Annotated in this window: 108 protein-coding genes, 2 tRNA genes and 1 pseudogene (2 of these 111 only partly in view); 68 read left to right on the forward strand and 43 right to left on the reverse strand. The window is 65.0% G+C overall.

What is annotated here, in order from left to right; all coding sequences use genetic code 11:
- Positions 1-445, reverse strand: partial view of a nicotinate-nucleotide adenylyltransferase gene (locus RBJ75_RS19865; RefSeq protein WP_044415654.1) — the 5' portion only. It extends 131 nt beyond the left edge of the window; 445 of the gene's 576 nt are visible here — the first part of the coding sequence; its start codon is at positions 443-445; its stop codon lies beyond the left edge, outside the window.
- Between the two features lie 84 nt (positions 446-529).
- A complete protein-coding gene (locus RBJ75_RS19870; protein ID WP_044415656.1) occupies positions 530-1,822 on the reverse strand; it encodes a glutamate-5-semialdehyde dehydrogenase in 1,293 nt (430 codons plus the stop codon).
- A 257-nt stretch (positions 1,823-2,079) separates the two neighbouring features.
- On the opposite strand from RBJ75_RS19870, the gene RBJ75_RS19875 reads away from it, so the two are divergent.
- Entirely contained in the window at positions 2,080-4,053 is a 1,974-nt protein-coding gene (locus RBJ75_RS19875; RefSeq protein ID WP_044415647.1) for an oleate hydratase, read from the forward strand.
- A gap of 79 nt (positions 4,054-4,132) precedes the next feature.
- Positions 4,133-4,738 (forward strand): TetR/AcrR family transcriptional regulator, encoded by a 606-nt coding sequence (locus RBJ75_RS19880; RefSeq protein WP_044415649.1) that lies wholly within the window; start codon positions 4,133-4,135, stop codon positions 4,736-4,738.
- 223 nt (positions 4,739-4,961) lie between these two features.
- Here the strand turns inward: RBJ75_RS19880 and RBJ75_RS19885 are convergent, their stop codons facing one another.
- Entirely contained in the window at positions 4,962-5,882 is a 921-nt protein-coding gene (locus RBJ75_RS19885) for a LysR family transcriptional regulator (protein WP_044414593.1), read from the reverse strand.
- Between the two features lie 100 nt (positions 5,883-5,982).
- On the opposite strand from RBJ75_RS19885, the gene RBJ75_RS19890 reads away from it, so the two are divergent.
- The 13 genes from RBJ75_RS19890 (at position 5,983) to RBJ75_RS19950 (ending at position 19,893) form a co-directional block, all read left to right on the forward strand.
- Positions 5,983-6,999 carry an NADP-dependent oxidoreductase gene (locus RBJ75_RS19890; protein WP_044414594.1) on the forward strand — a complete coding sequence of 339 codons (1,017 nt, stop codon included), beginning with the start codon at positions 5,983-5,985 and terminating at the stop codon, positions 6,997-6,999.
- A gap of 160 nt (positions 7,000-7,159) precedes the next feature.
- Positions 7,160-9,097, forward strand: a complete 1,938-nt coding sequence (locus RBJ75_RS19895; RefSeq protein ID WP_044414595.1) for a methyl-accepting chemotaxis protein — start codon at positions 7,160-7,162, stop codon at positions 9,095-9,097.
- Positions 9,090-10,604, forward strand: coding sequence for a chemotaxis protein CheW (locus tag RBJ75_RS19900; RefSeq protein WP_317528522.1), 1,515 nt, complete (start codon positions 9,090-9,092; stop codon positions 10,602-10,604). The genes RBJ75_RS19895 and RBJ75_RS19900 overlap by 8 nt, the downstream gene beginning before the upstream one ends.
- Positions 10,601-11,680 (forward strand): chemotaxis-specific protein-glutamate methyltransferase CheB, encoded by a 1,080-nt coding sequence (gene cheB, locus RBJ75_RS19905; protein ID WP_044418931.1) that lies wholly within the window; start codon positions 10,601-10,603, stop codon positions 11,678-11,680. Before RBJ75_RS19900 ends, cheB begins: the two co-directional genes overlap by 4 nt.
- Positions 11,671-12,294, forward strand: a complete 624-nt coding sequence (locus RBJ75_RS19910; protein ID WP_044418929.1) for a HEAT repeat domain-containing protein — start codon at positions 11,671-11,673, stop codon at positions 12,292-12,294. The genes cheB and RBJ75_RS19910 overlap by 10 nt, the downstream gene beginning before the upstream one ends.
- Positions 12,295-12,358: 64 nt before the next feature.
- Complete coding sequence (locus tag RBJ75_RS19915) at positions 12,359-13,135, forward strand: CheR family methyltransferase (protein WP_411194529.1); 777 nt, start codon at positions 12,359-12,361, stop codon at positions 13,133-13,135.
- A complete protein-coding gene (locus RBJ75_RS19920) occupies positions 13,132-13,515 on the forward strand; it encodes a response regulator (RefSeq protein ID WP_044418936.1) in 384 nt (127 codons plus the stop codon). Before RBJ75_RS19915 ends, RBJ75_RS19920 begins: the two co-directional genes overlap by 4 nt.
- The gene (locus RBJ75_RS19925) at positions 13,515-15,671 is read left to right on the forward strand and encodes a chemotaxis protein CheA (protein ID WP_276156232.1); all 2,157 of its coding nucleotides are present in this window, start codon (positions 13,515-13,517) and stop codon (positions 15,669-15,671) included. The genes RBJ75_RS19920 and RBJ75_RS19925 overlap by 1 nt, the downstream gene beginning before the upstream one ends.
- A complete protein-coding gene (locus RBJ75_RS19930) occupies positions 15,668-15,910 on the forward strand; it encodes a hypothetical protein (protein WP_044410142.1) in 243 nt (80 codons plus the stop codon). Before RBJ75_RS19925 ends, RBJ75_RS19930 begins: the two co-directional genes overlap by 4 nt.
- Positions 15,911-15,987: 77 nt before the next feature.
- Entirely contained in the window at positions 15,988-16,371 is a 384-nt protein-coding gene (locus RBJ75_RS19935; RefSeq protein ID WP_044410144.1) for a response regulator transcription factor, read from the forward strand.
- Positions 16,372-16,373: 2 nt separating this feature from the next.
- On the forward strand, positions 16,374-17,024 hold the full coding sequence (locus RBJ75_RS19940) for a chemotaxis protein CheC (RefSeq protein ID WP_152647693.1): 651 nt from the start codon (positions 16,374-16,376) through the stop codon (positions 17,022-17,024).
- 9 nt (positions 17,025-17,033) lie between these two features.
- Positions 17,034-19,376: a PAS domain S-box protein gene (locus RBJ75_RS19945; RefSeq protein WP_044410149.1), complete on the forward strand. Its 2,343-nt coding sequence runs from the start codon at positions 17,034-17,036 to the stop codon at positions 19,374-19,376.
- Positions 19,377-19,620: 244 nt separating this feature from the next.
- Positions 19,621-19,893, forward strand: a complete 273-nt coding sequence (locus RBJ75_RS19950; RefSeq protein WP_152647694.1) for a hypothetical protein — start codon at positions 19,621-19,623, stop codon at positions 19,891-19,893.
- Positions 19,894-19,975: 82 nt separating this feature from the next.
- On the opposite strand, the gene RBJ75_RS19955 is transcribed toward RBJ75_RS19950, so the two are convergent.
- Positions 19,976-20,065, reverse strand: a tRNA-Ser gene (locus tag RBJ75_RS19955).
- A 210-nt stretch (positions 20,066-20,275) separates the two neighbouring features.
- The gene (locus RBJ75_RS19960; RefSeq protein WP_044410158.1) at positions 20,276-21,457 is read right to left on the reverse strand and encodes an ROK family protein; all 1,182 of its coding nucleotides are present in this window, start codon (positions 21,455-21,457) and stop codon (positions 20,276-20,278) included.
- A 322-nt stretch (positions 21,458-21,779) separates the two neighbouring features.
- On the opposite strand from RBJ75_RS19960, the gene rplU reads away from it, so the two are divergent.
- From rplU to RBJ75_RS19980, 4 genes are all read left to right on the forward strand, one after another.
- A complete protein-coding gene (gene rplU / locus RBJ75_RS19965; RefSeq protein ID WP_044410161.1) occupies positions 21,780-22,172 on the forward strand; it encodes a 50S ribosomal protein L21 in 393 nt (130 codons plus the stop codon).
- A gap of 80 nt (positions 22,173-22,252) precedes the next feature.
- Complete coding sequence (rpmA, locus tag RBJ75_RS19970; protein ID WP_044410152.1) at positions 22,253-22,525, forward strand: 50S ribosomal protein L27; 273 nt, start codon at positions 22,253-22,255, stop codon at positions 22,523-22,525.
- A gap of 132 nt (positions 22,526-22,657) precedes the next feature.
- Positions 22,658-23,248 (forward strand): GNAT family N-acetyltransferase, encoded by a 591-nt coding sequence (locus tag RBJ75_RS19975; RefSeq protein ID WP_044410155.1) that lies wholly within the window; start codon positions 22,658-22,660, stop codon positions 23,246-23,248.
- Between the two features lie 171 nt (positions 23,249-23,419).
- Positions 23,420-23,593, forward strand: coding sequence for a hypothetical protein (locus RBJ75_RS19980; protein WP_160297931.1), 174 nt, complete (start codon positions 23,420-23,422; stop codon positions 23,591-23,593).
- A gap of 98 nt (positions 23,594-23,691) precedes the next feature.
- Here RBJ75_RS19980 and RBJ75_RS19985 read toward each other — a convergent pair whose 3' ends face one another.
- Positions 23,692-24,612 (reverse strand): DMT family transporter, encoded by a 921-nt coding sequence (locus tag RBJ75_RS19985; protein ID WP_044410412.1) that lies wholly within the window; start codon positions 24,610-24,612, stop codon positions 23,692-23,694.
- A gap of 160 nt (positions 24,613-24,772) precedes the next feature.
- Here RBJ75_RS19985 and obgE point away from each other — a divergent pair, with 160 nt between their 5' ends.
- The 4 genes from obgE to RBJ75_RS20005 all read left to right on the forward strand — a co-directional run bounded on the left by obgE (position 24,773) and on the right by RBJ75_RS20005 (position 29,058).
- On the forward strand, positions 24,773-25,819 hold the full coding sequence (gene obgE / locus RBJ75_RS19990) for a GTPase ObgE (RefSeq protein WP_044410415.1): 1,047 nt from the start codon (positions 24,773-24,775) through the stop codon (positions 25,817-25,819).
- A gap of 216 nt (positions 25,820-26,035) precedes the next feature.
- Positions 26,036-27,166, forward strand: a complete 1,131-nt coding sequence (proB, locus tag RBJ75_RS19995) for a glutamate 5-kinase (protein WP_044410418.1) — start codon at positions 26,036-26,038, stop codon at positions 27,164-27,166.
- Between the two features lie 161 nt (positions 27,167-27,327).
- Complete coding sequence (locus RBJ75_RS20000) at positions 27,328-27,756, forward strand: secondary thiamine-phosphate synthase enzyme YjbQ (RefSeq protein WP_044418065.1); 429 nt, start codon at positions 27,328-27,330, stop codon at positions 27,754-27,756.
- Positions 27,757-27,759: 3 nt separating this feature from the next.
- Complete coding sequence (locus tag RBJ75_RS20005; RefSeq protein WP_044418063.1) at positions 27,760-29,058, forward strand: RuBisCO large subunit C-terminal-like domain-containing protein; 1,299 nt, start codon at positions 27,760-27,762, stop codon at positions 29,056-29,058.
- 523 nt (positions 29,059-29,581) lie between these two features.
- Here RBJ75_RS20005 and RBJ75_RS20010 read toward each other — a convergent pair.
- Together RBJ75_RS20010 and RBJ75_RS20015 are read right to left on the reverse strand one after the other, a co-directional pair.
- A complete protein-coding gene (locus tag RBJ75_RS20010; RefSeq protein WP_044418491.1) occupies positions 29,582-30,664 on the reverse strand; it encodes a hypothetical protein in 1,083 nt (360 codons plus the stop codon).
- A 356-nt stretch (positions 30,665-31,020) separates the two neighbouring features.
- Positions 31,021-31,797, reverse strand: a complete 777-nt coding sequence (locus RBJ75_RS20015) for a B12-binding domain-containing protein (RefSeq protein ID WP_234707538.1) — start codon at positions 31,795-31,797, stop codon at positions 31,021-31,023.
- Between the two features lie 807 nt (positions 31,798-32,604).
- On the opposite strand from RBJ75_RS20015, the gene RBJ75_RS20020 reads away from it, so the two are divergent.
- A complete protein-coding gene (locus RBJ75_RS20020) occupies positions 32,605-33,387 on the forward strand; it encodes a HAMP domain-containing protein (protein WP_044418495.1) in 783 nt (260 codons plus the stop codon).
- Positions 33,388-33,624: 237 nt separating this feature from the next.
- On the opposite strand, the gene RBJ75_RS20025 is transcribed toward RBJ75_RS20020, so the two are convergent.
- A tRNA-Gly gene (locus RBJ75_RS20025) sits at positions 33,625-33,699 on the reverse strand.
- A gap of 279 nt (positions 33,700-33,978) precedes the next feature.
- On the opposite strand from RBJ75_RS20025, the gene trxA reads away from it, so the two are divergent.
- The 3 genes from trxA (at position 33,979) to RBJ75_RS20040 (ending at position 36,030) form a co-directional block, all read left to right on the forward strand.
- Positions 33,979-34,896, forward strand: a complete 918-nt coding sequence (trxA, locus tag RBJ75_RS20030; protein ID WP_276156234.1) for a thioredoxin — start codon at positions 33,979-33,981, stop codon at positions 34,894-34,896.
- Between the two features lie 92 nt (positions 34,897-34,988).
- Positions 34,989-35,663, forward strand: a complete 675-nt coding sequence (locus RBJ75_RS20035; protein ID WP_044416693.1) for an LON peptidase substrate-binding domain-containing protein — start codon at positions 34,989-34,991, stop codon at positions 35,661-35,663.
- 175 nt (positions 35,664-35,838) lie between these two features.
- On the forward strand, positions 35,839-36,030 hold the full coding sequence (locus RBJ75_RS20040; protein WP_044416695.1) for a Trm112 family protein: 192 nt from the start codon (positions 35,839-35,841) through the stop codon (positions 36,028-36,030).
- Between the two features lie 476 nt (positions 36,031-36,506).
- Here RBJ75_RS20040 and RBJ75_RS20045 read toward each other — a convergent pair whose 3' ends face one another.
- Positions 36,507-37,727 carry a ubiquinone biosynthesis hydroxylase gene (locus tag RBJ75_RS20045; RefSeq protein ID WP_276156235.1) on the reverse strand — a complete coding sequence of 407 codons (1,221 nt, stop codon included), beginning with the start codon at positions 37,725-37,727 and terminating at the stop codon, positions 36,507-36,509.
- Positions 37,728-37,883: 156 nt separating this feature from the next.
- Here RBJ75_RS20045 and tesB point away from each other — a divergent pair, with 156 nt between their 5' ends.
- Positions 37,884-38,759: an acyl-CoA thioesterase II gene (gene tesB / locus RBJ75_RS20050; protein WP_044406096.1), complete on the forward strand. Its 876-nt coding sequence runs from the start codon at positions 37,884-37,886 to the stop codon at positions 38,757-38,759.
- Between the two features lie 129 nt (positions 38,760-38,888).
- Here tesB and RBJ75_RS20055 read toward each other — a convergent pair whose 3' ends face one another.
- The 3 genes from RBJ75_RS20055 to RBJ75_RS20065 form a co-directional block, all read right to left on the reverse strand.
- Positions 38,889-40,175 (reverse strand): arsenic transporter, encoded by a 1,287-nt coding sequence (locus RBJ75_RS20055; RefSeq protein ID WP_044406067.1) that lies wholly within the window; start codon positions 40,173-40,175, stop codon positions 38,889-38,891.
- Positions 40,144-41,349 carry an MFS transporter gene (locus RBJ75_RS20060; protein WP_052628819.1) on the reverse strand — a complete coding sequence of 402 codons (1,206 nt, stop codon included), beginning with the start codon at positions 41,347-41,349 and terminating at the stop codon, positions 40,144-40,146. The genes RBJ75_RS20055 and RBJ75_RS20060 overlap by 32 nt, the downstream gene beginning before the upstream one ends.
- A gap of 414 nt (positions 41,350-41,763) precedes the next feature.
- A complete protein-coding gene (locus RBJ75_RS20065) occupies positions 41,764-42,189 on the reverse strand; it encodes a hypothetical protein (protein ID WP_160297906.1) in 426 nt (141 codons plus the stop codon).
- A 66-nt stretch (positions 42,190-42,255) separates the two neighbouring features.
- On the opposite strand from RBJ75_RS20065, the gene RBJ75_RS20070 reads away from it, so the two are divergent.
- The 4 genes from RBJ75_RS20070 (at position 42,256) to RBJ75_RS20085 (ending at position 46,112) form a co-directional block, all read left to right on the forward strand.
- Entirely contained in the window at positions 42,256-42,594 is a 339-nt protein-coding gene (locus RBJ75_RS20070) for a P-II family nitrogen regulator (RefSeq protein ID WP_044406072.1), read from the forward strand.
- A 73-nt stretch (positions 42,595-42,667) separates the two neighbouring features.
- Complete coding sequence (locus RBJ75_RS20075) at positions 42,668-43,981, forward strand: ammonium transporter (protein ID WP_044406075.1); 1,314 nt, start codon at positions 42,668-42,670, stop codon at positions 43,979-43,981.
- 312 nt (positions 43,982-44,293) lie between these two features.
- Positions 44,294-44,632, forward strand: coding sequence for a P-II family nitrogen regulator (locus tag RBJ75_RS20080; RefSeq protein WP_044406078.1), 339 nt, complete (start codon positions 44,294-44,296; stop codon positions 44,630-44,632).
- A gap of 37 nt (positions 44,633-44,669) precedes the next feature.
- Entirely contained in the window at positions 44,670-46,112 is a 1,443-nt protein-coding gene (locus RBJ75_RS20085) for an ammonium transporter (RefSeq protein WP_044406081.1), read from the forward strand.
- 120 nt (positions 46,113-46,232) lie between these two features.
- On the opposite strand, the gene RBJ75_RS20090 is transcribed toward RBJ75_RS20085, so the two are convergent.
- Together RBJ75_RS20090 and RBJ75_RS20095 are read right to left on the reverse strand one after the other, a co-directional pair.
- Positions 46,233-46,643 (reverse strand): type II toxin-antitoxin system VapC family toxin, encoded by a 411-nt coding sequence (locus RBJ75_RS20090; RefSeq protein WP_044406084.1) that lies wholly within the window; start codon positions 46,641-46,643, stop codon positions 46,233-46,235.
- Positions 46,644-46,647: 4 nt separating this feature from the next.
- Positions 46,648-46,878, reverse strand: a complete 231-nt coding sequence (locus tag RBJ75_RS20095) for an AbrB/MazE/SpoVT family DNA-binding domain-containing protein (RefSeq protein ID WP_044406087.1) — start codon at positions 46,876-46,878, stop codon at positions 46,648-46,650.
- Positions 46,879-47,044: 166 nt separating this feature from the next.
- Here RBJ75_RS20095 and RBJ75_RS20100 point away from each other — a divergent pair, with 166 nt between their 5' ends.
- From RBJ75_RS20100 to RBJ75_RS20115, 4 genes are all read left to right on the forward strand, one after another.
- Positions 47,045-48,271, forward strand: a complete 1,227-nt coding sequence (locus tag RBJ75_RS20100) for an aminotransferase class I/II-fold pyridoxal phosphate-dependent enzyme (RefSeq protein ID WP_044406090.1) — start codon at positions 47,045-47,047, stop codon at positions 48,269-48,271.
- Between the two features lie 12 nt (positions 48,272-48,283).
- The gene (locus RBJ75_RS20105; protein WP_044406093.1) at positions 48,284-50,752 is read left to right on the forward strand and encodes a DNA translocase FtsK; all 2,469 of its coding nucleotides are present in this window, start codon (positions 48,284-48,286) and stop codon (positions 50,750-50,752) included.
- A 15-nt stretch (positions 50,753-50,767) separates the two neighbouring features.
- The gene (locus RBJ75_RS20110) at positions 50,768-51,727 is read left to right on the forward strand and encodes an outer membrane lipoprotein carrier protein LolA (protein ID WP_044406101.1); all 960 of its coding nucleotides are present in this window, start codon (positions 50,768-50,770) and stop codon (positions 51,725-51,727) included.
- Positions 51,728-52,249: 522 nt separating this feature from the next.
- Positions 52,250-53,056 carry an exodeoxyribonuclease III gene (locus RBJ75_RS20115; RefSeq protein ID WP_044418835.1) on the forward strand — a complete coding sequence of 269 codons (807 nt, stop codon included), beginning with the start codon at positions 52,250-52,252 and terminating at the stop codon, positions 53,054-53,056.
- 142 nt (positions 53,057-53,198) lie between these two features.
- Here the strand turns inward: RBJ75_RS20115 and RBJ75_RS20120 are convergent, their stop codons facing one another.
- Together RBJ75_RS20120 and RBJ75_RS20125 are read right to left on the reverse strand one after the other, a co-directional pair.
- The gene (locus RBJ75_RS20120; RefSeq protein ID WP_044414717.1) at positions 53,199-53,648 is read right to left on the reverse strand and encodes a cyclic nucleotide-binding domain-containing protein; all 450 of its coding nucleotides are present in this window, start codon (positions 53,646-53,648) and stop codon (positions 53,199-53,201) included.
- A gap of 64 nt (positions 53,649-53,712) precedes the next feature.
- The gene (locus RBJ75_RS20125) at positions 53,713-54,399 is read right to left on the reverse strand and encodes a response regulator transcription factor (RefSeq protein ID WP_044414720.1); all 687 of its coding nucleotides are present in this window, start codon (positions 54,397-54,399) and stop codon (positions 53,713-53,715) included.
- Positions 54,400-54,613: 214 nt separating this feature from the next.
- On the opposite strand from RBJ75_RS20125, the gene RBJ75_RS20130 reads away from it, so the two are divergent.
- Positions 54,614-55,180, forward strand: coding sequence for a L,D-transpeptidase (locus tag RBJ75_RS20130; protein ID WP_044414722.1), 567 nt, complete (start codon positions 54,614-54,616; stop codon positions 55,178-55,180).
- A gap of 93 nt (positions 55,181-55,273) precedes the next feature.
- On the opposite strand, the gene RBJ75_RS20135 is transcribed toward RBJ75_RS20130, so the two are convergent.
- Positions 55,274-55,975 carry a YggS family pyridoxal phosphate-dependent enzyme gene (locus tag RBJ75_RS20135; protein ID WP_044414724.1) on the reverse strand — a complete coding sequence of 234 codons (702 nt, stop codon included), beginning with the start codon at positions 55,973-55,975 and terminating at the stop codon, positions 55,274-55,276.
- Between the two features lie 96 nt (positions 55,976-56,071).
- Here RBJ75_RS20135 and RBJ75_RS20140 point away from each other — a divergent pair, with 96 nt between their 5' ends.
- The 4 genes from RBJ75_RS20140 (at position 56,072) to holA (ending at position 62,144) form a co-directional block, all read left to right on the forward strand.
- Positions 56,072-57,751 carry a diguanylate cyclase domain-containing protein gene (locus RBJ75_RS20140; RefSeq protein ID WP_044414725.1) on the forward strand — a complete coding sequence of 560 codons (1,680 nt, stop codon included), beginning with the start codon at positions 56,072-56,074 and terminating at the stop codon, positions 57,749-57,751.
- A 203-nt stretch (positions 57,752-57,954) separates the two neighbouring features.
- Positions 57,955-60,576, forward strand: coding sequence for a leucine--tRNA ligase (gene leuS, locus RBJ75_RS20145; protein ID WP_276156889.1), 2,622 nt, complete (start codon positions 57,955-57,957; stop codon positions 60,574-60,576).
- Entirely contained in the window at positions 60,563-61,114 is a 552-nt protein-coding gene (gene lptE / locus RBJ75_RS20150) for an LPS assembly lipoprotein LptE (protein WP_044409826.1), read from the forward strand. Before leuS ends, lptE begins: the two co-directional genes overlap by 14 nt.
- Before the next feature lies 1 nt (position 61,115).
- Complete coding sequence (gene holA, locus RBJ75_RS20155; protein ID WP_044409824.1) at positions 61,116-62,144, forward strand: DNA polymerase III subunit delta; 1,029 nt, start codon at positions 61,116-61,118, stop codon at positions 62,142-62,144.
- A gap of 230 nt (positions 62,145-62,374) precedes the next feature.
- Here the strand turns inward: holA and RBJ75_RS20160 are convergent, their stop codons facing one another.
- The 9 genes from RBJ75_RS20160 to hemJ all read right to left on the reverse strand — a co-directional run bounded on the left by RBJ75_RS20160 (position 62,375) and on the right by hemJ (position 72,382).
- The gene (locus RBJ75_RS20160; protein WP_044409817.1) at positions 62,375-63,253 is read right to left on the reverse strand and encodes a ParB/RepB/Spo0J family partition protein; all 879 of its coding nucleotides are present in this window, start codon (positions 63,251-63,253) and stop codon (positions 62,375-62,377) included.
- A 225-nt stretch (positions 63,254-63,478) separates the two neighbouring features.
- Positions 63,479-64,333, reverse strand: coding sequence for a ParA family protein (locus RBJ75_RS20165; protein WP_044409814.1), 855 nt, complete (start codon positions 64,331-64,333; stop codon positions 63,479-63,481).
- A 15-nt stretch (positions 64,334-64,348) separates the two neighbouring features.
- Positions 64,349-65,035 (reverse strand): 16S rRNA (guanine(527)-N(7))-methyltransferase RsmG, encoded by a 687-nt coding sequence (gene rsmG / locus RBJ75_RS20170; protein ID WP_044409819.1) that lies wholly within the window; start codon positions 65,033-65,035, stop codon positions 64,349-64,351.
- Between the two features lie 688 nt (positions 65,036-65,723).
- On the reverse strand, positions 65,724-65,915 hold the full coding sequence (locus tag RBJ75_RS20175; RefSeq protein ID WP_317528523.1) for a hypothetical protein: 192 nt from the start codon (positions 65,913-65,915) through the stop codon (positions 65,724-65,726).
- A 152-nt stretch (positions 65,916-66,067) separates the two neighbouring features.
- On the reverse strand, positions 66,068-66,526 hold the full coding sequence (locus tag RBJ75_RS20180) for a GNAT family N-acetyltransferase (RefSeq protein ID WP_044405509.1): 459 nt from the start codon (positions 66,524-66,526) through the stop codon (positions 66,068-66,070).
- 30 nt (positions 66,527-66,556) lie between these two features.
- Complete coding sequence (gene mnmG / locus RBJ75_RS20185) at positions 66,557-68,446, reverse strand: tRNA uridine-5-carboxymethylaminomethyl(34) synthesis enzyme MnmG (RefSeq protein ID WP_276156185.1); 1,890 nt, start codon at positions 68,444-68,446, stop codon at positions 66,557-66,559.
- 428 nt (positions 68,447-68,874) lie between these two features.
- Positions 68,875-70,260, reverse strand: a complete 1,386-nt coding sequence (mnmE, locus tag RBJ75_RS20190) for a tRNA uridine-5-carboxymethylaminomethyl(34) synthesis GTPase MnmE (protein ID WP_044417740.1) — start codon at positions 70,258-70,260, stop codon at positions 68,875-68,877.
- Between the two features lie 144 nt (positions 70,261-70,404).
- Complete coding sequence (gene rho / locus RBJ75_RS20195; protein ID WP_044417742.1) at positions 70,405-71,670, reverse strand: transcription termination factor Rho; 1,266 nt, start codon at positions 71,668-71,670, stop codon at positions 70,405-70,407.
- Between the two features lie 277 nt (positions 71,671-71,947).
- The gene (gene hemJ / locus RBJ75_RS20200; protein WP_044417744.1) at positions 71,948-72,382 is read right to left on the reverse strand and encodes a protoporphyrinogen oxidase HemJ; all 435 of its coding nucleotides are present in this window, start codon (positions 72,380-72,382) and stop codon (positions 71,948-71,950) included.
- 464 nt (positions 72,383-72,846) lie between these two features.
- On the opposite strand from hemJ, the gene RBJ75_RS20205 reads away from it, so the two are divergent.
- Genes RBJ75_RS20205 through dnaQ form a run of 4 tightly spaced genes read left to right on the forward strand, consistent with a single transcriptional unit; the run spans position 72,847 to position 75,653 of the window.
- A complete protein-coding gene (locus RBJ75_RS20205; protein WP_044417754.1) occupies positions 72,847-73,689 on the forward strand; it encodes a pyruvate, water dikinase regulatory protein in 843 nt (280 codons plus the stop codon).
- Positions 73,686-74,294, forward strand: coding sequence for a Maf family protein (locus tag RBJ75_RS20210; protein WP_044417746.1), 609 nt, complete (start codon positions 73,686-73,688; stop codon positions 74,292-74,294). Before RBJ75_RS20205 ends, RBJ75_RS20210 begins: the two co-directional genes overlap by 4 nt.
- 44 nt (positions 74,295-74,338) lie before the next feature.
- Complete coding sequence (coaE, locus tag RBJ75_RS20215) at positions 74,339-74,938, forward strand: dephospho-CoA kinase (RefSeq protein ID WP_044417748.1); 600 nt, start codon at positions 74,339-74,341, stop codon at positions 74,936-74,938.
- Between the two features lie 25 nt (positions 74,939-74,963).
- Entirely contained in the window at positions 74,964-75,653 is a 690-nt protein-coding gene (gene dnaQ, locus RBJ75_RS20220) for a DNA polymerase III subunit epsilon (protein ID WP_044417750.1), read from the forward strand.
- 43 nt (positions 75,654-75,696) lie between these two features.
- Here dnaQ and secB read toward each other — a convergent pair whose 3' ends face one another.
- On the reverse strand, positions 75,697-76,188 hold the full coding sequence (secB, locus tag RBJ75_RS20225) for a protein-export chaperone SecB (protein ID WP_276156184.1): 492 nt from the start codon (positions 76,186-76,188) through the stop codon (positions 75,697-75,699).
- Between the two features lie 464 nt (positions 76,189-76,652).
- Here secB and RBJ75_RS20230 point away from each other — a divergent pair, with 464 nt between their 5' ends.
- Genes RBJ75_RS20230 through RBJ75_RS20240 form a run of 3 tightly spaced genes read left to right on the forward strand, consistent with a single transcriptional unit; the run spans position 76,653 to position 79,373 of the window.
- On the forward strand, positions 76,653-77,360 hold the full coding sequence (locus tag RBJ75_RS20230; protein WP_044418790.1) for a Tim44/TimA family putative adaptor protein: 708 nt from the start codon (positions 76,653-76,655) through the stop codon (positions 77,358-77,360).
- Between the two features lie 31 nt (positions 77,361-77,391).
- On the forward strand, positions 77,392-78,780 hold the full coding sequence (locus RBJ75_RS20235) for a murein transglycosylase A (RefSeq protein ID WP_276156186.1): 1,389 nt from the start codon (positions 77,392-77,394) through the stop codon (positions 78,778-78,780).
- A complete protein-coding gene (locus RBJ75_RS20240) occupies positions 78,777-79,373 on the forward strand; it encodes a Smr/MutS family protein (RefSeq protein WP_044415380.1) in 597 nt (198 codons plus the stop codon). Before RBJ75_RS20235 ends, RBJ75_RS20240 begins: the two co-directional genes overlap by 4 nt.
- Before the next feature lie 256 nt (positions 79,374-79,629).
- Here RBJ75_RS20240 and hslU read toward each other — a convergent pair whose 3' ends face one another.
- Both hslU and hslV read right to left on the reverse strand, forming a co-directional pair.
- Positions 79,630-80,928, reverse strand: coding sequence for an ATP-dependent protease ATPase subunit HslU (hslU, locus tag RBJ75_RS20245; protein ID WP_276156182.1), 1,299 nt, complete (start codon positions 80,926-80,928; stop codon positions 79,630-79,632).
- A gap of 115 nt (positions 80,929-81,043) precedes the next feature.
- The gene (hslV, locus tag RBJ75_RS20250; RefSeq protein WP_173427405.1) at positions 81,044-81,610 is read right to left on the reverse strand and encodes an ATP-dependent protease subunit HslV; all 567 of its coding nucleotides are present in this window, start codon (positions 81,608-81,610) and stop codon (positions 81,044-81,046) included.
- Between the two features lie 178 nt (positions 81,611-81,788).
- On the opposite strand from hslV, the gene hisB reads away from it, so the two are divergent.
- The 7 genes from hisB to coaA all read left to right on the forward strand — a co-directional run bounded on the left by hisB (position 81,789) and on the right by coaA (position 86,647).
- Positions 81,789-82,382 (forward strand): imidazoleglycerol-phosphate dehydratase HisB, encoded by a 594-nt coding sequence (hisB, locus tag RBJ75_RS20255; RefSeq protein WP_044419145.1) that lies wholly within the window; start codon positions 81,789-81,791, stop codon positions 82,380-82,382.
- 29 nt (positions 82,383-82,411) lie between these two features.
- The gene (locus RBJ75_RS20260; protein WP_276156181.1) at positions 82,412-82,930 is read left to right on the forward strand and encodes a DUF2628 domain-containing protein; all 519 of its coding nucleotides are present in this window, start codon (positions 82,412-82,414) and stop codon (positions 82,928-82,930) included.
- The gene (gene hisH / locus RBJ75_RS20265) at positions 82,927-83,577 is read left to right on the forward strand and encodes an imidazole glycerol phosphate synthase subunit HisH (RefSeq protein ID WP_044405317.1); all 651 of its coding nucleotides are present in this window, start codon (positions 82,927-82,929) and stop codon (positions 83,575-83,577) included. Before RBJ75_RS20260 ends, hisH begins: the two co-directional genes overlap by 4 nt.
- A 150-nt stretch (positions 83,578-83,727) precedes the next feature.
- The gene (hisA, locus tag RBJ75_RS20270; protein WP_044405315.1) at positions 83,728-84,465 is read left to right on the forward strand and encodes a 1-(5-phosphoribosyl)-5-[(5-phosphoribosylamino)methylideneamino]imidazole-4-carboxamide isomerase; all 738 of its coding nucleotides are present in this window, start codon (positions 83,728-83,730) and stop codon (positions 84,463-84,465) included.
- Positions 84,466-84,473: 8 nt separating this feature from the next.
- The gene (hisF, locus tag RBJ75_RS20275; RefSeq protein ID WP_044405313.1) at positions 84,474-85,241 is read left to right on the forward strand and encodes an imidazole glycerol phosphate synthase subunit HisF; all 768 of its coding nucleotides are present in this window, start codon (positions 84,474-84,476) and stop codon (positions 85,239-85,241) included.
- 54 nt (positions 85,242-85,295) lie between these two features.
- Complete coding sequence (locus RBJ75_RS20280; RefSeq protein ID WP_044405310.1) at positions 85,296-85,619, forward strand: phosphoribosyl-ATP diphosphatase; 324 nt, start codon at positions 85,296-85,298, stop codon at positions 85,617-85,619.
- A 74-nt stretch (positions 85,620-85,693) separates the two neighbouring features.
- Positions 85,694-86,647 (forward strand): type I pantothenate kinase, encoded by a 954-nt coding sequence (coaA, locus tag RBJ75_RS20285; RefSeq protein ID WP_044405308.1) that lies wholly within the window; start codon positions 85,694-85,696, stop codon positions 86,645-86,647.
- A gap of 213 nt (positions 86,648-86,860) precedes the next feature.
- On the opposite strand, the gene RBJ75_RS20290 is transcribed toward coaA, so the two are convergent.
- From RBJ75_RS20290 to RBJ75_RS20305, 4 genes and pseudogenes are all read right to left on the reverse strand, one after another.
- The gene (locus RBJ75_RS20290) at positions 86,861-87,823 is read right to left on the reverse strand and encodes a GNAT family N-acetyltransferase (protein ID WP_044405321.1); all 963 of its coding nucleotides are present in this window, start codon (positions 87,821-87,823) and stop codon (positions 86,861-86,863) included.
- A gap of 183 nt (positions 87,824-88,006) precedes the next feature.
- Positions 88,007-90,265 carry an ATP-binding protein gene (locus RBJ75_RS20295; RefSeq protein ID WP_044405306.1) on the reverse strand — a complete coding sequence of 753 codons (2,259 nt, stop codon included), beginning with the start codon at positions 90,263-90,265 and terminating at the stop codon, positions 88,007-88,009.
- Positions 90,266-90,370: 105 nt separating this feature from the next.
- Positions 90,371-90,847, reverse strand: coding sequence for a hypothetical protein (locus RBJ75_RS20300; RefSeq protein ID WP_044405304.1), 477 nt, complete (start codon positions 90,845-90,847; stop codon positions 90,371-90,373).
- 109 nt (positions 90,848-90,956) lie between these two features.
- A pseudogene (locus RBJ75_RS20305) lies at positions 90,957-92,496 on the reverse strand (YifB family Mg chelatase-like AAA ATPase).
- Positions 92,497-92,697: 201 nt separating this feature from the next.
- Between RBJ75_RS20305 and RBJ75_RS20310 the strand changes: the two are divergent.
- Positions 92,698-93,756, forward strand: a complete 1,059-nt coding sequence (locus RBJ75_RS20310; RefSeq protein WP_044405302.1) for a sensor domain-containing diguanylate cyclase — start codon at positions 92,698-92,700, stop codon at positions 93,754-93,756.
- 20 nt (positions 93,757-93,776) lie between these two features.
- Here the strand turns inward: RBJ75_RS20310 and gshB are convergent, their stop codons facing one another.
- Genes gshB through rsmI form a run of 3 tightly spaced genes read right to left on the reverse strand, consistent with a single transcriptional unit; the run spans position 93,777 to position 96,118 of the window.
- Positions 93,777-94,718, reverse strand: coding sequence for a glutathione synthase (gene gshB / locus RBJ75_RS20315; protein ID WP_044405300.1), 942 nt, complete (start codon positions 94,716-94,718; stop codon positions 93,777-93,779).
- A gap of 55 nt (positions 94,719-94,773) precedes the next feature.
- Positions 94,774-95,181: a YraN family protein gene (locus tag RBJ75_RS20320; RefSeq protein WP_044405298.1), complete on the reverse strand. Its 408-nt coding sequence runs from the start codon at positions 95,179-95,181 to the stop codon at positions 94,774-94,776.
- A complete protein-coding gene (gene rsmI, locus RBJ75_RS20325) occupies positions 95,168-96,118 on the reverse strand; it encodes a 16S rRNA (cytidine(1402)-2'-O)-methyltransferase (RefSeq protein ID WP_044405296.1) in 951 nt (316 codons plus the stop codon). The genes RBJ75_RS20320 and rsmI overlap by 14 nt, the downstream gene beginning before the upstream one ends.
- Positions 96,119-96,299: 181 nt before the next feature.
- Between rsmI and RBJ75_RS20330 the strand changes: the two genes are divergently transcribed.
- The gene (locus RBJ75_RS20330) at positions 96,300-97,496 is read left to right on the forward strand and encodes a penicillin-binding protein activator (protein ID WP_044405295.1); all 1,197 of its coding nucleotides are present in this window, start codon (positions 96,300-96,302) and stop codon (positions 97,494-97,496) included.
- Positions 97,497-97,652: 156 nt separating this feature from the next.
- Here the strand turns inward: RBJ75_RS20330 and hemW are convergent, their stop codons facing one another.
- From hemW to rph, 3 genes are all read right to left on the reverse strand, one after another.
- Positions 97,653-98,810: a radical SAM family heme chaperone HemW gene (gene hemW, locus RBJ75_RS20335; protein WP_276156451.1), complete on the reverse strand. Its 1,158-nt coding sequence runs from the start codon at positions 98,808-98,810 to the stop codon at positions 97,653-97,655.
- A gap of 94 nt (positions 98,811-98,904) precedes the next feature.
- Positions 98,905-99,531, reverse strand: a complete 627-nt coding sequence (gene rdgB / locus RBJ75_RS20340; RefSeq protein ID WP_044415992.1) for an RdgB/HAM1 family non-canonical purine NTP pyrophosphatase — start codon at positions 99,529-99,531, stop codon at positions 98,905-98,907.
- A 49-nt stretch (positions 99,532-99,580) separates the two neighbouring features.
- On the reverse strand, positions 99,581-100,300 hold the full coding sequence (gene rph / locus RBJ75_RS20345) for a ribonuclease PH (RefSeq protein ID WP_044415990.1): 720 nt from the start codon (positions 100,298-100,300) through the stop codon (positions 99,581-99,583).
- Positions 100,301-100,454: 154 nt separating this feature from the next.
- Between rph and hrcA the strand changes: the two genes are divergently transcribed.
- Positions 100,455-101,543, forward strand: a complete 1,089-nt coding sequence (hrcA, locus tag RBJ75_RS20350) for a heat-inducible transcriptional repressor HrcA (protein ID WP_044415988.1) — start codon at positions 100,455-100,457, stop codon at positions 101,541-101,543.
- A gap of 96 nt (positions 101,544-101,639) precedes the next feature.
- A complete protein-coding gene (grpE, locus tag RBJ75_RS20355) occupies positions 101,640-102,245 on the forward strand; it encodes a nucleotide exchange factor GrpE (RefSeq protein ID WP_044415986.1) in 606 nt (201 codons plus the stop codon).
- A 15-nt stretch (positions 102,246-102,260) separates the two neighbouring features.
- Here the strand turns inward: grpE and RBJ75_RS20360 are convergent, their stop codons facing one another.
- Positions 102,261-103,202 (reverse strand): hypothetical protein, encoded by a 942-nt coding sequence (locus RBJ75_RS20360; protein WP_044415984.1) that lies wholly within the window; start codon positions 103,200-103,202, stop codon positions 102,261-102,263.
- A gap of 408 nt (positions 103,203-103,610) precedes the next feature.
- Between RBJ75_RS20360 and dnaK the strand changes: the two genes are divergently transcribed.
- The 8 genes from dnaK (at position 103,611) to RBJ75_RS20400 (ending at position 110,716) form a co-directional block, all read left to right on the forward strand.
- On the forward strand, positions 103,611-105,512 hold the full coding sequence (gene dnaK / locus RBJ75_RS20365) for a molecular chaperone DnaK (protein WP_044415980.1): 1,902 nt from the start codon (positions 103,611-103,613) through the stop codon (positions 105,510-105,512).
- A gap of 183 nt (positions 105,513-105,695) precedes the next feature.
- On the forward strand, positions 105,696-106,829 hold the full coding sequence (dnaJ, locus tag RBJ75_RS20370; protein WP_044415978.1) for a molecular chaperone DnaJ: 1,134 nt from the start codon (positions 105,696-105,698) through the stop codon (positions 106,827-106,829).
- A gap of 94 nt (positions 106,830-106,923) precedes the next feature.
- The gene (locus tag RBJ75_RS20375; protein ID WP_276156452.1) at positions 106,924-107,526 is read left to right on the forward strand and encodes a class I SAM-dependent methyltransferase; all 603 of its coding nucleotides are present in this window, start codon (positions 106,924-106,926) and stop codon (positions 107,524-107,526) included.
- 42 nt (positions 107,527-107,568) lie between these two features.
- Entirely contained in the window at positions 107,569-108,147 is a 579-nt protein-coding gene (locus tag RBJ75_RS20380) for an NADPH-dependent FMN reductase (protein WP_044419112.1), read from the forward strand.
- A 6-nt stretch (positions 108,148-108,153) separates the two neighbouring features.
- Positions 108,154-108,864: an orotidine-5'-phosphate decarboxylase gene (gene pyrF / locus RBJ75_RS20385; protein ID WP_044419110.1), complete on the forward strand. Its 711-nt coding sequence runs from the start codon at positions 108,154-108,156 to the stop codon at positions 108,862-108,864.
- 25 nt (positions 108,865-108,889) lie between these two features.
- Positions 108,890-109,192: a DUF1330 domain-containing protein gene (locus tag RBJ75_RS20390; protein WP_276156453.1), complete on the forward strand. Its 303-nt coding sequence runs from the start codon at positions 108,890-108,892 to the stop codon at positions 109,190-109,192.
- A gap of 68 nt (positions 109,193-109,260) precedes the next feature.
- Positions 109,261-110,076 carry a 4-hydroxy-tetrahydrodipicolinate reductase gene (dapB, locus tag RBJ75_RS20395; protein ID WP_276156454.1) on the forward strand — a complete coding sequence of 272 codons (816 nt, stop codon included), beginning with the start codon at positions 109,261-109,263 and terminating at the stop codon, positions 110,074-110,076.
- A 19-nt stretch (positions 110,077-110,095) separates the two neighbouring features.
- The gene (locus RBJ75_RS20400; protein ID WP_044417194.1) at positions 110,096-110,716 is read left to right on the forward strand and encodes a 2,3-bisphosphoglycerate-dependent phosphoglycerate mutase; all 621 of its coding nucleotides are present in this window, start codon (positions 110,096-110,098) and stop codon (positions 110,714-110,716) included.
- A gap of 152 nt (positions 110,717-110,868) precedes the next feature.
- Here RBJ75_RS20400 and RBJ75_RS20405 read toward each other — a convergent pair whose 3' ends face one another.
- Together RBJ75_RS20405 and RBJ75_RS20410 are read right to left on the reverse strand one after the other, a co-directional pair.
- Positions 110,869-111,765, reverse strand: a complete 897-nt coding sequence (locus tag RBJ75_RS20405) for a methylated-DNA--[protein]-cysteine S-methyltransferase (protein ID WP_044417199.1) — start codon at positions 111,763-111,765, stop codon at positions 110,869-110,871.
- A 58-nt stretch (positions 111,766-111,823) separates the two neighbouring features.
- Entirely contained in the window at positions 111,824-112,339 is a 516-nt protein-coding gene (locus RBJ75_RS20410; protein WP_044417201.1) for a DUF2244 domain-containing protein, read from the reverse strand.
- 22 nt (positions 112,340-112,361) lie between these two features.
- Between RBJ75_RS20410 and nth the strand changes: the two genes are divergently transcribed.
- Positions 112,362-112,363, forward strand: a 2-nt sliver of a protein-coding gene (nth, locus tag RBJ75_RS20415; protein ID WP_080901231.1) for an endonuclease III. 826 nt of this gene lie beyond the right edge of the window; only 2 of the gene's 828 nt are visible here; only part of the start codon is in view: it crosses the right edge, with 2 bases visible at positions 112,362-112,363; its stop codon lies off the right edge, out of view.

Genomic DNA, 112,363 nt, shown 5'->3' on the forward strand with positions numbered 1-112,363 from the left:
ACCGCGCCAAGGCCCGCGCCGCGGGCGCGGCCAGCGCCCGGAAACTGGTCGGCGGCCGATCGATCACCGCAATCGCAACCTCGGCTGCGATCCGCTGCCAGCCCTGCCAGCGATGGAACTGTGCGAGATTATCGGCGCCCATGATCCAGACGAACCGCGCCGCGGGACAATGCCGGCGCAAATAATGGATGGTGTCGTGAGTGTAGCGGGTGCCGATGACCGATTCGAGACAGCTCACCACGATCCGCGGATCGTGCGCCATGGCGCGGGCGGCGGCGGCGCGGTCGTCGAGCTCGCGCAAACCGGCGGCGTCCTTCAGCGGATTGCCCGGCGAGACCAGCCACCAGATCCGGTCGAGCTGCAGGCGCTTGAGCGCAAACAGGCTGATGGCGCGATGCGCCTGATGCGGCGGGTTGAACGACCCGCCGAGCAGCCCGATGCGCATCCCATTGGTGAAGGCCGGAATCGCGGATGTGGCGGGGGCTTTGTCCAGCGCCAAATCAGGATCCGCCGCTGCAGTAAGACGCGGTCAAGGCCGGGTCTGCCCGGTGCCGTGGACGCGATATTTGAAACTGGTCAGTTGCTCTGCTCCGACGGGTCCGCGCGCGTGAAACTTGCCGGTGGCAATCCCGATCTCGGCGCCAAAGCCGAATTCGCCGCCATCGGCGAATTGGGTCGAGGCGTTATGCAGCACGATCGCCGAATCCACGCCGTTGAGAAAGGCCTCGGCGGCGGCCGCATCCTCGGTCACGATCGCGTCGGTGTGATGCGAGCCGTGGCCCGCGATATGGGCCATCGCCCCCTCGACGCCGTCGACCAGCCTGGCGGCGATGATCGGCGCCTCGAATTCGGTGTTCCAATCCTGCTCCGACGCCGGCTTCACCCGCGGGTCGGCGCGCTGCACATCGTCGTCGCCGCGCACCTCGCAGCCGGCCTCGAGCAGCATTGCCACCAGCGGCTGCAGAGTAGCCGCCGCAGCGGCGCGGTCGATCAGCAGGGTTTCGGCGGCGCCGCAGACCCCGGTGCGCCGCATCTTGGCGTTGAGCACGATCGCCTTGGCCATCTGCAGATCGGCGGCGCGATCGACATAGACCGCGTTGATGCCTTCCAGATGCGCGAACACCGGCACCCGCGCCTCGGCCTCGACCCGGGCGACCAGGCTCTTGCCGCCGCGCGGCACGATCACGTCGATGCCGCCATCGAGGCCGCCGAGCAGCAGCCCGACCGCGGCGCGGTCGCGGGTCGGCACCAGCGTAATCGCCGCTTCCGGCAGACCGGCCTCGCGTAAACCCTGCACCAGGCAGGCATGGATGGCGCGGCAGGAGCGGAAACTGTCGGAGCCGCCGCGCAGGATCACCGCATTGCCGGATTTCAGGCACAGCACGCCGGCGTCGGCGGCCACATTGGGGCGGCTTTCGAAGATCACGGCGATCACCCCGAGCGGCACCCGGACCCGCTCGATGACCATGCCGTTGGGACGCTGCCAGCGTTCGGTGACGGCGCCGACCGGATCGGCGATGCCGCGCACCACCGCGATGCCATCGGCCATCGCGGCGACCCGGGCCGGCGTCAGCGCCAGCCGGTCGACAAAGGCGTCGGTGGCGCCGGCCGCCTTGGCCTCGGCGACATCCTCCGCATTAGCGGCGAGAATTGCGGCAGCGCCGGCGCGTACCGCGCGCTCCATGGCGTCCAGCGCCTGATTCTTCTGCTCAGCCGGCGTCAGCGCCAGCAGCCGCGCCGCGGCGCGGGCCTGGCGGGCCAGATCGGTCATCAGGGTCGACAGCTCGGCGCTGCCGTCGATGGCTTTGAGAGAGGCGGTCATGGTCATCCGCAGGCTAAAAGGTCTTTGCCATCATACAAATAGACAGGAAACCCGCGGCCGCCAAGGCGCTTGCGGGATCCAGCGGCTGATCTTGGCAGATTACGGACGATTTCGCCGGGGCCACCGCCGACCGGCGCGGATGGGTTTTCAGGCGACCACTCATTTGAGATATCAGTTGATATATTAATATCACTCGATATGGTCCTATCCAGAGCGACCGACGGCCAAATGGGCTGTCGAACAATGGAAGTGAATTCATGACCGACAATTCCAGCACGCCAGCACCGGCGTCCGTCTTCCCGATCGAAGCCAATGTGGGCTCGGGTTTCTGGAAAAAAGGGCCGAGTGACACGCTGCCGCCGCCCGACATGACCGGCCCCTATATGCGCAACCGCCCGGTTCCGACCGCGCCGGTCGCGGGGCGCAAGGCATGGATCATCGGCAGCGGCATCGCTGGCCTGGCCGCCGCCTTCTACATGATCCGCGACGGCGGCATGAATGGCGAGGACATCACCATCATCGACACGATGGACATCGCCGGCGGCTCGCTCGACGGCGCCGGAAATGCGGAAGAGGGCTACATCATCCGCGGTGGCCGCGAGATGAACTTCAACTACGACAATTTCTGGGACATGTTCCAGGACGTTCCGGCGCTGGAGCTGCCCGAAGGTTTTAGCGTCCTCGACGAATACCGCCTGGTCAACGACAACGACCCGAACTACTCCAAGGCCCGGCTGATGCACAAGCAGGGCCAGATCCGCGATTTTTCGACGCTTGGCCTGAGCAAGGCCCACCAGTGGGAAATCATCAAGCTTCTGCTCAAGCGCAAGGAAGACCTCGATGACATCACCATCGAGGAGTATTTCAGCGAAAGTTTCTTCGAGACCAATTTCTGGTATCTGTGGCGATCGATGTTCGCCTTCGAGAACTGGCAGAGCCTGCTCGAGCTCAAGCTCTATATGCATCGCTTCCTCGATGCGCTCGACGGCATGGCCGACATGTCGGCGCTGGTATTTCCGAAGTACAATCAATATGACAGCTTCGTCGTGCCGCTGGTCCGCATGCTCAAGGACAAGGGCGTCAAGGTGCAGTTCGATACCCGCGCCTACGACCTCGACATGGTCGAGCAGGATGGCGAGCGCATCGTCACGGCGATCCGGTGCAAGGTCGGCGGCAACAGCGAGAGCATCGCGGTCGGTGAGAACGATATGGTGTTCGCGCTGACCGGCTCGATGACCGAGGGCACGGCCTATGGCGACATGGACACCGTCCCGGTTCTGCAGCGCGGCAATGCCGAGCCGGGCGAGGACAGCGACTGGGCGCTGTGGAAGAACCTGGCGAAGAAATCGCCGATCTTCGGCAAGCCGGAGAAATTCTACGGCAATGTCGCCGGTTCAATGTGGGAATCGGCAACGCTGACCGGCAAGCCGTCGCCCCTCGTCGACAGGCTGAAGCAATTGTCGGTCAACGATCCCTATTCGGGAAAGACCGTGACCGGCGGGGTCATCACCTTCACCGATTCCAACTGGGTGATGAGCTTCACCTGTAACCGCCAGCCGCACTTTCCGACCCAGCCCGACGATGTGCTGGTGCTGTGGGTCTATGCGCTGCTGATGGACAAGGATGGCAACTACGTCAAGAAGCCGATGCCGGCCTGTACCGGCCGCGAGATTTTGGCGGAGCTGTGCTATCATCTGGGCATCGTCGATCAGCTCGATGAGGTCGCGGGCAAGACCAAGGTCCGCCTGGCGCTGATGCCCTATATCACCGCGCAGTTCATGCCGCGCGCGGCCGGCGACCGCCCGCGCGTGGTGCCGGAGGGCTGCACCAACCTCGCTTTGATGGGGCAGTTCGTGGAAACCAGCAACGACATTATTTTCACGATGGAGGCTTCGGTGCGCACGGCGCGGATCGGCGTCTATACGTTGCTCGGCCTGCCCAAGCAGGTCGCCGACATCAGCCCGGTGCAATACGACATCCGCAACATGTTGAGGGGCGCCCGCGCGCTCAACAACAACGAGCCGTTCCCCGGCGAACGGCTGTTGCATCGCCTGCTCGGCAACAGCTATTACGCCCATATCCTGCCGCCTTTGCCCGACCGGGACGACACGATCGGCGAACATCTGGAAGCCGAGCTGGCCACCGTTCTCGGCAAGGGCAGCCAGGCGCTCGGCGCGGTGCAAACCTGGCTCGAGAAAATGCGCGACGGGCTGAGCGGCAAATCGAAATAGCCCATCCAAGACTGTGCGGATGGGGCAGCGGTCGACGCCGCCTCGCCCTCCGCACAGGACTCACATCGGGACCGAGTTGATGCGCAAGACACGGCAACAGCAGCGACTCGAAACGCGGGAGCGCCTGATCGCCTCGGCCCATGCGTCGATCGTGCGCGGCGGCATCGGCGGCTTGTCGTTGCGCGGATTGTGCGACGAGGCCGGCTATTCGCAAGGCGCGTTCTATTCGAATTTCGCCAGCCGCGACGAGCTGTTGTTGGCGCTGATGGAACGCCATCTCCACGACGAAGTCGAAGCGCTGCGCCGCCTCGTCGAGACCACCCAGGACAAAGCTCTGGATGATGTCCTTGCCGCCCTCGCGCTGCATCTCGGCGGTCTGGCCAAACAGCCGCATTGGTCGCTGCTGGCGATCGAGCTGCAGCTTTACGCCCAGCGCGACCCTGGATTCGCCGAATCCTACAACGCCGCGAAGGTCCGCTCCCATGCGGCATTTGCGGGTTTGGTCGAGGATCTGCTGCGGCGCCACAGCCTCGCGCCAGCCTTGCCGCCATTGCAGATCGCGATCGGCCTCTATGCGCTGTGGTCGGGCCTGGTGGTTCAGGGAACGGTGCCGGGCGCCCGGCCACGCGATCAGCTGTTTCTGGCGTTTCTGCGCGCCGTCATCGGCGCGCCACTATCGCGCTGAGCGGGACATTGATCGGCACCGGATCTGTTGGCAGCGTCAGCAAGGCGGATGGCCTATACCAAAGGGCACAGCCTCTCGTTCGTCATGCCCGGCCTTGTGCCGGGCATCCACGCCTTGAAAGCAGGGCCGGATCAAAGACGCGGATGGCCGGGACAAGCCCGGCCCTGACGCGTGGATGAGTCGAAACCAAAGGCTTTTGGTTTAAGCCGGATGTCGTGCTGCGTCAGGGCGCCATGTGCTGCGGAAACACCGCCTGCAGATGGCTGAGGAAGGCGCGGACCGCCGGATTGGCGCGGCGGCTGTCCGGCCAGACCGCCGTGATATTGTGCCGCTCGACCGCATGATCGGACAGCACCGGCACCAATTCGCCGCGCGCCACATAGGGCGCCGTGACGAAACTGGCGCTGATGCCGATGCCGGCGCCGGCCACCAGCGTCGCGATCAGGGCTTCGCTGGCATCCACTACAATCCCGGAGGGCGGCACGATCTCGATCTCGCGCTCGCCGACCCGGAACGGCCAGCGCAGCACATGGCCGGTGCTTTGATAGCGCAGGTTCACGGTGTCGTGCTCCCCCAATTGGTCCGGATGCGACGGGGTGCCCCGCGCGGCCAGATAGGCCGGGGACGCAAAGCAGCAGAACCGGTGCGGCACCATTTTGCGCGACAACAGCCGCGAATCCGCCAGCTCGCCGATCCGCACCGCGACGTCGATGCCGTCCGCGACAATATCGACGAAGCGGTCGCTCAGCCGCAGATCGATCGTCACCTTGGGGTGGCGCCTGCGAAAGCCCGGCAGCGCCGGCGCGATCAGATGAATGCCGATCGGCAGCGAGGCGGCGATCCGCAGATTGCCCGCGGGCTCCGCGCGCGCCGTCTTCGCCACCTGCTCAATCTCCTCGGCGTCGCGCAGCAGGCGCAGCGCGCGTTGATGCAGATCGCGCCCTTCGGCGGTCAGCGTCAGCGACCGGGTGGTCCGGGTGAACAGCGAAATGCCGAGATTCTGCTCGAGCCGCTGGATGCTTTTGCTGACCGCCGAGGGCGAAATCGACAGCGAGCGTGCCGCCGCGGTGTAGCTGCCCATCGACCCGGCCCGCGCAAAGGCGATCAGGCCGGTCAGTCGTTCCAGCGCTATTTGTTCCTTCATGGCATGAGTAAAGCGAATTACGCCGAGATTATCAATGACGGCGCCGATCTCCACATCCCGGACTTGGGGCCTGGCCTGGTCCTGTCTGATGGAGTGAACGATGAGCGAGATGATGAAAGCGGTCCGGCTGCACGCCTTCGGCGGGCCCGAGCAGTTGCGCTATGAGGATGCGCCCCGCCCCGAGCTGGCGCCCGGCGAGGTGCTGGTCTGCGTCCATGCGGTCGGTCTCAATCCGCCGGATTGGTATCTGCGCGACGGCTACCGCTTGCTGCCCCCCGAATGGCATCCGCATCCCAGTTTTCCGCTGATCCTCGGAACGGACGTATCGGGCGTCGTCGCGGCGGTGGCCGGCGACGTCGGGGAATTCGCCGTCGGCGATGAGGTCTACGCGATGGTGCGCTTTCCCGCCGATGTGATGGAGGGCAGCAAGGCCTATGCCGAATATGTCAGCGTCCCGGCGTCCGAATTGGCGCACAAGCCGACCGGGATCGATCATATCCACGCCGCCGGCGCGCCGATGTCGCTGCTCACCGCCTGGCAGCTGCTGATCGCGCTCGGCCATGACGAGCCGAATCCGCTGCAACCGTTCCGGCACCTGCCGGTGCCGCTGCAGGACAGGACGGTTGTGGTCAACGGCGCCGGTGGCGGTGTCGGGCACCTGGCGGTGCAGCTTGCGATCTGGCAGGGCGCGCGGGTGATCGCCGTGGCGTCGGGCAAGAACGAAGCGCTGATGCGCGAGTTCGGCGTCGATCGGTTCATCGACTACACCAAGACGGCGGCCGAAGATGTCGTGCGCGACGCCGACCTGGTCGTCGACGCGGTGGGCGGCGCGCAAACCGCACGCTTCCTGCGCAGCCTGAAACGGGGCGGCGCCCTGTTCCCGGTGAATCCGCTCGGCTTCACCGGCCACGACCAGGCAAAGACGCTCGGCATCACGGTGTCGACCCCCCAGGTCCGGTCGAACGGCGCGCAACTGGCACAGGCCGCCCGCCTGCTCGACGACGGCACCCTCCGCGTGGTCGTGGACAGCACCTTCCCGCTGGCCGACGCCGCGCGGGCGCATCAACGCGCCGCCCGCGGCGGCATCCAGGGCAAGATCGTTCTCACGGTCAAGTAACCACACCAACGCGGCTCCCCGGTGGTCGGCCAGACCGACCGCCGGGGTCCTGGGTTCGAAGGCCGAAGGCCGTCGACCGGTCCGACGCATTCCCGATGACTTCCTGATGGACATCGTTAAAAGGGGGAATAGCCCGATAGCCTCCTTTGTCGAGTATCCCATGGCCCTCGTTAAAACCTCCAAGATTCCGAAGACGGCAACCGGAAAACCCCCGGCGCCAGCTGCCAAGGCCGCCAAGCTTCCGGTGGCGGCCAAGCCGGCGGCACGCGCCGCCAAGGCCGGGACCATGAGCCAGGCCGACCGCGTGGCCGAGCGCATCGCGGCGGCGACCGAGCAGCTGGCGAGCGGCCTGACCCAGGCGTCCGCGGCCGCCGAGGAACTGCAGGGATCGATGCAACAGATCGCGGCCGGCGCCGACGAGGCCGCCGGAGCGTCGCAGGAGCAGCTGTCGGCAATTTCCAGCGTGTCGACCAGCCTGGCCGTGGCCCGCAACGAGGCGGAGAATTCGCGGCGGCGGACCGAGGCCACGCAGCTGCTGATTGCCGAAACCGCGCTGCAGATTTCCGTGTCGGTGCGCGCCATCGAAAGGAACGCCGAGCGCCAGGTCGCCGCCGGACGGGTCATCGGTGAACTCGACCGCCGCGCCCAGGACGTCGGCGCCATCACCGGGACGGTGAGCAAGATCTCGGATCAGACCAACCTTCTTGCCCTCAACGCGGCCATCGAGGCGGCGCGCGCCGGGGATCAAGGCCGGGGCTTCGCCGTCGTCGCCGACGAGGTGCGGGCGCTGGCCGAAGTCTCCGACAGGAGCGCCCAGGAGGTTCAGGGCCTGGCCGATGAAATCACCGCCAATGTGCGCTCGGCGGTGGATGTGGTGGCGGCCGCAGCCAGCGCCGCCGTGGCGCAGGCCCAGGCGGGCGGCCTGGTCGTCGAAACCCTCGCATCGATCCGCGAGGACATGACCGCCCTCGCCGAGGGCAGCCAGCAGACCGTCACGGCGGCGATCGAGGCGGAACGCGCCATCTTGGAAGCGCAAAAGGGCGCCGAGCAGGTCGCCGGCGCGGCCGAGCAACAGGCTTCGGCGGCGAATGAAGCGCAGTCGGCGGTCCGCCAGCAGGCCGAGGCCCTGGCCCAGGGACAGACCGCGGCGCGGGCCCTGGCCGCGCTCACCGAGGAATTGCGCAACGGCAAGGCCAGCAAATCGGCGCCCGAGCAGATCGCCGGGGCCGCGGAGGAACTGTCCGCGACCATCCAGGAGCTTTCCAGCGCAGCGAGCCAGATTTCCACCGCCGTCGAGCAGATCAATCGCGGCGCCCAGCAGCAGGCCGCGGCCGCGCAGCAGACGTCCGCGGCCCTGGCGCAGATCGAGGCGAGCGCGCAACTGGCCCAGCACAAGGGCCAGACTGCCAGCGCACGGGTCGCGGCGATCGAAACCAAGCTCGAGCAAAGCCGGGCATCGGTCGAGCAGTTGGTCGTCGGCGTCGACCTGTCGCTCAGCCAGACCCGCGACAGCCTGCTGACGATCGTGCAGCTCGAGGCGGTGGGAAGGAAGATCGCCAAGATCGTGGATTCGATCACGCTGGTGACGATCCAGACCAGCATGCTGGCGGTCAGCGGATCGGTCGAGGCGGCGCGCGCGGGCGATGCCGGCCGAGGCTTTGCGCTGGTGTCGAATGATATCCGCGGACTGGCGCGCGAAGCCTCCGACAGCGTCGAGCGGATCAAGGACTCGGTGCAGAACATCCTCGACCAGATCACGCTGTTGCGCCGCGATCTGGAGCAGATCATCGCCGCCGCCGAGGTCGAGGCGCAGAACAACCGCGCCGTCGCCAAGGCCCTGGCCAATGTCACCGACGATCTGGTGGCGCTCGCGGCGGCCAACCGCGTCGTCGTCTCGGGTGCCGAAAGCATTCTGTCGGGCGCGACGGAATCGGCGATTGCGGCCCGGCAGATCGCCGCGGCGGCAGAGCAAACCAGTTCGGCGGTGCGCCAGGCCGCGACCGCCTCGACGGAACAGGCCCAGGGCGCCGATGATCTTGCCGCCGCGATCGAGGAGATTGCCTTGCTGTCGGACGAGCTGATGCAACAGCATGACTGAGACCGTCACTCCCAGCGGCGGCCGCTTCCTGACCTTCCGGTCCGAGGGGCGGCTCTATGCCGTGGCGGCGCACAAAGTGTCTGAAGTGGTGCGGATGGCGCCGCTGGCGCGGGTGCCGCAGGCGCCGAAGAGTCTGTTGGGGCTCGCCAATTTGCGCGGCGCGGTGGTGCCGGTGGCCGGCATGCGCAGCCTGATGGGCCGCGGCGAGATCGCGGTTTCCGACCGTTCGCGCCTGGTCGTGCTCGGCGGCGCGATGCCTGTCGCGCTTGCGGTCGACGAGGTGGCCTCGCTGGTCACCATCGAGGGCCAGCAGATCCAGGCCGGCGAAGCCGATGCGTCGGCGGAGGCCGAGGAACGGCTGCAAGGCGTGTTCCAGACCGGCGCGGGCGTCACCAAAATTCTTGATATCGAGGCGCTGCTGGCTCGGGCATTTCCACGCGAGGCCACGGTGCGAAAATCTTCCGGCGGGGTGGCGAAGCCGATCGCGACGGCAGCCGCCGACATCGTCGTGCGCCGGCGCCTGATTACCTTCGATGTCGCCGGCCAGGAATATGCGCTGTCGCTGGATGCGGTGCGCGAGATCGTGCTGGCGCCGGACAGCCTGGCCTATGTGCCCGGCAGCGACGAAGCGGTGCGCGGCGTGATGGCCTATCGCGACGGCCTGCTGCCGTTATTGTCGCTGCGTGTCCTTCTCGGCCTCGGCGGCCACGCGCCGCAGCACAGCGGCAAGATCATCGTCACGGTCGTGGCCGGCACCGTGGTCGGGTTGATCGCCGACAACGCCCGCTCGATTCTGTCGGTTGATCCGCGCCTGATCGAGCCCGCCCCAAAGGTGCTGAGCGCCCGCGCCGGCGGCGAAGCACGGATTCAGGAAATCTACCGCGCCGGCCACGGTCGGCTGATCTCAATCCTGGTCGCAGAGACACTTTTTCGGGAAGACGTCATGCAGAAATTGGCGCAGACGACCGCGCAGGCCGCCGCCGGCGGGGCCGTCGCCGACGGCACAACAGCCGAGCTGCGGTTTCTGGTGTTTCGGCTCGACGGCAATGAGTTTGCGCTGCCGATCGACGCCGTCGACGAAGTCGCCCGCGTGCCGGAGCAGATCACGCGGCTGCCGAAGACGCCGAAATTTCTCGAAGGCGTCGTCAATTTGCGCGGCACGGTGCTGCCGGTGGTCGACCAGCGGCGCCGCTTCGACATGCCGCCGTCGGACGGCGGCGCCGCCCGACGGCTGGTCGTCGTGACCTCCGGCGCCCATCGCGCCGGGCTGATCGTCGACAGCGTCACCGAGGTGCTGCGCTGTGGCGCCGACGCGATTCGGCCGGCGCCCGAGCTGATGACCGGCGAGGCGCTGGCGCTGGTCGGCTCGGTGATCAATCTGGAAGCGTCCGGCCGGATGCTGCTGCTGCTCGATCCCGCGGAGCTGCTGAGCCGCGCCGAGCGGGGCCTGCTGGATTCATTCAGCAAGACCGCGGCCGGAAAGGACACCAGGCAATCGCGGCCGTGATCAACCTTCTGATCGTTGACGATTCCGCGCTGGTCCGCAAACTGCTGGGCCAGGTGTTTGCCGCGCAAGGCGACTTCCAGGTCGCGTTCGCGCGCAGCGGCAAGGAGGCGCTGGCGGCGATCGCCGTCGCGGTGCCGGACGTCGTCACGCTCGACGTGCACATGCCGGACCTCGACGGGCTGCAATGCCTCGATCGCATCATGATCGAACATCCGTGTCCGGTGATCATGGTCTCGTCGATGACGGCCGACGGCGCCGACGCGACATTGGAAGCGCTGCGACTCGGCGCGGTGGATTTCGTCGCCAAACCGACTGGCGCCGTCTCGCTGCGGATCGACGAACTGGCCGCGGAGCTGGTCGCCAAAGTGCGTCAGGCCGCCGGCGCCAAACTGCGGCCGTCATTGCGGCTTCGCGAGCGGGTCCGCCACCGCATCAGCAACGCGCCGCGCCTGCCGGCCTCGCGCCAGAAAACCTCCCCCGATATCTCACCCGCGATCGGCGAGGGCATCGTGCTGGTCGGCACGTCGACCGGCGGGCCGCCGGCGCTGGAGGCGTTGCTGACCAGGCTGCCCGCGGACTTTCCGTGGCCGATCGTGGTGGCGCAGCATATGCCCGCCACCTTCACCGGCTCGCTGGCGCGGCGGCTCGACGGCATCTGCCAGGTCAGTGTGGTGGAAGTCGCGGCGGTCACCGCGCTGCAGCCCGGTCACGTCTATATCGGGCGCGGCGATGCCGATATCATCATTTCCAGACGCAAGGCAGCCCTGGTGGCCATGCCGGCGCCCGCGGAGGTGTATCCGTGGCATCCGAGCACCGACCGGCTTGTCAGAAGCGCGATGAACCAGATCGACGCCGGCCAGTTGCTAGGCATACTCATGACGGGCATGGGCAATGACGGAGCCGAGGCCATGAGCATTCTGCGCAGCAAGGGCGGGCGGACGATCGCCGAAGCCGAGGAGACGGCTGTGGTGTGGGGCATGCCCGGCGAACTGGTCAAAGCCGGCGGCGCCGACTTTGTCACCCCGTTGCCGGAGATTGCCGCGCAACTGCTCAAGCTGGTGCCGCCATGCCTTTGATCAAGAGCAAGGCCGCAACACCGGCCAGCGAAACGCTCGACCGCGACAAGATCGCGGCGGCCATCACGCAGGGCAGCGTCGACGAGCGCTGGGCGGCGGCCCGCGCCGCAGCCGGTCTGCCCACCGGCCTGGAGATCCTGCGTCAGGCGCTGGCGCAGGAAACCGTGCCGCGGGTCCGCGAAGCCATTTTCACCAGCCTGGGGCGGATCCGGACACCTGCCAGCGCGGCGGTCGTCGCGCCCTGTCTGAGATCGGACGATCCCGACATCCGCACCGGTGCGCTGGACGCGCTGCGGACCATGCCGGACGCCACCGCACCGCTGCTTGCCGGATTGCTCGACGATGCCGATGCCGATGTTCGCGTATTGGCGTGCGAGCTGGTGCGCAACCAGCCGGCCGAGGCGGCCAATGATTTGCTGGCGGCGCTGCTGTCTCGCGAAAACGAGACCAATGTCTGTGGCGCCGCGGTCGAGGTGCTGGCCGAGATCGGCACGCCCGCCGCCCTGCCGGCGCTGGCGCAGTGCGCCGCGCGCTTTCCCGACGATCCCTTCCTCAGCTTCGCCATCGCCATGGCTCGCGACCGCATCGGTTCGCAAGCGTCTTGCCGTGGTTGATCCGGTAACCATCACCGAGGACGAGTTTCGCAAACTCGCTGAATTCCTGTACCGGCGTACCGGAATGGTTTTCAATGAGAGCAAGCGCTATTACGTCGAGCGCCGGATCATGGACCGGATGGCGGCAACTTCAAATGCCACCTTTGCCCACTACTTCATGTTTCTTCGCGGCGAGACCGGTAACGAGGTCGAGCATTTCATCAACGCGTTCACCGTCAACGAGACCTACTTCTATCGCGAAGACCATCAGCTGGAATGTCTGGTTCGCGACCTGCTGCCGCAGCGCGTGCGCGGCCGACGCAGAGGCGAACCGATCCGGATCTGGTCGGCGCCATGCTCGACCGGCGAGGAGCCCTATTCGATCGCGATCTGGCTGCTGGAGAACTGGCCACAGGTCGACGCCTACGACATCGAAATCGTCGGCTCGGATATCGATACCGAAGTGCTCGACGCCGCCGCAATCGGCATCTACGGCAAGCGCGCTTTGATGCGACTGGCGCCCGACATCGTCGCAAAATACTTCCGCCGGCTCGATGACCAGCACTGGCAGATCCTGGAGGACCTGCGGGATTCCGTTCAGTTCTCCCGCGTCAACATCATGCAGTCGCGCGAGACCCGGCCGCAGGGGCGCTTCGACATCATCTTCTGCCGCAACGTGCTGATCTATTTCGACGACGAGTCGCGCCGGCTGGCCGCAGAGAACCTGTTCGAGAATTTGCATCCGGGCGGCTATATCTGTCTCGGTCACACCGAGTCGATGAGCCGGATCTCGCCGCTGTTCGAGGTGTGCCGGTTTTCGGATGCGATCGTGTACCGGCGCCCCGTGGAGGATCGCACATGACCGCCGGACCGAAACGCGTCCTGATCGTCGACGACGCCACCCTGGTGCGGGCCTATTACCGCCAGGCGCTGGAGCGGGCCGGCTATGAGGTCGACGAGGCCATGAACGGCCTCGAAGGCCTGGAAAAGATACTGATGCAACCGTTCGATCTGGCGATCGTCGACGTCAACATGCCGCAGATGGACGGCATGACGTTCATCCGAACGCTGCGCGGCAAGGAGCTGCCGACCTCGGCCATCCCCACCCTCGTCACCAGCACGGAGGCCGGAGAGCAGGACGTCGCTGCGGCCCGCGTCGCCGGGGCGAATTATTATCTGACCAAGCCGATCAGCCAGGACCGCCTGATCGAGCACGTCGTGCTGCTGTGCGGTGCGGCGTGATGGATGAATTCGTCGAACAATTCCTGATCGAATCGCGCGAGCTGGTCGAGCAGGGTACCGCCGCGCTCGCCGCGCTCGAACAGGGTAGCGACGCCGGGCGCGAGATCGACAGCCTGTTTCGCGCCATCCACACCCTGAAGGGCGCCGCCGGCATCGTCGATTTCGACGCGATGGGCCGGGCGCTGCACGCCGTCGAAGGGCGCCTATCGGAACTGCGTTCGTCGACGCAACCGCCGCCGCCCGGTTTCGTCAGCGATTGCTATGTCTGCCTCGACCAGGTCACCCGCTGGCTCGACGAGATGCAGCTCACCGGCGAGCCGCCGAAACAGGCCGAAGCGGCCGCCGATGACATTGTCGGCCGGTTTACCGGCGCGGCGCCAGCCCTGGCGACGCCGCCGGATCAGGGCTGGCTGGAGCGATTGCGCGCGGCGCATCCCGCGGAGGCGGCCGCGAGCCGCTCGGCGTTTTTTTATTGTCCGGCGGACGATGCCTTCTTCCGCGGCGAGGATCCGCTTGCGCTGGCGGCGACGGTGCCGGGCGTTGCGGGGCTCGACCTGTCGCTGGGCGCCGATACCGCGCTTGAAGACTTCGATCCCTTCAGCTGCGCGATCCGTATCGCGGCATTTTCGAGCGCGCCGGTGCCTGAATTGCAGCGGCTGTTTCACGAGGTGATCGATCAGATAGAGATCGTGGCGTTGGGCGATGCCCCGGCCGGCGACGGCGAACTCTCGGCGACCGCACGCGCGCTTCTGGAGGCGCAGATCCTGTTGCTCGACAGCAACGAGCCGGGCGGCCGTGCCGGCCGGATCGGATCGGCGGGCAAGATTGCGCTCAATATCCTGCAACTGGCCGGCATTGCCGCCGCGTCCGCCGTCGCGCAGGCGCTGGCCGGACCCGAGGGCAGTGCCCGTGAGGCGCTGATCGCTGCCATCAAGGACGTGTTGCACCCACCGCCACAGGTCGACGCTCCGCTCACGCCAGCCACGGCGATGCGGTCGTTGCGGGTCGACCTCGACCGCATCGACGCGCTGGTCAATCTGACCGGCGAATTGATGGTGGTGAAGAATGCGATCGGTCACGTCGCCGGGCAGGCCCAGGCTTTGGAGACCAAGTCGGTCGGACTGGAGTTGCGCAAGCAGCACGACCTGCTGGAGCGCCTCGTCGGGCAATTGCAGCGCGCCGTGCTCGAGGTGCGGGTCTTGCCGCTGCGGCACGTGTTTCAGCGCTTTCCGCGGCTGGTGCGCGAGATCTCCGCCACGCTCGGCAAGCCGGTCAGGTTCGTCATCGAAGGCGAGGCGACCGAGGCCGACGCGACGGTGGTCGAAAGCCTGTTCGAGCCGCTGCTGCACGTGCTGCGCAACGCGATCGGGCACGGCGTCGAAGACCCGGCGGGCCGTGCCGCGGCAGGCAAGGCCGCGGTCGCCACGGTCACGCTGCGGGCGAGCCGGCGGCTTGAGAACGTCGTCGTCGAGGTCGAGGATGATGGTCGCGGCATCGATATCGCCCGGGTTCGTGACACCGCGCTCGCGCGGCGGATCGTCACCACGGACGCCCTCGCGGCGATGAGCGAACAGGACATCGTGGCGCTGATTTTTGCGCCGGGCTTCTCCACCGCGGCGGAAGTGACCGGGTTGTCGGGGCGCGGCGTCGGCATGGATGCCGTCAAGACGGCGGTCGAGCGGATCGGCGGCGGCGTCGCGATCGACAGCCGGCCCGGGCAGGGGACGGTCATTCGACTGAACCTGCCATTCTCGGTGATGATGACGCGGGTGATGACGGTGGAGGTCGCCGGTCAATCATTCGGCCTGCCGCTCGATGCCGTGGTCGAGACCGCGCTGGTTCCACGCGAGGCCATCGTCGCGGTCGGAGCCGGACGCGCCGTCGTGTTGCGCGACCGCACGCTGCCCGTGCTTGATCTGACGGTCGAGCTGGGGCTGCCGGAGCCGGCCGCGGCGGCAGACGAGGTCCGCATCGTGGTGATCGCCGCCAGCGACCAGCTCGGGGCCATCGCGGTCGACCGGGTGGGTGGCCGCATGGATGTGATGCTGAAGCCGATGGAAGGGCTGTTGCAGGGGATGGGCGGCGTCGCCGGTACGACCTTGATGGGGGACGGTCGGGTGCTCGTTGTCCTCGATGTACAGGAACTGTTCATATGACGGTCGCTATGCGACAGGGAGTTATTGTTCTCGAGGGCACCTGTCCGGCCGGCGACGCCGAGGAACTGCTGCAGCTGCTGCTTTCGGCCACCGCCAATGTCGACTGGCGGACATGTGATGCGGCGCATACCTCGGTCATTCAGGTATTAATGGCGGCCGGATGCCGCATGATCGGGCCTCCCCGCGGCGAGGTTCTCGCCTCGATCGTCGCGCCCGCATTGTCCCGCGGGCGGGAATAAATTCTGGCTTCCCGTGCCTAGCGGGACATGCGAAACACCAGCAATACGTCCGCAAACGGACGAAGACGGAAGAATTCATGCCCTACAAGCTCTTGATCGTCGATGACAGCAAACTGGCCCGGATGTCGGTCGCTAAGGCGATGAAGGCGCTTTATCCGGACTGGACGCGGGTCGAGGCGGCCAATGCCGACGAGGCGTTGGCGCTGTCTGGCGATGCCGCCTTCGACGTTGCCCTGCTCGATTTCAACATGCCAGGCCGCGACGGGCTCGAGCTGGCGATCGAGCTGCAAAACGCCCATCCGAAATTGCCGATTGCGATCATTTCGGCCAATCACCAGGATGAGATCGTCGCCCGCGCCGCCGCGATCGGGGCGGTGTTCCTGCCAAAGCCCCTGACCGAAGCCGCGTTGTCCAAATTTTTGCTGACAGCGCTCCAACAACTTGAATCGGCCAAGCGATGACCATGACGGCGCCATCGCTGCTCAACGATCTGCAACTCGATGCACTGACCGAACTGGTCAATATCGGCGTCAGCCGGGCCGCGACCAATTTGCGCGAGATGGTCGGCGCGCAGGTGCACTTGTCGGTGCCGACGGTCGAACTGGTGACGCGCGGCCGTGCGATCGCCATCCTGGCGGAGCGCGAGAGCGACAACCTGGTCGCTGTGCATCAGGTGTTCGAGGGCGATATCGGCGGCCGCGCGCTGCTGATCTTTCCGGAAACCAAAAGTCTCGAGCTGGTTCGCGCCATCACCGGCGGCGATCTTCCGCTCGAGGACATCATCGAACTCGAGCAGGAGGCGTTGGCCGAAACCGGCAACGTGCTGCTCAACAGCTGCCTGGCGACCATCGCCAACATGTTGCATCGCAGCCTGAAGATGTCGCTGCCGGAAGTGCTACGCGGCAATGCCGCGACATTCTTCAGCCTTGTGCCGCCGGAAGCCGACGACATCGTGCCGCCGCCGGAAGCCGGCGACATCGTGATGTTCCTCTACATCACCTTCGCGGTACGCGAACGCGACATCAGCGGCTACATCGCCATGATCATGGACATGCCGTCGCTGACGGCGCTCACTCAATTGCTCGACGAGTTCATCGAACGAACAGCAGGCTGACCCACGCCGATGTCCGAGCTTGACCAGGGGCTGTTGAAGGCGGCGCTGAACGCGCTCGATGCAGGCATCGCGATCCTCGATCATTCCGGTCGCGTGATCGGCTGGAACGACTGGCTGGTATCGGCCAGCGGCATCGCTTCCGCCGATGCCGCCGGCAAGTCGCTGTCGGAGATCTTTGGCACGGCGCTGTCGAACCGGTTGATGACGGCGATCACCGATGCGCTGACGCTGAATTCATCCGGCTTCCTCACCCATTCGCTCAATCCCAAGCTGTTTCCGTTCCGCACCCGGGCGGGACTGCCGATGCTGCAGAACGTCACCATCCGCCCGCTGGGGACGTCGGCGGAATCGCGCTGCCTGATCCAGGTCGTCGACGTGACCGGCGCCGCGCATCGCGAGAAGGTGCTGCGCGAGCGCCAGAATGCCCGCTACGACGCCGTGGTCGAAAGCGCGCCCGACGCGATCCTGACGCTCGACGCCGCGGGGGTGGTGCGCTTCGCCAATCCGTCCGCGGCGCGCGAAATCGGTTACCCGCCGCAGGACCTGGTCGGACAGCCGCTCGGCATTCTGTTTGACGATGCAACGGAATGGGACGCGCTGCTGGGCCGCGTGCTGAACGGCGAGAGCTCGGGGCGCCCGATCGAGCTGCTGGCGCGACGCAAGGATGGCACCGATACGCGGCTGGAGATTTCGGCTTCCCGATGGGTCAGCGCCGGGCGTTTTCTCATCACCGCGATCCTGCGCGACGTCAGCGAGCGCCATGCCGCCCAACAGGCGCTTCAGGCGCTCAATCTCACCCTGGAAAAGCGCGTCGCCGAGCGCACCCAGGAGCGCGATCAGGTCTGGCAGGTCAGCCAGGACATGCTCGGCGTCGCCGACGTCAACGGCATCTGGATCAGCGTCAACCCGGCATGGCAGCATACGCTGGGGTGGATGCCCGAAGATATCCGGGGCAAGACGCTGGCCTGGCTGCAGGAGCCGGCCGAGGGCATCAGCAGCCTGGAGCAGTTTGTCCAGCTCGCCGCGACCGAGCAGACTTTTCATTTCGAGAACAGCCTTCGCACCCGTGACGGTGAGTACCGCGTGCTGTCGTGGACGGCGGTTCATGCCGAGGGGCTGATCTATTGCGTGGCGCGCGACATCACCGAGCAACGGCGCCAGCAGGAGGCGCTGCTCAAGGCCGAGGACGCGCTGCGGCAGTCGCAGAAGATGGAGGCGGTCGGACAGCTCACCGGCGGCCTCGCCCATGACTTCAACAATCTACTGACGGGCATTTCCGGAAGCCTGGAACTGTTGCAGTTGCGGATCTCGCAGGGCCGCCACAAGGACGTCGAGCGCTATATTTCGACCGCCCAGGGCGCGGCCAACCGCGCCGCGGCGCTGACGCATCGGCTGCTGGCGTTTTCGCGCCGGCAGACGCTCGATCCGAAGGCGACCGACATCAACCGTCTGATCGCCGGCATGCGCGACCTGATCGACAACACGGTCAGCCCGGCGATCGAGACGCGGATCGTCGAGTCTGCCTCGCTTTGGACAACGCTGGTCGATCCCAACCAACTCGAAAATGCCCTGCTCAACCTGTGCATCAACGCGCGCGACGCCATGCCGGACGGCGGCAGCCTGACGATCGAGACGCAGAATCATGCGTTCGATTCCGTCTCGGCTCAGATCCTCGAGATTCCGGCGGGCGACTATGTCGGTCTTTCAGTCCTGGATTCGGGCACGGGAATGAATGAAGAGGTGATGCAGCGCGCCTTCGATCCTTTCTATACGACCAAGCCGCTGGGGCAGGGGACCGGGCTCGGGCTGTCGATGATTTACGGCTTTGCCAAGCAATCGGGCGGCCAGGTGCGAATTACCTCGAAGGTCGGCGTCGGCACCAAGGTCGAGATTTTCCTGCCGCGTCACGATCAGCTTGAAGCCGCGCTCGATTCGGCCGCCGATATCTCGCATTCGCCGCGGGCGCGGGCCGGCGAAACCGTCCTGATCGTCGATGACGAGCCGTCGGTTCGCATGCTGATCACCGAGGTGCTGGCCGAGCTCGGCTACACCTCGATCGAGGCGTCCGAAGGCTCGAGCGCACTTCGCGTGTTGCAGTCGGACGTCCGGATCGATCTGCTTGTCACCGATGTCGGCCTGCCCGGCGGCATGAACGGACGCCAGCTGGCCGATTACGGACGCATCGCCCGACCGGAGCTGAAAGTCCTGTTCATCACCGGCTATGCCGAGAAGTCCGTGCTGGGCGGCGAACAGATCGAGGACGGCATGAGCATTTTGACCAAGCCGTTCGCTATGGAAGGCCTCGCCACGCGGATCAAGGAGTTGATCGCGCTCAACGCGACGACTCACTGAGGCGGGACAGGCTCGTCAACGCGTTTGGATAATCGGATAATCGACTCGAATGTCGTTTCGATCATTACGAGGCAATACTAAACGACGGCATCGCGGCTGCGCTGATTAGGCTTGAAAAGCATTGGGGTTAGCCAAGAGTTTTCGATTTGTCGTCGGCACGGTAAAGGTCAGTTGCCGTTTATAGCCCTATGCAACAAACTCAGGCCATCTCTGCTAGGCGTCTAAAATTTGGGGGAAACAAAAAATGCGTGCTTTGCTGATCTTTCCGATTTTTGCCGCGTTGGCGGGCTGTGCAGGTTCTCCGGTCGGTGACGCTATGGCGGGGCCGGAGAAGCTTGCCGCGCAAGATGATGCTTATTGCCAATCCATCGGTGCAGCCAAAGGAACCCCGCAGTACACAGACTGCCGGTTGCGTGTGACACAGATGCGAGAGACCAAGCACAACACGGCGCGAGCGGCAGCAATGAGTGGCGGCGTGGTTTGCAACCGAATAGGGGCGACGACGATATGTGACTGAGGAGACTTGGGGACTGATTTGGGGGCCTCGCGCAAGTCACAATACAAAAGTAGAGCAATTTCAACAAATTAGATCAGTAGACTGGCGGAGAGGGAGGGATTCGAACCCCCGATAGGCTTGCACCTATGCCGCATTTCGAGTGCGGTGCATTCGACCACTCTGCCACCTCTCCGCGGTGCCGAAACAGGCCGTCTCCGGTCTGGGGTCGGGCGAAGTTCTAGGCGAGGCGAGGCGAACAGACAAGGCGCGGATGGTCGGATATTTTGCCGACGCGCAATCGGGCGGCGATTGGCCACGGCGACGCTATGGCCCGCCAACGCGCCCGGCCAGCCACGCGGGCCGCCGCAGCGGCCCGGACGGGCTCACAGCCGCGGGCGCGGGCTCAATCCTTGTCCTTCTTGTCCTTTTCGCCGGCTTTGGCTTTGTCCTTGCCGTTTTCCTTGCGGTTTTCCTTCTCTTTCTCTTTGCCCTTGTCCTCTTTGTCCTTGTCCTTTTTGGGCGTGTCGGCCGGCTTGCGGTTGGTGAAGCGGGCGTTGCCGAGGCCGGTGCCGATGGTCAGCACCCCCCAACGCTTGAATTCCTGCATATAGGGGACCTCGCTGAGGCCCTGGGCGACGCCGTCATTGTGCATTAGCACCGCGGTATCGTGCTGGCCGATCGTTGGAATCCCCTCGATCAGCGCGCCAGGCAGGTGAAAACGGCTGCTTTCCCAATTGCCCGGCAGGTTTTGCGCGCCTTTTTCGATCGAGCCGTCGGCATTGATCACGCCGGGGCAGGAGATGCCGATGAAGGGCGCCAGCTTGAAGCCCTCGTCTTCGGCGGCGGCGATCAGCTCCTTCAGCATCTTGATCAGGCGCTTGACCGCACCCTCCCGGGTCGGCTCGTCGTCGGCATGGCGCCACAGGCTGGATTTCCACACCGAGGCCTTGGACAGGTCCGGCGCTTTCTTCCAGCCGGTCTCGACCACGCCGCAGCGAATGTTGGAGCCGCCGATATCCACCGCCAGGATGCTGTCATGGCCCTCGAAGATCCAGGACGGCGCCAGATGCAGGCAGCCGATCAGCCCGGCCTCATCGGGATGAAACCGGATCGGCACCAGTCCGACCTTCAGCCCCTCGGCTTTCAGGATGAGGTCGGCGCGCGCGATCGCCAGTTCGCCGATCCGGCCCTGGCGAAAGCCGCCGCCGACCACGATCGATTCGGTGTCGGCCCAGGCCTTGGTCTTGAGAAAGCGCCGCGTCACATAGGCCAGTTCCTGGGCGAAATCCTCGATCGCGCCGTGCACCAGCGCCGCGGCCGCGACATCGTCGCCGTTCAGCACCTCGCTGAGCTGGGTCTTGCCGATCTCGTCAGTCGACATCTTGCCGAACGGATCGTCGCCATTCTTGCGCAGCGGCTTGCGCCAGCCCTCGAGAATGCGCTGAAACGCCCCCTTGCTGGCGCGATCGCCAAGAAAGCCGTCCTCGTCCTTCAATTCGATATTATAGCTGTCGACATCCACCGAAGGCAGCCGCGTGGCGCCGTGGCTGGCGATTCCGGTTTTGGTCGATGTGTCCTCGGTCATTTGGCTTGCCCCGTTGAATTTGCGCGGGACAACATTCGGGGAACCGGTTTGTTCAAAGCCGCCGCGCGGCCCGGCCAATTGGCAAAACCCCGCCAAATCCCGGCGTTTCCGGCGCCGCCTGGCTTGACTCCGGGCCGTGGCGGGCTATAAGTCCCGCACCCGGCGCAGGAAATCCTCGCGCCGATTGTTTTTGCGCGGCCGGCGGCAACGACCCCGACCAAGCAGGAATGTCGCGGCGGTTCACGCCGCAACCCATCAAGACTGAACAAGAAGCCGGCCCGGACGCATCCGAGGCCGGGATCGAACACGAAGGATGAAAACGATGTTCGCAGTCATCAAGACCGGCGGCCGGCAATACCGCGTCGTCCCGGATGATGTGCTCGAGATAGGCAAGATCGACGGCGACGTCGGTACGATCATTCAGCTCGGCGACGTGCTGGTGCTTGGCGGTGATACGCCGGTGCTGGGCCTGCCGATGGTGGAAGGCGCCACCGTTGCGGCCGAGGTGCTGCAGCACAAGCGCGGCCCCAAGGTGATTTCGTTCAAGAAGCGCCGCCGCAAGAATTCCAAGCGCAAGCGTGGTTATCGCGACGAGCTCACGGTGTTGCGCATCACCGAGATCCTCGCCGACGGCAAATCGCCGACCATCGGCCCGCGCCCGAAGCGCGAGAAGCCGGTCGCCGCCGCGCCCGTCGAGGATGCCGACGACGAGTGACGCGACGAGCGTGACAAAACGTGAAATGATTCCGTCAGGGAATTGATCTAGACAAGTTTACGGAAGTTTGGAGACGGGCCATGGCTCACAAAAAAGCAGGCGGTTCATCGCGCAACGGTCGTGACTCGGCCGGCAAGCGACTCGGGATCAAGGCCTATGGCGGCGAATTGGTGATTCCCGGCAATATTATCGCGCGCCAGCGCGGCACCACGTGGCATCCCGGCCTCAATGTCGGCATGGGCACCGATCACACTTTGTTCGCCAAGGTCGAAGGTCACGTCGAATTTCGCGCCAAACGCAACGGCCGCACCTTCATTTCTGTACTCCCGCGTGCAGTCGAAGCGGCCGAATAGACGGTGGATCACATTCGTGTCCGCCGGGTCCTGTTGAACCGGCGGAGCACCTGAAGGCTCCAAGGGGGAGGCGGGAAACCAGCCTTCCCCTTTTTCGTTGCGCGTCGCATCGAACGTCCCCAGGAGCCCGCCATGTTGCAAGAAATCCCCACCTCCTCGCCGAGAGAGCCGAGTAGCTGCGTCCTCGAGACCGAACGGCTGACACTGCGCAAGCCGGCACTCGCGGACGTAAAAGCCATCGCCCATCTGGCCAATGACCGCCGCGTCGCCGAGATGACGAAGCGGCTGCCGCATCCCTATACGCGCCACGACGCGACAAGCTTCATCGAGGCTTTGGCGCAGAGCAACAACGAAACCGTGTTCGTGATCGAGCAGGAGTGGCGGCTGATCGGCATGGTCGGCGTTGACTGGCGCGAGCCCGACGCGCCGGAGCTCGGCTATTGGCTCGGTACGCCGTTCTGGGGCCATGGCTTCGCCACCGAGGCCGCGCGCGCCGTGATTGATTTCACCTTCGAGGAATTCTCGGTCGGCCAGCTGATTTCCGGCGCCCGGGTCGCCAATCCGGCGTCGCGCAATGTGCTGGAGAAGTGCGGCTTCCAATGGACCGGCGTCGAGCTGCACCGCTTCGAGGCGCTGGGCTCCTCGACCCCGGTGGACCGATTCCGGCTGAGCCGCGGTGTGTGGTCCTCGCTGCGAAACTGGAGCGCCTCGACCAGGCGGTGAGGCGGCGGCCCGCAAGGGCCGGCGCGACCGCCGGCCGGGCCAGCGTCGATTGCGCGCAATTTGCGCGCAATCCGTTAGCCAAGGCGCAACCAAGCCGGCTGTTGCTGGTAACCGACCGAGTACGCAGCCTGATCGGCCCGAGCTACGAGCATCTCCGCACAGGAGATTCAGATGTCGAACCGATCCATCCTCGCCATGCTCAGAAACGAGACGTTCAGCGAAGGCGGCCACCACATCGTCGATAGCGCGCCAGCCGCACGGGCGCCGCAACCCGAGCGACGCCAGCCGCCGGCGCCGCCGGCGAACGACGAAGCCGGGCAGTTGAGCTTCGCCTTCGCCAGTTAGAGCGTTTTCGAGCGAAGTGGATACCGGTTCGCGTAAAGAAAACGCGTCAAAACAACAATCTAGAGCTCCGGTTCTGATCTATCAGAACCGGAATTGCTCTAGCTAACATTCGCCGGCGCGGCGGCCCGGGCGGCGGCGTCCTTCTGCTCGCGCATGAAGATATAGAGCCCCGCGCCGATGATGATGGCGACGCCGACCAGGGTGGCGGCCGACGGCACATCGCCGAACACCAGATAGCCGAACAGCACCGCCCAGAAGATCATCGAATATTGATACGGCACCACCACGCTGGCGGGCGCCAGCCGTAGCGAGCGGTTGACGCATAGCAGCGCCGCCACCGACACCACGCCGGCGATCGCAAACAGGCTGAGATCCGGCAGGCTCGGCGTGATCCATTGCGACGGCGCCAGGATGGCGCCGAGCGCGAAGGTGCCGAGGAATTGCTGCGAGGCCAGCACCATGTCGGGCGTGCTGCGCAGCGAACGGGTGAGCAGCAGCAGCGCTGCGAACAGCATGCTGGCGGCGAGCGCGATCAGCGCCGGCCAGCTGACGCTCTGCGCCGAGGGCTGCAGCGCGATCAGCACGCCGCCAAACCCGACCAGGATCGCGATCCAGCGCGCCCGGTCGACCTGTTCGCGCAGGAACAGCGCCGAGCCGAGCGACACGAACAAAGCGGAAGCGAGGTAATAGGTGATGACGTCGGCGAGCGGCAGATAGGCCGCGGCGAGAAAGAACGCCGCCACTTCCAGCGACGAGATCACGATCCGGGCCAGTTGCAGCCAGGGCCGGTCCAGCGTCCGGAACGCGGCGCGCTGGTGCCAGATCAGCGGCGCCAGCACCACCAGCCCGGCCGCGGCGCGCAGCAGCAGCAATTGGCCGACCGAATAGCGCGACACCACAACTTTGCCCAAGGCGTCGCCGAAGGAAAACAGCAGCATCGCCGCCAGCATCAGCACGATGCCGGCCAGCCGCGCGCTGCGCGGATCCGCCCCGGTCGATATTTTCGCCAGCAGCCCCATATATGGCTCTTGTGATGTGTTGAGATCGGATTGGTTAACCGCGACGCGGCTGCTTCAGGGCACGTTGTCGGTAGCAACAAGGCCCGCAAATGCGGGCTTTTCTCGCACTGCCGGCGATCAAATGGTTGCCGCGACCACGCTCAAGCGATACGGATAGGCCATGAAATTCCTCGATGAAGCCAAGGTTTATATCCGCTCCGGCGACGGCGGCAACGGCTGCGTGGCGTTTCGCCGCGAGAAGTATATCGAGTTCGGCGGGCCCAGCGGCGGCAATGGCGGCCGCGGCGGCGACGTCATCATCGAGGTCGCCGACGGCCTCAACACGCTGATCGATTACCGCTATCAGCAGCATTTCAAGGCCCAAAAGGGCACTAATGGCATGGGCAAGGACCGCCACGGCGCCAATGGCAAGGATATGGTGCTGAAAGTCCCGGTCGGAACCCAGATCTTCGACGACGACCGCGAGACCCTGATCCACGATTTCACCAGGCTCGGCGAGCGCTTCGTGCTGGCCGAGGGCGGCAATGGCGGCTTCGGCAACGCCCATTTCAAATCCTCGACCAACCGCGCGCCGCGCAATGCCAATCCCGGCCAGACCGGCGAGGAGCGCTGGATCTGGCTGCGGCTGAAGCTGATCGCCGACGCCGGACTGGTCGGCCTGCCGAATGCCGGCAAATCGACGCTGCTGTCCGTGGTCAGCGCCGCCAAGCCGAAGATCGCCGACTATCCGTTCACCACGCTGCATCCGCAGCTTGGCGTGGTCGATATCGACAGCCGCGAATTCGTGCTGGCCGATATTCCGGGCCTGATCGAGGGCGCCCATGAGGGCGCCGGGCTCGGCGACCGCTTTCTCGGCCATGTCGAGCGCTGCCGGGTGCTGCTGCATCTGATCGACGCCAGCTGCGAACACGCCGGCAAGGCCTACAAGACGGTACGTACCGAATTGATGGCCTATGCGGGCGATCTGACCGACAAGGTCGAGATCGTGGCGCTGAACAAGATCGACGCGGTCGAGCCGGACGAATTGAAGAAACAGAAGGACCGGCTCAAGCGCGCCGCCAAGAAGACCCCGCTGCTGATCTCCGGCGTCACCGGCGACGGCGTCAAGGACGCTTTGCGCGCGCTGGTCGCGGTGATCGACGAGGCGCCGGTGTCCGACAAGGCCAAAGCCGCCGCGGCCGAGCCATGGGCGCCGCAGAACGTGTAATTGAGTTTGCTGTCGGGCAGATGCGCTTCGTATATGAGGAATCGTCATTCCGGGGCGTGAGCACTTGCGAACGAGCCCGGAATCCATACCCCCTGGCAGATGTGGGATCGACGGTATCGCCACAACGCGATACTGCGGCGTATGGATTCCGGGCCTGCGCTGCAACAGCCGCACATCCCGGAATGACCAACGATGGGTTGTCCGAGTAGCGCTGTCATGTCCCACCCCGAACTGAAGAATTTCCGCCGCATCGTGGTCAAGGTCGGCTCCTCGTTGCTGATCGATTCGGCGGCCGGCGAGGTGCGGGAGGCGTGGCTGGACGCGCTCGCCGCCGACATCGCCGAATTGCATCTGCATGGCCGCGACGTGATGATCGTGTCGTCGGGTTCGGTCGCGCTCGGCCGCAGCCGGCTGAAATTGCCGCGCGGTCCGCTCAAGCTCGAGGAAAGCCAGGCCGCCGCCGCGGTCGGCCAGATCGCGCTGGCGCGGACCTGGTCGGAGGTGCTGGGCGCCCACGGCATCGGCGCCGGGCAGATCCTGGTGACGCTGCAGGACACCGAGGAGCGGCGGCGCTATCTCAACGCGCGCTCCACCATCGCCAAGCTGCTGGAATGGCGGGTGGTGCCGGTGATCAACGAGAACGACACCGTCGCCACCAATGAAATCCGTTATGGCGACAATGACCGGCTGGCCGCCCGGGTCGCCACCATGACCAGCGCCGACCTGCTGATCCTGTTGTCCGACATCGACGGGTTGTACACCGCGCCGCCGGGCGCCAATCCGGATGCGCGGCTGATTCCGATCGTCGATTCGGTCAGCGCCGAGATCGAGGCGATGGCGGGGGCCGCCGAATCCGAATTGTCGCGCGGCGGGATGCGGACCAAGATCGAGGCCGCCAAGATCGCGACCTCCGCCGGCACCCATATGCTGATCGCCTCGGGCAAGATCGAGAACCCGCTGAAGGCGATCGCCAATGGCGGGCGCTGCACCTGGTTTCTCACGCCCGCCAATCCGGTGACGGCGCGCAAACGCTGGATCGCGGGATCGCTGGAGCCGCGCGGGACGCTGACCATCGACGCCGGCGCGGTGAAGGCGCTGCGCGCCGGCAAGAGCCTGCTGCCGGCCGGGGTGATCAGGATCGACGGCCAGTTCGCCCGCGGCGACGCGGTGCTGGTGCGCGGACCCGATGCGCGCGAAATCGGCCGCGGCCTGGTCGCCTATGACGCCGACGCCGCCGACAAGATCAAGGGCCACTCCTCGCCCGACGTCGCGGCGATCCTCGGCGTCAGCGGCCGCGCCGAGATGATCCACCGCGACGACCTGGTCGTCGGCTCGCTGCCGGGCTGAGCCCGCCATCCGGCCAATTGCCTGGTCCGGAGCGTCGCGATATCAATCAGTACGGACGGCCGGGACCGTGTCCCGGATCTAGATTTTTGTTTTGACGCGTTTTCTTCACGCGAACCGGTACCCACTTCGCTCGAAAACGCTCTAGGGTGCTGGGTGGACCGATGCAAATTCTGCGACACCGGATCGAGCTGGCAACGCTGGCGCCGATCCAGATCATCGACCTCACCGAGCAGGTCCGTGGTTTCGTCGCCACCAGCGGGGTCCGACACGGCCTCGTCACTGTGAGCTGCCTGCACACCACCGCGCGGATCAATGTCAATGAGCGCGAGCCGCAGCTGCAGCGCGACATGCTGACATTTCTGAAGCGGCTGGTGCCGCGCGACGGCGATTACCTGCACAATCTCGAACCGATCGACGGCCGCGACAACGCCCATTCGCATCTGCTCGGCCTGTTCATGAATTCCTCGGAGACGATCCCGCTGGCCGATGGCGCGCTGATGCTGGGCGAGTGGCAGTCGATCTTCTTCATCGAGCTCGACGGCCCGCGCGAGCGCCGCGGCGTCGAGCTGCAGATTTTGGGGAATGGCTAGACCATGACGCCAGACGATATCGCCGGCTTCTATGCCACGCGGGCCGAGCTCAATCCCGAGGACTACATCGAGCTCGATTTCGATTTCGAATGCGCCGGCGATCCGCGCGAGGCGGCGGCGCATCTGTGTAGCGAGCAGTCGACCGCGCAATGGCGCCGGGTCGGCATCGACGAGGATTTCCGGCCGCGCTTTGCCGCCAAGGTGTTGGAGCTGCAATCGGAGCCACGGCCGGGCGGGTTCAGCATCGCGGTGGAGTGCGCGGCAAAGGGCGAGGTCCATGCGGTGCGCGTCACCATCGCGCATCCGCACGGCAATTTCGGCGCCAAGATTCCCAATCTGTTGTCGGCGGTATGCGGCGAGGGCGTGTTCTTCTCGCCCGGCATTCCGCTGATCCGGCTGCAGGACATCAGGTTTCCGAACACCTATCTGGAAGCGTTTCAGGGCCCGCAATTCGGCGTCGCCGGCCTGCGCGAGATATTGCAGGCATTCGGCCGGCCGATCTTTTTCGGCGTGATCAAGCCGAATATCGGGCTTTCGGCGGAGCCCTTCGCCGAGCTCGGCTATCAGAGCTGGCTCGGCGGGCTCGACATCGCCAAGGACGACGAGATGCTGGCCGATGTCGACTGGTGTCCGCTGGCCGAGCGCGCCGCGGCACTCGGCGACGCCCGCCGCCGCGCCGAGGCCAAGACCGGGGTGCCGAAGATTTATCTCGCCAATATCACCGACGAGGTCGATCGGCTGATCCCGCTACACGATCTAGCGGTCGCCCGCGGCGCCAATGCGCTGCTGGTCAATGCGATGCCGGTGGGGCTGAGCGCGGTGCGGATGCTGCGCAAGCACGCCAGCGTGCCGCTGATCGCGCATTTTCCGATGATCGCGGCGTTCAGCCGGCTGGCCGGCTACGGCATCCATTCGCGGGTATTCACACGGCTGCAGCGGCTCGCGGGATTCGACGTGGTGATCATGCCGGGCTTCGGGCCGCGGATGATGACGCCGGAGCACGAGGTGCTGGATTGCGTGCGCGCCTGTCTGGAGCCGATGGGGCGGATCAAGCCCTGCCTGCCGGTGCCCGGCGGCAGCGATTCGGCGGCGACGCTGGAAGGCGTGTATCGCAAGGTCGGCAGCGTCGATTTCGGCTTCGTGCCCGGTCGCGGCGTGTTCGGCCATCCGATGGGTCCGGCCGCCGGCGCCGCCAGCATCCGCCAGGCCTGGGACGCGATCGCCAGCGGCATCGCGGTCACCGACCATGCCGCCAGCCACGACGAATTGCGCTTGGCTCTGGCGACATTCGGCGGCCGCTGATGCGGCTGTGATATGGCCGAAGCGCCGCCGCATCGGCAGCGCGCTCCCTCTCCCATGGGGAGAGGGTTGGGGTGAGGGGGTACGACCCCTCGATAGTCCAAAACCCCTCACCCGGATTGCTGCGCAATCCGACCTCTTCCTATGGGAGAGGTGAAGTCCAAGTCGAGGCAGCTTACTTCCGGAACATTGACCGGCTGCTACTACTCGAAGCGCCTCCGCGCCGGCGACGCGCTCCCATCAGGCTCGCCGGCAGCTACGAGCCGAAACGCCGCCCCACCGGCAGCGCGCTCCCTCTCCGGTGGGGAGAGGGGTGGGGTGAGGGGGTACGACCTCTCGTTAGTCCAAAACCCCTCACCCGGATTGCTGCGCAATCCGACCTCTCCCTATGGGAGAGGTGAAGCCGGAATCTTGCGGCAAGGAACGGTGCTGAGCAAGATTTCGGGTTCACTCGCAGTTGACGCTGCTCGCGCCCCGGAATGACCAAATCCTTGGTTTCGGGCGCAGCAACTCACCGGCAAAGTGCCTAGCGCGGCAATTCGGTCAGCTTGATAATCACGGCGCTGCGCTGGCCCTCGGTGGCTTGGCCGTCGCGATAGATTCCGAGCGGATCGAACAGCACGGCGTTTTCGCTATCGCTGGTCACGCTCCATTGGTCGGCGAGCAGCGATGGCGTGTACTTGTTGTCGGCCAGCAGGTCGGCGCCGAAGGCGGCCTTGCGCTGCAGCCCGGCCGGCAACGCATAGAACAATTCACGGCTGGCGGCCTGGGTCGACGACAGGCCGGACAGATCATTGGCGCGGCGGATCAAGCCGTCCCAAAAACCCTGCGCCGCGCGCTGGCTGCCGATCACATAGTTCAACGGTCCGTTGGCCGGGCCGACATCGCTGAGATAGATGACCAGCTCGAGCAGGTTGGAGGTCGCCGCGATATGAAAGCCGTCGCAGGGCGAGGCCTCGACGGCGACATCGGCGAAGGGACTACGCGGATCGGCCTTGTCGTTGATCTGCGCGGCGATGTGGCCGACGCCGACCGGGCGTTTCAGATAGGCGCTGGCGGCCTCGATCAGGCCGGCGTCGGCGGCGGTCTGATTGAACCATTTGTAGATCTCGGCATGGACCAAGGGGTCGAGCCACAGCCGACCCTGGTCGAGATCGGCGGCCCGGGCGGCGAGCTTGGCTTCGAGGGTGGCGAAATGCGGCGCCAGCAAAGTGCGGATTTCGCTGACCTGATCGGCGGCAAGGCGCAGGCCGGTGGCGCCGTCGCGCTGCAACGGCGCGAGGAGATTGGCGCCGCGCTCGGTTTTCGGCGTAAACGCGCTGCCAGCGCTGAGCCGGCCCAAGCGCTGCAGGATGATCAGCCGCAGATAGGTCGGCAGGCCGCGCAGGATCGCGATGAATTTGTTGGAGGTGCCGGCTGGGCGCGGCAAGTGCTCGATATCGACCAGGCGCCGCGCCAGCGTCAGGATGAAGCCGTAGCCGAAATACACGATCGCCTTCAGCCGCGCGCCCAGCTGCGGCATCGGCAGGACGCGCCCATAGGCCGGATGCGCGTCGTAGTCGATCACCGGCAGATGATCGAACTGATAGGATTTTCCGTCGGATCGCATGTATCGCCCCTCTTTAACGCCATGAGCAGGTAGCATAGACGCCGATGCGGATATGGGGGAGGCTGCTGTGAGCGAGATGGCCACCGGCCACGGCTCGCGCGATAGCGCTGCCCACCGCCACGATTGTCCGGCGCAGCGACCGCGGCGCAATGCGAGGTCCTAACGCGTTGCCACGCATTGACCTTGGTCAAAACCTAAAAGCCGAGATGTTGATGGCACGGCGCAACGACCGCGAGCAGATCGGCTCGCGGCACACGATCATGGCGTGCGCGGCATCATGCCGCGTGTGGCGGGCGGATGTCACTTGGTCGAAGGTCTTGCCGCGACGGGGACGTCGCTGGGGAGTCGTCCGCGGCTCAGATCCAGGCGAAATTCGCCGGCATCCGGGTGATGCGCTTGAGCAGCGCGCGGTTGATGCAGCGTGCGACCTGCTGACCGGATATATTGCTGCCGTCGGCGCCGACCTGTTCGCAGGCTTCGGGTCTCTCGCTGAACAGCCGACCGCTGACGACGACCGCGAGCGCCGGGTTGCGGGAGGCGCGACGGGCGAGGCGAATGGTTTCCGCCATCCGCGGCGCCCAATGTTCCCGACGCAACGCCGGACTGAGCGACAGATTGAGCGCATCATAGGAGGCGTTGGCGACGAGGTCTTGCAGCGCGCGATCAGTGGCCGGGAATTCGCAGGCCACATTCCAGCCGGCCTGGCGCAGCATTTCCGAATTGAGCGTGGCGCAGAACGAATGCGGCTCGCCGGGCTGGGAGACCAGCAGCGCGCTGCGCGGCTGCGCGGGCGGCAGCGGCACCGACAGATGGTCGAAGCTGATGCGCCGAATCGCCGTCTGCAAATGGCACAGACCGATCGAGACCTCGAACTCGCTGCAGAAATCGTCGCTCCAGAGGTCGCCGAGCTTGCGGGCGGTCGGCTCGAACAGATCGGTGAACAGCGCGGCGGGAGATGCGGCGTGGGTCCGCGCTTGATCGATGCGCTCGAACGCCTCGTCGAGGTCCGGGGCGATCAGCAGGCGTGCCAGATCCGCGGCGCGGACCCCCGACGCCGACCGCGGCGCGCGGACGGGCGGGCGGCGGACAAACAGATGCGGGATGACCGTCGAGACGATGCTTTCTGTTTGCACGGCACGCACTCGATCTGGTTGCCCTCGCATCGGAATCACTCGGTCTGACATTGGGTGAGCTGCCGAGGGGAAACAGCCCGGGTCGGACAGGGTGGCAAAACAGCTGTGCGGGATTCTGGATCCGTCGGAGCGCAACGGGCTCATGCGAGGGGTCGGTCGCCGCCGGTGAAGGGAGCCCTGGAATCGGGAGAGAGTCTTTGCTCTGGATCAAAAATCCGGGGTCGTGCGCGGGAACGCGAAATGGTTCCGTCCGCGCGGTCGCCAAAGCCTGCGACAGTTCGGCGCGGCTGCTACACAGGACAATTCTACCAGCTCGTGTGCCGCGCTGCTCCGGGGTGGCGAGTCGGATCTGACGGGTGCTGCGGCGACGCCTGCGGCAACTGGTATCTAGGTAGTAGAGGCGCCAGTTGGTAGTTGGCAACCGCTCCCCGGTCGATTGGTAGCAACGGATGGTGGGCTGCTCGTCTTTGTTTTGAATCAAACGAAGAGGCCGTTTACCAAGTATATTTACAGGGGTGCGAATCAGCGCAAAACTGAATCTGGGAATCGCACCAGGTTGAGCAACAGCCACGTTTAAACAAATGCTTAGGCGGGTTTTTGGCTTACCGGTGATTCGCGGTTCAAGGGGACGAATATGGTTCGTCGCCGATGCGCCGTTCGCGATTGTGGCGTGATGCGTATTCCGGGCTCACCGAACGGATTTTGGGCCGGAAATAATCTTTTCGTTAACCGTAAATAGTTAAGCGTCAGTGACGCTATTCACCTTAGGGGGCAAGCCGCCCTTATGAAGAAAGCTGGAGAACTACGATGCAGTTCGATCTCTCAAATCGCAGTCTAGCCCAGAAGATCTCGATTCTGGTGTTGGGAATAACCTTGGTCGTATCACTTGCGATCGGTGGCGTCGGCCAGCTGGTGCTGCAGAACGTCGCCGCCAACCAGGCCAAACATACCAGCAGCGTGGCCTCGCTGGATCGCCTGATTGGCCAGGGAGGCGCGATGCTGTCGCCAGTCCGGGCGGCTGACGGCCGGATTGTTGGTATGCTGGTGATGCAACAGGATGCCGGTGCGGCGGTCATTCCGGCATCGTTCGATGGTCAGGGCCTGGTGGTGAAGGCCGCCGAAACCGTGGTCGCTCCCGAGGCAGATTACGCGCTCGGCGCCGCCCATGTGATGTTGCTGTTGGCCGGGATCGCGGTGTTCGCGGTGGTGGCGTTGGTTGGAACCCGGATCAGCCGCGGCCTGCTGGCGCCGCTGGGCGAACTCGAAAAGGATATTGATCGGCTCGCGCAGGGCGATACCAGCGTGCGGATCCACGCCACGAACCGCACCGACGAGATCGGCCGGATCGCCCGCTCGGTCGCCAAGATCCAGGAGTCGCTGGTTGAACTGGCGCGCCTGAAGACCCAGAGGGTGGTCGCGGGCGGCACCAACCTGATGAATAATCTCAAGGAGCTGTGGGGCGACCTCAAAGGTGCGGTCCGCAATGCCAAGGAAATGATTGCCTCCGATGGTCAGACCATCGGCCAAAACCTAGCGCAGATGTGGCGAAACTGGCTGCATACCGGGTTGGGCATCCCCAGTAGAGCCTGAGGCCGGGCCGCGGCCGGGATTGGACCCCAAAATAGCGTGCCTCCTGATCTTCAAGGAGGCCCGCAATCGCCATCGCAATACCGAGGCGACGAAAACACCAAGACAACGAAACACCAAGACAACGAAACACCAAGACAACGAAAAGCCCGCGATCATCGCGGGCTTTTTTGTGTTCATCGTCGATTTCAGTTTTGTCGTCCGACCATCGTCGGGCAATTGCCAAGAATTGAGAAATTCTGGAGCGGGCGAAGGGATTCGAACCCTCGACCCCGACCTTGGCAAGGTCGTGCTCTACCACTGAGCTACACCCGCATCCGAGAGTTTGGCGGCGCAACGCACCGGCAACGCGCAGAGCTATGCCAAATGCCGCTGATGAATGCAACAGTGCCTTCGGCCGATTTCATGCAATTGCCAAAAACCTCCGCGCGGGCTCCGGGAACCAGCCAAACCGGCCGCGATATCAAGGCGATGCAGCCAGGAGGCGGAATTGGCCGGAGGGCCCGCGGGGATTGCAAATCCGGCTTTCGAGCGCCACTTAGGTCACGGGCCGTGCTACAACGGCGTTTTACCGGCATATTAGGCGAGGATCACGTGACGATATTGGAGCAGGGCGGCGCCGCAGCGCCACAGCCGAGCGATCTGATCAAGGACACGACGACGCAGAGCTTCGTCCAGGACGTGATCGAGGAATCCAAACGCCAGCCGGTGTTGATCGATTTCTGGGCGCCATGGTGCGGGCCCTGCAAGCAGCTGACGCCGCTGCTGGAGAAGGCCGTTCGCAACGCCAAGGGCAAGGTCCGGCTGGTCAAGATGAACATCGACGACCATCCGTCGATTCCGGGCCAGATGGGGATCCAGTCGATCCCGGCGGTGATCGCCTTCGTCAATGGCCAGCCCGCCGACGGTTTCATGGGCGCGGTGCCGGAAAGCCAGATCGCCGCCTTCATCGACAAGCTGACTGCCGGCATGCCGGGCGGCGAGCCGAGCGTCGAGGAGATTCTCAAGGAAGCAGAGGCTGTGTTCGCCGAGGGCGATCCGGCGGGCGCCGCGGCGATCTATGCCGAGGTGCTCAACGTCGATGCCGGCAGCATCCCGGCCTTGGCCGGTCTGGCGCGTTGCTATATGTCGACCGGCGCGATCGAACAGGCCAAGCAGACCTTGGCGCTGGTGCCGGAGGCCAAGCGCAGTGACGCCGCGGTGTCGGCGGTGCAGGCCAGCATCGATCTGGCCGAACAGGCCAGCGCGCTCGGCCCGGTTGCCGAGCTGGAGCAGAAGGTCGCCGCCGACCCGCTCGATCATCAGGCCCGCTTCGACCTCGCCACCGCGCTGAATGCCGCCGGCAAGCGCGCTGAGGCGACCGACCATCTGCTCGAGATCGTCAAGCGCGACCGCAAATGGGACGAGGACGGCGCCCGCAAGCAGCTGGTGCAGTTTTTCGAGGCCTGGGGGCCGACCGACGACGCCACCATCGAGGGCCGCAAGCGATTGTCGACGATCCTGTTCTCCTAGAGCGTGATCGCGAAAAGTGGATCCCGGTTTTCGGAAAAGATCATGCTCAGACAACAGACCAGAGCCCGCAACCCGCAGCACCGGAACCGCTGATGCCGATCAATGCCGACTATCGCGGGCCCGCTGACCTTCCCGAGGTGATTCCGGTTTTTCCGCTGCCCGGCGCGCTGCTGCTGCCGCGCGGCCAGATGCCGCTCAACATCTTCGAGCCGCGCTATCTGGCGATGGTGGATGACGCGTTGCGCGACGGCCACCGCCTGATCGGCATGATCCAGCCCGACGTGACGCATTCGCCCGACGCCGAGAAGCCGGCGCTGTTCCATGTCGGCTGCGTCGGACGCATTACCCAGCTCGCCGAGGCCGGCGATGGCCGCTACATCCTCGAGCTCACCGGCGTTGCGCGCTTCAAGGTCGCCGAGGAGCTGACCGCGATGACGCCCTATCGGCAATGCCGGGTGGATTACGCCCCCTATGTCGACGACTTCACCGCCCGCAAGGGCGAGGAGGAAGTCGACCGCGAGGCGCTGCTTGCGGTGCTGACCGATTTCCTCAAGGCCAACAATCTCAAGGTCGATTGGGACGGCGTCGAGAGCGCGCCGAACGAGGCGCTGGTCAATGCGCTGGCGATGATGTCGCCCTATGGGGCGGCCGAAAAGCAGGCGCTGCTGGAAGCGCCCGATTTGAAGACGCGGGCCGAGATCCTGATCGCGGTGACCGAAATGGATCTGGCCAAGAAGCGCACCAGCGGCGACCCGCCGTTGCAATAGGGATAGCGAGAATCCGAGGCCTCCCGGCGGCGGATTATTCCTTATCCGGCGTCATCGCCGGACTTGATCCGGCAATCCATCTCGGAAACAACAGGCGAGCCCGGAACCGGGCACGAGATCAAGACGCGCGTTTCCGGTCACGCCGGCGAACGCTTCGCCAAAGCAGGACGCCACGATGACGAACATGGACCGGCCCGAAGCCGTCGACCGCAAATTGCTGGAAATCCTGGTCTGCCCGATCACCAAGGGGCCGCTGGAATTCGACGCCAGCCGCCAGGAGCTGATCTCGCGCGGCGCCAAACTGGCCTACCCGATCCGCGACGGCATCCCGATCATGCTGCCGGAAGAAGCACGCAAGCTGGACTGAGGAAACCGCGCACGGCTCCTCATCGTGCACGGCCCCTCATCCTGAGGAGCGCGCCGATGGCGCGCGTCTCGAAGGATGAGGGTGTAGAATATTGGCGTCCGCCTCATGGTTCGAGACGGCGCAACAGCGCCTCCTCACCATGAGGCTACATAGCCGCGGCCCTCACAGCGCCGCAACATCCTCAAGCGTCATCCCCGCGACAGCGGGGACCCAGTACGCCGCAGCCTTCGTCGTTATCACCACCGCCCTGGAACACTGGGCCGCCCGCTTTCGCGGGTGGTGACAGGCAAGCGCGGGTCGCGGCTCACCGCACCGCGCGGGCGTGTGCTTATACCAAAGGCGTTTGGTTTCGACTCATCCACGCGTCATGGCCGGGCTTGTCCCGGCCATCCACGCCTTTGATCCGGCACGACTTTCCAGGCGTGGATGCCCGGCACAAGGCCGGGCATGACGAACGAGAGGCCGTGCCCTTGGTATTACAGCGCTTTGCCCTTGAGCAGCCGAGGGATTTCGCCGCCGAGGCCGGCGGCCTGGCGGATGAAGACTTCCTTGAGCGGCGGCAGCCGGTCGACGATGCCAAGCCCGATGTCGCGGACGTTACGCAGCAACGTCGACTTGTTGGAGAACAGCAGGTTCAGCGAATTGGTCGCCAGACCCATCGCCATGGTGTCGAAGCGGCGCCAGCGCTGGTAGTTTTCCAGCACGTCGGTCTGGCCCGGATCGATCCCGAGCCGCGCGGCGTCGACGATGGTCTGGGCCAGCGCGGCGACGTCCTTCAGCCCCATATTGAGACCCTGACCGGCGATCGGATGGATCACATGGGCGGCGTCGCCGACCAGCGCCAGGCGCTCGCCGATGAAGGATTGCGCCACGAAATAGCCGAGCGGAAACGCCTTGGGCTTATCCAGCGGCTTGACCTCGCCGAGCCGCAGCCCGAAGCGCTTTTCCAGCTCGGCGTGAAATTCATCGTCGGGCAGCGCGATCACGCGCGCCGCCTCGCTGCGGCTCTCGGTCCACACCAGCGACGAGCGGCGGCCGGTGAGCGGCAGGATCGCGAACGGGCCGGCCGGCAGAAAATGCTCCTCGGCGCAGCCCTTGTGATCGCGCTCATGGCTGACCGTGACGACGATGCCGGATTGATCATAGTCCCAGCCATAGGTGGCGATGCCGGCGCGCTCGCGCAGCTTCGACTTGGCGCCGTCGGCTGCGACCAGCAGGCTGGCCTCGATCACGCTGCCGTCGCCCAGCGTCACCGTCGTCGCCTCGGGCCGCGATTGGTAGCTGGTCACCGGCACCGGACGCAGGTCGATCCCGGCGGCCTCGGCATGGCGGGTCAGCGCGTCGATCAAATGCCGGTTCTCGACCATATGGGCGAAGGGTTCGCCGGGCTCGACCTGGCCCGCAAAGGTCAGGAACACCGGGCGGGTGGCGTCTTCCAGCGCCGAATCGGTCACCACCATGTCGAGGATCGGCTGCGCAGTGTCGGCGACTTCGTCCCAGACGCCGAGCACGTCGAACAGCCGCCGGCAGGCGGCGACGATCGCGGTGGCGCGCGGATCGCCAGACGGGCGCTGCGCCAGCGCCGGATCGGTAACGATGATCGGAATTTCAGGCCCGAGCCCCTGGCGCAACGCCAGCGCCAGCGCCAATCCGGCAAACGCCCCGCCTCCAATGACAATGCCTCGCTGTAGCGCCATGATACCGACCTTCACTCTTGCCAGCCCTCACTCTTGCAAGGCGATCGGAGCTGGGCGAAACAGGCGGCGGAACGGCGCCGCAACATCTGCTGCCAATCTATCAGACATCGAACGTGGTGTGAAACCGCCACCGTACCGAGGGAACCAGCCATGCCGATGTCCAAGAGCCTGATCGATCTGATCGCGATCCTCGATCTTGAGCCGATCGAGGTGAACCTGTTTCGCGGCACCAGCCCGAAGACCTCGTGGCAGCGGGTGTTCGGCGGCCAGGTGATCGGGCAGGCGATGGTCGCCGGCTGCCGCACCGTCGAAGGCCGGCTACCGCATTCGATGCATTGCTATTTCATTCTGCCCGGCGATCCGTCGGTGCCGATCATCTATGAGGTGGAACGGCTGCGCGACGGCAAGAGCTACACCACCCGCCGCATCACCGCGATCCAGCACGGCCACGCCATCTTCTCGCTGATGATGTCGTTCCATGTCGACGAGCCGACCTCGTTCGACCATCAAGACCAGATGCCGGACGTGCCGCCGCCGGAGAAGCTGAGCGCCGAGGAAATCTCCAAGCAGCCGTTCTTCAAGGAGATGCCGGATTTCATCAAACGCTATTACGAAAGCGACCGGCCGATCGAGCTGCGCCCGGTCGAGCTGTCGCGCTATTTCGGCAAGAAGATCGACGACGGCAAGATCCATGTCTGGATCCGCACCGCGGCGAAACTGCCCGACGATCCCGCGCTGCATATGTGCGCGCTGGCCTATGCGTCGGATTTCTCGCTGCTCGACGCGGTGATGGCACGCTACGGCCGCACCTTGTTCGACAAGCGGATGATGCCGGCCAGCCTCGACCACGCGATGTGGTTTCACCGCCCGTTCCGCGCCGATGAATGGCTGCTCTACGCCCAGGATTCGCCGAGCGCGCAATCCGGCCGCGGCCTGACGAGGGGCCTGATCTTCAAGGCCGACGGCACTTTGGTGGCGTCGGTGGCGCAGGAGGGCTCGGTGCGCGAGCGCCGCGAGAACCCGGCGGAGTGAGGCCGCCAGCCGGTCCGTGTCAAACCAATCACCGAGCGAATCGCCTAACCTATTGATTCCGCAAGAAGCGCGGATTGGCGATGGCTCCGTGATTTCCTCCACGCCTGATTCGATCGTCAGTTTTGAGCCTCACCAGATCAGTGTCGCGAGCGCCAGGATCAGCGCGGGGGGCATGACGATGGCGCCGACTTTCAGGAACTGAAGTGCGGAGACGAGTTCCCCCTCGCGCCGCAAAGCGATTAGCCAGAGAATGGTGGCGAGCGATCCGGTGACCGACAGATTGGGACCAAGATCGACGCCGATCAGGATGGCTGCGGTGACGGTTTCCGGAAGCTGCACGCCATGATTGACGGTGGCGGCGATCAAACCGATTGGCAGATTATTGGCCAGGTTGGAGGCGACGGCGAACGATAGTCCGGACATCCATGCGGCGCCGCCCGGTGACGATTGGGCGAGCCGTTCGAGCGCCGAGGCCAGAGCCGGCAGAAGCCCCGTCTTGTTCAAAGCCTCGACCAGAACGAACAGCCCCGCAACGAGCGGCAGCACCGACCACGATACGCCGCGGATCACCGGCAAAGGCGACGTGCGCGTGGCTGCCAGGACAACACCAGCAGTTGCGACGCCTGCGACAAAGGTCGGCAGACCGAGATCCCGTCCGAAGGACGACGCCACGATCAACCCGGTGGCAGCCAGGCAAATGCCGGACGCTGCGAGCTTGCCTCCAAGCGACAGCGGCAGGCTCTCCTCCGGCGAGGCAACGACCACGTTCAGCGCCGATCTTTGGGTGAAACGAAGGGCGACATAGGTCGCGACGATCGCAGCCAGCGAGGGCAGGGCGAACAAGCGTAGCCAGGCCATCAGCGGCGGCAGCTTATCGCCGTAGACGACGATATTGGCAGGGTTCGATATCGGCAGCACGAAGCTCGCCGCATTGGCGATGAATGCGCAGATATAAAGGTAGGGAAGCGGCTCGACCTTGGCGGCGCGCGTCGCCGCATAGACCGCAGGCGTCAGAACGACGGCGGTGGCATCATTCGACAGGAACACCGTCACGACGGTGCCGACGATATAGACGATGAAGAACAGTCGTCGTGCCGAATTTCGCGCGTATCCGACGGCATGAGCTGCCAGCCAATCAAACAGACCTTCCTGCCTCGCGATCTCGGCGAGAAGCATCATGCCGATCAGGAAGAGGTAGACATCGATGCCCTTGGCGACGGCGGCCAACGCGTCGTGCCAGGATAGCAACTGCAGAATGACCAGAAGCGCGGCGCTGACGACCGCCCAGATATATTCCGGCCAACCGAAGGGGCGCAGGATCACGCCAGCCGTGCCCATGGCTACGAGGCCCCAGGCCGCAATTTGGGCAAGGCTTGCGGTCACGTTACACGGCGCTCCGGATGGGGATCCCGGCATCGCCGGACGGGTCGTCAGGCGTCTGTATGCAGGCAGGCTTGAGCAGAGGTGCGAACAGGACCCAGAGTGCGATCGACCCCAGGGCGAAGCCGCCGAGAATCAGGAACATCGAATTATATCCGATCTCTTGCGCGATCCAGCCGCCGATGGCGGGGCTCAACGAGGCGCCGAGGCCTTGAACCGTCATCACCGCACCCTGGCCGATATTGACCCGACCAGTGCCATTGAGAATGCGAGCGACCAAGCCAGGCACGGCGACGCTCTGCAGGCCTGCGCCAATTCCGTCAAGTATCTGGACCGGGTAGACGCCCCATTTGTTCATCGAATAGGCCGCGACCACGCCTCTGATGGGGAGCGCCATGAAGGAAATCAGGATCACCAGCCAGTAGCCCTCCTTTTCCGCAAGACGCATGGCGATCAAGGAGACCAGGATCATGACCGTCTGGGCAACCACGATCGTGATCGCGACGAAGCTTGTGGCGTCCGCACCGTCTTTGGCAACGACCGCCAGCCCATAGAGCGGCAGCATCGCGCCGTTGCCGAGATGGAAAAACGCCAGTGCCGCCGCGAGGATCAGCAAGGGCTTGCATTCGAGCAGGACGGCAAAGCCACCGACCGTGGTGCTGCCATCGCCGCCCACCTTGGCGCCGCGCGCGGCGGCGTTGTCGATCGCATCGCCCGGGATCATCAGCACCGAGGCGATCGACAGCACGCCGAAAAATGCCGCCAACCAGAACACCGCGTGGAAGCCGAACTGCCAACCCAGAAATCCCGAGAGTGCTGCGCCCACGACATTGCCGGCATGGTTCATCGCCTGATTGTGGCCGTTCTGCCGGTTGAAGCCGGCCTGCTTGACCATGCCGAGCGTGATTCCCGACACAGCCGGGCCGATCGCGGCCCCGGCAATCGCTGTCGCGACCTGTGAGGCGGACACCAGCCAGAATTCCTGAGAGAGAAGGACCAGTCCGGACGCGATGACCGTGCAGATGCCGGGGATGATGACGTAGAGCTTCTTGCGGTTGGTGGCATCGACCAGCGCTCCGGCAGGCGTCGTCATCAACATGCCGGCGACGCCGCCGACCGTCAGCACGGTGCCGATCATGCCGCTCTGCCAGCCATGGGCCAGAAGGAAGACGCCGAGAAATGGGCCGATGCCGGCTTGCATGTCGGCCATGAAGAAGTTGAGCGACAGAAGCGGAAAAATCCCGCGCGCTGAGGTGTGGGATGTCTGCTGCACAATCGACCTCAGAATTTGGGGATCGGGGCGATGCCGGCGACCATCAGACCGCTCGGGCTCCAGCAACGATGACGATCGGAGAGAGCCCGGCGGCACTGATGGTCTGCATCGCATGACTTTCGGAAGGATGATGATCAAGAGCAATTCCGGTTCTGATCAATCAGAACCGGAGCTCTGGATTGTTGTTTCGCCGCGTTTTCTTGACGCGAACCGGTGCCCACTTCACGCGAACCAGTGCCCACCGCTCGAGAACGCTTTGATCAGCCGGCGGCTGCCTTAACGCCCGCGCGTGACGGCGGTTCCTGTTCGCAGATAAACTAGCGGCCGACGCAGAGGGTCGGCCGCTTTCCGTTAGTTGGAAATGGCGTCGCGCCACTTATGATCGACCGCATCCACATCCTTCATCTTCCGGATGTCGGCGCCGAGTTCGAGATGCAGTTCGGTCAGTTCGTTGCGCCGACCAAGCACCTCGAAATGTTTCGGCTTGCAAACGGACTGCAGCCCGGACGACGCCTCGATGAAACAATGCCCGGTTTCGGGTTTGGTCTTTCGATAGCCGTTGAACTTGCAGAGCTTTAAGGTGGCGGCATCGTGCCGGACTGCGGTCAAGCCGATGGGGTTGGTGCCGTCATCACACTGCCGGCAAGCTAATTTCTGATACAGCGCGATAGTGGCGCGAGCGGCTGCGCCACCTGCGCCAAATCCCGTGGCACGACCGCAGTTCGCGGTCAGGTCCGCCAGCCTATTTTTTGCGCGCTTTGCCGCTAAACCCGGCATATAGAGGGGTGAATCGCCGGACTCCGGTCCGGCGCGCCTTGTTCTCGCGATCAGAAGGTTGGCCTCATGAAGCTCGTCATCGCCATCATCAAGCCGTTCAAGCTCGACGAGGTGCGCACCGCGCTCACCGACATCGGCGTGCACGGCATGACCGTCACCGAGGTCAAGGGCTATGGCCGCCAGAAGGGCCACACCGAGATCTATCGCGGTGCCGAATATATCGTGAATTTCCTGCCCAAACTGCGGATCGAGATCGCGGTGGCCTCCGGCCTGGTCGACAAGGCGGTCGAGGTCATCACCAAGAGCGCCCGCACCGGCCAGATCGGCGACGGCAAGATCTTCGTCACCCCGATCATGCACGCGCTGCGGATCCGCACCGGCGAGACCGACGCCGAGGCGCTGTGAGCGCCGACGCCAAACCATTGCAATGGGGCGACGGCGCCGGGTAGCGCTGCGCCATCCGATATCCGGGGGCATCATGACGGGTCGATATTGTGCAGCCAGCACCGCGCTGGCCGCTGTTGTTGCGCTGGTCGCCGGGCTGCTGGCGACGCCGGCGCAGGCCCAGGCCCTGAGCGGCACCATCAGCGCCGCCGACACCGCCTGGATGATGGTCGCCAGCGCCTTCGTGCTGATGATGACCATTCCCGGGCTGGCGCTGTTTTATTCCGGGATGGTGCGCAAGAAGAACGTGCTCGCCACCATGGCGCAGAGCCTGGCCGCGGTGGCGATCATCTCCGTCCTGTGGGTGGCGTTCGGCTATTCGCTGGCCTTTGTCGGCGACGGCGCCTGGATCGGATCGCTGGACCGCGTGTTCCTCGCCGGCATGACCATGGACGGGGTCAATCCGCTGGCCAGGACCATCCCGGAAGCGCTGTTCATGCTGTACGAGATGACCTTCGCGGTCATCACCGTGGCGCTGGTCGCCGGTTCGGTCGCCGACCGGATGCGGTTTTCGGCCTATCTGCTGTTTTCGATTCTCTGGTTCGTGGTGGTCTATGTGCCGCTGGCGCATTGGGTCTGGGGCGGCGGCTTCCTGGCGCGCGCCGGCGTGCTGGATTTCGCCGGCGGCTTGGTGGTGCATCTGTCCGCCGGCACCGGCGGGCTGGTCGGCGCCATGGTGCTCGGCCGCCGCCATGGTTACGGCGCCGACAACCTGTCGCCGTTCGACCTGTCGCTGGCGGTGATCGGCACCGGCCTGCTCTGGGTTGGCTGGTTCGGCTTCAATGGCGGCTCGGCGCTGGCCGCCAATTCCCGCGCCGTGATGGCGATTACCTCGACCCATCTGGCGGCCTGCGCGGGCGCGCTGACCTGGGGCGGAATCGAATGGCTGACGCGGCGCAAGCCCTCGGTGCTGGGCATGATTTCCGGTGCGGTCGCCGGGCTCGGCACCATCACGCCGGCCTCCGGCTATGTCGAACCCTGGCATGGGCTGGTGATCGGGGTGATTGCCGGGCTGGTCTGCTACTGGGCCTGCACCTGGCTGAAGCACCGCTTCAACTATGACGATTCGCTCGACGTGTTCGGCGTTCACGGCATCGGCGGGTTGACCGGGACCGTGCTGGCCGGCGTGTTCGCCACCGCGGCGATCGGCGGAACCTCCGGCCTGATCGAGGGCAATCCGTGGCAGCTGGTGATCCAGCTCGGCGGCGTCGCCGTCACCTTGCTGTGGTCGGGAGCCGCCACTTACGGTCTGCTCAAGCTGGTGGGTGTGTTCGTGCCGCTGCGCGTCTCCCGCGCGCATGAGATCGAAGGTCTCGACATTTCCCAGCATGGCGAAGCCCTGCAATAGACCAGCCACCTACTATGGTACCGCCATCCTGCCTGTGGCGTAAGCACGATTATGTCGGGACTCTGTCATGCGCGCTTTTTGCCCATGTCTGATTAAGAAATGGGCGGTGACCTTTTGGGCGACCGGTGCTGCGCTGCGGTCACGCCGAAAAGCATCGCATTTATATACTGTTAGGCAGTTCCTTCGATCTGGCACGGCATTTGATTCTATCTGGATTGGCTGTGCCCGCGTAGTGAACTTCTCCGCGTGGTGAACCTCAGTCGAGATCGTGCCCGGTCCTGTATCGGCCGGGCCCAAGCGGGGATATGACCCATGAAAATTGTTATGGCGATCATCAAGCCATTCAAACTCGAAGAAGTCCGTGACGCCTTGACCGCCATCGGCGTTCACGGTTTGACGGTGACCGAAGTCAAGGGATATGGCCGGCAGAAGGGCCATACGGAAATCTATCGCGGCGCCGAATACGCGGTGAGCTTCCTGCCCAAGATCAAGATCGAAGTCGCAATCGCCTCCGACCAGGTCGACAAGACCATCGAGGCCATCACCACGGCGGCCAAGACCGGCCAGATCGGCGACGGCAAGATCTTCGTCCTCGGCCTCGACCATGCTGTTCGGATCCGCACCGGCGAAGCCGATGCCGCGGCCCTCTGATCTCGCGCTCACCCTTATTCAATCAGGAGTAAACAAGATGACGTTTAAACGTCCCTACGGCGCGGGACTGGCTGCACTCGCAGTCGGCATGTTCGCCGCGACTGCCGCCTCCGCCGCGCCAACGGTCAACAAGGGCGACAACGCCTGGATGATGACCGCCACGGTGCTGGTGTTGTTGATGACGATTCCCGGCCTTGCGCTGTTCTATGGCGGTCTGGTTCGTTCCAAGAACATGCTCTCGGTGCTGGCGCAGGTGTTCTACACGGTCTGCGTCGCCATCATCATCTGGGCCTTGTACGGCTACAGCCTCGCCTTCACCGGCGGTTCGGAATTCATCGGCGGCTTCTCCAAGGCCTTCCTGTCCGGCATCACCACCGATTCGATGGGCGGCAGCTTCACGGTCGGCGCCAATATCACCGAGCTGATCTTCGTCTGCTTCCAGATGACGTTCTGCGCCATCACCCCCGCGCTGATCGTCGGAGCCTTCGCTGAACGCACCCGCTTTGCGGCCGTCGCGCTGTTCATCCCGCTGTGGATCACCCTGATCTACCTGCCGATGGCGCATATGGTCTGGTACTGGGCTGGCCCGGATGCGATCGACGCCGCCGCCAAGGCGCTTGCCGCGGCCACCGACGACGCCACCAAGGCGACCGCGCAGACCGCGCTCGACGCCGTCAACGCCGATGCCGGCTTCCTGTTCAAGAAGGGCGCGCTCGACTTCGCAGGCGGCACCGTGGTGCACATCAATGCCGGCGTCGCCGGCCTGGTCGGCGCCCTGCTGATCGGCAAGCGCACCGGCTATGGCAAGGAGCTGATGGCTCCGCACTCGCTGACCATGACGATGATCGGCGCCTCGCTGCTGTGGGTCGGCTGGTTCGGCTTCAACGCCGGCTCCAATCTGGAAGCCTCCGGCGGCGCCGCCCTCGCCATGACCAACTCCTTCCTGGCCACCGCCGCGGCGGCCCTGGCCTGGATGTTCGCGGAGTGGATGATCAAGGGCCATCCCTCACTGCTCGGCGCGCTGTCGGGCGCGGTGGCGGGCCTGGTCGCGGTGACCCCGGCTTGCGGCTTCTCCGGTCCGATGGGGGCTATCGTGCTCGGCATCGTGGCCGGCGGGGTCTGCCTGTTCTTCTGCACCGTGATCAAGAACGCGCTGGGCTATGACGACTCGCTCGACGTGTTCGGCGTTCACGGCATCGGCGGCATCATCGGCGCGCTGGGCACCGGCATCCTGGTGAACCCGGCGCTCGGCGGCACCGGCGTCTACGATTACGCGGCCGGCAAGGTCGGCGACTACGACTTCGCCGCCCAGATGATCTCGCAGTGCTGGGGCGTCGGCACCACGCTGCTGCTGTCCGGCATCGGCTCGGCGATCCTCTACAAGGTCGTCGATCTCATCGTCGGCCTGCGCGCCACCGTCGAGGTGGAACGCGAGGGTCTCGACCTCGTCGAGCACACCGAGCGCGCTTACAACATGTAAGTTCTCCCGGGGCGCGATCCGCAAGGCTCGCGCCCAGAACTACGGTTCGGGCAATACCCGGCAATGCCCGCTCCGTCGAGGGGCTCCAGCGCAAGCTGGGGCCCCTTTCTTTTGGGGGACTCAGGACTCCGCGGCCGGTGCTATCAACTGCACTTTTGGAAAATAGGTGCGGTAGCGCTGTGGGTCACGCGTCAGCAGCGGCAAGCCCTCCACCTCGGCATGAGCACCAATAAACAAGTCAGGCAATACACCGGTGCGCGTGCCTCCGGCGTTGCGATATCGCGCGAAGGCTTTGCCCGCGAGAAAAAGCGCTTGCCTCGGAATCGGCGAGATCGTCAGGCGGGCCTTTTCCAGCACCACATCGAACTCATCAATGCTGCGAAAGCGAATTGACGTCTCGGCGTAGACCACGTCATTGATGATAAGAGGCCCACCGCGAGCAGCCTCTTCCATCCGCTCCAGCGACCAATGCCACCATTGCGGATTCTGGCTGAAGATATCGATCAGGATGTTTGAATCGACCAGCGTCACGGGATCACTCCCCGCGAGTCATCGCCATGATCTCCTCGGTGGAGAGTCCGGGTCCGGCAATCCCGACCAGATCCCTGAGTTCGATCGGCTCCCCCGGCTGCTTGAATTTTTCCAGTACGATGCTGCCGTCGGCAGCGCGGCGGAAATCGACCTCGCTGCCGGGGCCGATCCCCAGATGGTCGAGCACGGTTTTCGGGATCGTCACCTGACCATCGTCGGTCACCTTGGTTGGCATTGCCGCCTCCGGAACAACCCGCTTCAATATAGCATAATCTAGGCAGACCCCCGCCAGCGGTCGATGGTTAATCGCGTCTTAACCTCGCCGTATCTATGGTGGCTGATCCGATATCGCTCGATCTCGTCAGCTCGCGATCGGGCGCCCTGAAAGCTGGCGCTCTCCCATGGCTATGATGGCCCCCTCCGTCTCGGCGTCCGATGCCGGCAGTTCCCATGCTGCCGGCCAGAGCGAACGCTCGCCCTTCGCCCGGCTGACCGAATTGCTGGCGCCGTATCAACCCGGCCAATCCCTGATCAATCTGTCGGTCGGCGAGCCGCAGCATCCGGTGCCGGATTTCGTCGGCCCGGTGCTTTCGCAACACATCGCCGAATTCGGCCGCTATCCCGCCGCCAAGGGGATCGAGCCGTTCCGCCGCGCGGTCGCGGCCTGGCTGTCGCGGCGCTTCGATCTGCCGCGCGCGCTCGATCCGGAGAGCGAAATCCTGGTGCTCAATGGCAGCCGCGAGGGCCTGTTCCTGGCCGCGCTCGCCGCCGCCCGTTTCGTGTCGCCTCGCCCCGGCAAGCCGGCGATTCTGCTGCCCAATCCGTTCTATCCCGCCTATGGGGCCGGCGCCCGCGCCGCCGGCTGCGAGCCGATCTTCCTGCCGACCACGCTGGCCAACGGCTTCTTGCCGGACCTCGACGCACTTGATGAAGCCACTTTGGCGCGGACGGTGGCGATCTATCTGGCTTCGCCGGCCAATCCGCAGGGCGCGGTGGCGTCTCGCGGCTATTTTCAGCGGTTGAAGGCGCTGGCCGACCGCCACGGCTTCATGATCCTGAGCGACGAATGTTATTCGGAGATCTACACCCAGATCGCGCCCGGCAGCGCGCTGGAAGTCGCCGGGCCCGACTTCGCCAATGTGGTGGCGTTCCAGTCGCTGTCGAAGCGCTCCAATCTGGCCGGAATGCGGGTCGGCTTCGTCGCCGGCGATGCGGCCTTTCTCAAGGCGTTTCACGAGCTGCGCAATGTCGCGGCACCGCAGGTGCCGGTGCCGCTGCAGCATGTCGCAGTCGCGGCCTTCAGCGACGAGCGCCATGTCGAGGAGAACCGCAGGCTTTATCGCCTGAAGTTCGATCTCGCCGACCAGATCATCGGCGCGCGCTACGGCTACAAGCGGCCCGCCGGCGGGTTCTGCCTGTGGCTCGACGTCTCCGACCATGGCGGCGACGAGGCCGCGACGGTGAAACTGTTCCGGGACGGCGGTGTCCGCGTCATTCCCGGCAGCTATCTGGCGCGCCAGCAACCCGACGGCGGCAATCCCGGCACCGGCTACATCCGCGTAGCGATGGTGCAGGACAGCGAAACCACGGCCGAGGCGTTGCACCGGCTGGTCAAGATTCTCGGTTAGGGCTGGAGCAGCATGCCGGCGATCGAACGTGTCATCCCTCTGGTCGGCCATCTGCCCGCGACGATCCGCGATGCGCTGGTGCGGCGGCTGCATGAGCTGGCCGGACTCGGGCTGATCGCATTGAGCGGCGTCGCCGCCGCAGCGCTGATGACCTGGTCGGTGCAGGACCCCAGCCTCAGCCACGCCACCTCGCGGGCGATCCGCAACATTGTCGGCTATCCGGGGGCGATCGGCGCCGATCTGGCGATGCAGATCCTCGGCCTCGGCGCGATCGGGCTGTTGCTGCCGGTCGCGGTCTGGGGCTGGCGGATGATCAATCACCGGCCGTTCGACCGCAAGGCGCTGCGGTTCGGCTGCTGGATTCTGTGCATCATCACGGCGGCGGGATTCGCCAGCTGCTTTCCGCATGACGGCTCCTGGCCGCTGCCGACCGGCGTCGGCGGCGTGGTCGGCGATGCGCTGGTGCGGGCGCCCGCTGTGGTGTTCGGCCCCGGACTGATCTACCGCATCGTGCTCGGCCTCATCCTCGGCGCCGCCATGCTGACGACCTTCCTGATCGCCTGCGGCTTCGGCGCCCAGGAAGCCGAGGAAACCGATCTGTTGGTCGACGACGACCAGCCGCTGGAGGAAGATCGCGAGGAGGGATCGGTCTCGCTGGGCTGGCTGGTGCATGCGCTGTTGAGCACCAAGGCACAGCTGTGGCGGCTGACCAAGCTCGGCTACCGCCGGCTAGTGGCCAGCGCGCCGGCCAGCACCGCCATGCCGTTCGAGCGCCAAGAGCCGCGGCTCGGCGGCCGGCCAAGCCCGTCGATCGCGCCCAATGGCGGTCATGACGAGGACCCCGAGATCGACGACATCGAGGACGACGAAGAAGACGAGGACGTTGAGGTCGAGGACACCGCCCCGGTGGTCCGCGCCTCACGCAAAAAGGCCGCGCCGCGCGCGCCGCAACGCAAACCCTCCGACAAATTCGAACTGCCGCCGGTGTCGGTGCTGACCGCGCCGAAATCCTCCGACCGCCAGCCGCTGAGCAAGGTCGAACTCGAAACCAATTCGCGGGCGCTGGAAGGCGTGCTCGGCGATTTCGGTGTCCGCGGCGAAATCGTCAAGGCGCATCCGGGCCCGGTGGTGACGCTGTACGAGCTCGAGCCCGCGCCCGGTATCAAATCGTCGCGGGTGATCGGCCTGGCCGACGACATCGCGCGCTCGATGAGCGCGCTGTCGGCCCGCGTCGCGGTGGTGCCCGGCCGCAACGCCATCGGCATCGAACTGCCGAACCCGCATCGCGAAAAGGTGTTGCTGCGCGAATTGCTGGTGGCCAAGGACGGCAATGAATCGGTGGCCAAGCTGCCGCTCTGCCTCGGCAAGAATATCGGCGGCGATTCGGTGATCGTCGATCTCGCCCGGATGCCGCATCTGTTGATCGCCGGCACCACCGGCTCGGGCAAATCGGTCGCCATCAACACCATGATTCTCAGCCTGCTGTACCGGCTGCGGCCGGATCAGTGCCGGCTGATCATGGTCGATCCGAAAATGCTCGAACTCTCCGTCTATGACGGCATCCCGCATCTGCTGACGCCGGTCGTCACAGACCCGAAAAAGGCGGTGGTCGCCCTGAAATGGGCGGTGCGCGAGATGGAAGAGCGCTACAAGAAGATGTCGAAGCTCGGGGTGCGCAATCTCGACGGCTATAATTCCCGCCTGCTCGAAGCCAAGGCGCGCGGCGAGGAATTGACCCGCACGGTGCATACCGGCTTCGACAAGGAGACCGGCAAGGCGATCTACGAAGCCGAGAAGCTCGACCTCGAACCGCTGCCCTATATCGTCATCATCGTCGACGAAATGGCCGACCTGATGATGGTGGCCGGCAAGGACATCGAAGGCGCGGTGCAGCGCCTGGCGCAGATGGCGCGCGCCGCCGGCCTGCATGTGATCCTGGCGACGCAACGGCCCTCGGTCGATGTCATCACCGGCACCATCAAGGCGAATTTCCCGACCCGCATTTCCTTCCAGGTGACTTCAAAGATCGACAGCCGCACCATTCTGGGCGAGATGGGCGCCGAACAGCTGCTCGGCCAGGGCGACATGCTCTATATGGCGGGCGGCGGCCGGATCAGCCGCGTCCACGGCCCGTTCGTCTCCGACGAGGAGGTCGAGAAGGTGGTGAAGCACCTCAAGACCCAGGGCCAGCCGGAATATCTCGAGGCGGTCACCGCCGAAGAACCGGCCGAAGGCGAGGATGGCGCAGTGTTCGACGCCACCGGCATAGGCGGCGAGGGCGGCGACCTGTTCTCGCAGGCGGTCGCGATCGTCAAACGGGACCGCAAGGCCTCGACCAGCTATATTCAGCGCCGGCTGCAGATCGGCTATAACCGCGCCGCGTCGCTGATGGAGCGGATGGAACTGGAAGGCATTGTCGGCCAGCCCAACCATGCCGGCAAACGCGAAATCCTGGTCGAAGAAGAAGAGAGCGGCTTTTAGGACGTGATCGACGTGATGGACTTTGACGACCTGGAGCCGCGAAATCGCCACAGCGCCGGGTTAGCGCCGACGCGGCGACGCCACGATGCAATCACTCCCGGGCAGGACAACCAATTGAACACAGATGACACCGCTTCGGCGCCGCGTTCCTCGCACCGGGCTGTCCCGCGCGCGACCCTGGCGATGTTTGCCGCGGCATTGATCGCCACCGCGACCATGCCGCCGGCCGCCGCGGAGCAGGTTCCGATGCCGAAGCCGTCGCCCAAGGGCCGCGAGATCCAGCTCAGCGCCTCCGAACCGCGGCCGCAATTGCAGGCCAGAGCGCAGACGCAGCCGCAAGCCAAGCCGCCGGCGCCGACCGCCGCGCCGGAGCCGGTGATTCCCGATCCTCGCCGCAATGTCCCGGCCAGCATTTTCAACAGTTTCAACGATAAGCAGAAGGCCGAGGCCGCCAAGGTCAGCACCTATCTGTCGTCGCTGCAGACCCTGGTCGGACAATTCGTCCAGGTCGGCCCCGACGGCAGCAAGCTGAAGGGGGATTTCTATATCCAGAAGCCCGGCAAGGTCCGGTTCGAATATGACGCGCCGAGCCCGATCTCGATGGTCTCCGACGGCACCTCGCTGGTGGTGCGCGACCGCAAGCTCGGCACCCAGGACGTCTATCCGCTGTCGCAGACCCCGCTGCGCTATCTGCTCAGCGACCGCATCGATCTGTTGCGCGACACCAATGTTGTAAGCGTCACTTCCGACGATCTCTATATCAGCGTCATCATCGAGGAAAAGAACACGCTGGTCGGCACCAGCCGGCTGTTGCTGATGCTCAGCACCAAGGACAATCAGCTCAAGCAATGGACCGTGACCGACCCGCAGGGTTACGATACCACGGTGGCGATCTACAATGTCGACAGCACCCAGAAACTCGATCCGGCGCTGTTCAAGATCGATTTCACCAACTACGCGACCCCGAATAATTAGTTCACGCGACGCCGGCACCTCAGCGCTGTGCATCGTGTCCCGGGCGCGATGCGGCACGCAGTGCCGCTTCGCAGAACCGGGACCCCGGTTCACCCCTCGACAACAACAGCGGGCCCCCTTCTCTGCAGCGCACCACGGGCGGCGCGTTGCGCAGCGTCCGGGGCACGTCACATCTTTCGCATCCCTCATAGTGAGGAGCGCGCCTCTTGGCGCGCACCTCGAACCATGAGCATGTAGATCCATCATTCTCATCCGGCGCGACGCGGCCAGCCGGCCGCCCCTCAGAGTCCAGCTCAAAAAGGGATCAATAGATCAGGCCTGCAATTTCGTCATTGCGAGGAGCTCTTGCGACGAAGCAATCCAGTCTTCGCTTGCGGCCCCTGGATTGCGTCGCCTCCGGACGGCGCTGCGCGCCGGCCTCGGCTCGCAATGACGACATCAACTTTGGCTTTATTGGTTTCTTTCGGCCGGATATCTCAGGATCAAGTCGTCTCCCTGTCCAATCCCCATACGGCATCCCGCATGACCTTCACCTTGACCACATGGAATATCAATTCGGTGCGGCTGCGCATCGAGCTGGTGGCGAATTTCCTCGAGACTCGGCGGCCCGACGTGCTGTGCTTGCAGGAGACCAAATGTCCGGACGACGCCTTTCCGCTGAAGCGTTTGAAGCAGCTGGGTTATGAGCACGTCGCGCTGAACGGCCAGAAGGGCTATCACGGCGTCGCGGTGATCTCGAAGATCCCGTTCCACAGCAGCGATATCCGCGTGTTCTGCGACAATCTCGATTCGCGCCACATCTCGGTGGCGCTCGACATCGCAGGCGCGCCGCTAGTGCTGCATAATTTCTACGTCCCCGCCGGCGGCGACATTCCGGATCCCGCGCTCAACGCGAAATTCCTGCACAAGCTGTCATTCCTCGACGAGATGAAGGCCTGCGCGCCGCTGCATCCCGTCGGCGACGCCCGCCATATCCTGGTCGGCGACCTCAATGTCGCGCCGCATGAAAACGACGTCTGGTCGCACAAGCAATTGTTGAAGGTGGTGTCGCACACGCCGATCGAATGCGAGAAATTGCTGGCAGTGCAGGCTACGGGCAATTGGATCGACGTCGCGCGCGCCAGGATCCCGCTCAGCGAAAAGCTCTACACCTGGTGGAGCTACCGCTCCGCAGACTGGACCGCGGCCGATCGCGGCCGACGGCTCGACCACATCTGGGTATCGCCGGCGCTGGGTAGCTACGTGCGCGATTTCCAGGTCACTCGCGACGCCCGCGGCTGGGAGCGGCCCAGCGACCACGTCCCGGTGACGGTGACGCTGGAGCTGTAACTGGAGCTGGAGCTGCAAGATCCCGCAGCACTCCGCGGCAAATACAAGCCCGGTCATTCCGGGGCGCGAACGGCGTCAGCCGTGAGCGAACCCGGAATCTTGCGCCCCGGCGCTGGGGCGGGATCAGCCAAAACGATCGGAGTCAGGAACCCAGCTTGGCGCCGGCCATCACGATGTCGCTAGCAATCTGGCTGGTGCGGGCGGCGAATTCATCGCGCAGCCGCAGCGCCGCATCGGGGTCGCTTTCCAGCACCCGCTGGAACAGGCTGCGCGAGATCCGGATCACCGAGGAATATTCCAGCGCCACCGCGCTCGACGGCCGCGGCATCGCGACGATCAGCGCCAGCTCGCCGATCAGCGTGCCGGGGCCGGCGGTGAGTTCATGCTTGCCGCCGTCGGCGGGCAGAACCCGGAACGAGCCGCGCTGCACCACATAGCCGGCGTCGGCCTGGTCGCCGGCGTTGAACAGAACCTCGTCGCGGCCGAGATCGCGCTGGTCGGAGCCGATCGCCAGCATGCGCAACGACACGCTGCCCAACAGCCGCAGCGTCGGGACGCGCTCGAGCAGGGCAACATCATCTTCGATCGACATGCGGGACCGGCTGGTGAACCACGCGGCGCGCCAGGCGCCACGCTACGAATCGTCCCTATTCGTATCACGGCACGAGTTTGTAGCCACCGGCTTCGGTCACCAGAATCTCGGGATTCGCCGCGTCGTTCTCGATCTTTTGGCGCAGCCGGTAGATATGGGTCTCCAGCGTGTGCGTGGTGACGCCCGAATTATAGCCCCAGACTTCCTGCAGCAGGGTCTCGCGCGATACCGGCAGCAGCCCGGCGCGGTACAGGAAGCGCAGGATCGCGGTCTCCTTTTCGGTCAGCCGGACCTTCTTGGTATTGGCACCGGTCAGCATCTTGGAGCCGGGACGGAAGCTATACGGTCCGACCGTGAACACCGCGTCCTCGCTGGCCTCATGCTGGCGCAGCTGGGCGCGGATCCGCGCCAGCAGCACGGCAAAACGGAATGGCTTGGCGATATAGTCGTTGGCGCCGGATTCCAGCCCCAGAATCGTATCGGAATCGGTGTCGTGGCCGGTCAGCATGATGATCGGGGCCTTGAAGCCGCCCTTGCGCAGGCTGCGCACCACTTCGCGGCCATCGGTGTCGGGCAGGCCGACATCCATCAGCACCAGATCGGGCGAGATGGTCTTGGCCGACAGCACGCCCTTGGCGCCGGTATCCACCGCCGAGGCTTCGAATTCCTCGTGCAGCGACAATTGCTCCACCAGCGCCTCGCGCAGATCGGTGTCGTCGTCCACGATCAGGATCTTACGGGCGTTGGGCATGGCAGCGGTCCTTTGAGTCGACAGGCAGAGGCAGTGTTGGCTTGGTCATGGGTGAGTAGCGTGGTGATGTTTCGTGTTGAAGTGGGGGTCTGTTACCGATTCACAAGCCGTGCGGCAGTTTAGCCGAGTTTTGAGAGGGTTTTGGGTGAATGTCCTGTAATGAACCAAGGCCTGAGCGGCCGTCGCTCGGCGCCGATGCGGACTCCCGAAAGATATGAAAAAACCCGCTATACCAAAGCCTTACGCGATATTTCGGGATCGGCCGGCGGCCCGGATCGCGGTTCGTCGCGGCGCCGGGAATCGCAGTCGGGGCTGGCTGCTGGTCGACGGCCGCGCCATCGCGGTGGCGCTTGGCCGCGGCGGCATCCTGGCCAACAAGCGCGAGGGCGATGGCGGCACGCCGCGCGGCAGCTTCCATCCGCTGCGGCTATGGTGGCGGGCCGACCGCGCGCCGCGGCCACGGACGCAGCTGCCGATCCGCGCCATCGGCGCCGATGACGCCTGGTGCGAGGATCCGGCCAGCCGGCATTACAACCAGCCGGTGCGGCGCGGTCCGGGTGAGGGCGGCGACCGGCTGCGGCGCGACGATCATCTGTATGATTACATCATCGAAATCGACCACAACGCGGCACCGCGGATCGCCGGCCGCGGCAGCGCCGTATTCCTGCATCTGGCGCGCGACAATTTCGGCCCGACCGCCGGCTGCGTCGCCATGACCAAGCCGGCGATGCTGCGGCTGTTGGCGCGGATCGGACCAAGGACGCGGATCGAGATCGGGTGATTCGTCGTTGCAACTGCGCGGTGAGGACCCGTTGGCAGGTGGTGACCCCTGAGCAGAACGGCCGCATCGCTTTGCGGCCAACAGCGCCTTACCCTAGCGCTTCCCGAAAATCGCCGAGCCGACCCGGACATGGGTGGCGCCGAACTGGATCGCGATGGCGAAATCGGCGCTCATGCCCATCGACAGCTTACTCAGCCCGTTACGGGCGGCGATCTTCGCCGTCAGCGCGAAATGCGGCGCCGGCGCTTCGTCGACCGGGGGGATGCACATCAGGCCGGAAATCGTCAGCCCGTAAGTGTCGCGACAGGCCGCGAGGAAGCCATCGGCCTCGGCCGGCGCGACGCCGGCCTTTTGCGGCTCCTCGCCGGTGTTGAGCTGCACGAACAGGTCGAGCCGGCGCTGCTGTTGCGCCAGCTCCTTGCCTAGCGCTTCGCACAGGCTCGGGCGGTCGACCGAATGGATCGCGTCGAACAGCGCCACCGCTTCCTTGGCCTTGTTGGATTGCAGCGGTCCGATCAGATGCAGTTGCGTGCCCGGAAAGGCCGCGGTCAGCGCCGGCCATTTCGCCTTGGCCTCCTGCACCCGGTTCTCGCCGAACACGCGCTGGCCTGATTGCAGCACCGGCACGATGGCCTCGCCGTCGAAGGTTTTCGAGACCGCGATCAGCGTCACGGCGGAACGCTCGCGGCCCGCCGCCTGGCAGGCGCGCGCGATGTCGTGCTCAACCGCGGCCAGCCCGCTTGGTGAAGACGAGGTTAATGGCGCGGCGTCCGGCGGTGTCGGATTGTCAACCAAGTTTTACGACTTTCGCGTTCGTTCAAGTTTGATCTATTTCGGCAAGGGGGTTTTGAACCCTTCGGCCTAGTATTCATGCGGGGCCGGGGGACGACGATGTCACGCATATCGATCATTCGCAACAAAGTCCGGCTCAGGGCCCTGCTGGGGATTCGCGCACGGCTGGTGGTGCTGGCCCTGATCCTGGTCAGTCCCCTGATGTTCGACCGGATCCGCTCGCTCGAAGAGGCGCGGATCAAGCAGGTCGCCGAGCTTTCCAGCGAATTGGCCAAGCTCGCCCAGCGCGCCGCCGACGCGCAGCGCGAAGTGATTTCCTCGGTCGAGGCGGTGCTGAAATCGACCGCCTATATCCATGCCGCGGCCTCGCATATCGGCAAGGGCTGCGCCATCCTGCGCGCCAGCATGCGCGTCGATCTGCCGTCGATCCGCATGATCGCGGTGGCCGATGCCGATGGCGTCATTCGCTGTTCGACCTCGTCGATCTTTGTCGGCGGCAATGTCAAAGACCGGGCCTATTTCAAAAAGGCGCTGGAGACCCATGATTTCGTGGTGAGCGATTTCCTGGTCGGGCGGCAGACCAAGACCGGCACCATTCTGGCCGCCTATCCGGTCTCGGCGGTTGCCGGCGGCGAAGATGCCGTCGTCATTGCGGGGATGAATCTCGACTGGATGTCAGGGGTGATGGGCGATCTGGCCGGGCGAACCGGTGTGACCGCCGCATTGGTCGACAGCGAGGGCGTCATTCTGGCGACCCCGCCTGGACAGTCCAGCCTGATCGGCACCTCCATCGAAACGCTCGGGCTGGCTCCCGCCCTGATCAACAATGTCCCCGGCTCGCGAACCGCGATGGTGGTGCGCAGTGACGGACGGCTGGTCTCTTTCGCCCGGATTCCCGGTACCAAGACCCGGCTGGTGGTCAGCATCGACGAAGCCAAGGTATCGGCCGCCATCAATCACGAGATCCGCACCGCCTATCTTCAATTGGCCATGGCCTGTCTGGTGGTGCTGCTGGGCGCGCTGGTCGCGGCCGAGCGGTTGATCGTGCGGCCGATCGGCATCCTCACCGCGACGGCGACGAAATTCGGCCAGGGCGACTGGTCGGCGCGCGCCACCCGGTCGGGACTGCCCGCCGAATTCGTGCCGCTGGCCAAGGCGTTCAACGCGATGGCGCGCAAGCTGGGCGAGCGCGAGCGCGAGCTCGTCGCCAGCAACAACCAGCTCACCGTGATGGCCTCGATCGACGTGCTGTCGGGACTGGCCAACCGTCGCGGCTTCCAGGGCCGGCTCGACTTCGAATGGATGAAGGCGCAGCAGGATGGCGGTAAGGTCGCGCTGTTGATGATCGATGTCGATCATTTCAAGCTCTATAATGACAGCTGCGGCCATCCCGAAGGCGACGCCTGTCTCAGCCGGATCGGCGAGACCCTGGCGGGCATTGCCGAGCGGACCAGCGGCTTGGCGGCGCGCTATGGCGGCGAGGAATTCTGCCTGCTGGTGCCGCAAACCGACGCCGAGGAATCGCTGCGGGTCGGCGAGATGGTGCGCGCCGCGGTGGAGGAATTGTCGATTCCGCATCGGACCAGCGCGTTCCAGCACGTCACCGTCAGCGTCGGCATGGCTTGCATCAGCCCGAGCGACGCGCTGCACCCGCGCGATCTGATCGAAGCCGCCGACGCCGCGCTCTATGCCGCCAAGCATCGCGGCCGCAACACCGTGGTCCAGCACGGCTTCATCCGCAGCACCGACACCGACAGCCCAATGGCGCTGGCGGGGTAACGTCCGACCGCGCGGCCGCGCCCGGCACTGCCGGAACTGCCGTGTGATTGTCCCAAGCCATTGACCACGCGCGGGGTTTTATGGCCTAGTTGCCGGCCTCGCGCGCGAATTCCGAAACCAAGAGCTAGCACCGGTTTGCGACCTCATTCGCGCCTCCCACCGCCCTGACAAGCGCTCGAACCGGCCGGCCGAATCCTGATTCCATGACAAACGAACGCTACAACGCCCGCGAAACCGAGCCGAAATGGCAGGCGCAATGGGACCGCCAGGCGATTTTCGCCACAAGGAACGACGATCCCCGCCCAAAGTATTACGTGCTGGAGATGTTCCCCTATCCGTCCGGCCGGATCCATATGGGCCATGTCCGCAACTACACCATGGGCGACGTGGTAGCGCGGACGATGCGGGCGCGCGGCTTCAACGTGTTGCATCCGATGGGCTGGGATTCCTTCGGCCTGCCCGCCGAGAATGCCGCGATCGAGCGCAAGGTAGCGCCGAAGGCCTGGACCTACGCCAATATCGCGGCGATGAAAAAGCAGCTGCAGACCATGGGCCTGTCGCTGGATTGGGCGCGCGAATTCGCGACCTGCGACCCCAGCTATTACAAGCACCAGCAGAAGATGTTCCTGGACTTCCTCAAGGAAGGCCTGGCCGAGCGGGAAAAGCGCAAGATCAATTGGGACCCGGTCGACATGACCGTGCTGGCCAATGAGCAGGTGATCGACGGCCGCGGCTGGCGCTCGGGCGCCGTGGTCGAGCAGCGCGAGATGAACCAGTGGGTGTTCAAGATCACCCGCTATGCCCAGGAATTGCTCGACGCGCTCGATACGCTGGATCGCTGGCCCGACAAGGTGCGGCTGATGCAGCGCAACTGGATCGGCCGCTCCGAGGGCCTGCGCTTTTCGTTCGGCCTAGTCGGCGCTCCCGCCGGATTCGACACGCTACCGGTGTTCACCACCCGGCCCGACACGATGTATGGCCCGACCTTCGCGGCGATCTCGCCGGACCATCCGCTGGCCAAGGCCTTGGCGACAACCCGGCCGGACGTCGCCGCCTTCAACGAGCAATGCCGCCGCATCGGCACCGCGCAGGCCGAGATCGACACCGCCGAGAAGCTCGGCTTCGATACCGGCATCAAGGCTACCCATCCGGCCGATCCGAACTGGCAGCTGCCGCTCTATATCGCCAATTTCGTGCTGATGGATTACGGCACCGGCGCCATCATCGGCTGTCCCGCCCATGACCAGCGCGACCTCGATTTCGCCCGCAAATACGGCATCGACGTCATCGACGTGTTCAAGCCGCTCGGCCATGACGAAGGCGTCACCGACGAGGCCTTCGTGCCGGCCAAGACCGAGACCGTGAATTACGTGCACTGGGTCGGCGAACCCGGCGTGATGACCTGCGAGCAGGCGATGGCGCGCTCGCTGGAGATTTTCGAGCGCGACGGCTGGGGCAAGCGCGAAGTCAATTTCCGGCTGCGTGACTGGGGCATTTCGCGGCAGCGCTATTGGGGCTGTCCGATCCCGGTGATCCATTGCCCGACATGCGACGTGGTGCCGGTCCCCGATTCGGAGCTGCCGGTCGAACTGCCGGATGACGTGACATTCGACAAGCCCGGCAATGCGCTGGATCATCACCCGACCTGGAAACACGTCACCTGCCCGCAATGCGGGGCCAAGGCGGTGCGCGAAACCGACACCATGGACACCTTCGTGGATTCGTCCTGGTATTTCGCGCGCTTCACCGATCCGTGGAACGAGAACGCGCCGACCACGCCCGCCGTGGTCAACCGGATGATGCCGGTCGACCAATATATCGGCGGCGTCGAGCACGCGATCCTGCATCTCTTGTACAGCCGCTTCTTCACAAGGGCGATGAAGGCCACCGGCCATATCGGCCTCGACGAGCCCTTCGCCGGCATGTTCACCCAGGGCATGGTGGTGCACGAGACCTATAAGAAGCCCGACGGCAGCTTCGCCTCGCCGGCCGAGATCGCCATCGTGCCCGACGGCGACGGCCGCCGCGCCACGCTGCTCGATGGCGGCGCGCCGATCGAGATCGGCCCGATCGAGAAGATGTCGAAGTCGAAGCGCAACACCGTCGACCCCGACGACATCATCGGCAGCTACGGCGCCGACACCGCGCGCTGGTTCATGCTGTCGGATTCGCCGCCGGATCGCGACGTGATCTGGAGCGAGGAAGGCGTCAAGGGCGCCTCGCGCTTCGTGCAGCGGCTGTGGCGGATGGTCAATGACGCCGCCGACATCGCCAAAGCGGCCCCCGACGCGCGCCCGGCCAGCTTCGGCGCCGACGCCTTGGCGGTCCGCAAGGCCGCCCATGGGGCGCTCGACAAGGTGCTGTCCGGCATCGAGCGGCTCGCCTTCAATGTCAGCCTCGCCCATATCCGGGAGTATTCCAACACCCTGGCCGAGGTTCTGGCGCGGCCGGGGCAGCCGGCGCCCGATCTCGCACCTGATCTTTCTTGGGCGATCCGGGAAGCCACGGTCATTCTGGTGCAGCTGTTCCACCCGATGATGCCGCATCTGGCCGAGGAATGCTGGCAGGTGCTGGGCCAGAAGGGGCTGGTGTCGGAGGCGGTCTGGCCGCAAATCGAACGCGATCTGCTGGTCGAAGACAGCATTACCCTGCCGGTCCAGGTCAATGGCAAGAAGCGCGGAGAAGTCACAGTGGCCAGGGATGCGCAGAATCCGGAAATTGAGGCTGCCGTTTTGGCGCTCGATACGGTAAAACAGGCCCTGGATGGCAAGCCCGTTCGCAAGATTATCGTCGTGCCGCAGAGGATCGTGAATGTCGTGGGGTAACTGGCGCATCGCAGCCCGGCTGTCGATCGTCGCCACCTTGGCGGCCCTGACCGCAGGCTGCTTCCAGCCGATGTATGCCGAGCGCAGCGACGGCACACCCGCCTTGCGCGAGAAGCTGCTCGGCGTCGCGGTGCCGCCGGTCGCGGTGCCGAACGGATCGCCCACCGCGCGGCTCGGCGTGGAAATCCGCAACGCGCTGATGTTCAAGCTCTATGGCGGCGCCACCGGCCTGCCGCCGACCCACATCTTGACGCTGCGGCTGACCACGTCGCGCTCGTCGATGATCGTCGATCCCAAGACCGCGCTGCCGTCGATCGAGAATTACGGCATCGACGCCAATTACACGCTGAAGGAAGTCGCCACCGACAAGGTGGTGATGAGCGGCAGCACCTTCTCGCGGGTCGAATATGACGTCCCGGGCCAGACCCAGCGCTTCGCCCGCTCGCGCGCCGGCCGCGACGCCGAGGACCGCGCCTCGCAGGAAATCGCCGAGAATATCCAGACCCGGCTGGCGGCGTTTTTCTACGCCGGCACCTGACTTGGTCGCGCTCAAGGGCAGAGAGATAGACGCCTTTCTGGCCCGGCCCGATGCCGCGCGGCCGATCATCCTGCTCTACGGTCCCGACGCCGGGTTGGTGCGCGAACGCGCCGATGCGCTGATCGTCTCCGCGGTCGATGATCCCAATGATCCCTTCGCCACAACCCGGCTGGACGGCGACGACCTCGCCGCCGAGCCGTCGCGGCTGGTCGACGAGGCGATGTCGATTCCGATGTTCGGCGGCCGCCGCGCGATCCGGGTGCGCGCCGGCTCGAAGAGCTTTGTCAGCGGCGTCGACACCTTGGCGGGTTCGGCGCTGAAGGATTGCCGGGTGGTGATCGAGGCCGGCGACATCAAGCCGGAATCGCCGCTGCGCAAAGCCTGCGAACGCGCCAAGACCGCGGTGGCGATCGGCTGCTACCCGGACGGCGAACGCGATCTGACCAAATTGATCGACGATGAATTGCGGCTGTCCAATCTGAAGATCACGGCCGACGCCCGTGCCATTCTGATGGCGCTGCTCGGCGGCGACCGCCAGGCCTCGCGCAACGAATTGCGCAAGCTCGCGCTCTACGCCCATGGCAATGGCGAGGTCAGCGTCGACGACGTGATGGCCAGCGTCTCGGACGCCTCTGAATTGAAACTCGACACCATCGTCGACGCCGCCTTCGGCGGCCGCCCGGCGATCGTCGAGAGCGAATTCGCCAAGGCGATGGTCGCCGGCACCTATCCGGGCCTGATCATCATGGCGGCGCAGCGCCACGCCGCATTCCTGCACAAGGCGTCGCTCGCGGTCGATGACGGCGCATCGGCCTCCTCGGTGCTGGAGAGCGGCTATCCCCGCATCCACTTCTCCCGCAAGGCCGCCGCCGAAACCGCGCTACGCAATTTCCCGCCGACCCGACTGCTGGCGATCATCGATCAGCTCGCGGTGGCAGCCCTCGACGCCCGCAAGCAGACCAACCTCGCCGCCGTGATCGCCCAGCGCGTGCTACTGGCGATCGCCGTCAATGCAAGGCGGCGCGGTTAGACTTCCATAAGAGTCTGAATGAAGAAGAAACCAATCACATCGAGCTTGATGTCGTCATTGCGAGCCGAGGATGGCGCATCGCGCCGTCCGACCGCGAAGCAATCCAGGGCCGCCCAGCAAGGACTGGATTGCTTCGTCGCAAGCGCTCCTCGCAATGACGGTCTTGAGGGCCTCGTTTGGCTGATCGCTCTTTCCGCCTGCTAACAGCGTCGAGCCGCTCGCACTAAGCGTCAGCCATCGGCATCCAGCCGCCGCAGAATTTCGTCGAGCTGTTCGAGGTCGCGATATTTGATCTGCACGGTGCCGCCGGGGTCGCGATGCTCGACGCTGACTTTCAGGCCGAGCGCGTCGCTGATGCGTTTTTCCAGCGCGACGGTGTCGGCGTCCTTGGTCTTGCCGGCGCGCGGCTGCTGCGGCTTGCGCTCCGGCACGCCCTCTTCATGCGCCAGCGCCTCGGCCTGGCGCACATTCAAGCCTTCGGCGACGATGCGTTTCGCCGCAGCCGAGGCATCCGGCACGCCGATCAGCGCGCGGGCATGGCCTGCCGACAATTGTCCCGAGGCGATCAGCGCCTGGACGTCATCGGGTAGTTTGGTCAGCCGCATCATATTGGCGACATGGCTGCGGCTCTTGCCGACGATTTTGGCGATGTCGTCCTGGCTGTGTTTGAATTCGGTGGCCAGCGCGTGATAGCCCAGCGCCTCTTCGAGCGCGTTGAGGTCCTCGCGCTGGACGTTCTCGATGATGGCGATTTCCAGCGCGGCGGCGTCGCTGACATCGACCGGCACGATCGGCACTTCATGCAGGCCGGCGATCTGCGAGGCGCGCCAGCGCCGTTCGCCGGCGATGATCTCGTAGCGATCCTGCGCGCCCTTGACCGGCCGCACCACGATCGGCTGGATCACGCCGTGCTGCTTGATCGAGTCCGCGAGCTCGGCGAGTTCGGCGTCGGAAAACGCCCGCCGCGGATTGCGCGGATTGGGCTTGAGGAATTCGATCGGCACCTTGCGCTGCGCGCGCGGACGCTCCAGATGCGCGGCCTCGCCGCCGACATCTCCGATCAGACTCGCCAGACCGCGACCCAGTCGCGACCGCTGCTCGTCGGCCATTGCCAGCTCCTTTGGATTCGCTCTCGAACTCACGTGGTTACTCCGCAGTGCTTGCTGTCACGTCATGGTCTGTTGCGTCGTAGTCGTAGGGTGGGCAAAGGCGCGCTTGCGCCGTGCCCACCATTGGCTTCGCGTTGGCATCATCCTGTGTGGTGGGCACGCTTCGCTTAGCCCACCCTACGGACTTCGCTTCGCTCGCAATGACGAAGCAAATTCAGAGCGCCATCAATGCGCGGTGCGTAGTTCGCGCTCGCGCTGGATCACTTCGGTCGCGAGTTTCAGATAGGCCTCGGAGCCGGCACATTTCAGATCATAGACCAGCACCGGCTTGCCATAGCTCGGCGCTTCCGAGATCCGCACATTGCGCGGGATCATGGTGTCGTAGACCTTCTTGCCCATGAACTGCCGGACATCCGCCACCACCTGGTTCGACAGATTGTTGCGGCTGTCGAACATGGTCAGCACGATGCCGTGGATCGACAGATTCGGATTGAGCGTCGAGCGCACCTGCTCGACGGTCTGCAGCAGCTGCGACAGACCTTCGAGCGCGAAGAACTCGCATTGCAGCGGCACCAGAATCGCGTCCGACGCCGCCATCGCATTGACCGTCAGCAGATTCAGCGACGGCGGGCAATCGATCAGCACATAGGTGTAATCGAGGGGCTCGACGACGCCGTCGTTCAAAGCGGCGATCGCATTGCGCAGCCGATAGGCGCGATCGCGGCTATTGCCGAGTTCGAGTTCGAGGCCGGACAGATCCATCGTCGACGCCGCGATATGCAGCCGCGGCACCGCGGTCGGCACCACCGCGTCGCGCAGCGGCGCCTCGCCGATCAGCACGTCATAGGTCGAGCAGCTGCGGTCGCGGCGATCGATGCCGAGTCCGGTCGAGGCATTGCCCTGCGGATCGAGGTCGACGATCAGCACCCGCTCGCCGATCGCCGCGAGTGCGGTGCCGAGATTGATCGCGGTGGTTGTCTTGCCGACCCCGCCCTTCTGGTTGGCGAGCGCGATGATGCGCGGGTGGCCGGCCCCCGTCTCCTTGCTATCGCCTTGATATACTTGATCAATTACGGTCATGCGCGGGCCATCTGGTTAGTGAGGTAGTGCGGACGGGGTCTGCCGCTCGATCCGGTCGAGTTCGACAATCCAGCCATGTCCGCCGGTGAGGCTGGCATGAAGACGAGGCGTGATTTTCCAATATTTAGTGGATTCGGTCAATTCCGCGTCTACATCTTGACCCTTGAGAAACAGGGCTCTCGCGCCCTCTATCAGCAAGGGTTCGGCGAAGCCGATAAGCTGGTGTAGCGGAGCAACGGCCCGAGCGGTGATGCAATCGACATCGCGGGGAAAACTATCCTCGTTATCCCCGATGTCCGCCAGCATAACTTGGCCCGGCGCCCGCGTCACCCGCAGCGCCTCGCGCAAAAACGCCGCCTTTTTTGCATTGCGCTCGACCAAAGTGACATGGCCGCCGGCGTCTGCCATCGCGCAGGCCAGCACCAATCCGGGAAAGCCGCCGCCGCTGCCGAAATCCAGCCAGGTCCTGGCGGCGGGCGCGATCGTCAGCAGCTGCAGCGAATCGGCGATGTGCCGGGTCCACAGCACCGGCAGCGTCGCGGGCGAAATCAGATTGGTCTTGGCCTGCCATTGCAGCAGCAGATCCACATAGGCGTCGAGCCGCGCGGTTGTTTCACGTGAAACAGGCGTGAGCCGCAACGCCGCGGCCCGGTCGGCGTCGAGCCGGGGAAAGGGTGCCGCCTGTTGGGAACGTTGCGCCATGCGCGAAGCCGAGCCTTGGTTGAATGAGGTCATTCCATACGCCCGCAAACGCCCGGCTTCCATCCCTTTGCGTGGCAGAATGGGATCGAGATAGTTTTAAACGGTCGTCGGCGCGTCGGCCGCCTGCGGTCCGAATTGGGTGAGCCGCGTCGGCAAGTTTGCGTCCCGCTGATTCGGCGCCAGCTCGCGAATGTACTGGGTGATCGACGGATCGAGCCCGGCGCGCGGACGACGCCCAGGTCCCGCCCTTTGCCAGGTCCCGCTTCAGCGCATCGGCCTCCGGTCCAATTCGGCAAAGCCAGCGAAACTCGCGGCTGAGGGAACCGGGGCGAGATTCCGGGTTCGCTCGCAGCAAGCTGCTCGCGCCCCGGAATGACGCGGCCCTGGATTGTACCCGACGGCACAGCTTCTCGTTCGTCATGCCCGGCTTTGTGCCGGGCATCCACGCCTTGAAAGCCGTGCTGGATCAAAGGCGTGGATGGCCGGGACAAGCCCGGCCATGACGCGTGGATGAGTCGAAACCAAGCGCCTTTGCTTTCAGGCGAATCAACTCAACTGGAAAGCATGATCGGATTTTGAAAGCCTGCGGCCGCCGCGAGTGCCATCCCTCCCCCTTGTGGGGAGGGTGGATCGCCGAAGGCGAGCCGGGTGGGGGGTGCCGCACGGACTGCGTCCGGGCCTGCCCGACTCAAAGCCCAACCGATTCCAGGTCGTCGACGCCGCAAGAGGCCAGCAAACCAGCCTCATTCGTTACAAGCAGCGAAATGACTGCCAAAACGACCGCCCCACCGCAGCTTGGCATCAAATCCAGCTTGATCCGGGTCATTCCGGGGCGCGAGCAGCTTGCTGCGAGCGAACCCGGAATCTTGCGTAATTCCATGCTTTGCCGCGAGATTCCTGTATCTGCCGGCAGTCAATTTCATCGTAGCTTCGTGCGAAGCCAGTCCATTAGTTCATGGGCTCGCACGCCCCACTGGGTTCGCACGCCCCACTGGGCTCGCGCCCCGTAATGGCCTCGCTGGACCAAAACCTTCAGTGCTGGTCAGGCGGACGGGCGACAAAGGCTGTTTTGCCGAGCTCAGCGAAGCCGACGCTACGATAGAAGTCGTGGACGTAAGGGTTGGCATGGCCCCGGCCGGTCACCAGAAACACCTGAAAACAGCCCCTGCTCCAGGCCTCTTGCAAAGCTGCCGCGATGGTGGCGCGGCCATGACCCTGACGGCGAAACTCCCGGTGCGTGACCACATTTTCGAGCAAGGCATGAGACGCCCCGCCCCGCATCAGATTCGGCCCAGTGGTCAGGCAGCAGGTCGAGACCAGCCGGCCCGCCATGGCGGTGACGAACAAGACGGTGCGTTCGGCGGCCAGGATTTCGGCCCAGATCTGCTGGGCGCAAGGCTGTGATAGCCGAGGGGTGTCCGGATTGGCATGCCGATAGAGGTCGATCAGACTTTCGAGGTCGTCGGGCTCGGCGCGCCGGGTGATCCGCATCGTCCCCCCTGTTGTTTCACGTGAAACAGCCTAGCCAACCTCTGCGGCCGGACGCCTGCGGGCTTCGCGCCGCAAATAGGCCGCCAGGATGCCCAGTGCCGCCGGGGTCATGCCGTCGAGCCGGCCGGCCTGCCCGACGGTGCGCGGCCGGGCCTTTTCCAGCTTGTTGCGGGCCTCGTTCGACAGGCCCGGCACCAGCGCATAATCGATATCGGTCAGCACCAGGCCTTCGTCGCGGCGAAATGCCTCGACATCGGCGCTCTGGCGCTTGAGATAGACGTCATATTTGGCGTCGATTTCGACATGCAGCGCGATCGACGGCGCCACGGCGGTCAATTCGGGCCAGATCGCCGTGATATCGGCCCAGCCGAGCTCCGGATAGGCCAGCAATTCGAAGGCCGAGCGCCGCACCCCATCGCGATTGAGCGCCAGACCGTGCCGGGCCGCCTCGTTCGGGGTGATCGCCAGCGATTGCGCCAGCGTTTTGGCCTCATTCAGCGCCGCCATCTTGTGACGATGAAACCCTGCCCGCTCGGCGCCGACGCAGCCCAGCGCCAGCCCCTTGTCGGTCAGCCGCTGGTCGGCATTGTCGGCGCGCAGCGTCAGGCGATATTCCGCCCGCGAGGTGAACATCCGGTAGGGTTCGGTGATGCCGCGGGTCACCAGATCGTCGATCATCACCCCGAGATAGCCGTCGGCGCGGTCGAATACGGTCAATTCGCTGCCGCCCGCCGCCAAAGCCGCATTCAGACCGGCGACCAGCCCCTGCGCCGCCGCCTCTTCGTATCCGGTGGTGCCGTTGATCTGGCCGGCCAGGAACAGACCGCGCAGCCGCTTGGTCTGCAACGTCGGATCGAGTTCGCGCGGATCGACATGGTCATATTCGATCGCATAGCCGGGCCGGATGACTTTGGTCCGCTCCAACCCCGGAATCGTCGCCAGAATGGCGCGCTGCACATCTTCGGGCAGCGAGGTCGAAATGCCGTTGGGATAGACCGTGGAATCGTCCAGCCCTTCGGGCTCGAGAAAGATCTGATGGCCGTCGCGATCGCCGAAGCGGACGATCTTGTCCTCGATCGAGGGACAATAACGCGGCCCCGAACTCTGGATCTGGCCGGAATACATCGGCGAGCGGTGCACATTGGCCCGGATCACCTCATGGGTCGACGGCAGCGTCCGGGTGATGCCGCATTGGATCTGCGGATTGCTGATCCGGTGGGTCAGCACCGAAAACGGCTCGGCCGGGTCGTCGCCGGGCTGCATCTCCACGGCCGACCAGTCGATCGTGGTGCCGTCGAGCCGCGGCGGCGTGCCGGTCTTGAGCCGGCCCAGCGTAAAGCCGATCCGCTCGAAGGCGCCGGACAGGCCCAGCGCCGGGGCCTCGTCGATCCGCCCGGCCGGCCAGCTGCGCTCGCCGAGATGAATTAATCCGCGCAAAAACGTGCCGGTGGTGATGACGACCGCGCCGGCTTGCAATTCGCGGCCATCGACGAACCGGATCCCGGTGACGCGGCCGGACTCGACCAGTAGATTGTCGGCTTCGCCTTCGATCACGGTCAGATTCGCGGTGGCGCGGATCCCGGCCTGGATCGCGGCGGCATAGAGCTTGCGATCGGCCTGGGCGCGGGGTCCGCGCACCGCCGGGCCCTTGCGGCGATTGAGCATGCGAAACTGAATGCCACCGGCATCGGCGGCGCGGCCCATCAGCCCGTCCAGCGCGTCGACCTCGCGAACCAGATGGCCCTTGCCCAAGCCGCCGATCGCCGGATTGCAGGACATGGCCCCGATGGTTGCGAATTTGTGCGTCACCAGCGCGGTCCGCGCGCCGAGGCGCGCCGCGGCAGCCGCCGCCTCGGTCCCGGCATGGCCGCCGCCGATCACGATCACATCGAACGAGCTTTGCGCGAAGGAATTTTGCATGCGCGGCTTCTAGCCCAGCTTTGTGGCGCCTTGAAGCAGGAACTTACCTGTGGGCTAACGGCTGCTGGGCAGCGGTCGGACGGCAGAGGCTGGAGCCCACAAGCCTATCATCGCCCGTGCCCCGGACGCAGCGCAGTACGCCGCTCTTCGCGGCGTGATGCACTGCAGAGCCGGGGGCCCGCTTTTCGCCGATCGTCACCCGGGGCCATGAGCGGGGTCCCGATTCTGCGAAGCGGCATAAGAATGCCGCATCGCGCCCGGGACACGAATTCATCTGCTGCAATCATGCGGCGTGGCTGCACTGACTCGCCGGCTCTCTCCGTAAATCAAATTGCGCCAATGTTTCACGTGAAACAAATCTTGGTTCAGCCAGAGAAACTCAAAGAACGAATTAAAATTCACTATTTCTAATATTGAACAAAGTAATATTACTTTCCAACACAAAATCGGCTGAAGATCGCCCCTAGCACATCCTCGACATCCACCCGTCCCAGCAGGCGCCCGAGCGCGGCAGCCGCCACCCGCAATTCCTCCGCGACCATTTCCTCTCCGATCCCACCCGCCATGCTGCGCTGCAGCGAAGCCGCAGCATCCCGCAGCAATAATCGGTGCCGTTCGCGACCGATCAGCCCGCCTTCCGCCCCGCCGAAAAACGCTTCAGCGAATCGCTCGAGCCCGGCCACCAGCGCCGGCACCCCCTCTCCGTCCCTGGCCGAGATCCGATAGACAGAAACCGCGGCATCGCGCTCCTGCGCCGATCCGCCCCCAGCTTGCCACAACTTTGCCGCAAGATTTTCAGGCCCCAAATCGCCGCTTTTTCCACCCTCGAGATCGATCTTGTTGCGCACGCGCCAGACCGGAGCCTGCCCTTCGATGGTCATACCCGATGCATCGTCCGCGCTGAGCCACAGCACCAGGTCGGCTTCCGCCGCACGCGCTTTGGCCCGCCGCACCCCCTCCTGCTCGACTACATCATCGCTGTCGCGAATCCCGGCGGTGTCGATCACCGTCACCGGATAGCCACCGAGATCGAGCTGCACCTCGATGATGTCGCGCGTGGTGCCGGCCTGCGGCGACACGATTGCGACCTCGCGCCGCGCCAGCTGATTGATCAACGTCGATTTGCCGACATTCGGCGGCCCGGCGATCGCGACCACAAGTCCATCGCGCAGACGTTCACTTTGTCCCTGCGCCGCAAGCACTTCTTCAATTTCATCGCGCAGCGTCGCGATCCGTGCGAGCGCCGGAGCCATCAGCTCCGCTGACACATCGCCCTCGTCAGAAAAATCAATACCGGCCTCGATCAGCGCCGACGCCTCGATGATCTGCTCGCGCCAGCTCCGCGCCCGGTCACCGAGCAGACCCTTCAATTGCCGTAGCGCCTGGCGGCGCTGCCGATCGGTGTCGGCGTGAATCAGATCGTCGAGCCCCTCGGCCTGCGTCAGATCCAGCTTGCCATTCTCGAAGCCGCGCCGGGTGAATTCGCCGGGCTCCGCCGGCCGCACCTGGTCGAACGAGGCCAGTGCGGCGAACAGCGCGGCCAGCACCGCGCGGCCGCCATGGATATGAAATTCGGCGACGTCCTCGCCGGTGGCGCTTGCCGGCTCGGGAAACCACAACACCAGGCCGTCATCGATAAGCTCTTGATTGTGATCGCGTAACAGCGCCCGCGCGGCGACCCGCGGCGGCGGCATATGGCCGCTCAGCGTCCGCAACACGCAGCCCGCGCGCGGCCCCGAGACCCGCACGATCGCAATCGCGGTCGGCGGCCGGCCCGTGGCCAAAGCGAAGATGGTGTGATCGCGCGGATGCATCCGCCTGTCTTGCCGCCCGCCCGGCGAAAAGGCAACGCGCCACGCAACGGCGTTGCGAACATGATCATCCGATGTTGCTGCAAGCCCGCAACAAAAAGGCGCCCCGCTCGCGCGGGACGCCCTTCGCAAATCCGGATCGGTCGATCAGGTATTCATCGACTCGAAGAATTCGGCGTTGTTCTTGGTGTTGCGCAGCTTGTCGAGCAGGAAGTCGATGGCGTCCATCGTTCCCATCGGATTGAGGATCCGGCGCAGCACATACATTTTCTTCAACAGCTGAGCGTCCGTGATCAGCTCTTCCTTGCGGGTGCCGGAGCGCGAAATATCGATCGCCGGGAAGGTCCGCTTGTCCGACACCTTGCGGTCGAGGATCAGCTCCGAATTGCCGGTGCCCTTGAATTCTTCGAAGATCACTTCGTCCATGCGCGAGCCGGTATCGACCAGCGCGGTGGCGATGATGGTCAGCGAGCCGCCCTCTTCGATGTTCCGCGCGGCGCCGAAGAACCGCTTCGGCCGCTGCAGCGCATTGGCGTCGACGCCGCCGGTCAGCACCTTGCCTGAAGACGGGACGACGGTGTTGTAGGCGCGGCCAAGGCGCGTGATCGAGTCGAGCAGGATGACGACGTCGCGGCCATGTTCCACCAGCCGCTTGGCCTTCTCGATCACCATCTCGGCGACCTGGACGTGACGCACCGCGGGCTCGTCGAAGGTCGAGGAAACGACTTCGCCCTTCACCGAACGCTGCATATCGGTGACCTCTTCCGGCCGCTCGTCGATCAGCAGCACGATCAGATAGCATTCCGGGTGATTGGCGGTGATCGAATGCGCGATGTTCTGCATCAGCACGGTCTTGCCGGTGCGCGGCGGCGCCACGATCAAAGCGCGCTGGCCCTTGCCGATCGGCGCCACGATATCGATCACTCGCGCCGACAGATCGCGCCTGGTCGAATCTTCGAGTTCGAGCCGGAACCGCTCATCCGGAAACAGCGGCGTCAGATTGTCGAAATTGACCTTGTGCTTGGATTTCTCCGGGTCCTCGAAGTTCAGCGTGTTGACCTTCAACAGAGCGAAATACCGCTCGCCTTCCTTCGGGCTGCGAATATGCCCTTCGATCGTATCACCGGTGCGCAGGCCGAAGCGGCGGATCTGCGACGGCGAGACGTAGATATCGTCCGGTCCCGGCAGATAGTTCGCGTCGGGCGAGCGCAGAAATCCGAAACCGTCGGACAGCACTTCGACCACGCCCTCGCCGATGATGTCGGTCTCCTTGATCGCCAGCTGCTTCAAGCTGGCGAACATCAGTTCCTGCTTGCGCATCGTGCTGGCGTTCTCGACGCCGAGCTCTTCGGCGAACGACACCAGTTCGGCCGGGGTCTTGGCCTTGAGGTCTTGTAGCTTCATTTCCCGCATTGGGATGGTCCTGTGGAAAATAACCGGGGAGGGATTTGCAAGCCGGAGAAGTCCGGCGCCTAGCGATCAGGAAAGTCCGCGAATCTTCAAAGCGGGTCTTCAGAAACGAGGTCTTGAGCAACGAAGGTGCGGAGAGGCTTCAAACCTGATGCGGCGGCCGGTTCTCGACAAAACCGGTTCGCAACCACATCCGCCTGCGTGGGGTGGGATGCTCCACTATAGAAAATCACCGGCCTCCACGCAAGGCGTTCGAATCGGGCCGCGACCTCACGCCGCTCTAGAACGGTTTCACGATCACCAGGATCACCGCGCCGATCATCAACACCGTCGGTATCTCGTTGATAATCCGATAGAATTTATGGCTATGCTGGTTCCGGTCGGCAGCGAAGGCCAAAACCCAATGACCCAGAAAAAAATGGATCACGGTCATCAGCACAACCAGGGTCAGCTTGCCGTGAAACCAGCCTTCCATCAGAAAGTTACGGTCCCAGGCGATGTAGAGCCCGACGATCCAGGCAACCACCATGGCCGGCGTCATGATCGCCTTGTATAGCCGCCGTTCCATGATCTTGAAAGTTTCGGATTGTTTCGATCCGATCTCGGCATCGCAATGATAGACAAACAGCCGCGGCATGTAGAGCATTCCGGCCATCCAGGAAATCACCGCGATCACATGCAGCGCCTTCAGCCATGGGTAGAGCAGTTCAACCATTCGGAATTCTCACCGCCGCCCGCTGGCAGCCCTGTCTCGATCGTCTCGCTTGGAACGCCATGCCTAACACGAGCGTTATCGAAATGCTTGAAGTTAGGTCTATCCGCAAGCCGTCCCTTTCTAAAACAATAGTTATAGATTCTTAGGTTAGAGTCTAAGTGACAGTGGATTAGGCCCACGCAAAACCATCGGTCAGTTGCCAGCCGTTTATGCACAACCCCACAGCGAAATGCACAGGACTCCGACGATCGGAATAACGCAACTGCGCTCAGGGACTTGCGCCTTTCGTTAGGCTCTTTATCAAGAGACAAATCCACATAACCCCGCTAACATCCGAGTCAGCGCGAAAACATTCCCTCACACGAGGCCTGTGAAGAAAAAGCCGGGTTATCCCGCCCGCGCCCGCCGCGGCGCCAAAACCCGGCTCCAGCCCCACAGCTTTTCACAGGATATACAGGGTCATGATGCCGACCGAAGGCAGCTATTTTCATCTTCACCTGGTCTCCGATTCGACCGGCGAAACCCTGATCACGGTGTCGCGCGCGGTCGCCGCGCAATACGCCAATGTCTCGCCGGTCGAACATGTCTATCCGCTGGTGCGCAGCCAGAAGCAGCTCGACCGCGTACTCGCGGAAATCGAGGAAGCGCCCGGCATCGTGTTGTTCACGCTGCTGGAGAAGGACCTGGTCGGGCGGCTGGAAGCCAAATGCCAGGAGATCAACAGCCCGAGCCTGTCGATCATCGGGCCGGTGATGCAATTGTTCCAGGCCTATCTGGGCTCCACCACCACCGGCCGGGTCGGCGCCCAGCACACCCTGAATGCCGATTATTTCAAGCGCATCGACGCGCTGAATTATTCGATGATGCATGATGACGGCCAGCATGTCGAAGGGCTGGAAGAAGCCGACGTGGTGCTGGTCGGGGTGTCGCGCACCTCGAAGACCCCGACTTCGATCTATCTGGCCAATCGCGGCATCCGCACCGCCAATGTCCCGCTGGTCGCCGGCATCGCGATTCCCCATCAATTGGAGACGCTGACCAAACCGCTGGTGGTCAGCCTGCATGCTACCCCGGAACGCCTGATCCAGGTGCGGCAGAACCGCCTGCTCAGCATGGGCGCCGCCGACGCCGGCAACGAGTCCTATACCGATCGCCAATCGGTGACCGATGAAGTCGCACTGGCGCGACGGCTGAGCGCGAAATATGGCTGGCCGCTGCTCGAGGTCACGCGCCGCTCGATTGAGGAAACTGCGGCCGCGATCATGAAGCTGCTCGCCGACAGGCAGCGCCAAAGGGTGCAAGAATGACATTGTGGCTGGCTTCGCAGCCGCTGGTCCTGGCGTCGCAAAGCGTTGCGCGGCAGACCTTGCTGGCCAATGCGGGAATCCCATTCGAGGCGGTCCCGGCCGCGATCGACGAACGCGGGATCGCACAAGAATCGGGTCTGACCTCGCCCGGCGAAATCGCCGCGCTGCTGGCGCAGCGCAAGGCTGATTTTGTCTCCAGAACCCATGCCGGGCGGCTGGTGCTGGGCGCCGACCAGACCCTGGCGCTGGGCGAGCGCAGCTACAACAAGCCGGCGGATCGCGCCGCCGCCACCAAGCAATTGCACGAACTCGCCGGCCGCCGCCATGAATTGCATTCGGCGATCGCCCTGGTGCGCGACGGCGAGACCTTGTTTGCCGCCGTCACGATCGCCCGGATGACGATGCGTCCGCTCAGCGACGCCGACCTCGAGGCCTATCTGGATGCCGCGGGCGACGCCGCGCTGACGAGCGTCGGCGCCTATCAGGTCGAAGGCCTCGGCGTCCATCTGTTCGACGGCATCCATGGCGATCATTTCACGATTTTGGGTCTGCCGCTGCTGCCGTTGCTTGGATTCCTGCGCAAGCAGAAACTGCTGGCGCTGTAAGAATGGCATAACGCCGTCATCACAATAAATGCGGGAGGCGATGGGTGCTGATAATTGGGCTGACCGGCTCGATCGGAATGGGCAAATCCACCACGGCCAAGCTGTTCGCGGAGGCCGGCATCCCGGTTTATGATGCCGACGCCACCGTCCATAAGATCTATGCGGGCGAAGCGGCGCCGGCGATCGAAGCAGCGTTTCCCGGCACCACGGTCGACGGCAAGGTCGATCGCGCGAAGCTCTCCGCCAAGGTGGTGCATGATGCGGCGGCGATGCAGCGGCTGGAACGAATCGTCCATCCGATGCTGCGCGCCTATCACCAGAAATTCCTCGACGATTCCGAACGCGCCGGCGCCCCGGTCGCGGTGGTCGACGTGCCATTGCTGTATGAGACCGGCGGCGAAAATCGGGTCGACATCGTGGTGGTGGTCTCGACCACGCCGGAGCAGCAGCGCGAACGGATTCTCGCGCGCGACAACATGACGCCGGAGAAGCTCGACGCCATCCTGGCGCGGCAATTGCCCGACGCCGACAAGCGCGCGCGCGCCGATTTCGTGGTGGATACCTCGCGCGGATTGGAGCCGGTGCGCGCCCGGATCCGCGAAATCCTCGCCGAGGCTGCTAAGATGCCGCAACGGCGAAGCTGATTCGCCGCCCGATTGGCAAATCCCGATGCGCGAGATCGTCCTCGATACCGAAACCACAGGCCTCGACCCGCTGCGCGGCGATCGCCTGGTCGAGATCGGCTGCGTCGAAATTTTCAACCGGATGCCGACCGGCCAGACCTTTCACCGCTACATCAATCCGCAACGCGACATGCCGGCCGAGGCCTTCGCGGTGCACGGCCTGTCTGGCGAATTTCTCGCCGACAAGCCGCTATTCGCCGATGTGGTCGAGGAGTTCCTGGAATTCATCGGCGACACGCCGCTGGTGATCCACAACGCCTCGTTCGATATCGGCTTCATCAATGCCGAACTGGCGCGGATGTCGCGACCGCCGATTCCGCGCGACCGCCTGGTCGACACCTTGACGCTGGCGCGACGCAAGCATCCTGGCGTGTCCAATCGGCTCGACGATCTGTGCTCGCGCTATGCGGTCGATAATTCGCGCCGCACCATCCATGGCGCGCTGCTCGACGCCGAATTGCTGGCCGAGGTCTATATCGACCTGATCGGAGCGCGGCAGTCGCAGCTGATTCTCGCCGAGACCCAGGCCGACCGCACGATCCGCGAAGGCGATGCGCCGCGGCGGCAGCGCGTGACGCCGCTCGCGCCGCGGCTCAGCGATGAGGTGGTGGCCGCGCATCGGGCGTTTGTCGCCACACTGGGCGACAAACCGATCTGGACCGATTATTTCGGCTGACGCCTGTTCCGCCGGCAGCGCGAGCGCCGCCAGCGTCGGGAAATCAGCTCAGCTTGGTCTGCGGAGCCGGCTGGGCGGCCGCCTGACGTTCGATATTCTGGCGATACAGCCCGACGAAATCGACCGGATCGAGCATCAGCGGCGGGAAGCCGCCATCGCGCACCGCGCTCGCGATGATCTCGCGCGCGAACGGGAATAGCAGCCGCGGGCATTCGATCATCACCAGCGGGTGCAGATTCTCCGGCGGAACGTTGAGGATCCGGAAGACGCCCGCATAGGCCAGCTCGAAGCTGAACATCAGCGTCTCGCCCATCTCGGCCTTGCCCTCGATCGACAGCGTCACCTCGAACTCGTTCTCGGCGGTGGTATTGGCGCCGACATTGATCTGGATGTTGATCGCGGGCTGCTGCTGCTGCGGGGCCAGCGACGCCGGGGCGTTGGGATTTTCGAATGACAGATCCTTGGTGTACTGCGCCAACACGTTCAGCTGCGGAGGAGATCCACCTTCGGAAGGAGTGCCGTTACCGTTGGTCATCGATGTCTCTCCTGAAGCGTTTTCAAGCAGCTGCGACCCGATTGCATCGGGACCGCGCGGGGTTGTGTCGGGGCGAGTGGCTATCATAGCCCCGCGGCGCTCGACAAGGTCGACGGACGCATCCCGCGGCGAAACCGGACGTCACGGCGCCAATGGACGTCGGGCCGGAACGTCAATTCCGTCAAGACAGGCCGCAAATACCGGTTAAATGGCTGAATAGTCGGGATTTCCCACCATGATCCGGTTTCCCCGCGGTGCCGAAACGCGTACAATTCAGGGGAATCAGCGCCCTCGCGCTGGATTGTCAGGCTTCGCCGGCGGGTTTGTTTGTGACAAAACGCGCCATTGGCGCGGCGCAGTTCGTGCCTACATGGTGAGGGCGGACCCTTGCCGTTGTCATTCGTCTCCCCGGAGACGCTCCTACGCCGGGCCGATCCCGGCGCCGATCAGAAAGTGAATACGACGTGGATATTTACACCATCATCTTCCTGGCACTCGCGGTGTTTATCTTCCTGCGTCTTCGCAACGTGCTGGGCCAGCGCACCGGAAGCGAGCGCCCGCCGTTCGACCGCGCCGCGGCGCGCGACGCGCTTCAGGGCAAGCAGGACAACAATGTCATGCCGATTCCCGGCCAGGTGATCGATCAGACCCCGCTGGCGCCGACCGCCGATGTAGTGCCTCCGACCGATCGCTGGAAGGGCATCGCGGAGCCGGGCTCGGATCTCGAAGCCGGCCTCAATGCGATCGCCGCGCAGGATTCCTCGTTCGATCCCCGGCATTTCATCTCCGGCGCCAAGGGCGCCTATGAGATGATCGTGATGGCCTTCGCCAATGGCGACCGCCGCGCGCTGAAGGATCTGCTGTCGTCCGACGTCTATGAGAGCTTCGAAGCCGCGATCAAGGATCGCGAGAAGAACGAGCAGAAGACCGAGACCCGCTTCGTCTCGATCGAGAAGTCCGAACTGGTCGGCGCCGAAGTGCGCGATCGCGCGGCGCAGCTGACCGTGCGGTTCGTGTCGCAAATGATCTCTGTCACCCGCGACAAGGCCGGGGCGATCGTCGACGGCAATCCCGACAAGGTCGCGGACATTACCGACGTTTGGACCTTTGCCCGCGACATCACCTCGCGCGATCCGAACTGGAAGCTGGTTGGCACGGGAAGCGCGCAATAATCCGAACGGCCGGCGCGCCGCCGCAGCCTGCATGATCGCAGCGGCGCTGTTGCTCGCGCCCTTGTCGGGCGCCGAGGCCAGACGCCAGCACCGACATCATCATCATCATCATCATCACCACAAGTCGCACTACCCGAGCTGGCCGCTCGAGATTCCCGGCGCGCAATATAGCCCGGTGAGCTGGAGCGCGGTCACCGGCTGGGCCGACGACGATCAGCTTGCGGCCTTCAAGACCTTCCGCGCCAGCTGCCGGCCGATCGCCGCGCGACGCCAGCCGTCGACCACCTCGAAGCCGCTCGGCGGCTCGCTACGCGCGCCCTGCCGCGCCGCCATCTCCGCCAAGATTGCCAATGCGGCGCAGGCTCGCCGATTTTTCGAACGCCATTTCCGGCCGCTGGAAATCTCCCGGCTCGGCGAGGCCGACGGCTTCGTCACCGGTTACTACGAGCCGGTGATCGAGGGCTCCCGCGTCAAGACCGACGTCTACAATGTCCCGGTCTATCGCCGGCCGTCGAACCTGTTCGTCCGTGGCGTCAAGCCTGGCGCCACCGGCCTGCCCAACAAGGGCCAGGTGTTTCGCAAGATCGGCCGGCGCAAGCTGGTGCCGTATTACGATCGCGCCGAAATCGAGGACGGCGCCATTGCCGGGCGCGGCCTGGAAATCTGTTGGCTCAAGAGCCAGACTGATCTGCTATTCACCCAGATCCAGGGCTCGGCGCGGGTCCGGCTCGAGGATGGCGGCACGGTGCGGATCAATTACGACGCCCATAATGGTCTGCCCTACACGCCGGTCGGCCGCATCCTGATCGACCGCAACATCGTGCCGAAAGAAGAGATGTCGATGCAGCGGATCCGGCAGTGGATGGATGCAAATCCGGATGGCGCCAAGGAATTGCGCCGGCAGAACCGCTCCTATGTGTTCTTTCGCGAGGTTCAGCTCTCCGACAAGGACGAGGCGGTCGGCGCCCAGGGCGTGCCGCTGACGCCGGGCCGTTCGATCGCGGTCGACAAATCGCTGCATGTCTATGGCACGCCGTTTTTCATCGCCGGCGAATTGCCGCTCGAATCGGAGCAGTCCAAGACCCCGTTCCACCGGCTGATGGTGGCACAGGACACCGGCTCGGCGATCGTCGGTCCGGCGCGCGCCGATTTGTATTTCGGCGCCGGCAACGAAGCCGGCGCGGTGGCGGGCCGGATCCGGCACAAGATGCGCTTCGTGATGCTGCTGCCGAACAGTCTCGACCCGGTGGCGCAAGGCCGCAACATGCCGCTGCCCAAGGCAAGGCCGTCGAACAAGATCGCCAAGACGGAGGCCGCCAGCGTGGCGTCGGCGATTCCGCTGCCGCAGGCGCGACCGGTCGCGGCCAACCGCCCCGCCCATCGCGCCCCTTCGCATCGCCGCCATCGCAGCGGTCGATGAAGCGTCCTGCGCCGCCCCAACCGCCGCCGCCGTCACGCCGTAAGCGCGGTCTGAGCGAGGAAGAGCGCGCGCTGTGGGACGCCGTCGCCAAACAGATCAAGCCACTGCGCAAGCAGCAACGCGCGGTGAAAGCCGCAATCGCGCCGCCGCCCGCGCCAGAGCCGGTGATCGCGGTCAAGCGCGTCGCACCGGCGAAGCCGCATCCGCGCGAGCGAATCGCAAGGTCGCCGCTGCCGACACCCGCACCGCCGCCGCTGGCCCCGCTGGGTCGCCGCGAGCGCTCGCATCTGTCGCGTGGCCGCAAGGAGATCGAGGGCCGCATCGATCTGCACGGCATGACGCAGTCACGCGCCCATCATGCGCTGCTGGCGTTCTTGCAGCGCGCCAGCGGCGACGGTCTGACTTTCGTGCTGGTGATCACCGGCAAGGGCCGCACGGTCGGGCCCGATTCCGAACGCGGCGTGTTGCGCCGGCAGGTGCCGCACTGGCTCGGCCTGCCCGAATTCCGCGCGCTGGTGGTCGGATTCGAGGAAGCCCATATCGGCCATGGCGGCGAAGGCGCGCTCTATGTCCGGGTGCGGCGGGCAAGGTAGCTGCGGGGCGTTATACCAAAGGACTTTGCCGTTGACTCATCAATTTGGTCATGGCCGTTGTCCAGGCCATCCACGTCTTGATCCGGCACTGCTTTCAAGGCGTGGATGCCCGGCACAAGGCCGGGCATGACGAACGAGAGGCAACGACCGTTGGTATTAGCTGTGCTGTCACCATCCGCTTTCGCGGGCGATGACGGCATGAGTGTTGTGCGCTGACCAGCGAGCCACTGCTACGAGCCGCAGCTACGAGCCGCAGCTACAGAATGAACCGGCTGAGATCGGCGTTCTTGGCCAGATCGCCGACATGCTTTTGCACATAGTCGGCGTCGATCTGGATGGTCTCGCCATTGCGGTCCGGGGCGACGAAGGAGATTTCGTCGAGCACCCGCTCCATCACGGTCTGCAACCGCCGCGCGCCGATATTCTCGACGCTGGAATTGACCGCGACCGCGACGTCGGCCAGCGCATCGATCGCCTCGGGCGTGATGTCGAGGGTGACGCCCTCGGTCTGCAGCAGCGCGACATATTGCTTGATCAGCGAGGCTTCCGGCTCGGTCAGGATTCGCCGCATGTCGTCGCGGGTCAAAGCGTCGAGCTCGACCCGGATCGGCAGCCGGCCCTGCAATTCGGGCAGCAGGTCCGACGGCTTGGCGATGTGGAAGGCGCCGGAGGCGATGAACAGGATGTGGTCGGTCTTCACCGCGCCGTGCTTGGTCGAGACCGTGGTGCCCTCGATCAAGGGCAGTAGGTCGCGCTGCACGCCCTCGCGCGAGACGTCGCCGCCGCTGCGGCCGTCGCGCACGCAGATCTTGTCGATCTCGTCGAGAAACACGATGCCGTTGTTCTCGACCACGTGGATCGCTTCCTGCACCAGCTTGTCGTCGTCGAGCAGCTTGTCGGATTCCTCGTTGACCAGCAGCTCGTGAGAATCCTCAACCGTGAGCCGGCGGGTCTTGGTGCGCCCGCCCATCTTGCCGAAAATATCGCCGATCGAAATCGCGCCGATCTGGCCGCCCGGCACGCCGGGGATCTCGAACATCGGCGAGCCGCCGGCCTGGGTCTCGATCTCGATCTCCTTGTCGTTGAGTTCGCCGGCGCGCAGCTTCTTGCGAAACGAATCCCGCGTCGCAGGTCCCGAGCCCGGTCCAACCAGCGCGTCGAGCACGCGGTCCTCGGCGGCGATCTGGGCCCGGGCCTCGACGTCCTTGCGCTTGCGCTGGCGCACCTGCGCGATCGCGACCTCGACCAGGTCGCGGATGATCTGCTCGACGTCGCGGCCGACATAGCCGACCTCGGTGAATTTGGTGGCCTCGACCTTGATGAAGGGCGCGTTGGCGAGCTTGGCCAGCCGGCGCGCGATCTCGGTCTTGCCGACCCCGGTCGGGCCGATCATCAGGATGTTCTTCGGCAACACCTCCTCGCGCAGGCTGCCTTCGAGTTGCAGCCGCCGCCAGCGGTTGCGCAGCGCGATCGACACCGCGCGCTTGGCGTCGTGCTGGCCGACGATGAAGCGGTCGAGTTCGGAAACGATTTCACGGGGGGAAAAGTCGGTCATGGATGGTTCTTTACACTACGGTTAAGTTCGTCATGGCGAGGAGTACTTGCGACGAAGCCATCCAGGCTGCGCCTGCCGGCCCTGGATTGCTTTGCTTCGCTCGCAATGACGGCCACTAAAGCGTTTCAACCGTGACATTGCGGTTGGTGTAGACGCAGATGTCGGCAGCGATATCGAGGGCGCGGCGCACGATGGTCTCGGCGTCCTTCTCGGAGTCGACCAGCGCGCGCGCTGCCGCCAGCGCGTAATTGCCGCCGGAGCCGATCGCCATCACGCCGGCCTCTGGCTCCAGCACGTCGCCGGTGCCGGTCAGCACCAGCGAGACGTCCTTGTCGGCGACGATCATCATCGCCTCGAGCCGGCGCAGATAGCGGTCGGTGCGCCAGTCCTTGGCCAATTCGACCGCGGCGCGGGTCAATTGCCCGGGATATTGCTCGAGCTTGGCCTCCAGCCGTTCGAACAGGGTGAAGGCATCGGCGGTGGCACCGGCGAAACCGCCGATCACGTCGCCCTTATTGCCGAGCTTGCGGACCTTTTTGGCGTTGGATTTGATCACGGTCTGGCCGATCGAGACCTGGCCGTCGCCGCCGATCACGACCGTTCCGCCCTTGCGGACGGTCAGAATGGTGGTGCCGTGCCAGACCTGCGGCGAGCCTTCGCCGGAAGCGGGATGCATATTCATGGAATTCCTCTCAAGGTCGCTGATCTAGGTATTGCCCCGCGCCGTTGCAAATCGGGCCGCTGCGGCGGATTTGGTCACCATAGGTCGAAGAACGGGTCTGCAAGACCGAGGCAGCGGTAGCGAAGCCGTCATCCGCCTGTTAAAAGGGCGCGTTTTCAGCCCCCGGAGAGCCCGCTTCATGCGCAAGGCGACGATCAAGCGCAAGACCAAGGAAACCGACATCGCGGTCGCGGTCGATCTCGACGGCACCGGCGTCTCCGACGTGTCCACCGGGATCGGCTTCTTCGACCATATGCTGGATCTGCTGGCCCGCCACTCCCGCATCGACATCACGGTGAAGGCGGTCGGCGACCTGCATGTCGACCATCACCACACCACCGAGGATGTCGGCATCGCGCTTGGCCAGGCGGTCAAGCAGGCGCTCGGCGACATGAAGGGCATCACCCGCTACGCCAGCATTCTGATGCCGATGGATGAGACCCTGACCCGGGTCGTCATCGACATTTCGGGCCGGCCGGTGCTGGTGTTCAAAGCCGAGTTCCTACGCGACAAGATCGGCGAATTCGACACCGAGCTGGTGCGCGAATGGTTCAACGCCTTCGCCGGCAATGCGGGCGTGACTTTGCACGTCGAAACCCTATATGGCGAGAACAGCCACCATATCGCCGAATCCTGCTTCAAGGGGTTGGCGCGGGCGCTGCGCGCGGCGGTCGCGATCGATCCGAGCGCCGCGGGCGAAGTGCCATCGACCAAGGGTCAGCTCGGCGGCTGATCGGTTTCATCCATCGGCGGAAGGTACCCATGCCGGTTTACACAGTTCACGCCCCCCCGACGGTCAACCGGCAGCCCGATATCGCGCCCGACCGCTTCGTGTTCGTGCGCGACGGCTTCTATGTCTGGGCCTTCGTGCTGGGCCCGCTGTGGCTGCTGTATCGCCGGCTCTGGCTGGCGCTGCTTGGCTATATCGCGCTGGTGATCGCCCTGACGGTTGTGCTGGGCGCGGCACATTCCGGAGCCGGCGCGCGCTTTGCCGTGCTGCTGCTGCTGGCAACGCTGCTGGGGCTCGAGGCCGCCAGCCTGCGGCGTTGGACGCTGGCGCGTCGCAAATGGCGCCAGCTCGACGTCGTCATCGCGGACGATACCGAAGCCGCCGAGCGGCGCTTCTTCGATCGCTGGACCCGGGCGCAACCGGTCACCGCCGGCTATCAGCCGCCGGTCGATCGCGGCGAACCGCCACCGGTGCGGCGCATCCCGATGCCGTCATCATCGCTCAACACCGACATTGTCGGGTCGTTTCCACGTCCGGGATCATCGCGGTGACCGTCGCCATCATCGATTACGGCTCCGGCAATCTGCATTCCGCCGCCAAGGCGTTCGAGCGCGCGGCGCGCAGCATGGAGGTGCCGGAAAAGATCGTGGTGACCCGCGATCCCGAAGTGGTGTTTCGCGCCGACCGCGTGGTGCTGCCCGGCGTCGGCGCCTTCGCCGATTGCCGCCGCGGCCTCGACGCGCTCGACGGCATGGTCGAGGCGATGACCGAGACCGTGCGCGACAAGGCGCGGCCGTTCTTCGGCATCTGCGTCGGCATGCAGCTGATGGCGACGCGCGGCAAGGAGCACGTCACCACCGGCGGGCTCGACTGGATCGCCGGCGACGTGGTCAAGATTACGCCGAATCAGGAAGAGCTGAAGATCCCCCATATGGGCTGGAATACGCTCGACATGGTGCGCGAGCATCCGGTGCTGCAGCGGCTGCCGCTCGGTCCCAAGGGTCTGCACGCCTATTTCGTGCACTCGTTTCATCTGGCGGCCACCGTCGAGGCCGACGTGCTGGCGCGCGCCGATTATGGCGGGCCGGTCACCGCGATGGTCGGCCGCGACACTGCGATCGGCACCCAGTTTCACCCCGAAAAGAGCCAGCGCTTCGGCCTGGCTCTGATCGGCAATTTTCTAAAGTGGAAGCCGTGAATATCCGCTTTGACATCGAGGACGCGTCGCGGCGCTTCTCCCCTCCCTTTTGCGGGGAGGGGTCGGGGGTGGGGGTCCGCGAACTAAGTGCCCGTGGCTTACCCCCACCCCGACCCTCCCCCGCAAGGGGGGAGGGAGAAAGACCCCGACATGATCCTCTTTCCCGCCATCGATCTGAAGAACGGCCAATGCGTCCGCCTCGAGCAGGGCGACATGGCGCGCGCCACCGTGTTCAATCTCGATCCTGCGGCGCAGGCGCGTGATTTCGCTGCGCAGGGCTTCGAATATCTGCACGTCGTCGATCTCGACGGCGCCTTTGCCGGCAAGCCGGTCAATGCGCAGGCGGTGGAGTCGATGCTGAAGGACGTCTCCATGCCGGTGCAGCTCGGCGGCGGCATCCGCGATCTGGCCACCATCGAGGCCTGGCTCGGCAAGGGCATCACCAGGGTCATCATCGGCACCGCGGCGGTGCGCGATCCGGCGCTGGTGAAGGAAGCCGCGAAGACATTTCCCGGCCGGGTCGCGGTCGGGCTCGACGCCCGCGACGGCAAGGTTGCGGTCGAAGGCTGGGCCGAGAGTTCGCAGGTCACCGTGCTGGAGATCGCGCAACGCTTCGAGGACGCCGGCGTCGCCGCCATCATCTTCACCGACATCGCCCGCGACGGGCTGCTCAAGGGCATCAACTGGGACGCCACCATCGCGCTGGCAGAGGCAATCTCGATCCCGGTGATCGCCTCCGGGGGCCTCGCCTCGATCGACGACGTCAAGGCGATGCTCGAGCCGCGCGCGCGCAAGCTCGAAGGCGCGATCGCCGGCCGCGCTCTGTATGACGGCCGGCTCGATCCGGCGCAGGCGCTGGCGTTGATCAGCCGTGCCCGGGCCGCATAGGAAGCATCATGTTCAAGGTCCGCGTCATTCCCTGTCTCGACGTCAAGGACGGCCGTGTCGTCAAGGGCGTCAATTTCGTCGATCTGCGCGACGCCGGCGATCCGGTGGAGGCGGCGATCGCCTATGACGCCGCCGGCGCCGATGAATTGTGTTTTCTCGACATCACCGCGACCCACGAAAACCGCGGCATCATGCTCGACGTGGTGCGGCGGACTGCGGAAGCCTGCTTCATGCCGCTGACCGTCGGCGGCGGCGTGCGCACCGTGGATGATATCAAGGTGCTGCTGCGCTCCGGCGCCGACAAGGTCTCGATCAATTCGGCCGCGGTCAACCGCCGCGAATTCGTGAAGGAAGCGGCGGAGAAATTCGGCGACCAATGCATCGTGGTGGCGATCGACGCCAAGCGCGTGCCGGGCCGCGACCGCTGGGAGATCTTCACCCATGGCGGGCGCAAGGCCACCGGGATCGACGCCATCGAATTCGCCCAGGAGGTGGTGTCGCTCGGCGCCGGCGAGATCCTGCTGACCTCGATGGACCGCGACGGCACACGGGTCGGCTTCGACATTCCGCTGACCCAGGCGGTGGCCGACAGCGTCCACGTGCCGGTGATCGCCTCGGGCGGCGTCGGCAATCTCGACCATCTGGTCGACGGCATCCGCCAGGGCCATGCGACCGCGGTGCTGGCGGCGTCGATTTTCCATTTTGGTGAATACACCATCCGTCAGGCCAAGGATCATATGGTCCGCGCCGGGCTGCCGATGCGGCTCGATCCCTAGATTAACGCCGCTCGGAGCGATAGGCTTCCGAGCGGCAGAACTGGTAGAGTACCAATGGCTCGTTTCACGATCCACGATCTGGCCGCCACCATCGACGCGCGCGCCGCCTCGAGCGCCGAGGTGTCCTACACCCGCAAACTGCTCGACAAGGGCCCCGAGCATTGCGCCAAGAAGTTCGGCGAGGAAGCGGTCGAAACCGTGATCGCCGCGGTCGAGAATGATCGCGGCCATCTGATCGCCGAGAGCGCCGACGTCCTGTTCCACCTTCTCGTGCTGCTGAAATCGCGCGACGTGACGCTGGAGGACGTCGAGGCGGCGCTGGGACAGCGCACCTCAATGTCGGGACTGGACGAGAAGGCGGCGCGCAAGCGCGACTGAAGCGTCGGCCGCCCGGCGCGGTCGCATCGCTCGATTATGAATCAAGACGAGAGAACCAAGGCGAGGACAGTTTGATGGATGCGCGGTCAGACCTCCAGTACAATCCATACCGGACCTTCTCGCGGTCGCAATGGGCCAAGCTGCGCGACGATATGCCGATGACGCTCGACGCCGATGAGATCGCGGCGCTGCGCTCGAAGTTCGACCGGCTCGATCTGAGGGAGGTCGAGGAGATCTATCTGCCGCTGTCCCGGCTGCTGTCGATTCATGTCGCCGCGCTGCAGCAGCTGTATTTTTCGCAACGGCGGTTTCTCGGCATCGTCGAACGCAAGGTGCCGTTCATCATCGGCGTCGCCGGCTCGGTGGCGGTGGGAAAATCCACCACCGCGCGCGTGTTGCAGGCGCTGTTGGCGCGCTGGTCGCCGCGGCCCAAGGTCGATCTCGTCACCACCGACGGCTTCCTGCATCCCAATGCGGTGCTGGAGCGCGAGGGGATGATGAAGAAAAAGGGATTTCCGGAGAGCTACGATCTGCCGGCCCTGCTCGGCTTTCTCAGCGACATCAAGGCGGGGCGGCGTCGGGTCCGCGCGCCGGTGTATTCGCATCTGACCTACGACATCATTCCGAACCAGTGGATCACGGTCGACCGGCCCGACATCCTGATCGTCGAGGGCGTCAATGTGCTGCAGACCGGCCGGCTGCCGCGCGACGGCAAGGCGGTGCCTGTCGTGTCCGACTTCTTCGACTTCTCGGTCTATATCGACGCCGCCGAGCCGGTGCTGCGCGAATGGTACATTCAGCGCTTTCTGGCGCTGCGCGACACCGCGTTCCTCGACCCGCGATCCTATTTCCATCGCTACGCGCCGTTGTCCGACGAAGAGGCCACCGCGACCGCGCTGGCGATCTGGGAGCGCACCAACCTGGCCAATCTCGAGGACAACATCCTGCCGACCCGCCCGCGCGCCACGCTGATTTTGAAAAAGGGCGCCGATCATGTGGTCGAATCGGTAGCGCTGCGCAGGTTGTAGTTCGCGGGGCGCTGCGACGTAGTTTCGGGGGAGCAGACGCCGCTCGCATTTCCATCCGTCATCCTTCACCTGTCATCCCCGCGACAAGCGGGGATCCAGTATGTCGTAGCTTTGCGATTGAACGCGAAAGCTCTGGACTACTGGGCCACCCGCTTTCGCGGGTGGTGACAGCAAGGTTTGGATCGGCCCCGGGACCTGACTTAGGGGCCTGACTTACGCCGCGTGCCTTGTCGCGTCGGCGCCGAAATGCTCGATATAGCGGCTCTTGATCGCCGCCACCGGCATCACGATCAGGACGTCGGTGGTGCCGAACTGATAGTCCACCACCGCGCCGTCGCCGATGACGGCGCCGAGCCGCAGATAGCCCTTGATCAGCGGCGGCAGCTGGTGCAACGCCAATTTCGGATCGATGGCGTCTTTCGCCATCCGGTTCATGTCGACGCGGCGAGACGGATTGGCGCTGGCCTGCCATTCCGCCGGCGCGGATGCGTAGTGGTGGAGGAACGACAGCGGCAGCGCCAGCCGGTTCGGATCGGTGCCGTCGAAGCTGGCGCAGCCGATCATCACGTCGACCCGGTTCTGGCGCACATAGCTCCAGATCCCGTGCCACAACAATTCGACGGTGCGCTTGGTGCGATAGCGCGGCAGCACGCAAGAGCGTCCCAGCTCGAGAAAGCGCAGGTCCGGATGGCGCTCGACCATGCCGGAAATATCGAACTCATTCTCGGTGTAGAAACCGCCGGCGCGGTCGGCGACCTCCTGCCGCAGCAGCCGATAGGTGCCGACCACCGGCTGCTTGCCGCTTAGCGAGGGCTTGGCGGCGTGGTCGATCACCAGCAGATGGTCGCAGATCGCGTCGAAGGCGTCCTTGTCGCGGCGCGCCAGCATGGTGGCGGCATCAGCGATCGCGGTCCCGTCCTTGTAGAACACCCGGTAGCGCAGCTTTTGCGCGCGCTTCACGTCGTTCTTCTTCTGCGCCAGCCGGACTTCCAGCGCGCCGATCTTCCCCAGCGTCGCCGGCTGCTGAGGAAACCGGACGATCGGCTTGCCATCCAGCATCAGCTTCGGCGCCGGCTTGAACCAGGTGATGGCGCTGTGGGCGACCGCGCCGGCATTTTCGGGCCGCAGCAATTTGATGAAACGTTGGGTCGAGCGTGTCAGGTCTTCGGCTGGCATGTTGATCCCCGCAACCGCACGCGTCCGAATCGGACCGATGCAGCCTTCTCGCATCAACAATCACGCACGTTCGACAGCGGTGTGACACCACGGTTTCGGTGGCGTGACACGGGCTGTTAGTTTGGCGTTGTTGGTATGTGGATCAGGCGTGGCCGGTGCAATCGATCAAGACCGGTGCCGGCGTCACGCCGCCAGGTGGCGCGAGGCCGCCAGATTAGCGAGCGCATCGGCGAGCTTGTCGCGATCCAGCGGCTTCACCAGAAAGCCGTCCATCCCCGCCTCGAAGCAGGCGTAGCGATCCTCGACCAGCGTATTGGCGGTCAGCGCCAGAATCGGGGTGCGGCGAACCCGCTGCTCGGCCTCGCGGGCGCGGATCCGCCTTGTCGTCTCGATGCCGTCGAGCACCGGCATCTGAATATCCATCAGCACCAGATCATAGGGCGCGGCGGCGGATTCGGCGGCCCGCCAGGATTCCAGCGCCTGTTCGCCATCGGTGGTGATGACCGCCCGATGACCGAGCCGGGTCAGCAGCGACCGCATCAACAGCGCGTTGATGTCATTGTCTTCGGCGACCAGGATCGATAGCGCCCGCCCGCTCGACTTGGCAGTTTCGCCGACCTGGGGCTGTGGGTCCGGCGCGTCGCTATCGGAGATGCCGGGCGCGGTCGGCGTGGCTTGCAGCGTCAGGCGCGCGGCCAGCGACGCCGCCCGCAACGGCTTGACCAGATAGCCGGTAAAAGCGGATTCGGCGCCGGGCTGAAGCTCATGCCGCGCCGCCGGGGTCAGCATCACGATTCGCTGCGCCGCATGGGGCGTAGCGGCGCTGGCCAGCGCCTCGGCCTCCTCAGCGCCGATGCCGCGGTCGATCAGGATCGCCTGCCATGGCCGTTCCGGCAGCAGCGCCCCCGCGACGTCGCGGTCCGACACCGTGCAGGTATTGGCCCCCCAGCGTTGCAGTCGACGCGCGATCAATGCGGCTTCGATGGTCTGCGGCGCCACCAGCATGATCGATTGCCCGGTCAGATCGGGCGCGATCAGGATCGGCGTCGTGCTGGCGGCGTGCTGCGATTCGGCGAGCGGCAGGGCGACCGTGAAGGTCGAACCGACGCCTTGCTGGCTCTGCAGTGCGATCTGGCCCCCCATCCGCTTGACGATCCGCTCGCTGATGCTGAGGCCCAGCCCGGTGCCCCCGTAATTGCGGGCGATCGAATCATGGGCCTGCTCGAATTCGCGGAAGATCCGGGCTTGCGCGTCCGGCGCGATGCCGATGCCGGTGTCGCGGACCAGGAAATTGATCCAGCCCGGCTGCTCGCCGGGTTCGACGATCAGCGCGACGCCACCGGTCTCGGTGAACTTGATGGCGTTGCCGGCCAGATTGAGCAGCACCTGCCGCAGCCTCGCGGCGTCGCCGACCAGATCGGCCGGCAGACGGTCATCCACATAGGTCGCGATCTCGATCTGGCGCGCCTGCGCTCTTGGCGCCAGCAATTCGGCGATGTCCTCGATCAGCGCGCCGAGTTGGAACGGCCGGGCCTCGAGGTCGATCTTGCCGGCCTCGATCTTCGAATAGTCGAGCAGCTCCTCGATCAGCGACAGCAGCGCGTCGCCCGAACTCTTGACCGCCTTGGCATAGGTGACCTGCTCCGGGGTCAGCGCGGTGTCGAGCAGCAGACCGCTCATGCCGATGATGCCGTTGAGGGGGGTGCGAATCTCGTGCGACGCCATCGCCAGAAATCGGGATTTGGCGCGGTTGGCGGCATCGGCCAGGTCGCGGGCCTCGGCCAGCGCGCGTTCGGTCTCGGTGCGGTCGGTGACGTCGCGGCCGACGCATTGCAACTCGGCGGGTTGCCCGGCATCGGAGCGGGTGAGGCCTTCGCGCCAGGCGATCCAGCGCGAGCCGGTCGCGGTGCGGATCTCCTGGTCGTGGATCCGGGTGCCGTTCGGCTCCAGCTTGGCGTCGCCTTGGGTCAGCACCGGAAGGGCGAAATGGCTGCCGATCAGGTCGGCGCAGGAGCGCTGCGCCAGCGCGCAATAGGCGTCGTTGACGAAGGTGATGGCGCCGTCGCCGTCGCGCAGCACGATCAGGTCGCCCTGGGATTCGAACAGGCCGCGGGCGCGTTGCTCGGCTTCCTGCAATTCCCAATTGCGATCCACCAGCGCTTCGTTGTGCAAGGCAAGTTTGCGCTGCGCCCGGCGCAGCCAGCGCATCCGCATGCTCAGCATCGCCAGCGCGACGCAGGCCATTGCGAACAGGAAGCTGGCGCCGATCGCGAAGGCGTGGGGATCATAGCCGGAATTCGGCGACCGACTGGCGGAGATGAACCCATAGGCGCCTCCGAACGTGGCGGAGAACACGATGAACGAGCGGAAAGTGAAAATGAGCCGGGGATAGCGCCGTGCCATTCGGCGCAATCGTGATTTGAGTCGCAATACGCGTCGCATCCTGGGCCCTCAACCGTCGGCCGCAACATTGCCGGGTCGACATTGCAAAGTGCTTGATCACCGCAATGTTTGGCAGGCGCCCGTGCCAATACGGTTGATCGAACGTTAAGAGCCGCCAGCGATCGAGGCGGTGGTCATCCGCGAGTCCGCGTCCTCGGCGCCGACCACCAGCGCCGCCGCATCCTGCGCGGTGAAAGCCTGCGAGCTGACGTAAACCCGATAATCGGCATTGTTGTCGCGGGTCAGATAGATCAGCGGGGCCGCATTGGACCGCGCCGTGATCGCGACCAGCCGGGTTGCCGCCGTGACCCGGCAGGCCTCGCTGTCGGTCGCAGCCGAATCGTCGGTGACGGCGAAATCCGCGGCGGCGGCATCGTCAACGATCTGAACCCGAACAGTGGCGAGCCGCGGATCGTCGGTGAAGCCGACGCGCCGTTGCGCCTGCCAAACCGAGGACGTGAGCTGGACCGAATGATCGCCGAGCACGATGCAGGGCGCGGGGCCGGGCATCAATGTGCTGCGTGCGAACACGCCGGCAATCAGCAACGGAATGGCCGAGGCGAGAATCTTGAAACGCAACATGACGCGTTACTCTGCATGGCGGCCCGATACGCAGGCCTATGGTTTGCAGAGGGTAAACAAAAGTCGTTACCACGAAGTTGACGTGCGGATGGCCGTTAACCACGCGCGCTCAGGCGGCGCGCTTGAGGTCCTCGGCCAGCGCGCGATAGGACAGCGCCTCGGCCAGATGCAGCCGGCCGATGGTGTCGGCGCCAGCGAGGTCGGCCAGCGTGCGGGCGACGCGAAGGACACGATGATAGCCGCGCGCCGACAGCCGCATGGTTTCGGCGGCGTCGCGCAGCAGCTTGAGGCCGGCCTGATCCGGCTGCGCGATGGTCTCCAGCACCGAAGCGGGCGCCTCGGCGTTGGTGCGGATCTGCGGCAGGCCGGCTGCGAGATAGCGTGCGCGCTGGATGTCGCGCGCCGCGGCGACGCGGGCCGCGACCTCGGCCGAACCTTCCGCCGCCGGCGGCAGGATCAGATCCGCGGCGGTCACCGCCGGGACTTCGATGCGCAGATCGATGCGGTCCATCAGCGGCCCGGAAATCCGCGCCTGGTAGTCGGCGCTGCAGCGTTCCAGCCGGCCGCGCTTGCAGGCATAGCCGGGCTCGTAAGCATGGCCGCAGCGGCAGGGATTCATCGCCGCGATCAGCATGAAGCGGGCCGGATAGGTGACGCGATGATTGGCCCGCGACACCGCGACCTCGCCGTTCTCCAGCGGCTGGCGCAGCGAATCCAGCACCCGGGCGTCGAATTCCGGCAGCTCGTCGAGGAACAGCACGCCCTGATGCGCCAGCGACACCTCGCCGGGCCGGGCGCGGATGCCGCCGCCGGTCAGCGCCGCCATGCTGGCGGAGTGATGTGGCGCGCGGAATGGCCGCCGCGCGGTCAGCGCGCCGTCGCGGATCTCGCCCGCGACCGAGGCGATCATCGACACTTCGAGCAATTCGGCGGGCTGCAGCGGCGGCAGGATCGAGGGCAAGCCTCGCGGCCAGCATCGACTTGCCGGCGCCGGGCGAGCCGATCATCAACAGATGATGCCCCCCGGCCGCGGCGATCTCCAACGCGCGCTTGGCGCTTTCCTGGCCTTTGATATCGCGCAGGTCGAGCGGCGAGGGCTCCGCCTCATGGACGCGCGGCTGCGGCCGGCCGAGCAGTTGCGTGCCCTTGAAGTGGTTGGCGATCTGGATCAGCGAATTGGCCGCGATGATCTGGATGTCGGGACTGGCCCAGGCCGCTTCCGAGCCGCAGCTGGCGGGACAGATGAGCCCCTCATCGCGGGCATTGGCGGCAATCGCCGCCGGCAGCACGCCGGCCACCGGCGCGATCGAGCCGTCGAGCCCCAATTCGCCGAGCACGGTGAAGCCCGCCAACGCATCCGCCGGAATCGCGCCGATCGCCGCCATCAGCCCGAGTGCGATCGGCAGGTCGTAATGGCTGCCTTCCTTTGGCAGGTCGGCCGGGGCCAGATTGACGGTGATGCGTCGCGCCGGCAGCGCCAGACCGGAGGCGATCAGCGCCGAACGAACCCGTTCGCGCGCTTCCGACACCGCCTTGTCGGCGAGGCCGACGACCGCGAAGGCCGGCAGGCCCGGAGATACCTGGACCTGCACATCGACGGTCCTTGCCTCGATGCCTTCAAACGCCACGGTGGAAACGCGCTGGACCATGCTATGCTCCGCTGCGGCGAAATTATCCCAAGGCGCCGGGTCTCGCAAGAACAATTCAGGAACAGTCGTCCGTCCCGCGTCGTTTGGGAGACGTGGAAGGCGGCGCTTGACGACACCTAAATACCTTGCCTCGACATTAAATCTTAAAGATTCACTATGCAGGCTTAGTCCCGGTCTTTCTTGCTGGCTCGATTCAAATCCATGTCCGATCAATCTGACCAGCCACCGGTTTCCAGCGACGCCGAGGTGATCGCCGCCTTGCGGGCACAGCTGCAGGATCAGGCGGAGAAGCTGCGCGAACAGACCGCGTTGCTCGCCCATAGCCGGAAGATTTTCGATCGCGCCTCGGCCGCTGCACGAATCGGCGTGTGGGAGTGCACCCTGCCCGACGAGACGCTGGTGTGGACCGACGTGGTCTATGACATTTTCGATCTTCCGCGTGGATCGGAGCTCGAACGCGGCGAAATGCTGAAATGCTATCCGGACGACTCCGCCAGGGAACTGCACAAGCGGCGCAGCATCGCCATCGAGCAATGCAGCGGCTTCAGCCTCGATACCGAGATCGTGACCGTCAAGGGCAACCGGCGCTGGATCCGGATCACCGCCAGCGTGGAATCCGTGGACGGCGTCGCGGTCCGCATCTTCGGCATCAAGCAGGACATCACCGACGAGAAGATTCTCGCCGACCGCAATCGCTATCTCGCCGAGGTCGATGCGGTCACCGGGCTGGCGAACCGCAGCCGGTTTCAATCCGTGCTACTGGAAGAACTCGATCCCAACGCGGACGCCGGCAAGCCGTTCGGCGCGCTATTGTTGATCGATCTCGACGAGTTCAAGGCGGTCAATGACAGCTTCGGTCACGCCGTCGGCGACGAATGCCTGAAGCAGGCCGGGCAACGCATTCGCAGCGCCTGCGGTGACGCCAGGCTGGTGGCGCGAATCGGCGGCGATGAATTCGCGGTGATTCTCGGCGCCCGTCTGCAATTCGCGGACATTTCCGAAGCCGCCCGCGCCATCGTCGAGAAGATGCGCTCGCCGATCGCCTTGCACGGCCACCGGCTTCAGCTCGGCGTGTCTGTCGGCATCGCGCTGGTGGACGGCTGCACACCCGACCAATTGTTCATGATGGCGGACGCAGCGCTCTACGCCGCCAAAGCCGCCGGCCGCAACACCTTCCGGATTCACAAGCCCGGAACGGGCAGGACGTTCGCGCCTGTCGTGACGCCGCCCAGGAGCGGACCGGCGTCGGTCCGCGCCTGAGCGTGGAAACGGCGGAGCGCTCATCTTCGCTTGGTTTCGATCACGTCCCAGATCATCGCCGCGACATCGGGGCCGCCGAGCTTGGCGATGGCGCGGATCCCGGTCGGCGAGGTGACGTTGATCTCCGTCAGATGGCCGTCGATGACGTCGATGCCGACGAACAGCAAACCGCGCTCGCGCAGATGCGGCCCGAGCCGGGCGCAGATCTCGCGTTCGCGCGGGCTGAGGTCGGTCGCAGCCGCTGCCCCGCCGCGCACCATGTTGGAACGCAGATCGTCCTGCGCCGGCACGCGGTTCACGGCGCCGGCGAATTCGCCGTCGACCAGGATGATGCGCTTGTCGCCATGCTTGACCTCGGGAAGAAAGCGCTGGATCACCCAGGGTTCGCGGAATGTCACCGAGAACATGTCGTAGAGCGAGCCGAAATTCATGTCCTGCGGCAGCACCCGGAACACCGCGGCGCCGCCATGGCCGTGCAGCGGCTTCATCACCACCGCGCCGTGCTCGGCACGAAACGAATTGATCTCCTCGAGGTCGCGGCTGATCAGCGTCGGCGGCATCAGGTCGGCGAAGTCCATCACGAAGATCTTTTCCGGCGCGTTGCGGACACTGGCCGGATTGTTGACCACCAAGGTCTCGGGATGGATCCGCTCCAGCAGATGCGTGCTGGTGATGTAAGCGAGGTCGAACGGCGGATCCTGGCGTAGCAGCACCACGTCGAAGCCGCGCATGTCGGTGCGCACCGTTTCGCCGAGGGTAAAGTGGTCGCCCAGCTCGTCGCGCACGCTGAGCGGCTGGACATTGGCGACGACGTCGTTGCCGCGCAGCGATAATTTGTCGGGCGTCAGATAGGACAGCGCGTGACCGCGCTTCTGTGCCTCCAGCAACAGCGCGAATGTCGAATCGCCGCGAATGTTGATTCGCGCGATGGGGTCCATCTGGACGGCGACCTTCAATGTCATGCTGGATATCCGGGGTTCTTGATGATGGGGGAAGGCGATGCGGCGGTGATCGGCGTCAGCTGCTGGCGTCGAAGGCCGCGGGGAGATGGCGGGGGGCGTGGTTCGGCGCGATCAGCAGCGCGTCGAATCGCAGCTCGCAATCGGCATGTTCGGGATGCGCCATCAGCCAGGCGCGGGCGGCGTCGATGATGCGTTGTTGCTGGCGCGGCGTCACCGCATAGGCGGCGTCGTCGAGCCGGGCGCGGGCCTTGACCTCGACGAAGGCCACCAGATTGTGGCGCTGTGCCACCAGGTCGATCTCGCCATAGCGGGTCTTGAAGCGCTGCGCCAGAATGCGATAGCCGTCCGCCAACAGATGCGCCGCGGCGCGGGCTTCGGCGGACAGGCCGGTGCGAAAGGCGGCGACGCGTTCCGGAGCTGCGGCGCGCGGCGGCATTGCTGACTGTTTCCTAGCCTTCGCCATCGCCGTCCTCGGCTTCGCCCAGTCTGGTCAATTCGAGCGCACGGGCATAGATCTCGCGGCGTGGCAGTCCCGACGCTTCGACGGTTTGCGCCACCGCGTCCTTGACGCTGTTATGCTTCAAGGCCGCGCGCAGCAATTCGTCAAGTTGATCGGGCGCCATCCCGGCATCGACCGCCGGGGGGCCGATCACCACGACGAATTCGCCGCGGGTCTCGAGCGCCGCGGCACCCTGCGCCAATTCGGCGATCGGACCGCGCCGCACCTCTTCATGCAGCTTGGTGAGTTCGCGGCAGACCGCCGCCTCGCGCTCGCCCATGATCTCGGCCAGGTCATGCAGGCTCTTCTCGATCCGGTTGCCGGATTCGAACAGCACCAGCGTGGCGTCGATTCGTGCCAATTCGGTCAGCCGGGCGCGGCGGGCGCCCTGCTTGGAGGGCAGAAATCCGTCGAAGAAGAACCGGTCGGTCGGCAACGCCGCCACCGCCAGCGCGGTCAGCACCGAGGACGGCCCCGGCAACGCGATCACCTGATGCCCGGCGGCGCAGACTTCGCGCACCAGCTTGAAGCCGGGATCGGAAATCAGCGGCGTGCCGGCGTCCGACACCAGCGCGACCGAGCCGCCCTGCGCCAGCTTCTCCAGGATCTTCGGCCGCGCCATTGTGGCGTTGTGTTCGTGATAGGGTTTCAGCATCGCCGCGATGCCGTATCGTTCGGTCAGCCGATGGGTGATTCGGGTGTCTTCGCAGGCGATGACATCGACCCCGGCCAGGGTCTCGAGCGCGCGCAGGGTGATGTCGCCGAGATTGCCGATCGGGGTTGCCACCAGATGCAGGCCTGGCGCCGCGCGCGGGGCGGACAGCACGTGGCCGGCGACCAGGAATGTCCGGGCGGGCGCCGTGGGCTCCGCAGTCGGGGAGATGGCAGGTTTGGTTCGCATCGGCGCAATCTAGAAGGATTTCCACAAAAGCGCACAGCGGAATTGCGCGATTGGGCCCGGAAGCGTAAACTTTTGTTTTGGTTAATCATTCGCCGATATTTTGGTGACGTCGAAAACCATCTCCGGATTCTCGGGGGTTGAAAACCGGGCCGACCACGGGTTGGCCGATGCAAGAGAAGCCATGGTGAATTCGCACGATCCGAAAGCGCAAGGCCTGCGAACGACGCGTCGGACGGCCGTCGGGCTCATCCTTGGCGCGCCGCTGCTCGGCGCCTGCGCCGGGGTCCAGCAGTCCTTCACCGGTCCGTTCAGTCAGGAAGCCGCGCCAGCGCCCGCGCAGCAGCCGCTCTCGGTCGGCAACGGCAAGGTCAAGGTCGGGCTGCTTCTGCCGCTGTCGGCGCCGGGAAATGCCGGCGTTGCGGCGCAATCGATGAAAAATGCCGCCGAGATGGCGCTGGCCGAGTTCCAGAATCCCGATATCCAGCTGCTGATCAAGGACGACGCCGGCAATCCGCAGGGCGCCCAGGCCGGTGCCCAGCAGGTGCTCGACGAGGGCGCCGAGATCATTCTCGGACCGCTATTCGCGGCCTCGGTGCCGGCCGCCGCCCAATTGGCGCGGACGCGCGGGGTGCCGATGATCGCGTTTTCCACCGATTCGAGCGTCGCCGGTCGCGGCGTCTATCTGTTGAGTTTCCTGCCGGAATCAGACGTCAACCGGATCGTCACCTATGCGTCCAGCATCGGGAAGCGCTCATTCGCGGCATTGTTGCCGGCCAATGCCTATGGCTCCGTGGTCGAGGCCGCCTTCAAGCAGGCCGTCGCCCGCAAGGGCGGCCGGGTCGTGGCTTTCGAAAAATACGGTGCCGACCGCGCCGGCCCGGTGCGCAATGTCGCACAGGCGCTCGGCAGCGCGGATTCGCTGTTGCTGGCCGATGACGGCGACGCGCTGGTCTCGGTGACCGATCAGTTGACTGCCAGCGGCGCTAATCTTAAGCGGGTGCAATTGCTCGGCACCGGCTTGTGGGACAATCCGCGGGTGCTGGCTGCGCCGGCCTTGCAGGGCGGCCTCTATGCGGCGCCGGATCCATCCGGTTTCCGCGCCTTTTCGGCGCGCTACCGCGCCAAATACGGTCAGGACCCGGTGCGCACCGCGACGCTGGCCTATGACGCGGTCGCGCTGGTCGCGGCCTTGGCCCGAACCCAGGGTACCAAGCGATTTGCGCCCGAAGTGCTGACCAATCCGTCGGGCTTTGCCGGCATCGACGGCCTGTTCCGGTTCCGTAACGACGGCACCAATGAGCGTGGCCTGGCGGTGATGCGCGTGGAGACTGGCGGCGCCCAGGCTGCGGCCGGTTCGCCGAAGAGTTTCGGGGCGTAATACCAACGCACTTTGCCGTTGACTCATCAATTTGGTCATGGCCGGGCTTGTCCCGGCCATCCACGTCTTTGATCCGGCATTGCTGTCAAGGCGTGGACGCCCGGCACAAGGCCGGGCACGACGAACGAGAGGCAACGACCGTTGATATAACGCTGCTCAGGCCGCCAGGTCAGCCACCACCGCGTCGAGCACCGGGAAGCCGGATTGCGTCACCCGCAGCCGGCCATTGCTGTCGACCACGATCGCGCCTTCGTCACGCAGCACCGCGATCCGGGCCGGATCGAGTGCGCGGCCGCTCAGCGCCTGATAGCGCCGCGGATCGATGCCCTCGGCCAGTCGCAGCCCCATCAGCAGGAATTCGTCGGCCCGCTCTTCGCTGTTGAGAACATCGTCGACGATGACGCCATGACCGCCGGCCTCGACCCGCATCAGCCAGGCTTCGGGCCGTTTCTCGGTGGCGATGGCGTGGCGCGCGCCATTGATATCGAGCCGGCCATGGGCGCCGGGGCCGATCCCGGCATATTCCTGGCCGCGCCAATAGACCAGATTGTGTTTGCAGGCCGCACCCGGCCGGGCGTGATTGGAGATCTCGTAGGATGGCAGCCCGAGTTCGGCGCAGACGTCCTGCGTCACGTCGTAAAGCACCCGCGCGGTGGCCTCGTCCGGGATCTTCAATTTGCCGGCCCGGTGCAGCGCGAAGAACGGCGTCTCGGCCTCGATGGTCAGCTGATACAGCGACAGATGTTCGGCCGCCTGCCCGATCGCCTGGCGCAATTCGGCTTCCCACATCGCCGGAGTCTGGTCGGGACGGGCATAGATCAGGTCGAATGAATAGCGATCGAATACGCTACGCGCGATCGCGACCGCGTCCATCGCCTCGCGCGCGCTGTGCAGGCGCCCGAGCGCTTTCAGCGAGGCGTCGTCGAGCGCCTGGACGCCGAGCGAGACCCGGTTGACGCCGGCGGCGCGATAGCCGCGAAACCTCGTCGCCTCGACGCTGGTCGGATTGGCTTCCAGCGAGATCTCAGCATCGGGCGCGATGCGCCAATGCTTGCCGATCGCGTCGAGAATCGCGCCGACGGTTTTCGGCTGCATCAGCGACGGCGTGCCGCCGCCGAGGAAGATCGAGGATACTTCGCGTCCCGGCGTGCGCGCAGCGGTGGTCTCGATCTCGCGGGCGAAGGCGCGGGCAAAGCGCTCCTCGTCGATCGGGGCATGGCGAACGTGGCTGTTGAAATCGCAATAGGGGCATTTCGACAGGCAGAACGGCCAGTGGATATAGACGCCGAAGGCGGTGTCGGGTGAATTTGTCATGGCCGGGCTTGTCCCGGCCATCCACGCCTTGGTCGCCGCCAAGGCGTGGATGCCCGGCACGAGGCCGGGCATGACGAATTGTAAAAGGCGCCGCTCACAGGCAGATCTCCGCCAGTTTGACGAAGGCGCGGGCGCGGTGCGACAGGCCGAGCCCAAGCGGCGGCAGGCCGTGCTTTTCGATGCTGGTCATCTCGCCGAAGGTGCGATCATGGCCGTCGGGCAGGAAGGTCGGATCATAACCGAAGCCGGCGGTGCCGCGCGGCGGCCAGACCAAGGTTCCTTCGACCCGTCCCTCGACTTCCTCGACATGGCCATCTGGCCAGGCGACGCACAGCGCCGAGACGAAATGCGCGCTGCGCTGCCCCGGCTTGGTGGCGCCGCGCTCCTGCAGCAGCCGTTCGATCCGCATCATCGCGGCGCCAAAATCCTTGGTCTCGCCGGCCCAGCGCGCCGAATAGATCCCCGGCGCGCCGTCGAGCGCATCCACCACCAGGCCGGAATCATCAGCGAAGGCAGGCAGTTGCGATGCCTTGGCGGCGGCCTGCGCCTTGATCGCCGCATTGCTGCGGAAACTGTCGCCGGTCTCGTCGGGCTCGGCGAGGCCGAGCTCGCCGGCCGAGATGGCCTCGATGCCGTAAGGCGCCAGCAATTCGCGCATCTCGGCGAGCTTGCCGGGATTATGGGTCGCGATCACGAGCTTGCCGCTGATTCGACGATACATGATCAGCCCAGGCTAGCAGGTTGCGGTGGAACGGCGCGACAAGGATGGCTCACGCCACCGCCATTTTCTGCAGATCGACCAGCCGGGCCACGCCCTTTTTCGCCAGCGCCATCAGCGCCAGGAACTCGTCCTGCGAAAACGGTACCTTTTCGGCGGTTCCCTGGACCTCGATGATACGGCCATCGCCGGTCATGACGAAATTGGCGTCGGTATCGGCCTCGGAATCCTCGGCATAATCCAGATCCAGTACTGGAGTACCGTTGTAGATGCCGCAGGAGATCGCCGCGACATTGTCGCGAATCACATTGCCGGTGCCCTTGAGCATGTTGCGGCTCTTCATCCAGGCGATGCAGTCGGCCAAAGCCACCCAGGCGCCGGTGATCGAGGCGGTGCGGGTGCCGCCGTCAGCCTGGATCACGTCGCAATCGACGGTGATCTGGCGCTCGCCGAGCGCTTCGAGATCCAGCGTCGCGCGCAGCGAGCGGCCGATCAGCCGCTGAATTTCCACGGTGCGGCCGTTCTGCTTGCCGGCGGCGGCCTCGCGACGGGTGCGTTCCAGCGTGGCGCGCGGCAGCATGCCGTATTCGGCGGTGACCCAGCCGCGGCCCTGCCCCTTCAGCCACGGCGGCAGCCGCTCTTCCAGGGTAGCGGTGACCAGCACATGGGTGTCGCCGAATTTCACCATGCAGGAGCCCTCGGCATATTTGACGACACCGCGTTCCAGCGATACGGCGCGCAATTCGTCTGGCGCACGGCGGCTTGGCCGCATGGGGAATCCTCCGAAAATACAGGAAAAGCTGATCTCGCGGTGCTTTTAGGGGGCCAGCGCCGCAGCGGCAAGGGCCGCGGCCGGCAATCGGCGTAATGCCTGCTTGTAACCGGACCCCGGCATCGACAAATTAGCAGCTTCACGGAGGTTCTCCTTGGCTCATCACGAACACATCGGCCTGATCGCCCCGAATGCCGGGCTGGCGCAGCTCAACGAGCGGTCGCGAGAGATCTTCCGGCAGATCGTCGAGAGCTATCTGGCCACCGGCGAGCCGGTTGGTTCGCGCAACATCTCGCGCCTGATCACGGTGCCGCTGTCGCCGGCCTCGGTGCGCAATGTGATGTCGGATCTCGAGCAGCTCGGCCTGATCTATGCGCCGCACACCTCCGCCGGCCGGCTGCCGACCGAGCTTGGCCTGCGATTCTTCGTCGACGCGCTGATGCAGGTCGGCGATCTGACCGAGCCGGAGCGGCAATCGATCCAGGCCCAGCTCAATTCGGTCGGCAAGGCGCAGTCGGTCGAGGCGGCGCTCGGCGAGGCGCTGACGCGCTTGTCCGGCCTGACCCGGGCGGCGGCGGTGGTGCTGACCGCGAAATCCAATTCACGGCTCAAACACATCGAATTCGTCCGGCTCGAGCCGGAGCGCGCGCTGGTGGTGCTGGTGGCCGAGGACGGTCAGGTCGAGAACCGGGTGCTGATGCTGCCGCCGGGCGTGCCGTCCTCGGCGCTGACCGAGGCTTCGAATTTCCTCAATGCGCGAATCCGCGGCCGCACCTTGGCGGAGGCTCGGCTCGAACTCGAGACCATGCTGACGCAGGACCGCGCCGAACTCGATCAACTGACCCAGAAGGTGATCGCCGCCGGCATCGCCAGCTGGTCCGGCGGCGACACCGACGACCGCCAGCTGATCGTGCGCGGCCACGCCAATCTGCTCGAGGATCTCCATGCGCTCGACGATCTCGAACGGGTGCGGCTGTTATTCGACGACCTCGAGACCAAGCGCGGCGTCATTGATCTGCTCGGCCGCGCCGAGCGCGCCGAGGGGGTGCGAATTTTCATCGGCTCGGAGAACAAGCTGTTCTCGCTGTCCGGCTCCTCCACCATCATCGCGCCCTATAGTGACGGCGCCGGGCATATCGTCGGCGTTCTGGGCGTGATCGGGCCGACCAGGCTCAATTACGCGCGGGTGATCCCGATGGTGGATTACGCCGCCCGGATCGTCAGCCAGATGCTCGGCGGCTGAGCCCGGACGCCCGCCGCGCTTGATTTTGGCAGCGCAAACACGATATCCCGGCAAGCCCACCCCATCGATCGAGATCAATTTTCAGAAGGTAGCGTGATGACCGATTCCAACGGACAGAAGGAAAACCTCGAGCAGGCGGCGCAGGCTGCCGAGCCGGTGGTCTCCAAGCCGTACATCATGCCGGACGATCCGGAAGAAGGGGCGAACGAAGCGCTGGTCCGCGAGGCCGCCGAAGCCCGTGACAAGATGTTGCGAACGCTGGCCGAGATGGAAAATCTGCGCAAGCGCACCGCGCGCGAGGTGGCCGACGCCCGGACCTACGGCATCGCTGCATTTGCGCGCGACGTCGTCGACATCGCCGACAATCTGCAGCGCGCGCTCGACGCGGTGCCGGCGGAAGCCAAGGCTTCGGCCGATCCGGGCCTGAAAGCCCTGATGGAGGGCGTCGAATTGACCGAGCGGTCGATGCTCAATGCGCTGGAAAAGAACGGCGTCAAGAAATTCAATCCGCAGGGCGAGAAGTTCGATCCGAACTTCCAGCAGGCGATGTATGAGGTCCCGGATTCCACGGTTCCGCCCGGCACCGTGGTGCAGGTCGTGCAGGCCGGTTTCACCCTCGGCGAGCGCGTGTTGCGTCCCGCTCTCGTGGCGGTGTCGAAAGGCGGGCCGAAGCCGGCACCGACGACCGATACCGAGGCCTGATTTCAGCAGCCTGGGTCAGCGCGGCTCTAGGCCGTCGCGCACCGCTCGAAACCGCGGGAACGCCTTCGACCACTGGTCCCGCGGCGAACTGGCGATAATCCGGATCGCGACGTTGCCGCCGCCGAATCGCAGCCATTGCACCACCCGAACCGGGGTGTTGTCCTTGCCGCTGACGGCGTCGATCCGGGTCTCGTAGCCGGGGGCACCGTCGATCCGCACCGGCTCGGACATCGTAATGCGGCCCTCGCGCAGGCCGGGGATGAGGCCCGCCGATTGCTGTGCGAACCGGCCGCGATCCTCCGATCTTTCCGGCGCCGAGCCGATCAGGCCCAGCACTATGAACGGCGCGGCCTCGACGCCGGTTTCGTCATCGCCGTCGGCCAGCAGCAGCGCCGCCCCGGGCGCCAATGTCCGCACCGTCTTGAACCCGCTCAACTCGCTGACCTTGAACGGCATCAGCGCCAGCTGCTCGGCGACAGGAACCTGCTGGCGCACCGCCACGGTGGCGAACATCCGCTTCACGGCGTCTTCCGAATAGGTCTTGGTCTCGGAATCGGCGATCTGCACCGCGACATAGCCGGAAAACGTTTTGCCGCCCGACACGATCAAGGAGTAGCGGCGGACTTTGTCGGGGCCGGCCTTGCCGTCCTCCGCGGAATAATAGCCCGGGCCGGCGGCGGTTGCGATGCTCTGCGGCTTGACCGCGCCGGCATCGGCAGGAGCCGCCTTGGAGGCCTCCTCCACTTCGGCGAAGGCCTTCGCAGGCAGCTCCGCCAGCAACACTTTGACGCCATTGTCCGGGCTCTCGAAGCCGACAAAGGTCGACGCCGGAACCAGCCCGTCCATCGGCGTCATCCCGACGCGGATGCCGCGCGGATAGGTCGGATCGGCGGCGAAGGCCGGGCTGACGGCGGCGGATAGCAGAACAAACGCGACGAGACGTGCAATGTGTTTCATGAATTTCTACTGAGTTTGCATTGCGGCCGTTCGATGGTCGCGATCTGCATGTCATTCGCGACAAATACGATTGCCGCAACTCCCATGGTTTCCTGACCGGGGTGCCAGATCAAGCTTTGAAAGCGCGGCCTGGCACGAATGTCGGCCTCCGGGCTGGTGTATTTTGGTGCGGCGCGGCAAGCTCGTCGCGGCCGATCGAACCGATCGGGCCGACCCAGCCGCCGATCGAGCCGGCTCAGCCCGCAATGATTTCGTGAACCAAGCGCGCCACGGTCCTTGCGGGCCTCACCCCCCCTCCTATATGAGGCAAGACCACCGCGACATCGCGAGAAATTTAATATTGGGGGTTTGGATTGGTGCGCCGTCAGGGCCCGGCCAACCTGCCGCAAAAAGAAGGATGTGAGGACCATGGGAAAGGTCATTGGGATCGATCTCGGCACTACCAATTCCTGCGTCGCCGTCATGGACGGCAAGAACTCGAAAGTCATCGAGAACGCCGAGGGCATGCGAACGACGCCGTCGATTGTCGCCTTTAGCGACGATGGCGAACGCCTGGTCGGCCAGCCGGCCAAGCGCCAGGCGGTGACCAATCCCGAGCGCACCATTTTCGCGGTGAAGCGCCTGATCGGCCGCCGCTACGACGATCCGACCGTGGAGAAGGACAAGAAGCTCGTCCCCTACAAGATCGTCAAAGCCTCCAATGGCGACGCCTGGGTCGAGGCCGACGCCAAGACCTATTCGCCCTCGCAGGTCTCGGCCTTCATTCTGCAGAAGATGAAGGAGACCGCGGAGGCCCATCTCGGCCAGAAGGTCGATCAGGCCGTCATCACCGTTCCGGCTTACTTCAACGACGCCCAGCGCCAGGCCACCAAGGACGCCGGCAAGATCGCCGGCCTTGAAGTGCTGCGCATCATCAACGAGCCGACTGCAGCCGCGCTGGCCTATGGTCTGGACAAGACCAAGACCGGCACCATCGCGGTGTACGATCTCGGCGGCGGCACTTTCGACGTCTCGATCCTGGAGATCGGCGACGGCGTGTTCGAGGTGAAGTCGACCAATGGCGACACCTTCCTGGGCGGCGAAGACTTCGACATGCGTCTGGTCAGCTACCTCGCCGACGAATTCCAGAAGGAGCAGGGCATCAACCTGCGCAACGACAAGCTGGCGCTGCAGCGGCTGAAGGAAGCCGCCGAAAAGGCCAAGATCGAATTGTCGTCGACGACGCAGACTGAGATCAACCTGCCGTTCATCACCGCGGATCAGTCCGGTCCGAAGCATCTGACCATGAAGCTGACCCGCGCCAAGTTCGAAGCGCTGGTCGACGATCTGGTGCAGAAGACCATCGAGCCCTGCCGCAAGGCGCTGAAGGATGCCGGCCTCACCGCCGGCGAGATCGGCGAAGTGGTGCTGGTCGGCGGCATGACCCGCATGCCCAAGGTCCAGGAAGTGGTCAAGCAGCTGTTCGGCAAGGAGCCGCACAAGGGCGTCAACCCGGATGAGGTGGTCGCCATCGGCGCCGCGATCCAGGCCGGCGTGCTGCAGGGCGACGTCAAGGACGTGCTGCTGCTCGACGTCACCCCGCTGTCGCTGGGCATCGAGACGCTGGGCGGCGTTTTCACCCGCATCATCGATCGCAACACCACGATCCCGACCAAGAAGAGCCAGGTGTTCTCGACCGCCGAGGACAACCAGAACGCCGTGACCATCCGCGTATTCCAGGGCGAACGCGAAATGGCGGCCGATAATAAGATCTTGGGCCAGTTCGACCTGATGGGGATTCCGCCGTCGCCGCGCGGCATGCCGCAGATCGAAGTCACCTTCGACATCGACGCCAACGGCATCGTCAATGTCTCGGCCAGGGACAAGGCCACCGGCAAGGAACAGCAGATCCGGATCCAGGCCTCCGGCGGCCTATCGGAAGGCGACATCGAGAAGATGGTCAAGGACGCCGAGGTCAACGCTGCCGAAGACAAGAAGCGTCGCGAGGCGGTGGACGCCAAGAACCACGCCGATGCGCTGGTGCATACCACCGAGAAGGCGCTGGCCGAACACGGCTCCAAAGTCGAAGAGAGCGAGCGTCGCGCCATCGAGGACGCGCTGGGTGACCTGCGCGAAGCCCTGAAGGGCAACGACGCCGAGGCGATCAAGGCCAAGGCGAACACGCTGTCCCAGGCGTCGATGAAGCTCGGCGAGGCGATGTACACCCAGCAGGCCGAAAGCGACGCCGCCAAGGACGCCGCCAAGGATGACGTGGTCGACGCCGAGTTCACCGAAGTCGACGACGACAAGAACACCAAGAAGTCGGCTTGATCGTTAGGATCCGCGGGCGATGACTCCTGATCTTGGTCACGTCGTCTTGGTCACATCGTCACCCCCGGGATTGACCCGGGGGGCCATCTTCCAAAATCGATGGATGGCCGGGCCTTCGCCGCGCCGAAGGGGTTTCGGCCCCGCAGGCGGGGCAAGCCCGGCCGTGACAGTTGAGAAGTTCTGATGTCCTCCACCAAGCGTTGCTACTACGAAACTCTTGAAGTCGACCGAAGCGCGGACGAGTCCAGCCTGAAGGCGGCGTTCCGCAAGCTGGCGATGAAATGGCATCCGGACAAGAATCCGGGTGACGCCTCCAGCGAAGTGCGCTTCAAGGAAATCAACGAAGCCTATGAAGTGCTCAAGGACGGCGACAAGCGCGCCGCCTATGACCGCTTCGGCCATGCGGCGTTCGAGCAGGGCGGCGGCGGCCCCGGCTTCGGCGCCGGCTTTGCCTCGTCGTTCTCTGATATTTTCGAGGATCTGTTCGGCATGGCCGCGCAGCGCGGCGGCCGCGGCAATGGCCGCGAGCGCGGCGCCGACCTGCGCTACAATATGGAAATCACCCTCGAGGATGCCTTCCTCGGCAAGACGGCGCAGATCGAGATTCCGGTCTCGGTGATCTGCGAATCCTGCTCGGGGACCGGCGCCAAGGCTGGTACCAAGCCGAAGACCTGCTCGACCTGCGGCGGTGCCGGCCGGGTCCGCCAGGCCCAGGGTTTCTTTACACTTGAACGGACCTGCCCCGGCTGTCAGGGCCGCGGCCAGATGATCGAGGATCCGTGCCCGTCCTGCGCGGGCGCCGGCCGGGTGACCCGGGAACGGACGCTGTCGGTCAATATTCCGCAGGGCGTCGAAGACGGTACCAGGATCAGGCTCGCCGGCGAAGGCGAGGCCGGGGTTCGCGGCGGCCCGTCGGGCGATCTCTATATTTTCCTGTCCTTGGCTGCCCATCAATTCTTCCAGCGCGACGGCGCCGACCTGCATTGTCTGGTGCCGATCTCGATGGTCACCGCCGCGCTTGGCGGCGATCTCGACGTGCCGACCATCGACAAGGGCAAGACCAAGGTGAAGGTGCCGCCGGGGACTCAGACCGGCCGGCGTATTCGGATCGCCGCCAAGGGCATGCCAGTGCTGCGCTCGCGGCAGATGGGCGACATGTACGTCCAGGTCGCGGTCGAGACGCCGCAGAACCTCACCAAGAAACAGCAGGAACTGCTGGCCGAATTCGAGAAATTATCCTCCGGCGCGACGCAACCGGAAACCGCCGGCTTCTTCACCAAGGTCAAGGACTTCTTCGGAACTCGCAGCACTCCCTAAGCGTCTAACTTGACCCGCTACTTCGCTGGCTATACTTGTTCGTGTAACAAAAATTTGACATTCGGCCGAATACCTCCCCCGGTTTGGTATCTAAATGGCTTTGCAACCATCTGTTCGTGCGTTGAAGAAGCCATCCCGTCTTGATGACGAGGTTCGCTTTCTTCGGTCTTGGATGGAGAAGCCACTGCATATGGGTGCGGTGATGCCGTCCGGGCGGTTTCTCGCCCGCACCATGGCGGCTTATGTCGATATCGATGGCACCGGCCCGGTGATCGAGCTCGGGCCAGGTACCGGCGCCATCACCAGCGCCTTGGTCGAGCATGGGGTGGACCAGAAGCGTCTGGTGCTGCTCGAATACAATCCGAGTTTTTGCGTGTTGCTGCGCGATCGCTATCCGCTGGCCACCGTGGTCCAGGGCGACGCCTATCGGCTGCGCGACGCGCTATGGCAGATTCTGGAGCAGCCGGCGGCCGCAATGGTGTCGGGGCTGCCGCTGGTCACCAAGCCGATGCTCACCCGCATGCGGCTGATCCGCGACGCCTTCAACCTGCTCGAGCCGGGCGCCCCCTTCGTGCAATTCACCTATTCGGTGACCCCGCCGATTCCGAAATCGTTGCCGGGTGTGTCCACCGAGGCCTCGGAGCGGATCTGGATGAATATTCCCCCCGCGCGGGTCTGGGTGTATCGCAAGGGCTGATCTTCTCCGCCAATGGCGGACCAAGCCCCTGTGAGCGAACCGATGCCCGCCGTCAAAATCCTGATCATTCCCGGCTCGCTGCGCAACGGCTCGCTCAATGCAAAGCTGGCCGCGGCGGCGGCGTATGAATTCGCCCGCGCCGATGTCGACGTGACGCAGCTGTCGCTCGGCGACTATCCGCTGCCGATCTATGACGGCGACCTCGAGGCCAATTCCGGCGTGCCGCAGCATGCGGTCAGTCTCAAGCGGATGATCGGCGCCCATCAAGGCGTGCTGCTGGTCAGCCCGGAATATAATTCCTCGGTGCCGCCGCTGCTGAAAAACGCCATCGACTGGGTCTCGCGCGTGAAAGATCCCCATGAGACCCAAGGTCAGGTGTTTCGCGAGCGCGCCTTCGCGCTGGCCGCGGCCTCGGAAGGCAGGCTCGGCGGATCGCGTTGCCTCGCGGCGCTGCGCCTGATCCTGAGCGGCTGCCGCGCGCCGGTGATTCCCAATCAAGTCGCACTGTCCTTCGCCGATCAGGCCTATGACGAGATGGATCATCTGAAGCATCAGGCCGACAGCGACGCGCTGAAGGCGATGGTGCGGCAGTTGATCGAATTCGCCCAGCAATTGAAATGAGAACCAATGCCTGACGTCACCCTTGCCGCCCGCGACCGGCTGATCGTCGCGCTGGATCTGCCGAGCACTGACGCCGCGCAGGCGATGATCGCCCGGCTCGGCGATAGCGTGACGTTCTACAAGATCGGCTATCAGCTGGCCTATGCGGGCGGCCTGCCGCTGGTGCGCGGGCTTGTCGACTCCGGAAAGAAAGTATTCGTCGATCTCAAGCTGCACGACATCGGCAACACCGTCGCGCGCGGGGTCGAGAGCTTGAGCGCGCTCGGCGCCAGCTTTCTCACCGTCCACGCCTATCCGCAGACCATGCAGGCCGCGGTCGCGGCGCGCGGCGATTCCGGGCTGAAGATTCTCGCCGTCACGGTGCTGACGTCCTATGACGACGCCGATCTAGAGGCGGCGGGCTATCGGCTCGGCGTCTCCGATCTGGTCGAGCTGCGGGCCCGGCAGGCCCGTGAGGCCGGCGTCGACGGGCTGGTATGCTCGCCCGAAGAGGCCGCCGACCTGCGCAACATCATTGACGCCCAGATGCAGCTGGTGACGCCGGGGATCCGGCCCGCCGGCAGCGCCGCGGGCGACCAGAAGCGGATCATGACGCCTTCGCGCGCGATCGCCGCCGGCGCGGATTATCTGGTGGTCGGGCGGCCGATCGTCGAGGCATCCGATCCGAAACAGGCCGCCGAGGCGATCGTCGCCGAGATCGCGTCGGCGCGCCGATAATCAACGCTCAAAAGGGGAGAAGCAGATGGCTAAGGGATATTGGATCGCGCGCGTCGATGTCGCCAATATGGACGGTTACAAGGAATACGTCTCCCAGAACGGCCCGGTGTTCAAGCAATACGGCGCCAGGTTCCTGGTGCGCGCCGGCGAATACGAGGCCATGGAAGGCTCGTCGCGTTCGCGCAATGTGGTGATCGAGTTCAAGGACTACGAGACCGCGCTCGCCTGCTACCATTCGCCGGAATATCAGCGGCTGGTGGCGATCCGCAAACCCCATGCCGAAAACGATCTGGTGATCGTCGAAGGCTATGACGGCGCGCAGCCGTAACCGGCGGATCGGTTGCCGCTGCGGTTCAGGCCCGCTATACCCGCCGCAAAGTCTGAGGATCGCACAATATGCCCGACATGCGTCTGATCGTTGCCGGAGCCGGCGGCCGGATGGGCCGCGCCTTGATCCGTGCCATCGCGGAGACCAAGGGCGCGGTGCTGAGCGGCGCGCTCGAGGCGCCGGGCTCGCAATGGCTGGGCAAGGATGCCGGCACGCTGGCCGGCCTGCCGGAAAACGGCATCAAACTGTCCGGCGACCTGTGGTCGCTGGCGGCGCATGCCGACGGCATTCTCGATTTCACCGTGCCGGCCGCGACGCTCGCCAATGTGGCGATCGCCGCCGAGCGCGGCATCGTCCATGTGATCGGCACCACCGGATTGTCGGCCTCGGACGACGCGGTGATCAAGAGCGTGACCAAGCAGGCCGTGGTGGTGAAGTCCGGCAATATGAGCCTCGGCGTCAATCTGCTGGCGGCGCTGGTCAAGCGCGTGGCGCGCACGCTCGACGACGGGTTCGACATCGAGATCGTCGAAATGCATCACAAGGCCAAGATCGATGCGCCGTCCGGCACCGCGCTGCTGCTCGGCGAGGCCGCCGCCGCCGGCCGCGACGTCAAGCTCGCCGAACATTCGGCGCGCGGCCGCGACGGCATCACCGGCGCCCGCAAGGCCGGCGACATCGGCTTTGCCAGCCTGCGCGGCGGCACCGTGACCGGCGATCACACCGTGATCTTCGCCGGCCCCTATGAGCGGATCGAACTCAGCCACAAGGCCGAGGATCGCATGATCTTCGCGCATGGCGCGTTGCGGGCCGCGCTGTGGGCGCATGGCCAAAAGCCCGGACTGTATTCGATGGCCGACGTGCTCGGCCTTGGTGACATCTAATCAGCATCGGAATCGTAGAATGAGTGACCGCCTTCTCGTGCTCGTGCGCCACGGCCAGAGCGACTGGAACCTGAAGAATCTGTTCACCGGCTGGAAAGACCCCGACCTCACCGAAAAGGGCGTCGCCGAGGCCAGCGAAGCAGGCCGCAAATTGAAGGCGCAGGGCCTCACTTTTGATCTCGCCTTCACCTCGGTCCTCACCCGCGCCCAGCACACGCTCGATCTGATGCTGACCGAACTCGGCCAGACCGGCTTGCCGACGCAAAAGAATCTGGCGCTGAACGAGCGCGATTATGGCGACCTGTCTGGCCTCAACAAGGACGACGCCCGCAAGAAATGGGGCGAGGAGCAGGTGCATATCTGGCGCCGCTCCTACGACGTGCCGCCGCCCGGCGGCGAGAGCCTGAAGGACACGCTGGCGCGCACCCTGCCCTATTACGTGCAGGAGATCTTGCCCTGCGTGCTGCGCGGCGAACGCACCTTGGTCGCGGCGCATGGCAATTCGCTGCGGGCGCTGATCATGGTGCTGGAGAAGCTGTCGCCCGAAGGCATTCTGAAGCGCGAATTGGCCACCGGCGCGCCGATCATCTACCGGCTCAATGCGGATTCGACGGTGGAGTCGAAGCTCGATCTGGCGTGACGCCGTTACTTTGAGGCCCGCACCGCAGCGACTGACAAAGACTCCGTCATTGCGAGGAGCGCAGCGACGAAGCAATCCAGGGGCGCAGTGCACCGCGTCCCTGGATTGCTTCGCTGCGCTCGCAATGACGAACTCAAATCAGTTGCCGGCTTTCAAGTCGCCCCCACCTGCCCGGCCTCCCAGCCCAGCATCGCCTGCTTGCGGGTGATGCCCCAGTGATAGCCGGTCAGTGCCCCGCTCTTGCCGAGCGCGCGATGGCACGGCACCACGAAGGAGATCGGGTTCTTGCCGACCGCCGCGCCGACCGCGCGCGAGGCGGTTGGACGCTCGATCTTGCTGGCGATGTCGGAATAGCAGACCGCCTTGCCCATCGGGATCTTGAGCAGCGTTTCCCAGACTCGGACCTCGAAATCGGTGCCGATCAGCACCACCCGTAGCGGCTGGTCGGCGCGCCAGCTCGCGGTGTCGAATACCCGCTCTGCCAGCGGCGCGGTGGCCTGTTGATCGGCGACGCTGGCGGCATGCGGCCAGCGCTGCAGCATGTCGGCCAAAGCCGCCTGCTCGCCGCCCGGATCGGCGAAGGCCAGCCCGCACAATCCGCGTTCGCTGCCGATCACCACCGCGGTGCCGAATGGCGAGGGATGAAAGCCGTAGCGCAGCACCATGCCGGCGCCGCCGGTCTTCCATTCGCCCGGCGACATCGCCTCATGGGTGACGAACAGATCGTGCAGCCGCCCCGGCCCGGACAGGCCGGATTCCAAGGCCGCGTCGAGCACGCTGGCGGAATCGCGCAGCAGGGTCTTGGCGTGATCCAGCGTCAGCGCCTGCATGAAGGCCTTTGGGGTGAGACCGGCCCAGCGCCGGAACAGATGGTGCAACTCGTCCGGCGTCAGCCCCGCGGCATCGGCGATCGCCTCGATCGTGGGCTGCGCGCGCCAACGCGCCGAGATGAAGGCGATCGCGCGCCGCACCGAATCGTAATCGGCCAGAGCGATGTCGCGCGAACCGGGTTTTGTGAGGCGGTGATCGGTCATGGCAAGGCTCATCATGCACCAGATCTAACCCTGCGGCTGGCTGTCAGCCACCCGTTTTCCGACAGCGCCTGGACTATGACTGATAGACCGGACCGCGTCGCGCGGCCTCGAGCGCGGCGCTCAGGGCTTTCGCAAAGCTGGCTTTTTCCTCGGCGCCCAGAAACCCCGCAATGGCGACGCGGCGGCCATGGGAGACCAGATAGAGCCGTTCGATGCCGAATTCGGCGTGGACGATCTGTTCCAGCCGCACCCATAGCGGATTGAGCACCCATTCCGACACATGGCCGCGATGGCTGACCCGGCGCACCCGCAATTCCGACGGCGTTATCGAGATTTCCTCGGTGGCGCGGCCGCGGCTGAACTGGATCCGGAACGCCACATAGATCGCCAGCACGTCGAGGCCGAAGAAGCCAAATACCGGCCATGCCCCCATCATCCAGAACGCCACGCCGGCGACAAAGCTGACGGTGCTGATAAACGCCATCAGCGCGATGAAGCCGTTTGGGCTCAGCGAGCGATGCGGCGTCAGCAGCGCCGAAAACAGTTTCGGTTGGTCGAATTCCGGATCAAGATCGTTGCACGACATCATCGCGGATCATTATACCGAAATCAT

The sequence above is a fragment of the Rhodopseudomonas sp. BAL398 genome (genome assembly GCF_033001325.1).
Taxonomy (GTDB): domain Bacteria; phylum Pseudomonadota; class Alphaproteobacteria; order Rhizobiales; family Xanthobacteraceae; genus JARJEH01.

Bases quoted from the DNA above. Each gene is read 5' to 3' on its own strand.
- RBJ75_RS19900 (WP_317528522.1), top strand. From the start codon at position 9,090: ATGACTGAGACCGTCACTCCCAGCGGCGGCCGCTTCCTGACCTTCCGG.
- RBJ75_RS20070 (WP_044406072.1), top strand. From the start codon at position 42,256: ATGAAGCTCGTCATCGCCATCATCAAGCCGTTCAAGCTCGACGAGGTG.
- RBJ75_RS19960 (WP_044410158.1), bottom strand. From the start codon at position 21,457: ATGACCGAGGACACATCGACCAAAACCGGAATCGCCAGCCACGGCGCC.
- dnaQ (WP_044417750.1), top strand. From the start codon at position 74,964: ATGCGCGAGATCGTCCTCGATACCGAAACCACAGGCCTCGACCCGCTG.
- RBJ75_RS20055 (WP_044406067.1), bottom strand. From the start codon at position 40,175: ATGCCGGGATCCCCATCCGGAGCGCCGTGTAACGTGACCGCAAGCCTT.
- RBJ75_RS20080 (WP_044406078.1), top strand. From the start codon at position 44,294: ATGAAAATTGTTATGGCGATCATCAAGCCATTCAAACTCGAAGAAGTC.
- RBJ75_RS19985 (WP_044410412.1), bottom strand. From the start codon at position 24,612: ATGGGGCTGCTGGCGAAAATATCGACCGGGGCGGATCCGCGCAGCGCG.
- RBJ75_RS20240 (WP_044415380.1), top strand. From the start codon at position 78,777: ATGAAGCGTCCTGCGCCGCCCCAACCGCCGCCGCCGTCACGCCGTAAG.
- tesB (WP_044406096.1), top strand. From the start codon at position 37,884: ATGTCCAAGAGCCTGATCGATCTGATCGCGATCCTCGATCTTGAGCCG.
- rho (WP_044417742.1), bottom strand. From the start codon at position 71,670: ATGCGGGAAATGAAGCTACAAGACCTCAAGGCCAAGACCCCGGCCGAA.
- pyrF (WP_044419110.1), top strand. From the start codon at position 108,154: ATGCCTGACGTCACCCTTGCCGCCCGCGACCGGCTGATCGTCGCGCTG.
- RBJ75_RS20010 (WP_044418491.1), bottom strand. From the start codon at position 30,664: ATGCGATCCGACGGAAAATCCTATCAGTTCGATCATCTGCCGGTGATC.
- obgE (WP_044410415.1), top strand. From the start codon at position 24,773: ATGAAATTCCTCGATGAAGCCAAGGTTTATATCCGCTCCGGCGACGGC.
- RBJ75_RS20120 (WP_044414717.1), bottom strand. From the start codon at position 53,648: ATGTCGATCGAAGATGATGTTGCCCTGCTCGAGCGCGTCCCGACGCTG.
- mnmG (WP_276156185.1), bottom strand. From the start codon at position 68,446: ATGCAAAATTCCTTCGCGCAAAGCTCGTTCGATGTGATCGTGATCGGC.
- RBJ75_RS19890 (WP_044414594.1), top strand. From the start codon at position 5,983: ATGAGCGAGATGATGAAAGCGGTCCGGCTGCACGCCTTCGGCGGGCCC.
- rsmI (WP_044405296.1), bottom strand. From the start codon at position 96,118: ATGCGAACCAAACCTGCCATCTCCCCGACTGCGGAGCCCACGGCGCCC.
- RBJ75_RS19915 (WP_411194529.1), top strand. From the start codon at position 12,359: ATGGTTTTCAATGAGAGCAAGCGCTATTACGTCGAGCGCCGGATCATG.
- hisA (WP_044405315.1), top strand. From the start codon at position 83,728: ATGATCCTCTTTCCCGCCATCGATCTGAAGAACGGCCAATGCGTCCGC.
- RBJ75_RS20005 (WP_044418063.1), top strand. From the start codon at position 27,760: ATGACGCCAGACGATATCGCCGGCTTCTATGCCACGCGGGCCGAGCTC.
- RBJ75_RS20360 (WP_044415984.1), bottom strand. From the start codon at position 103,202: ATGAAACACATTGCACGTCTCGTCGCGTTTGTTCTGCTATCCGCCGCC.
- RBJ75_RS20330 (WP_044405295.1), top strand. From the start codon at position 96,300: ATGGTGAATTCGCACGATCCGAAAGCGCAAGGCCTGCGAACGACGCGT.
- RBJ75_RS19895 (WP_044414595.1), top strand. From the start codon at position 7,160: ATGGCCCTCGTTAAAACCTCCAAGATTCCGAAGACGGCAACCGGAAAA.
- RBJ75_RS20095 (WP_044406087.1), bottom strand. From the start codon at position 46,878: ATGCCAACCAAGGTGACCGACGATGGTCAGGTGACGATCCCGAAAACC.
- RBJ75_RS19945 (WP_044410149.1), top strand. From the start codon at position 17,034: ATGTCCGAGCTTGACCAGGGGCTGTTGAAGGCGGCGCTGAACGCGCTC.
- hisB (WP_044419145.1), top strand. From the start codon at position 81,789: ATGCGCAAGGCGACGATCAAGCGCAAGACCAAGGAAACCGACATCGCG.
- hemW (WP_276156451.1), bottom strand. From the start codon at position 98,810: ATGACAAATTCACCCGACACCGCCTTCGGCGTCTATATCCACTGGCCG.
- RBJ75_RS20380 (WP_044419112.1), top strand. From the start codon at position 107,569: ATGCCCGCCGTCAAAATCCTGATCATTCCCGGCTCGCTGCGCAACGGC.
- RBJ75_RS20035 (WP_044416693.1), top strand. From the start codon at position 34,989: ATGCCGATCAATGCCGACTATCGCGGGCCCGCTGACCTTCCCGAGGTG.
- RBJ75_RS20390 (WP_276156453.1), top strand. From the start codon at position 108,890: ATGGCTAAGGGATATTGGATCGCGCGCGTCGATGTCGCCAATATGGAC.
- RBJ75_RS20160 (WP_044409817.1), bottom strand. From the start codon at position 63,253: ATGGCCGACGAGCAGCGGTCGCGACTGGGTCGCGGTCTGGCGAGTCTG.
- rdgB (WP_044415992.1), bottom strand. From the start codon at position 99,531: ATGTATCGTCGAATCAGCGGCAAGCTCGTGATCGCGACCCATAATCCC.
- RBJ75_RS20140 (WP_044414725.1), top strand. From the start codon at position 56,072: ATGTCACGCATATCGATCATTCGCAACAAAGTCCGGCTCAGGGCCCTG.
- RBJ75_RS20075 (WP_044406075.1), top strand. From the start codon at position 42,668: ATGACGGGTCGATATTGTGCAGCCAGCACCGCGCTGGCCGCTGTTGTT.
- grpE (WP_044415986.1), top strand. From the start codon at position 101,640: ATGACCGATTCCAACGGACAGAAGGAAAACCTCGAGCAGGCGGCGCAG.
- RBJ75_RS20205 (WP_044417754.1), top strand. From the start codon at position 72,847: ATGCCGACCGAAGGCAGCTATTTTCATCTTCACCTGGTCTCCGATTCG.
- mnmE (WP_044417740.1), bottom strand. From the start codon at position 70,260: ATGCATCCGCGCGATCACACCATCTTCGCTTTGGCCACGGGCCGGCCG.
- RBJ75_RS20320 (WP_044405298.1), bottom strand. From the start codon at position 95,181: ATGGCGAAGGCTAGGAAACAGTCAGCAATGCCGCCGCGCGCCGCAGCT.
- rplU (WP_044410161.1), top strand. From the start codon at position 21,780: ATGTTCGCAGTCATCAAGACCGGCGGCCGGCAATACCGCGTCGTCCCG.
- RBJ75_RS19975 (WP_044410155.1), top strand. From the start codon at position 22,658: ATGTTGCAAGAAATCCCCACCTCCTCGCCGAGAGAGCCGAGTAGCTGC.
- rph (WP_044415990.1), bottom strand. From the start codon at position 100,300: ATGCGGCCAAGCCGCCGTGCGCCAGACGAATTGCGCGCCGTATCGCTG.
- rsmG (WP_044409819.1), bottom strand. From the start codon at position 65,035: ATGGCGCAACGTTCCCAACAGGCGGCACCCTTTCCCCGGCTCGACGCC.
- hisF (WP_044405313.1), top strand. From the start codon at position 84,474: ATGTTCAAGGTCCGCGTCATTCCCTGTCTCGACGTCAAGGACGGCCGT.
- RBJ75_RS20175 (WP_317528523.1), bottom strand. From the start codon at position 65,915: ATGGAATTACGCAAGATTCCGGGTTCGCTCGCAGCAAGCTGCTCGCGC.
- gshB (WP_044405300.1), bottom strand. From the start codon at position 94,718: ATGACATTGAAGGTCGCCGTCCAGATGGACCCCATCGCGCGAATCAAC.
- dnaJ (WP_044415978.1), top strand. From the start codon at position 105,696: ATGTCCTCCACCAAGCGTTGCTACTACGAAACTCTTGAAGTCGACCGA.
- dapB (WP_276156454.1), top strand. From the start codon at position 109,261: ATGCCCGACATGCGTCTGATCGTTGCCGGAGCCGGCGGCCGGATGGGC.
- coaA (WP_044405308.1), top strand. From the start codon at position 85,694: ATGGATGCGCGGTCAGACCTCCAGTACAATCCATACCGGACCTTCTCG.
- RBJ75_RS19910 (WP_044418929.1), top strand. From the start codon at position 11,671: ATGCCTTTGATCAAGAGCAAGGCCGCAACACCGGCCAGCGAAACGCTC.
- RBJ75_RS20300 (WP_044405304.1), bottom strand. From the start codon at position 90,847: ATGTTGCGTTTCAAGATTCTCGCCTCGGCCATTCCGTTGCTGATTGCC.
- RBJ75_RS20060 (WP_052628819.1), bottom strand. From the start codon at position 41,349: ATGGCCGACATGCAAGCCGGCATCGGCCCATTTCTCGGCGTCTTCCTT.
- RBJ75_RS20210 (WP_044417746.1), top strand. From the start codon at position 73,686: ATGACATTGTGGCTGGCTTCGCAGCCGCTGGTCCTGGCGTCGCAAAGC.
- RBJ75_RS19950 (WP_152647694.1), top strand. From the start codon at position 19,621: ATGCGTGCTTTGCTGATCTTTCCGATTTTTGCCGCGTTGGCGGGCTGT.
- RBJ75_RS20290 (WP_044405321.1), bottom strand. From the start codon at position 87,823: ATGCCAGCCGAAGACCTGACACGCTCGACCCAACGTTTCATCAAATTG.
- RBJ75_RS20410 (WP_044417201.1), bottom strand. From the start codon at position 112,339: ATGATGTCGTGCAACGATCTTGATCCGGAATTCGACCAACCGAAACTG.
- RBJ75_RS19980 (WP_160297931.1), top strand. From the start codon at position 23,420: ATGTCGAACCGATCCATCCTCGCCATGCTCAGAAACGAGACGTTCAGC.
- RBJ75_RS20295 (WP_044405306.1), bottom strand. From the start codon at position 90,265: ATGCGACGCGTATTGCGACTCAAATCACGATTGCGCCGAATGGCACGG.
- RBJ75_RS20130 (WP_044414722.1), top strand. From the start codon at position 54,614: ATGAAAAAACCCGCTATACCAAAGCCTTACGCGATATTTCGGGATCGG.
- RBJ75_RS19940 (WP_152647693.1), top strand. From the start codon at position 16,374: ATGACGGCGCCATCGCTGCTCAACGATCTGCAACTCGATGCACTGACC.
- RBJ75_RS20110 (WP_044406101.1), top strand. From the start codon at position 50,768: ATGGACTTTGACGACCTGGAGCCGCGAAATCGCCACAGCGCCGGGTTA.
- RBJ75_RS19920 (WP_044418936.1), top strand. From the start codon at position 13,132: ATGACCGCCGGACCGAAACGCGTCCTGATCGTCGACGACGCCACCCTG.
- rpmA (WP_044410152.1), top strand. From the start codon at position 22,253: ATGGCTCACAAAAAAGCAGGCGGTTCATCGCGCAACGGTCGTGACTCG.
- RBJ75_RS19875 (WP_044415647.1), top strand. From the start codon at position 2,080: ATGACCGACAATTCCAGCACGCCAGCACCGGCGTCCGTCTTCCCGATC.
- RBJ75_RS20165 (WP_044409814.1), bottom strand. From the start codon at position 64,333: ATGACCGTAATTGATCAAGTATATCAAGGCGATAGCAAGGAGACGGGG.
- RBJ75_RS20085 (WP_044406081.1), top strand. From the start codon at position 44,670: ATGACGTTTAAACGTCCCTACGGCGCGGGACTGGCTGCACTCGCAGTC.
- RBJ75_RS20045 (WP_276156235.1), bottom strand. From the start codon at position 37,727: ATGGCGCTACAGCGAGGCATTGTCATTGGAGGCGGGGCGTTTGCCGGA.
- RBJ75_RS20040 (WP_044416695.1), top strand. From the start codon at position 35,839: ATGACGAACATGGACCGGCCCGAAGCCGTCGACCGCAAATTGCTGGAA.
- RBJ75_RS19885 (WP_044414593.1), bottom strand. From the start codon at position 5,882: ATGAAGGAACAAATAGCGCTGGAACGACTGACCGGCCTGATCGCCTTT.
- RBJ75_RS20105 (WP_044406093.1), top strand. From the start codon at position 48,284: ATGCCGGCGATCGAACGTGTCATCCCTCTGGTCGGCCATCTGCCCGCG.
- secB (WP_276156184.1), bottom strand. From the start codon at position 76,188: ATGACCAACGGTAACGGCACTCCTTCCGAAGGTGGATCTCCTCCGCAG.
- leuS (WP_276156889.1), top strand. From the start codon at position 57,955: ATGACAAACGAACGCTACAACGCCCGCGAAACCGAGCCGAAATGGCAG.
- RBJ75_RS20065 (WP_160297906.1), bottom strand. From the start codon at position 42,189: ATGCCGGGTTTAGCGGCAAAGCGCGCAAAAAATAGGCTGGCGGACCTG.
- dnaK (WP_044415980.1), top strand. From the start codon at position 103,611: ATGGGAAAGGTCATTGGGATCGATCTCGGCACTACCAATTCCTGCGTC.
- RBJ75_RS20180 (WP_044405509.1), bottom strand. From the start codon at position 66,526: ATGCGGATCACCCGGCGCGCCGAGCCCGACGACCTCGAAAGTCTGATC.
- RBJ75_RS20280 (WP_044405310.1), top strand. From the start codon at position 85,296: ATGGCTCGTTTCACGATCCACGATCTGGCCGCCACCATCGACGCGCGC.
- RBJ75_RS20020 (WP_044418495.1), top strand. From the start codon at position 32,605: ATGCAGTTCGATCTCTCAAATCGCAGTCTAGCCCAGAAGATCTCGATT.
- RBJ75_RS20375 (WP_276156452.1), top strand. From the start codon at position 106,924: ATGGCTTTGCAACCATCTGTTCGTGCGTTGAAGAAGCCATCCCGTCTT.
- RBJ75_RS20100 (WP_044406090.1), top strand. From the start codon at position 47,045: ATGGCTATGATGGCCCCCTCCGTCTCGGCGTCCGATGCCGGCAGTTCC.
- RBJ75_RS20260 (WP_276156181.1), top strand. From the start codon at position 82,412: ATGCCGGTTTACACAGTTCACGCCCCCCCGACGGTCAACCGGCAGCCC.
- hemJ (WP_044417744.1), bottom strand. From the start codon at position 72,382: ATGGTTGAACTGCTCTACCCATGGCTGAAGGCGCTGCATGTGATCGCG.
- RBJ75_RS19935 (WP_044410144.1), top strand. From the start codon at position 15,988: ATGCCCTACAAGCTCTTGATCGTCGATGACAGCAAACTGGCCCGGATG.
- RBJ75_RS19880 (WP_044415649.1), top strand. From the start codon at position 4,133: ATGCGCAAGACACGGCAACAGCAGCGACTCGAAACGCGGGAGCGCCTG.
- RBJ75_RS19930 (WP_044410142.1), top strand. From the start codon at position 15,668: ATGACGGTCGCTATGCGACAGGGAGTTATTGTTCTCGAGGGCACCTGT.
- lptE (WP_044409826.1), top strand. From the start codon at position 60,563: ATGTCGTGGGGTAACTGGCGCATCGCAGCCCGGCTGTCGATCGTCGCC.
- RBJ75_RS20310 (WP_044405302.1), top strand. From the start codon at position 92,698: ATGTCCGATCAATCTGACCAGCCACCGGTTTCCAGCGACGCCGAGGTG.
- RBJ75_RS20235 (WP_276156186.1), top strand. From the start codon at position 77,392: ATGATCGCAGCGGCGCTGTTGCTCGCGCCCTTGTCGGGCGCCGAGGCC.
- RBJ75_RS20125 (WP_044414720.1), bottom strand. From the start codon at position 54,399: ATGCCCAACGCCCGTAAGATCCTGATCGTGGACGACGACACCGATCTG.
- RBJ75_RS20000 (WP_044418065.1), top strand. From the start codon at position 27,328: ATGCAAATTCTGCGACACCGGATCGAGCTGGCAACGCTGGCGCCGATC.
- RBJ75_RS19870 (WP_044415656.1), bottom strand. From the start codon at position 1,822: ATGACCGCCTCTCTCAAAGCCATCGACGGCAGCGCCGAGCTGTCGACC.
- RBJ75_RS19925 (WP_276156232.1), top strand. From the start codon at position 13,515: ATGGATGAATTCGTCGAACAATTCCTGATCGAATCGCGCGAGCTGGTC.
- RBJ75_RS20400 (WP_044417194.1), top strand. From the start codon at position 110,096: ATGAGTGACCGCCTTCTCGTGCTCGTGCGCCACGGCCAGAGCGACTGG.
- proB (WP_044410418.1), top strand. From the start codon at position 26,036: ATGTCCCACCCCGAACTGAAGAATTTCCGCCGCATCGTGGTCAAGGTC.
- RBJ75_RS20115 (WP_044418835.1), top strand. From the start codon at position 52,250: ATGACCTTCACCTTGACCACATGGAATATCAATTCGGTGCGGCTGCGC.
- RBJ75_RS20405 (WP_044417199.1), bottom strand. From the start codon at position 111,765: ATGATGAGCCTTGCCATGACCGATCACCGCCTCACAAAACCCGGTTCG.
- hslV (WP_173427405.1), bottom strand. From the start codon at position 81,610: ATGAATATGCATCCCGCTTCCGGCGAAGGCTCGCCGCAGGTCTGGCAC.
- hslU (WP_276156182.1), bottom strand. From the start codon at position 80,928: ATGACCGACTTTTCCCCCCGTGAAATCGTTTCCGAACTCGACCGCTTC.